80 protein-coding genes and 2 tRNA genes (1 of these 82 running past the window's edge) are annotated in these 115343 nt (G+C 39.5%); 25 read left to right on the top strand and 57 right to left on the bottom strand.

Features of this window, described 5'->3' with window-relative positions:
* The 22 genes from lpxB to MXE38_RS00920 form a co-directional block, all read right to left on the bottom strand.
* Positions 1-1191, bottom strand: partial view of a lipid-A-disaccharide synthase gene (gene lpxB, locus MXE38_RS01025; RefSeq protein ID WP_246910160.1) — the 5' portion only. Its footprint begins 810 nt before the window's first position; the window shows 1191 of its 2001 coding nt (coding positions 1-1191); its start codon is at positions 1189-1191; the stop codon falls past the left edge of the window.
* Positions 1192-1405: 214 nt separating this feature from the next.
* Positions 1406-2287: an acyl-ACP--UDP-N-acetylglucosamine O-acyltransferase gene (gene lpxA, locus MXE38_RS01020; RefSeq protein WP_246910157.1), complete on the bottom strand. Its 882-nt coding sequence runs from the start codon at positions 2285-2287 to the stop codon at positions 1406-1408.
* Between the two features lie 75 nt (positions 2288-2362).
* A complete protein-coding gene (gene fabZ, locus MXE38_RS01015; RefSeq protein ID WP_348647347.1) occupies positions 2363-2839 on the bottom strand; it encodes a 3-hydroxyacyl-ACP dehydratase FabZ in 477 nt (158 codons plus the stop codon).
* 242 nt (positions 2840-3081) lie between these two features.
* A complete protein-coding gene (lpxD, locus tag MXE38_RS01010) occupies positions 3082-4107 on the bottom strand; it encodes a UDP-3-O-(3-hydroxymyristoyl)glucosamine N-acyltransferase (protein ID WP_246910154.1) in 1026 nt (341 codons plus the stop codon).
* A gap of 163 nt (positions 4108-4270) precedes the next feature.
* On the bottom strand, positions 4271-4798 hold the full coding sequence (locus MXE38_RS01005; protein ID WP_246910151.1) for an OmpH family outer membrane protein: 528 nt from the start codon (positions 4796-4798) through the stop codon (positions 4271-4273).
* A 49-nt stretch (positions 4799-4847) separates the two neighbouring features.
* Positions 4848-7253: an outer membrane protein assembly factor BamA gene (gene bamA, locus MXE38_RS01000; protein ID WP_246910149.1), complete on the bottom strand. Its 2406-nt coding sequence runs from the start codon at positions 7251-7253 to the stop codon at positions 4848-4850.
* 258 nt (positions 7254-7511) lie between these two features.
* Entirely contained in the window at positions 7512-8936 is a 1425-nt protein-coding gene (gene rseP, locus MXE38_RS00995; RefSeq protein WP_246910148.1) for an RIP metalloprotease RseP, read from the bottom strand.
* A 350-nt stretch (positions 8937-9286) separates the two neighbouring features.
* Positions 9287-10843, bottom strand: a complete 1557-nt coding sequence (locus tag MXE38_RS00990) for an ABC transporter substrate-binding protein (protein ID WP_246910146.1) — start codon at positions 10841-10843, stop codon at positions 9287-9289.
* 358 nt (positions 10844-11201) lie between these two features.
* Positions 11202-12434 carry a 1-deoxy-D-xylulose-5-phosphate reductoisomerase gene (gene ispC, locus MXE38_RS00985; RefSeq protein ID WP_246910144.1) on the bottom strand — a complete coding sequence of 411 codons (1233 nt, stop codon included), beginning with the start codon at positions 12432-12434 and terminating at the stop codon, positions 11202-11204.
* Positions 12434-13294, bottom strand: a complete 861-nt coding sequence (locus MXE38_RS00980) for a phosphatidate cytidylyltransferase (RefSeq protein ID WP_246910142.1) — start codon at positions 13292-13294, stop codon at positions 12434-12436. The genes ispC and MXE38_RS00980 overlap by 1 nt, the downstream gene beginning before the upstream one ends.
* A 341-nt stretch (positions 13295-13635) precedes the next feature.
* Positions 13636-14376 carry a polyprenyl diphosphate synthase gene (gene uppS / locus MXE38_RS00975; protein WP_246910140.1) on the bottom strand — a complete coding sequence of 247 codons (741 nt, stop codon included), beginning with the start codon at positions 14374-14376 and terminating at the stop codon, positions 13636-13638.
* A gap of 15 nt (positions 14377-14391) precedes the next feature.
* Positions 14392-14949 carry a ribosome recycling factor gene (frr, locus tag MXE38_RS00970; RefSeq protein ID WP_246910137.1) on the bottom strand — a complete coding sequence of 186 codons (558 nt, stop codon included), beginning with the start codon at positions 14947-14949 and terminating at the stop codon, positions 14392-14394.
* A gap of 15 nt (positions 14950-14964) precedes the next feature.
* Positions 14965-15684 carry a UMP kinase gene (pyrH, locus tag MXE38_RS00965; RefSeq protein WP_246910134.1) on the bottom strand — a complete coding sequence of 240 codons (720 nt, stop codon included), beginning with the start codon at positions 15682-15684 and terminating at the stop codon, positions 14965-14967.
* Positions 15685-15698: 14 nt separating this feature from the next.
* Complete coding sequence (tsf, locus tag MXE38_RS00960; protein WP_246910131.1) at positions 15699-16583, bottom strand: translation elongation factor Ts; 885 nt, start codon at positions 16581-16583, stop codon at positions 15699-15701.
* A gap of 399 nt (positions 16584-16982) precedes the next feature.
* On the bottom strand, positions 16983-17741 hold the full coding sequence (gene rpsB, locus MXE38_RS00955) for a 30S ribosomal protein S2 (protein ID WP_246910127.1): 759 nt from the start codon (positions 17739-17741) through the stop codon (positions 16983-16985).
* A 1301-nt stretch (positions 17742-19042) separates the two neighbouring features.
* Entirely contained in the window at positions 19043-19780 is a 738-nt protein-coding gene (locus MXE38_RS00950; RefSeq protein ID WP_246910124.1) for a hypothetical protein, read from the bottom strand.
* Positions 19781-20465: 685 nt separating this feature from the next.
* Positions 20466-22097, bottom strand: a complete 1632-nt coding sequence (locus MXE38_RS00945; protein ID WP_246910121.1) for a HAMP domain-containing methyl-accepting chemotaxis protein — start codon at positions 22095-22097, stop codon at positions 20466-20468.
* Positions 22098-22533: 436 nt separating this feature from the next.
* Positions 22534-23310 (bottom strand): transporter substrate-binding domain-containing protein, encoded by a 777-nt coding sequence (locus tag MXE38_RS00940; protein WP_246910119.1) that lies wholly within the window; start codon positions 23308-23310, stop codon positions 22534-22536.
* A 317-nt stretch (positions 23311-23627) separates the two neighbouring features.
* Complete coding sequence (locus tag MXE38_RS00935; RefSeq protein WP_246910117.1) at positions 23628-24398, bottom strand: ABC transporter substrate-binding protein; 771 nt, start codon at positions 24396-24398, stop codon at positions 23628-23630.
* 676 nt (positions 24399-25074) lie between these two features.
* Positions 25075-25854 carry a transporter substrate-binding domain-containing protein gene (locus MXE38_RS00930; RefSeq protein ID WP_246910115.1) on the bottom strand — a complete coding sequence of 260 codons (780 nt, stop codon included), beginning with the start codon at positions 25852-25854 and terminating at the stop codon, positions 25075-25077.
* An 840-nt stretch (positions 25855-26694) separates the two neighbouring features.
* Complete coding sequence (edd, locus tag MXE38_RS00925) at positions 26695-28494, bottom strand: phosphogluconate dehydratase (RefSeq protein WP_246910113.1); 1800 nt, start codon at positions 28492-28494, stop codon at positions 26695-26697.
* A gap of 183 nt (positions 28495-28677) precedes the next feature.
* Positions 28678-29199 carry a gluconokinase gene (locus MXE38_RS00920; RefSeq protein WP_246910111.1) on the bottom strand — a complete coding sequence of 174 codons (522 nt, stop codon included), beginning with the start codon at positions 29197-29199 and terminating at the stop codon, positions 28678-28680.
* Positions 29200-29692: 493 nt separating this feature from the next.
* On the opposite strand from MXE38_RS00920, the gene MXE38_RS00915 reads away from it, so the two are divergent.
* The 8 genes from MXE38_RS00915 to MXE38_RS00880 all read left to right on the top strand — a co-directional run bounded on the left by MXE38_RS00915 (position 29693) and on the right by MXE38_RS00880 (position 40413).
* Complete coding sequence (locus tag MXE38_RS00915; protein ID WP_246910109.1) at positions 29693-31060, top strand: GntP family permease; 1368 nt, start codon at positions 29693-29695, stop codon at positions 31058-31060.
* Between the two features lie 305 nt (positions 31061-31365).
* Positions 31366-32583: a substrate-binding domain-containing protein gene (locus tag MXE38_RS00910; RefSeq protein ID WP_246910107.1), complete on the top strand. Its 1218-nt coding sequence runs from the start codon at positions 31366-31368 to the stop codon at positions 32581-32583.
* A 279-nt stretch (positions 32584-32862) separates the two neighbouring features.
* Positions 32863-33657: a type I methionyl aminopeptidase gene (gene map, locus MXE38_RS00905; RefSeq protein WP_246910103.1), complete on the top strand. Its 795-nt coding sequence runs from the start codon at positions 32863-32865 to the stop codon at positions 33655-33657.
* A 796-nt stretch (positions 33658-34453) separates the two neighbouring features.
* Positions 34454-37132 carry a [protein-PII] uridylyltransferase gene (glnD, locus tag MXE38_RS00900; RefSeq protein ID WP_246910100.1) on the top strand — a complete coding sequence of 893 codons (2679 nt, stop codon included), beginning with the start codon at positions 34454-34456 and terminating at the stop codon, positions 37130-37132.
* Positions 37133-37555: 423 nt separating this feature from the next.
* Positions 37556-38398 (top strand): 2,3,4,5-tetrahydropyridine-2,6-dicarboxylate N-succinyltransferase, encoded by an 843-nt coding sequence (gene dapD, locus MXE38_RS00895; RefSeq protein ID WP_246910096.1) that lies wholly within the window; start codon positions 37556-37558, stop codon positions 38396-38398.
* Between the two features lie 847 nt (positions 38399-39245).
* Complete coding sequence (locus MXE38_RS00890; RefSeq protein WP_246910093.1) at positions 39246-39719, top strand: hypothetical protein; 474 nt, start codon at positions 39246-39248, stop codon at positions 39717-39719.
* A gap of 143 nt (positions 39720-39862) precedes the next feature.
* Positions 39863-39949 (top strand) — tRNA-Leu (locus MXE38_RS00885).
* Positions 39950-40185: 236 nt separating this feature from the next.
* On the top strand, positions 40186-40413 hold the full coding sequence (locus MXE38_RS00880; RefSeq protein ID WP_246910090.1) for a hypothetical protein: 228 nt from the start codon (positions 40186-40188) through the stop codon (positions 40411-40413).
* A 268-nt stretch (positions 40414-40681) separates the two neighbouring features.
* On the opposite strand, the gene lptG is transcribed toward MXE38_RS00880, so the two are convergent.
* The 5 genes from lptG to mltG all read right to left on the bottom strand — a co-directional run bounded on the left by lptG (position 40682) and on the right by mltG (position 46577).
* The gene (gene lptG, locus MXE38_RS00875; protein ID WP_246910087.1) at positions 40682-41755 is read right to left on the bottom strand and encodes an LPS export ABC transporter permease LptG; all 1074 of its coding nucleotides are present in this window, start codon (positions 41753-41755) and stop codon (positions 40682-40684) included.
* 14 nt (positions 41756-41769) lie between these two features.
* On the bottom strand, positions 41770-42894 hold the full coding sequence (gene lptF / locus MXE38_RS00870; protein ID WP_246910085.1) for an LPS export ABC transporter permease LptF: 1125 nt from the start codon (positions 42892-42894) through the stop codon (positions 41770-41772).
* Between the two features lie 83 nt (positions 42895-42977).
* Positions 42978-44135 (bottom strand): hypothetical protein, encoded by a 1158-nt coding sequence (locus MXE38_RS00865; RefSeq protein ID WP_246910082.1) that lies wholly within the window; start codon positions 44133-44135, stop codon positions 42978-42980.
* 32 nt (positions 44136-44167) lie between these two features.
* Positions 44168-44866, bottom strand: coding sequence for a dTMP kinase (gene tmk / locus MXE38_RS00860; RefSeq protein WP_246910079.1), 699 nt, complete (start codon positions 44864-44866; stop codon positions 44168-44170).
* A gap of 448 nt (positions 44867-45314) precedes the next feature.
* Positions 45315-46577 (bottom strand): endolytic transglycosylase MltG, encoded by a 1263-nt coding sequence (mltG, locus tag MXE38_RS00855; RefSeq protein WP_246910077.1) that lies wholly within the window; start codon positions 46575-46577, stop codon positions 45315-45317.
* A 447-nt stretch (positions 46578-47024) separates the two neighbouring features.
* On the opposite strand from mltG, the gene MXE38_RS00850 reads away from it, so the two are divergent.
* Positions 47025-49886 (top strand): valine--tRNA ligase, encoded by a 2862-nt coding sequence (locus tag MXE38_RS00850; RefSeq protein WP_246910075.1) that lies wholly within the window; start codon positions 47025-47027, stop codon positions 49884-49886.
* Between the two features lie 675 nt (positions 49887-50561).
* On the opposite strand, the gene MXE38_RS00845 is transcribed toward MXE38_RS00850, so the two are convergent.
* A complete protein-coding gene (locus MXE38_RS00845) occupies positions 50562-51005 on the bottom strand; it encodes a hypothetical protein (protein WP_246910072.1) in 444 nt (147 codons plus the stop codon).
* Positions 51006-51703: 698 nt separating this feature from the next.
* Between MXE38_RS00845 and MXE38_RS00840 the strand changes: the two genes are divergently transcribed.
* Positions 51704-52975 (top strand): O-acetylhomoserine aminocarboxypropyltransferase/cysteine synthase family protein, encoded by a 1272-nt coding sequence (locus MXE38_RS00840; RefSeq protein WP_246910070.1) that lies wholly within the window; start codon positions 51704-51706, stop codon positions 52973-52975.
* 61 nt (positions 52976-53036) lie between these two features.
* Here MXE38_RS00840 and mpl read toward each other — a convergent pair whose 3' ends face one another.
* From mpl to MXE38_RS00825, 3 genes are all read right to left on the bottom strand, one after another.
* Positions 53037-54428: a UDP-N-acetylmuramate:L-alanyl-gamma-D-glutamyl-meso-diaminopimelate ligase gene (mpl, locus tag MXE38_RS00835; protein ID WP_246910068.1), complete on the bottom strand. Its 1392-nt coding sequence runs from the start codon at positions 54426-54428 to the stop codon at positions 53037-53039.
* Between the two features lie 207 nt (positions 54429-54635).
* The gene (locus MXE38_RS00830) at positions 54636-55775 is read right to left on the bottom strand and encodes an FAD:protein FMN transferase (protein WP_246910067.1); all 1140 of its coding nucleotides are present in this window, start codon (positions 55773-55775) and stop codon (positions 54636-54638) included.
* A 640-nt stretch (positions 55776-56415) separates the two neighbouring features.
* Positions 56416-56664 (bottom strand): hypothetical protein, encoded by a 249-nt coding sequence (locus tag MXE38_RS00825; RefSeq protein ID WP_246910061.1) that lies wholly within the window; start codon positions 56662-56664, stop codon positions 56416-56418.
* A gap of 564 nt (positions 56665-57228) precedes the next feature.
* On the opposite strand from MXE38_RS00825, the gene MXE38_RS00820 reads away from it, so the two are divergent.
* The 4 genes from MXE38_RS00820 (at position 57229) to mglC (ending at position 64759) form a co-directional block, all read left to right on the top strand.
* Positions 57229-58953 (top strand): proline--tRNA ligase, encoded by a 1725-nt coding sequence (locus MXE38_RS00820; RefSeq protein WP_246910057.1) that lies wholly within the window; start codon positions 57229-57231, stop codon positions 58951-58953.
* Between the two features lie 967 nt (positions 58954-59920).
* Positions 59921-60946 (top strand): galactose ABC transporter substrate-binding protein, encoded by a 1026-nt coding sequence (locus MXE38_RS00815; protein WP_246910054.1) that lies wholly within the window; start codon positions 59921-59923, stop codon positions 60944-60946.
* A gap of 1079 nt (positions 60947-62025) precedes the next feature.
* Entirely contained in the window at positions 62026-63528 is a 1503-nt protein-coding gene (locus tag MXE38_RS00810; RefSeq protein WP_246910053.1) for a sugar ABC transporter ATP-binding protein, read from the top strand.
* Between the two features lie 10 nt (positions 63529-63538).
* Positions 63539-64759: a beta-methylgalactoside transporter permease gene (mglC, locus tag MXE38_RS00805; RefSeq protein ID WP_246910050.1), complete on the top strand. Its 1221-nt coding sequence runs from the start codon at positions 63539-63541 to the stop codon at positions 64757-64759.
* 796 nt (positions 64760-65555) lie between these two features.
* Here the strand turns inward: mglC and MXE38_RS00800 are convergent.
* The 6 genes from MXE38_RS00800 to MXE38_RS00775 all read right to left on the bottom strand — a co-directional run bounded on the left by MXE38_RS00800 (position 65556) and on the right by MXE38_RS00775 (position 71822).
* Positions 65556-66395, bottom strand: a complete 840-nt coding sequence (locus tag MXE38_RS00800) for a basic amino acid ABC transporter substrate-binding protein (RefSeq protein WP_246910048.1) — start codon at positions 66393-66395, stop codon at positions 65556-65558.
* Between the two features lie 328 nt (positions 66396-66723).
* The gene (locus MXE38_RS00795; protein WP_246910046.1) at positions 66724-67827 is read right to left on the bottom strand and encodes a flagellar basal body P-ring protein FlgI; all 1104 of its coding nucleotides are present in this window, start codon (positions 67825-67827) and stop codon (positions 66724-66726) included.
* A gap of 42 nt (positions 67828-67869) precedes the next feature.
* Positions 67870-68562 carry a flagellar basal body L-ring protein FlgH gene (gene flgH, locus MXE38_RS00790; RefSeq protein WP_246910043.1) on the bottom strand — a complete coding sequence of 231 codons (693 nt, stop codon included), beginning with the start codon at positions 68560-68562 and terminating at the stop codon, positions 67870-67872.
* An 85-nt stretch (positions 68563-68647) separates the two neighbouring features.
* Positions 68648-69433 carry a flagellar basal-body rod protein FlgG gene (gene flgG / locus MXE38_RS00785; protein ID WP_246910041.1) on the bottom strand — a complete coding sequence of 262 codons (786 nt, stop codon included), beginning with the start codon at positions 69431-69433 and terminating at the stop codon, positions 68648-68650.
* Positions 69434-69447: 14 nt separating this feature from the next.
* Complete coding sequence (locus tag MXE38_RS00780) at positions 69448-70194, bottom strand: flagellar basal body rod protein FlgF (protein WP_246910038.1); 747 nt, start codon at positions 70192-70194, stop codon at positions 69448-69450.
* A gap of 518 nt (positions 70195-70712) precedes the next feature.
* Positions 70713-71822, bottom strand: a complete 1110-nt coding sequence (locus tag MXE38_RS00775) for a flagellar hook capping FlgD N-terminal domain-containing protein (RefSeq protein WP_246910036.1) — start codon at positions 71820-71822, stop codon at positions 70713-70715.
* A gap of 277 nt (positions 71823-72099) precedes the next feature.
* On the opposite strand from MXE38_RS00775, the gene MXE38_RS00770 reads away from it, so the two are divergent.
* Complete coding sequence (locus MXE38_RS00770; RefSeq protein ID WP_246910034.1) at positions 72100-72675, top strand: flavin reductase; 576 nt, start codon at positions 72100-72102, stop codon at positions 72673-72675.
* 93 nt (positions 72676-72768) lie between these two features.
* Here the strand turns inward: MXE38_RS00770 and flgC are convergent, their stop codons facing one another.
* The 14 genes from flgC to MXE38_RS00700 all read right to left on the bottom strand — a co-directional run bounded on the left by flgC (position 72769) and on the right by MXE38_RS00700 (position 89489).
* The gene (flgC, locus tag MXE38_RS00765) at positions 72769-73227 is read right to left on the bottom strand and encodes a flagellar basal body rod protein FlgC (protein ID WP_246910032.1); all 459 of its coding nucleotides are present in this window, start codon (positions 73225-73227) and stop codon (positions 72769-72771) included.
* A gap of 124 nt (positions 73228-73351) precedes the next feature.
* A complete protein-coding gene (gene flgB, locus MXE38_RS00760) occupies positions 73352-73777 on the bottom strand; it encodes a flagellar basal body rod protein FlgB (protein WP_246910030.1) in 426 nt (141 codons plus the stop codon).
* A 555-nt stretch (positions 73778-74332) separates the two neighbouring features.
* Positions 74333-75598 (bottom strand): protein-glutamate O-methyltransferase CheR, encoded by a 1266-nt coding sequence (locus tag MXE38_RS00755; RefSeq protein WP_246910028.1) that lies wholly within the window; start codon positions 75596-75598, stop codon positions 74333-74335.
* 830 nt (positions 75599-76428) lie between these two features.
* A complete protein-coding gene (locus tag MXE38_RS00750) occupies positions 76429-77397 on the bottom strand; it encodes a chemotaxis protein (protein WP_246910026.1) in 969 nt (322 codons plus the stop codon).
* Positions 77398-78045: 648 nt separating this feature from the next.
* Positions 78046-78372, bottom strand: coding sequence for a flagellar biosynthesis anti-sigma factor FlgM (gene flgM / locus MXE38_RS00745; RefSeq protein WP_246910024.1), 327 nt, complete (start codon positions 78370-78372; stop codon positions 78046-78048).
* A gap of 489 nt (positions 78373-78861) precedes the next feature.
* Positions 78862-79605 (bottom strand): flagellar basal body P-ring formation chaperone FlgA, encoded by a 744-nt coding sequence (gene flgA / locus MXE38_RS00740; RefSeq protein ID WP_246910021.1) that lies wholly within the window; start codon positions 79603-79605, stop codon positions 78862-78864.
* A 228-nt stretch (positions 79606-79833) separates the two neighbouring features.
* On the bottom strand, positions 79834-83115 hold the full coding sequence (locus tag MXE38_RS00735; protein ID WP_246910018.1) for a MoxR family ATPase: 3282 nt from the start codon (positions 83113-83115) through the stop codon (positions 79834-79836).
* Positions 83116-83285: 170 nt separating this feature from the next.
* Positions 83286-83939: a hypothetical protein gene (locus MXE38_RS00730; protein ID WP_246910016.1), complete on the bottom strand. Its 654-nt coding sequence runs from the start codon at positions 83937-83939 to the stop codon at positions 83286-83288.
* 65 nt (positions 83940-84004) lie between these two features.
* The gene (locus MXE38_RS00725; protein ID WP_246910014.1) at positions 84005-84346 is read right to left on the bottom strand and encodes a hypothetical protein; all 342 of its coding nucleotides are present in this window, start codon (positions 84344-84346) and stop codon (positions 84005-84007) included.
* 45 nt (positions 84347-84391) lie between these two features.
* The gene (locus tag MXE38_RS00720; protein WP_246910012.1) at positions 84392-85159 is read right to left on the bottom strand and encodes a hypothetical protein; all 768 of its coding nucleotides are present in this window, start codon (positions 85157-85159) and stop codon (positions 84392-84394) included.
* Between the two features lie 23 nt (positions 85160-85182).
* Entirely contained in the window at positions 85183-86352 is a 1170-nt protein-coding gene (locus MXE38_RS00715; RefSeq protein ID WP_246910010.1) for a hypothetical protein, read from the bottom strand.
* An 827-nt stretch (positions 86353-87179) separates the two neighbouring features.
* On the bottom strand, positions 87180-87650 hold the full coding sequence (flgN, locus tag MXE38_RS00710) for a flagellar export chaperone FlgN (protein ID WP_246910009.1): 471 nt from the start codon (positions 87648-87650) through the stop codon (positions 87180-87182).
* Between the two features lie 68 nt (positions 87651-87718).
* On the bottom strand, positions 87719-88177 hold the full coding sequence (locus MXE38_RS00705) for a hypothetical protein (protein WP_246910008.1): 459 nt from the start codon (positions 88175-88177) through the stop codon (positions 87719-87721).
* Between the two features lie 43 nt (positions 88178-88220).
* Positions 88221-89489, bottom strand: a complete 1269-nt coding sequence (locus tag MXE38_RS00700) for a FlgO family outer membrane protein (protein ID WP_246910007.1) — start codon at positions 89487-89489, stop codon at positions 88221-88223.
* Positions 89490-89766: 277 nt separating this feature from the next.
* Here MXE38_RS00700 and MXE38_RS00695 point away from each other — a divergent pair, with 277 nt between their 5' ends.
* The 5 genes from MXE38_RS00695 (at position 89767) to MXE38_RS00675 (ending at position 93235) form a co-directional block, all read left to right on the top strand.
* A complete protein-coding gene (locus tag MXE38_RS00695; protein ID WP_246910006.1) occupies positions 89767-90942 on the top strand; it encodes a flagellar assembly protein T N-terminal domain-containing protein in 1176 nt (391 codons plus the stop codon).
* A 175-nt stretch (positions 90943-91117) separates the two neighbouring features.
* Positions 91118-91192 (top strand) — tRNA-Arg (locus MXE38_RS00690).
* A gap of 147 nt (positions 91193-91339) precedes the next feature.
* Complete coding sequence (locus tag MXE38_RS00685) at positions 91340-91852, top strand: DUF805 domain-containing protein (RefSeq protein WP_246910004.1); 513 nt, start codon at positions 91340-91342, stop codon at positions 91850-91852.
* A 239-nt stretch (positions 91853-92091) separates the two neighbouring features.
* Positions 92092-92772 (top strand): DUF805 domain-containing protein, encoded by a 681-nt coding sequence (locus tag MXE38_RS00680; protein WP_246910003.1) that lies wholly within the window; start codon positions 92092-92094, stop codon positions 92770-92772.
* Between the two features lie 64 nt (positions 92773-92836).
* On the top strand, positions 92837-93235 hold the full coding sequence (locus tag MXE38_RS00675) for a DUF805 domain-containing protein (RefSeq protein WP_246910001.1): 399 nt from the start codon (positions 92837-92839) through the stop codon (positions 93233-93235).
* A 593-nt stretch (positions 93236-93828) separates the two neighbouring features.
* Here MXE38_RS00675 and MXE38_RS00670 read toward each other — a convergent pair.
* Together MXE38_RS00670 and MXE38_RS00665 are read right to left on the bottom strand one after the other, a co-directional pair.
* Positions 93829-95184, bottom strand: a complete 1356-nt coding sequence (locus MXE38_RS00670) for an MFS transporter (RefSeq protein ID WP_246909999.1) — start codon at positions 95182-95184, stop codon at positions 93829-93831.
* Between the two features lie 23 nt (positions 95185-95207).
* Positions 95208-96293: a cellulase family glycosylhydrolase gene (locus MXE38_RS00665; protein WP_246909997.1), complete on the bottom strand. Its 1086-nt coding sequence runs from the start codon at positions 96291-96293 to the stop codon at positions 95208-95210.
* 444 nt (positions 96294-96737) lie between these two features.
* Between MXE38_RS00665 and MXE38_RS00660 the strand changes: the two genes are divergently transcribed.
* Positions 96738-97760, top strand: coding sequence for a LacI family DNA-binding transcriptional regulator (locus MXE38_RS00660; RefSeq protein WP_246909995.1), 1023 nt, complete (start codon positions 96738-96740; stop codon positions 97758-97760).
* A gap of 166 nt (positions 97761-97926) precedes the next feature.
* On the opposite strand, the gene MXE38_RS00655 is transcribed toward MXE38_RS00660, so the two are convergent.
* On the bottom strand, positions 97927-99729 hold the full coding sequence (locus tag MXE38_RS00655; protein WP_246909993.1) for a hypothetical protein: 1803 nt from the start codon (positions 99727-99729) through the stop codon (positions 97927-97929).
* A gap of 568 nt (positions 99730-100297) precedes the next feature.
* Between MXE38_RS00655 and MXE38_RS00650 the strand changes: the two genes are divergently transcribed.
* The 4 genes from MXE38_RS00650 to MXE38_RS00635 all read left to right on the top strand — a co-directional run bounded on the left by MXE38_RS00650 (position 100298) and on the right by MXE38_RS00635 (position 106950).
* Complete coding sequence (locus MXE38_RS00650; protein ID WP_246909990.1) at positions 100298-100825, top strand: DUF805 domain-containing protein; 528 nt, start codon at positions 100298-100300, stop codon at positions 100823-100825.
* Between the two features lie 507 nt (positions 100826-101332).
* Positions 101333-103996 (top strand): TRAP transporter substrate-binding protein DctP, encoded by a 2664-nt coding sequence (dctP, locus tag MXE38_RS00645; RefSeq protein ID WP_246909987.1) that lies wholly within the window; start codon positions 101333-101335, stop codon positions 103994-103996.
* Positions 103997-104260: 264 nt separating this feature from the next.
* Positions 104261-104926, top strand: a complete 666-nt coding sequence (locus tag MXE38_RS00640; protein WP_246909983.1) for a response regulator transcription factor — start codon at positions 104261-104263, stop codon at positions 104924-104926.
* Between the two features lie 161 nt (positions 104927-105087).
* Positions 105088-106950, top strand: coding sequence for an ATP-binding protein (locus MXE38_RS00635; RefSeq protein ID WP_246909981.1), 1863 nt, complete (start codon positions 105088-105090; stop codon positions 106948-106950).
* A 171-nt stretch (positions 106951-107121) separates the two neighbouring features.
* Here MXE38_RS00635 and MXE38_RS00630 read toward each other — a convergent pair whose 3' ends face one another.
* The 3 genes from MXE38_RS00630 to purL all read right to left on the bottom strand — a co-directional run bounded on the left by MXE38_RS00630 (position 107122) and on the right by purL (position 114779).
* Entirely contained in the window at positions 107122-108864 is a 1743-nt protein-coding gene (locus tag MXE38_RS00630; RefSeq protein WP_246909979.1) for a sigma 54-interacting transcriptional regulator, read from the bottom strand.
* Positions 108865-108899: 35 nt separating this feature from the next.
* Complete coding sequence (locus MXE38_RS00625; protein ID WP_246909977.1) at positions 108900-110648, bottom strand: PAS domain-containing sensor histidine kinase; 1749 nt, start codon at positions 110646-110648, stop codon at positions 108900-108902.
* 231 nt (positions 110649-110879) lie between these two features.
* Positions 110880-114779, bottom strand: a complete 3900-nt coding sequence (gene purL / locus MXE38_RS00620) for a phosphoribosylformylglycinamidine synthase (protein WP_246909975.1) — start codon at positions 114777-114779, stop codon at positions 110880-110882.
* Positions 114780-115343 lie beyond the last annotated feature (564 nt).

The raw sequence follows: 115343 nt of genomic DNA, 5'->3' as shown, positions 1-115343 counted from the left end.
GCCTAAGGATAATTGCTGCTGTTCTTGAGCAACTAAGCGCATAACAGCACGTGCTGCAAGCTCATCAGTATTGGTCTTAATAGACTCATGAATGGTAGTAAACTCTTTTTTCATTAATAAGTTGTCTGAGGTTAACAGACGAATACATTCATGAGCTAATTTAATAGGAGTGCAATCCTCTTGGATTAACTCTTTAACAATTTCTCTTTTAGCCAAGAGATTAGGTAAAGAGTACATGTTAACTTTTAACAAACGGCGAGCTATTGCAGCGCTCAGGCGAGATACCTTATAGGCTACTACCATAGGGCACTTTAATAACATAGCTTCAAAAGCAATAGTGCCACAGGTTAATAAACAGGCATCGGCTGAGGCAATCACATCTTGGCTGTCTCCTACAAAGACAGTTAAAGATAATTGAGGGCAATACTCTAACCAAATATCTTTAATCAATAAGGCAATATCACGATTAGGAGCGACGCTAATAAAGCTTAAATCTTTAATTTTCTCATGGAGTAAAGCAGCGCTTAAGGCATAGATAGGCAACATGCGCTTGATAATGCCACGACGAGAGCCTGGCAAGATGGCTAACACTTTACCAGGTACACCATCTACGCAATTTTTATAAAGACCACTACGCTCACGTGCTAAAGATTGATCTATTTTGACAGGAATAGAATTAGCCAAAGTATGACCTACATAAGTACAAGGCATATCATGGCGATCATAAAATTCCTTTTCAAAAGGCAATAAAGCTAAGATCTCATCGCAAGAGGCTTTAATTTTAACAATACGTTTTTCACGCCAGGCCCATACTGATGGTGACACATAGTGAACAGTCTTAATGCCCGCCTTTTTCAAAGCATGCTCAACCGACAAATTAAAGTCTGGAGAGTCAATGCCAATCATAATGCAAGGGCGTTCTTTTAAGAGCAATTTAGTAATGGCAGAGCGGATCTTTAAAATAGGAATAGCATGAGCTGCCACCTCAAAGATGCCCATTACCGAAAGCTCTTCCATATTGAATGCTGAAACCATACCGCATTGGATCATCTTTTGACCACCAATGCCAATAAATTTAGCCTCAGGATCATGACGCAAAATTGCCTTCATTAAGCCAGCACCTAAGGTATCTCCAGATACTTCACCTGCGATGATGGCATAAAGGTGAGGGTTGCAATTAACTTCAGACATTCAATTCAGACCTACAATTAAAATTAAAGTTTGCCACAATTTAACAAATTGTAATATTTTTAGATAGTAGCTTATTGTGCTTAGTTAAATCTTAGCTAACATCATATTTTTTTAAATATAAGTTTTCTTTAGACAAATAAAAAAGCTCCTGACTAAACTCTAATAAGAGCATGTTAGCTAGGAGCCTCTTATTTTCAATTAAGCAATAGAAAATTTAGCGCACAATTCCGCGTCCATTTTCTTTAATGAAGTCTAATAAAGGAGTAACAGCACCCTCACTTTGAGCAAGCTCTTCTAACTTAGGAATAGCTTCCTCAATAGTTAAATGCTTATGGTAGATAATCATATAGGCTTTCTTAATAGCACTAATAGTACTCTCAGAAAAACCTCTACGAGCTAGTCCTACCTTATTAATACCAAAAGGCTTGGCATAGTGACCTGCTGCCATAACATATGGAGGAACGTCCATATTTAAAGCAGCCATACCAGCTACAAAAGCGTGAGAGCCTACTCTACCAAATTGGTGAATAGCAGATAAGCCGCCAAAAATTACATAGTCACCAATGACCACATGCCCTGCTAAAGTTGCGTTATTAGCAAAAATACAATTATTACCAATAATACAATCATGAGCTACGTGAGCATTAACCATGAAGAGGTTGCGACTACCAATTTTGGTTTCGCTTAAACCTTGGACAGTACCTCTGTGCACAGTACAGTGCTCACGGAAGGTATTATCATCTCCAATTAAGAGCTTGGTTGCTTCACCCTTATATTTAAGATCTTGGTTAGCTTCACCTATAGAGCAAAACTGATAAAAGTGGTTATTGGATCCGATAACGCTAGGGCCACGGATCACACAAAAAGGCTCAATAACACATCCAGAGCCAATGGTTACCTCACCTTCGATAATGACATTATCTTTAATAATGACATCATCTCCAATGACTACCTTGCCACGTAAAATCGCACTTGGGGCAATCTTAGCAGTAGATGAGATTGTGCTCTGTCCTTCAAAAGTATGGACAAGCGGATATGCTTTGGAGCCAGTTAACTCCTCTCCTTTATGAGCACTAGAAGCTTCGCTATTAGCCATCAGACATCCCCTTGTAAAGCTAAATGCTAGGCAGCAATAAGCTGCTATCTTTTAGTTTTGTGCTGCAATCAATCTTTAGCTGCGTACTTTAGCGCACATTAAATCAGCAGAGCAAACAACCTCGCCATCAACGGTTGCTACACCCTTGAAGCTGGCAATACCACGCTTTTCCTTGAAGAACTCAACATCAAGAACTAACTGATCACCAGGTACAACTGGTCTTCTAAAACGGGCATTATCAACGCTGGCAAAATAGTAAAGTTCACCAGGCTCTGGCTTACCTACCATGGTAAAAGCTAACACGCCAGTGGCTTGAGCCATAGCTTCTAAAATAAGAACACCTGGGAAAATTGGCTTACCAGGGAAGTGACCTTGGAAATAAGGCTCATTAAAAGTTACATTCTTGATGGCCTTAAGGGTCTTGTGCTCCTCAGTAATGGAGTAGTCAACGACCTTATCGATCATTAAGAACGGATAACGATGAGGCAAGAGCTCCATGATCTCTTCAACATTTAAGGTCTTCTTTTGAGTATTCTCGTTACTAGATGTCACTTGATTCCACCTTGATAGTCACCACAATTTCACCAGCTAGTTGGCACTATACATAAACTTTTATTACAAGGCTAATGCATACTGCCAATTAGCTGATAGCTTCTTGCTAAATTTAAAATGTCGATTCATTTGCTCTTTGCAAATAAAGAACATGATTTATTAGCCAATTTAGCGCTCATATCATACCATTTTTTGACTACAAAAAATTAAAATAGAGCGCTAATTAACGCCAAGAAGCGTTTTTAATTACCTTTTAAGCTTTTAACTTCCTTTTCCAGCTCCATTAGTTTGCGATACATATCATTAATATGGAGCACACGGGAGGCAGTACGACGCCACTCACTATTAGTTTGAGCAGGAATGCCTGAGGAGTAAATAGCTCCACGCTCCTTAATTGAGCGCATAACCATACACATACCTGAAATGGTTACTTGATCTGCAATAGAAATATGGCCATTAAATACTGAGGTGCCACCGATAATACAGTATTTACCAATAGTTACAGAACCTGCAAAGGTAGTACCACCAGCTACAGCTGTACCATAGCCAATCTTTACATTGTGAGCAATTTGACAAAGGTTATCAATAATTACATTAGACTCGATAATAGTGTCGTCTAAGGCACCACGATCAATACAGGTATTAGCGCCAATTTCGACAAAGTCACCAATAACCACACGGCCAGTTTGCGGAATTTTAACCCATTGTCCTTTATTATTGGCATAACCAAAGCCATCAGAACCAATTACTGTACCTGATTGTACTAAGCAGTTAGAGCCAATCTCACAATCGTGATAAAGGCTTACTAAAGGATAGAGCTTAGTATGAGCACCAATCTTGGCCTTAGGGCCAATTACACAATTAGCACCAATTTGTACATGATCCCCAATTACTGCACCCTCTTCAATTACTACATGAGCACCAAGAGCAACATTTTCTCCTAAGGTTACACCAGGGGCCACATAGGCTGTAGGATGAATGCCTGTAGCAATAGCAGGAGTGGTATCGAGCATTTGAGCTACACGAGCAAAGCCTAAATAAGGATCAGCTAAAATAATGGCACTGCACTTAACATGCTCTTTAAACTCAGGCTTAATCATGACACAGCTAGCATTGGTCTCATCTAGCACGCAGCGATACTTATCATCAGATAAAAAGCTAATCTGACCAGCCTTAGCAGTCTTTAAGTTGGCTACTTTTACGATATCGACCTGTCCATCACCAATAAATTCGGCATTTAGCTGTGCGGCTATGTCCTTAACTAACATGGGTCTACCCTCCTTCAAGTTCAACCAACAAAAAAGCTACCATGATAGGACTAATAAGATAAAAATTTCCTAACCAAGGTAGCTTAGAAAAACTAATAAAGTTAACTTAGTGTTTGATCTTAATATCATTCTCTTTAACCACTAAAGAGAATGATTTACAAAATTACTTCTTAGCAGATACGCGCTTGATAATATCCTGAGAGATATCTAAAGCTTCGATAGTGTAAGCAATGCCTTCACCACGTAATACTAAGTCAATGCCACGCTCTTTAGCAATGTCATCAATAGCAATTTGAACGCTCACAGCTAACTTACGATTTTCCTCTTGGATACGCTTTTGCTGATCTTCTTGAAGAGCACGGGCCTTAAGTTGGAAGTCAGCTTGAAGTTGAGCAATTTCACGTTGCTTGGAAACAAGATCATTGCCCTTGTACTTACCAGAGTTGATTTCCTGACCTAACTTAGTGCCCTTTTGCTGCATATCTTGAAGCTCTTTTTCACGAGCGGAGAACTCCTTAGATAAGGCCTCCTCTACAGCCTTAGCCTGAGGGATTTCGCTCATAATTAAAGGAAGATTAATTACGGCGATGGTTGGGCTCTTGGCAGCTGGTGCAGCAATAGCAGCAGTCTGAGTAGCACCTAATAAAGCAACACTTAAAGCTGAGGCTAATAAAATTTTCTTAAACATCATAATTTTCCGTTTTAGTACTAAAAAATCTTTGACTAATCCTAAATACTTTTTAGAAACGACCACCAATGTCGAAACTAAATACCTGGCTATCATCGCCTTCTTGCTCCTTAACAGGACGAGCAAAGCTAAATGATAATGGGCCTACTGGAGACATCCAAGTTACAGAAACACCAGCGGCTGCACTGTAATTCATTGGGTCTGAGTAATCAGGAGCGTTGGAGTAACCAGCAGTGTAATCAGAGGCGTTAGTATCCCATAAGGAACCTGCATCTAAGAATAAGCTGGTACGAACCTGGCTCTTGTAAATCTCAGAGATGAATGGGGTTGGAACAATAATTTCAGCAGAAACAGCCCATAAAGCATTACCACCTAAATTATCGTCATCATCAATGGTAAGTTTACCGCCCTCAGCAGGATATAGTGCACGAGGACCGATACTGTTACGCTCGAAACCACGTAACCATTGATCGCCACCTAAGTAGAAGTTATCAAAGAATGGTAGCTTCTGCTTTAAGCCATCCACAGTACCATAACCATTACCATAAGCACCACGACCTCTAATAGCAAAAATGAAATCGCGATTGTCATTTAGAGGGAAGTAGTGGAAGGTCTGAAGATCAATCTTGTAGTACTGTAAATCAGAGCCCTTAGGAATAGTGGTAAATAAAGAAGCATTTTGTCTTGAACCAGAGGTTGGGAATACGCTGCGGTCAAGATTATTGCGATTTACGTTAACTCTGAAGGTATAGTTTACAAAGTCATTGGATAGACCACCCTCGCCATAGGTGCGCCAGAAGTCAGCTGCTTGTAAGAAGATCTTATTAGACTTAATATCAAGCATTTGTGCGCCTAAGGTATAGGTGACATATACATTATCAGAAATTGGATAACCAGTGCTGATATCTAAACCAATGGTTTGATTGTCATAAGAAACCACATCAGCATCATCACCATGGAAGTTGTCATAATAAACACGACCACCCATAGAGATTTGATCAATAGACCAGTAATTGTCGGTATAGCCAAGCTCGACGTGCTCACGATAATCGTTTTGGTAAGCACTAACATTGGCACTAGAACCCCAACCAAATACGTTGGACTGGGAAATACCAGCCTGAAGCATAAAGCCTGAGGAGGTACCGTAACCAATACCACCTTGGATACTACCAGTTGGCTGCTCTTTTACGGTTACGTCTAAAGCTACAGTATCACCGTTAGCACCAACACGCTTGGTCTTAATATCAGCAGTCTCGAAATAACCAGTACGATTTAAACGGGCCTTAGAAGCCTCTACAGCCTCATTAGAAAGCCAAGTCTGATCCATCTGATTGATTTCACGACGAATTACAGTGTCATCAGTTTGAGTATTACCAGTGATATTTACATTAGTTACATAAACACGCTGGCCAGGCTCAACCATAAAGTTAAGATTTACAACTTTATTAGTCTCATCATACTCAGGTACAGCTACTACCTTAGAGTAAGCATAACCAAACTTACCTAAGTAGTTAGTTAACATCTTCTCAGTTAAGGTAACTTCACGAGCAGAATAAGTGCTGCCTTTTTCAAGAGTGATTAACTCTTTCATTTGTGAGCCGTACTTAAGGGTATCACCTTGTAAGGTGCAATTACCAATAGTGTACTTATCGCCCTCAGTAACTGCGATTGTTAAATAAAGGCTCTTCTTATCTGGAGTAATAGAAACTTGGGTAGAGTCAATATTGAAACGTACATAACCACGATCTAAGTAGTAAGAACGTAAGGTTTCTAAGTCGCCAGAGAATTTTTGAGCGTCATAACGTGAGTTGGAAATAACATTCCACCAAGGAACATCATCACGTAACTCTAATTGGGCAACTAATTCATCTTCGCTAAAAGCCTTGTTACCAACAATATTGATTTGATCAATAGAAGCTGGCTTGCCCTCATAGAATTGAATCTTAATTTCGACACGGTTACGAGGCAAATAAGTAAGCACAGGCTTAATTTCAGCCTGATACATACCAGCAGAGTGATAGAAGTCTAATAAGCTTTGCTCAATTTGACGTAATGTTTGAACATTAATTGGCTCACCTGGACGTAATCCTTGTTGCTCAATTACATTACGTAAGGCCTCTTCTTGAATTTGCTCATTGCCAGCAAAAGTAATAGAGCCAATAGTTGGCAGCTCAGTTACATTAACAACTAAGCGATCGCCCTCTAAGCCTAATGACACATCAGAGAAGTTGCCTGTGGCGTATAAGCGCTTCATGGCCAAAGATACTTTATCCTTGGTTAATACATCACCTTGGCGAATAGGAAGAGCTAAAAGTACTGCACCCAAGCTAACACGATTGAGACCACGAACTCTAATATCCTGTACTACTACGCCATTGAACTGTGAGGCGTTGGCTAAAGAGTTAGTAGCAAGGGTGTTTTGTGGTGCTGCATAAGCAGATGAGCTAAAAACCGTCATTACGGCTAAAGCAAGTCCACTTAAAAGAGATCCTTTTATGTACTTCTTATTTGTCGACATCTTGAACCCAAAAATTAAACGAGTTTAACACCCGATCGTTTTAATGCGTATCACACTAAGCAAACTAAGTTTTAATAGTGTAATACATCAATGAATATACCAAAGTGACAAGCGCTCGCATCAGGCACGAGCCTTATCATTGCTAATTGCCAAACCTTAAAACCAGCCGACAACTCATAGCAAATTCACTATTTTAACCTAAAGAGCGGCTAAATCGTTAAAAATAGCTAACATTGTCAGTGATATCAATATGGTAAGACCGATAGCGGTCAATACTCTTTGTACTCGCTCGTTAGGGCGACGGCCTGTAATTTTCTCATAAGCCAAATATATAAGCTGTCCACCATCTAATACAGGAATAGGTAATAAGTTAACCACACCTAAGTTAATAGACAAAGTAGCTAAGAACCATAAAAATGCAGAAAAGCCTATATCAGCAGAATGGCCTGCACCTTTAGCAATAGAAATTGGACCTGCAATATTTTCTGTACCAAGCGCACCAGAGATCATTTTCTTAGCAATCTCTAAGATCATGACACTCATACGCAAGGTGTCTTGCGAGGCCTTAACCACAGCATCAATAGGCCCATAATGAGTAAATGTGACTACCTCATCTATTTTAAATACGGCAATACCTATACCTATATTAGGGGTGTATTTTTGCTTTTGCTTATTATATTTCATAATAGGAGTTATCTTAGCTTGATGGATCACACCATCTCTTTGATACTCAAAGAGCATAGTCTTTTCACCATTAAGTTTGATAGCTCTTACTACGTCAGGCCAGGCAGGAGTTGGCACCCCATTAATGGCAACAACTTTGTCACCAACTCTAATACCAGCTAGATCTGCTACCGATCCTTTTTCAACAAAGCTTAAAGCTTCATCATACTTTCCTAAGAGCGGAGCAAAACCTAGGCTTTCTAGCACATCTTGCCTTGGATCAACATGTAAAGTGCTCAGATCTAAAACGACCTTACGCTCAGCGCCCTTACCCATATCCTCAACTACTGTTAATTCGATTTGGCCACCAACATCAGCGATTACTTCGGTAACGAAGTCTCCCCAACCATAGATGGTTGAGCCATCGACCTCTTTAATTAAATCTTTATCTTTTAACTGGGCATTATAGGCAATACTACCTGGCTCAATCTCTGAAACTACAGGAATAATATTGGCTACACCAACCATATTCATTATGGTGTATAAAACCATAGCCAAAATAATATTAGAAATAGGGCCAGCAGCAACGATTAAAGCTCTTTGTCCTACTGTTTTATCACTAAAAGAGTCCTTGGCGTTACTAGAAACAATATGGGCAAAATCAGTTTCAATCTCATGAGGGCTGTCTTTGGCGCTGCCTTTAGCGCTGCCTTGTTCCTCTTCCTCATCGCCATTTTCGCCCTTCATTTTTACATATCCACCCATAGGGATTAAAGATAAGGCAAACTCAGCACCATCTTTCATAGTGCGACGATAAATCACAGGGCCAAAACCAATGGAAAAGCGATAAACTTTAACTTTACAAAACTTGGCTGCCAGATAGTGACCTCCCTCGTGAATAACTACCAATAACCCTAAGGCTAAGGCAAAAAAGAGCAAATTCCACAAGGCCGAAGTCATTTTACATCCTCATTAAATTACCAAATAAAAAACAAATTGCTAATTTTAGACCAATTTCATTAAAAAAGGTTCACTACAAATCTATAGAAGTGCCATATATTAGCAAAATCTTAACTAGATAAGATCATAGTTAACCTTATGAGTAATTTCAGGGCACGCCACCGTCATGCCCCTAGCGCCTGCGCTAGCTTGGCTTGCGCCAAGCGCACCAGCAGACGCAAGCTTGCGCTAGCTTGCGTACACCATCAAGGCCAGCGAGCATGGGCTTTTGCTAGCGCTCAAATAAAAAAACGCCCTAAAAGATTAATATCCTTTAGGACGTTTTTATAAAATTAAGCTAAAGCTTTAAATTACTTGGACTTGCTCATATTCACAAAGCGAACAACGCTCATATGAATTAACTCACCCTTAACCTTAGGGCTGTGAGCCATAAGCTCTTTGGCGTGAGAGATTGGTAAAATTGGAGCCTTTTGAGCAATTAACTCTTCTGCCTTTTGGTAAATAGCTACACGCTCAGCACCATCTGGAGTTTTTAAGCCATCCTTGATGCACTCAATAAACTCTGGATCTAACCATAAACCTTGGTTAACAATTGGGTCGTTGGTAGCTAAGATGTTGATGAAGTTATCAGCATCACCATTATCACTACCCCAAGCAGTAAAGCCCATATCCCAAGCATCAGTTAAGGTCTTGGCACGGTAAGTATTCCAATCTAAAGCATTAATTTCAGCCTTTACACCCACCTTGGCTAAGTAAGCTTGAATAGCCTCAGCTAATACTAAACCACCAGCAGTGTTGGATGGACGAGCATTAGTATAGGTAATGATCTTTAAGGTCTTAACACCCTTTTGCTCTAATACCTTCTTAGCTTCTTCTGGGTTGTACTCAGAAATGGCAATCTTATCGTTGTTACCAGCCATTAAGTCAGGGAAATAAGTCTTGGCATAGTCAGAGTAGCCCTTGTATAAGGTATTTACTAACTCAGGAACATTGATAGCCTGAGAAATAGCTTTACGAACCTCAGGATCGGCAGTTACATAGCCCTCACGAGTGTTGTAGAACATGTAGTTAGTGCTCATACCGTCACGCATGTAAATCTCAGAGCCACCCTTCTTGAGCTCATCTACTACGTTAGCATCAACACCGTTGATTACGTCTACTTCACCGTTGTTAAGAGCAACTACACGAGCGGAGGTGTCCTTCATAATACGGTAAATTACGTTCTGTACAGCAGGCTTTTGACCCCAGTAATCTTCATTGGTGGTCATAATAATTTGCTGACCCTTATCCCAAGCAACAAACTTGTATGGGCCAGTACCACATGGGTTCTCCATGAGGTTGTTATTAAATTTCTTTAAAGCAGTTGGAGAGGCAATTGGAGCAGCATAGGTCATAGCCATGTTGCGTAAGAATGGAGTTTGTCTCTGCTTTAAAGTTACCTGTACAGTGTACTCATCTAAAACCTCAGTCTTAGCTACATCACCAAAAACAAAAGGAGCATAAGACATCTTAGGTACTAAGTTCTCTGGGCTCTGACGATCGAAGTTGAACTTTACAGCATCAGCGTTAAAAGGAGTACCATCGTGGAACTTAACGCCCTGACGGAGCTTAAAGGTATAAACTAAACCATCATCGCTAATAGTCCAGCTTTCTGCCAAACAAGGCTCAACCTCAGTAGAACCATGCTTAAAGCGTAATAAAGACTCATACATACCTACAATTAAGTTGCCAGAGTCCATATCATCAACTAAAGCAGGATCTAAACCTAAAGGCTCAGTAGATGAGGCAAAGAATAAATTATCTTCAGCTTTACGGGACAAAGCGGCGTTAGCAGAGCTAATACAGCTCATAGAAATGGTCACTGCTAAGGCAGCAGCAAGCAAAGTCTTGCACTTGCTTAATCGCATAGTATGAGTTTCCTTTTAGTTGTGAACACAAAAAATTTGCTACAAATGAAAAAATACTTTTCTCTTAGGTACTTTTTAATTTAGAGCAAAAAAAATTACAAAGTTGTACCTTAATCATTATTGAGGGAAATTAAGCCAATCACTCAGGTACATATAAAAGTGGTGCTCATTATTAGCAAAGTAGCCATAATGTGCAAGATTTAATTTGCTAAGGGCCAGCGCCGATCACATTCCCAAAATATAATTGAACCTTAAAGCCAAAATATATTGAAAAAATATAGACGCATATCGATATTGATGGACGTAAAAAAAGAGAGCTATCTTGAGCTCTCTTTTTTCATTGAAGTTAGTAGGATGACTACGATTTGAAAGAGGCAACAAAGTTTTGAGCCAAGGTGCGAGCCTGAGCATCAATGGCTAGAATTTCCTCTAATTCGTAGGCACTAGAGCCACTAATAGAATTAAGTACGTGATCTACTACTTTGGCAATACCAACAAAAGGAAGGCTCTCATTTAAGAATGATGCCACAGCTACCTCATTGGCGGCATTAAGCGCAGTAGTCATAGCCTGACCACAAAGACTTGCCTCCATGCCTAAAAATAAACATGGATAACGATCTTTTTGTGGCTCTCTAAAAGTCAAAGCGCTAATTTTGGTAAAGTCTAAAGCTTCTACACCAGCAGTCATTCTTTGTGGATATGACATGGCAAGAGCAATAGGAGTCTTCATATCAGGCTGGCCAATTTGAGCCATAATAGCGCCATCCACATATGAAACCATGGAATGAATTACTGATTGTGGATGGATAATAACTTTTACTTGCTCTTTAGAGGCATTAAACAAATAACGAGCTTCAATGTACTCTAAAGCCTTATTCATCATAGTAGCTGAATCTACTGAGATTTTAGGGCCCATTGACCATACAGGATGATTAATGGCCATAGCAGGAGTAACCTTATCAAGCTCAGATAATTGGCAATCTCTAAAAGGGCCACCTGATCCTGTTAATAAAATCTCTCTTACGCCTACAGCTGCTAAGTCACAAGAACCCATCTTAAGCTGCTCAGAGGCAGGAAGGCATTGGAAAATAGCACTATGCTCACTGTCTACAGGTAACACTTGAGCCCCATAGCGCTTAGCCATATCAAAGAATAATTGACCTGACATGACTAGGGCCTCTTTATTGGCCAAGCAAATACGACAACCTGTCTTAATAGCGGCTAGTAATGGCTTTAAGCCAGCAGCACCTACAATAGCGCCAATGACCATATCAGCCTGACCATCACCAGAGAGTTCAATTACACCCTGCTCACCTGAGAGCACTTCAACCTTACTAGCTAAAGCACTCTGACCATTATTTAAAATGTCCTTGAGCTCTTTAGCGGCATGCTCATCAAATAGAGCCACTCTTTTTGGCTGAAACTCACAAATGAGATCGTACATTTTATGAGCATTAGTAGCAGCAGCTAAGCCATGAACCTCATATTGATCTTTATGAAGGCGTAATAAAGAGCAACTAGCATCACCAATAGAACCAGTAGCACCTAATAAGGTAACCTTTTTAAGTGATTTTTCATTAGCATCAAACATTAGAACAGCTCTCCACTTACTAGCCAATATAAGCCCATAAATACTGGAACAGCCGCTAACTGAGAATCAATACGATCTAGCATGCCACCATGGCCAGGGAAAATCTTACCTGAGTCTTTGATTCCTACTAAGCGCTTTAACATACTCTCCATAAGATCACCAAAGACTGAGAAAATAATGGCACCAAAAGCAGCCACTAAAAAGCCTAATTCATCCTGAGCAAATACAGAGTAAAAGTTATAGTGCTTAGCTAAATACATAACAACAATGGCTAGCACGATACCGCCATACATGCCCTCATAAGTCTTTTTAGGACTTACTTCTGGCATTAATTTGGTTTTACCAATGCTACGGCCAGTAAAATAAGCACCAGAGTCAGCAGCCCATACCAAAGCCATGACACAAAGAACTAAATAGGCACCTTCATTGTAGTTTTGAGCAAAGTTAGTTGCTCTTAAGATCAATAAACCTTGTAAGAAAGGTACAAGCATTAACAAACCAACAATAACATTGATAACCTTATTGTTATGCCATTGAGCATTATTAGGGTAACTTTTAACTAAAAATATGGAGATAAACCAGAAAGGTAAAGCAGCTACCACTAAATACTTCATATAAAGTGGAACACCTTGCTCGATATAGTTTCCAGGAGGGGCAATAGCAAACATTACTGTTGATGCAATAGCTGCGACTACCAAAAATGGAATACGGCTCTTAAACTTTAATAAAGGGCCCATTTCATAGGCTGCGACCATATAAATAAAGAGAGCACCAATAGTAAAAATGGCATAGTCTGCAAAAAACAACCACAACACCACTAAAGCAATTAAGACTGATCCTGTGGCAATTCTAACGCCCATAACAAAGAGCTCCTTTTATCCAAAAACAAGCGCATTAACTGGCAAGATTTCATTAAAGTATGAGAAATCTTAGATAAGATCTGACATAAGGCATGATGTTCTTATATCAAGCCTATGACACAAAGAAAAAGCAAATGAATAGCTTAACAAATAGCTAGCAATGAGAACAACTTATTAACCTGTTTAGGTAAATATATTGTGATTTGGGGCTAACAATTGCCTAATATTTTAGCACTGTATAAAAAAATAAGCTGTCTTATAGTCTCTAAGACAGCTTATCTAAAAAAGTATAGGAAAATCTTGTCTCAAACAAGAACAAAAATGATATGCCCACATAGCTTTTACTTTTTTGCAATTTGTTCCGAGGTCATACCAAAACGACGCTCTCGAGAATTAAAGTAAGTGAAGGCTAATTGTATTTGCTCCTCATCAAAATCAGGCCATAGTGCATCACACACATAAAACTCACTATAAGCACATTGATAGAGCAAGAAATTACTAATACGACTTTCACCACCAGTACGCACTAACAAATCAACATCTTCAATTACAGCTAAACGCTGTTGAATGCTTTGTTCATTAATGTCTTCTAGTGCAATGTTGTTTGCTAAAGCATCAGATACTAAGCTCTTAGCAGCCTGCATAATATCCCAACGGCCACCATAATTAATAGCAATATTGAGAATCATGGCACTATTGTGCTCAGTTAGCTGCTCTAATGATGCAATGGCATTTTTTAATTTGTCGGAAAAACGGCTTAAATCACCGATAAATTTAACTTTAATATTGTTCTTATGGAGACGGTCTCTTTCGCTTTTTAGCACAGATGCAAAGAGATCCATTAGACCTGATACTTCTTCAGGAGGGCGCTTCCAGTTTTCTGATGAAAAGGCAAATAAAGTAAGAATTGATACACCATGAGACGCACAAAATTCAACAGTACGTGTTACAGCTTTAGCTCCTTGGCGATGTCCCATAAGTCGCATCATGCCACGCTTTTTAGCCCAACGTCCGTTGCCGTCCATGATAATAGCAAGATGGCGAGGCACACTTACCTCGCCAGGATGTAGTAAATTTTGCATCGCTATAGGAGTTAATTAGATTTCCATTAACTCTTTTTCTTTATCAGCTAAAACAGCCTCACACTGCTTAATAGCAGCATCAGTCAGTTTTTGAATCTGCTCTTCGCCAGCCTTCATCTCGTCTTCAGAGATAGACTTGTCCTTTTGCAAATTCTTTAAGGATTGATTGGCATCACGACGAACGTTACGAATCTCTACACGAGACTGCTCAACTTCACCACGAACAATCTTAACTAAGTCCTTACGACGCTCCTCGGTTAATGGAGGAAGTGGAACACGGATATCAACACCAGCAACTACTGGGTTTAAACCGAGCTCAGACTTTTGGATTGCCTTCTCAACGTCCTTGATAGCATTACGATCAAATACGGTGAGTTTTAAGGTACGAGCATCTTCAACGTTTACTTGAGCTACCTGACGTAAAGGAGTTGGGCTACCATAGTAATCAACCATGATGCCATCTAAAATGCCAGGTTGAGCACGACCAGTACGGATCTTGTTTAAGCGGCTGCTTAAGCTCTCCACGGCCTTCTTCATGCGCTCTTGAGCATCGTTTTTAACGTCATTAACCATAAAATATCTCCTTAACTAAGAGATGAGTGTACCCTCATCCCCTCCTGTTGCGGCATTTAAAAGAGCACCATCTTTGGTCATAGAGAAGACACGAATCTTCATATTATGATCACGAGCCAAAGCAAAAGCAGTTAAGTCCATAACTTGAAGCTCTTTGGCAAGAACCTCTTTATAAGTTAAGGTCTTATAAAGCTGTGCAGTTGGATCTTTCATTGGATCAGCGCTATATACGCCATCCACCTTGGTGCCCTTTAAAACTTCGTCGCAGTGCAATTCTACAGCACGTAAGACTGCTGCTGTATCAGTGGTAAAGAAAGGTGAACCTGTACCACCAGCGCAAATTACTACTGAACCTTGCTCTAAAATTTCACGTCCTTTCTGGGCTTGATATTGCTCAGTAATAGAAGCAATACCTTGAGCTGACATTAAAACGCATGGAGTGCCCTGACGAATTAATTCGTCACGCATTGCTAAGCCATTAATAACAGTTGCAAGCATACCCATATGGTCGCCTACGGTACGATCCATGCCTGCCTTTTGCAAAGCAGCGCCACGGAAAATATTACCGCCACCAATAACTAAAGCTACTTGAACACCCTGATTCTTAATTTCGATGATGCTCTTAGCCATGTTAGCTAAGATTTCTGGCTCAATACCGAATTGAGTAGCACCACCTAAAGCCTCACCAGAAAGCTTAATTAAAATTCGACGAGAAGATTTTAGTGACGAAGTCATTTAATTTGCCTTTATTACTTGTTGGATGCAGCAGCGATTTGAGCTTGAACTTCAGCAGCGAAGTCGTCGTTCTTCTTCTCGATACCCTCACCAACCTCAACACGGATGAAGGACTTAGCGGTAGCACCGTGCTGCTTTAACATCTCGCCAACACTGATGCTTGGATCCATAACAAATGGCTGACCAGTTAAAGAAACTTCACCAGTGAACTTCTTCATACGGCCTTCAACCATCTTCTCGGCGATCTCTTTTGGCTTGCCAGAGTTAACAGCGATCTCGATCTGAATCTGACGCTCCTTCTCAACAACCTCAGCAGAAACGTCCTCTGGGTTTACAAAGTCTGGCTTGGAAGCACAGATGTGCATTGCAACGTGCTTAGCAGTCTCTTCGTCGCCGCCTTCTAATACAGCAACTACACCAATACGCTTGTTGGAGTGAACGTAGATACCTAAGTTATCACCAGAAACACGGAAGATACGGCGAATGCCTAAGTTCTCACCGATCTTAGCAACTAAAGCAGTTAAAGCCTCACCAACGGTCTGATTGTCGTCGTACTTAACAGCCTTTAAAGCCTCTACGTCATCGGTCTTAGCAGCTAAAGCGATTTGGGCAACCTTGTTAGCAAACTCGACAAATTCAGCATTCTTAGCAGCGAAATCGGTCTCGGAGTTTACCTCAACTAAAACAACCTCATTACCCTCGTGAGCGGTAGCAATGATACCCTCAGCGGCGGTGCGAGTAGCCTTCTTAGCAGCCTTTAAAGCACCAGACTTACGCATCTCTTCGATTGCAGCCTCAATGTTGCCATCGGTAGCAACTAAAGCCTTCTTACAATCCATCATGCCTGCGCCAGTAATGTCGCGTAACTCTTTAACAAGGGCAGCGGTTACGTTAGCCATTATTATTTCCTCAACTAATTTATAAAAGGCAGGATATTCCTGCCTGATACTGGTAAATAGAACCTGTTAGCAGCTCTAGAATATTAACCTACTATATTACTTTAAAAACCTGTCTTTGATTATGTTTAGATGAGACTATTTATAATTTTAACTATTTTAAAAGGAGTACTGTGAAAAATAGTTGTGAGAACAAAGATGGGATCTAAAGCTTCAAGCTATTTTAGCTTGCTGTCGATTTTTATAGGGATAAGTACAATGCTCTATTATGAGCGTGTCTTCTTGTTCTAGAGACTAAAGCAAGCAACATATAGGTTTTATGCCTGTAAGTTGCTTGCTATAAGGTATAAGAGTTTTATCTCTTAATATGAGATAGCACGTAAATTACGTGCTTAGGACTAATTAAGCCTCTGCAGTAGCAGCAGCCTCTTCAGCCTTAACCTCAGCCTCAACTGGTTGCTCAGCCTCAGCACGGTTCATCTCAGCACGAGCTGCGTTGATGGTCTCAACAGCGCCCTTTAAGTATAAGTCGATAGCGCGGATTGCGTCGTCGTTACCAGGAATTACGTACTGAACGCCATCTGGGTTAGAGTTGGTGTCAACTACTGCAACAACTTCGATACCTAAGTTGTTAGCTTCCTTAATAGCGATGTGCTCAACTTCAGCGTCGATTACGAATAAGGCATCTGGAAGACCGCCCATATCCTTAATACCGCCTAAAGAACGGTTTAACTTCTCGAGCTCGCGGGAACGTAATAAAGCTTCCTTCTTGGTGAGCTTCTCAAAGGTGCCATCGGTAGCCTGGATCTCAAGCTCCTTTAAGCGCTTGATGGACTGACGAACAGTCTTCCAGTTGGTGAGCATGCCACCTAACCAACGGTGATCAACGTAGTATTGATCGCAAGCCTTAGCAGCAGCGCTAACCTTGTCAGCAGCAGCACGCTTGGTGCCTACGAATAAGATCTTACCCTTGTGAGCAACAGTGGAGCTTAAGAAATTTAAAGCTTCTTCGTAGCACTTAACAGTCTTATCGAGGTTGATGATATGTACGCCATTACGAGCACCGAAGATGTATTGCTTCATCTTTGGGTTCCAGTAGCGGGTTTGGTGACCGAAGTGAACACCAGCCTGTAACATATCGCGCATCGAAATAGTAGACATGAAATAATCCTATAAAATAAATTGGGTTATGCCTCCACTGTCCACTCTTCAAACTAAGCGCTTGAAAACTTCCTAGAATCTTTACTCTTCTAACAGGGCAATCAATAAACTTGTGTTCTCTTTGTCTATGGTATCCATAGCAAAGACTAATGATTGCTATTTAGAACTTGAATAAAATCCTTTTGTTGCTATCCCTCAGCCTAACTTTTAACTTTATAAGCCAGGTCTTACACTCGATAGCGTGTTTCCAATTTTTTAAGTATGGTCTCTTATTAAAGCTATTGGCAGTTAGTAAGAATAACTTAGGTTACCTATTGTTATCTTTTCTGCTTTGTCAAAAGCCTTATGCCATTTACTCAGGCCCAAGCTATGGTCAAGAGCTTTAAATCATGGCGAGAGTTTGATGCTTAAGCACTAACATAAAACTATGGTTGAATGTCGATGCAAGCTAACCAACTTTTCTAACACCTAGCACCCTGATAGAGCGTTTTAGAACAGTGTGTGTAATACAAAAGAGGTTTAAAAAAATTCTTCCGCCTCTTGCAAACCCCACCTGCTGGCAATTGCATCTCCTAACAGGTTTCATTCCGATTTCTCGTACAAAATTCACAAAATGTGACCTTTGCAGCAAAAGGCAAGCTATTTTAGCATAGGCTAAAAAAAATTTTTAGCATATTTTTCGATTTTTCTTAGCTCTTTTTTACCAAATAAATCACCTTGGTGCCAACATCCGCTCCACTCTTAAAACCAGCATATAAAAGCCGCACTTACAAGACCACCAGACTACCTAATCAAAAAAGCCCACTTGCCCCTACCTCAACCATACAAATCGACATAAATCAATTTTATCCATCACCCAATCACCTTGCCACCACCCTAGCCACACCAAGCACCTAGCGCCAGCCAAGCTGGCGCTATTACTAGTTAACACAGCCCCAGACCAAACTCTAGTTGATTAATATGTAAAGTCTACAGGCCAAGTTTTTATCAGCCATGGGCTTTTCCTATTGCTAAGCAAGCTGTGCTTGGTACTGGTATTTTCTATTTGGCAGTTAAAGTTATTCTTGATAAGAAAGGCAATAAAAATGGTGAGGCTTTAGGCTTGTCAGCTGCTAGAAGTATTAATAAGCATCCCTTTGGTTAGTATGAATCAGGCTTCTTAACTTAGATTGAAATGGCATCTAGGATCTGAATCTTGTGATTTGGGAATTGGGAGTGGTGATAGGCTGTAAGCTTGGATAGCGTCTATGCGCTAGTGCTGAGATATCAGCACTAGCGCATAGGATGCTTGTTTTGAAACTCTAATCGTTTTTTAAGAGCAGTTCATCTAAGTGGAACATGCTGTAAACAGCGCTATAACTTGAGTTAAGAGGTAAAGCATTGGCTATACTATTTTGGCTAATCTCAAGCATGTCAGGACTAAATGGTTTGCCTTGGAAATTAGAGCGAATGCCTAAAGGTACAATGCAAATAGTTAAAACTAAAGCAAGAATGTTGTACTTGAAAGTTCCTTGGCGATAGCTACGCATAAAATAACTATTGAGCTTAAATCCCAAATAGAAGCTAAGTAAGGTACCAATAAAAGTACTAAATAACACTAACTTATGAGCTGACCATAAAACGCTAATTAAATCACTAAAGTCTGTTAGATAACCTACAAAGATATGGTTGGGTCTAGTGCCGTAATCTGCGATAAACCAAGGAGTAAGCAACTCATTAAAAACTAAAAAGGCAAAAGCCAAAGTGCCATAGACTCTAATGATAAATAAAATGATACGAGGCACTCTAACATAAGGATTCATTGAGCCTATCAATAAGATCAGTAAAGGCAATGCATATAAGCCGCAGACTGAGGCAAAATCAACACGTAAACCTTGAGTTAAAATCCACCCCAAAGACACATCTGTAATTGTGTCTAACTGCCATAAAGAAAGGCAAATTCTAGACAAGCTTAAAAACAACATGGCGGTGATAGCCATTGCCACAATTGGCCCTACACCATAGTGCATGCGTCTTCTTAATCTAATAAGTTCAATCATGCTTAAGCCTCAAAATATTATGGTAGGCACATGCCCAAAATTATGTACATTAAAATCTAGTAGCTCTAAAGATGCTTGCAACTAACTCAAAATAGAATTCTCTTAACTAAGAGCGCCAACCAATTACATTGTTTTAGCTTAGAGTTGATGCGCAACAAATATATTAAACTCAAAAAAACAATTTTTCATACTTTATTAATTAAGCATCATTTGAGGGCAATTTGCATCACTACTAACAAAAAGCATGGTGCGCAGTGCGCACTAGAACGTGGTACGAAATACCATTCGTTGCGCTAGAGACAATCTTTTATCAATAAGTGCAATCTGTAGAGCAATAAGCACAGAGTTTCAAGTGCTACTGAGTTTAAACGTTCGTAGTTCACAGCATGCAGAGTGAAGAACAAGGTACCCTGGCGCTAAGCGCAGCACAGTGTTAAGACGCTGGGCGCAAGTAAACAGCGCAGCAGCACAGCAACTAGGCGCTGGTGCGGCAGCGAGGAGAAGCTAAGCGCAGCGGCGGCAAGGCTGATGGGACTGGACGATGGTGGGGGTGTTTTAAAGGAAAGTTTGTAAGATAGAGGACTGTTTGGGCATTAAAAAAGCACCTTAGAGGGAGTCTCTAAGGTGCTTTTTTAGGCGATAGGTTTGGGCTAAAAGGCTGGAACCTATCTTTTACAGCTAGCTATTAGTCAATTTTGCCTTCACGCAACTTGAAGCGAGCTAAGCTAGCGACTAAGTCATTAATAGAGTTAACCGATAAATCACAGCGTTGTACTGCCTCTTCAGCAGAGCTTACAATCTCCTCAGTATCAGAGGTGATCTTTTGCATATTAGCTGAAATCTCAGAGGTAGCAGTAGTCTGCTCTTCGGCGGCTGTTGCAATCATACGAATTTGGTCATTTACCTGACCTACGTACTCAATAATGCTGTTAAGAGTGCTCTCAATATCAGCAGCACGATCAGCTACAGTATTGATCTTCTCTACAGACTCATTCATGGAAGCAGTGGCCTCAGAGGCATCCTTTTGCACCTGGCTAACCATGGCAGAAATCTCTTGGGTAGAGGCACTAGTACGAGATGCAAGGGCACGAACTTCGTCAGCTACCACGGCAAAGCCACGACCAGCCTCACCAGCACGAGCAGCCTCAATAGCAGCGTTTAATGCTAGTAAGTTAGTCTGAGCGGCAATCTCATCAATGGTACCAACAATAGAGCCAATCTTTTGGGTTTGCTCAGCTAAAGCTTGAACCTTCTGAGCATCTTCAGTGGTGTACTTAGACTGATTACGAATGTCCTCAATAGTGGTACGAATTAACTTCACACTATCCTGAGTTACGTTGCTTGATTGATCCGCAAGCTGAGCAGCACGCTCACAGTTAGCAGCAATTTCTTGAGTAGTAGAAACCATTTGATTAGAAGCAGCAGCCACAGAAATAACCTGCTGTTCAGCCTCACGAGAAGAGGTCATAATGCTATTAGCAGAGTTCTTGGTACCGTCTAATTCTTTATTAAGGTCAAAAGCTAAGTTTCTAATTAAAGATACAGATTCACTTAAGTCATCACGCATTACACGTAAGGCTTGAGCTAACTCACCAAATTCGTCCTTACTATAAATTTTAACTGGTACATTAAGATTGTTCTTGGCAATTTCGTTAGCAGCAGCTACACCAACACGTAAATTAGCACTAATAGCAGCTGATACATAAACAGAAATTAAAATGCCTACAACTACGATACCAGCAGCAATAGCTACTACCACGAAAGCCATAGTAGTATCTTGTAAGGAACCTACAGATTCCTTAACATTGCGCACTACCGCACGGCTCATAGTAGCTGTAATTTTGGTCATCTCTGAGGAAATTGGCTGCATCTCAGATAAGAAAAAAGCTAGAGCATCATATGGTTTGCCTGCATCAACTAGCGGAACAATTACCATGTGATAAAGCTCTTCGTATTGCTTTGCAAGCTGATTTAAACGATCTAAAGAATTACCAAAGTATTGGCTATCAACTTTAATCTTATCTAATTCACTGGCAGCTGAAGTCAAAGCTTTCTCAAACTTGGCACGATTATCGGCGTTAACGTTGCCTGGAGTTAAATAGTTAGATAAAGCATTATCAGATTGAACAAAACGACTATTAGCTATTAAGACACGCTCAAATCGAGTATCAATTAATTGTCTAACGTCATCAGCAACACTGGTACTAGCAAATAAAGCCTGTACTGAAATGGTTGCAATACACATAGTTAAGAACAAAATGATACCAAAACCCATTAAGAGTTTAGTTCTCATTTTGACATTACTAATAATCGACATGATAACTACTCCCTAAATCCAGCCATATTCTGGAGTTTAAACTCAAGCCCTATTAAAAGTTTCGTGTCAAAACATATCTTTAGTACCAAAATCAACAAAACCTAATAATAAAAAATTATTTTTGATACTGAAAATACCTTAACTACATGAAGTTCTGCAGCTAAGAAAACTTTAAACACTTGATACCCAAATATCATATTACTAGCTAGTACTGGATTTCAAAAGTTCGTCCCCCTTAAATGCTACTTAAAGCTAGTAAACTCGAGGTTTTGCTAATTTAAAACAGGGGAATAAACTTTTGAAAGCTAGTACTAGCTAACTAGTATAGATATATAAAATCTAAGGTTACGATAATAAGACCTTGCTCTACTAAAAGCTATCTTTTATCTCCCTTAGCTCACGCACCTAATAGTTAAGACTATTAGATAGCAAAATCTTACTTAGCCTGCCACTTGTTTTTTATGGAATCAATAGTGCCATCCATAAACATTTGCTCCATAGTGTAAGCAATGATCTCACGATAAGGAGAGTCTTTAGTTAACAGTAAAGCAAATTGGCAATCATCAGCACCAAAAGTATCATTGGTAATTGCTAAGTCTAGAGCCGGCATAACACGAGCAAAATCAGCTACTTCAGGACGGTCAAAAATAATGCCATCCATTTTGCCTCTTGCCACTTGGAAATAAGCTAACATTACATTATTAAAAATCACAGGTGTAGCATGAAACATATTGGCATAATGCTCAGAGGTAGATCCCATTTGCACGCCAATAGTCTTACCCTTAATATCAATTAAAGTTTTAATGTCAGGATTATATTTCTTGCTATAGAGCAAAGCCAAAGATGACTCATAGTAAATTGGAGAAAAATCAAATTCTTCAGTACGAGCTACGGTATAGGAAACACCACCACCCAAAATATCAGCTTTACCAGTGCGAACACGCTCCATACCATCTGTAAAAGCCTCAGGGAAAATACGGTTTTCAGTAAGTTTAAAACCTAAGCGCTTTTGTAATTCTAAAATAATATCAACATCAATGCCTTGTGGATGTTCTAAGTCATCGGTTAAAAATGCTAACGGTGCACCAACGGGATTAATAACTACCGTTAGTGTTTTACCTTTTAACTCTCCTGCTGCTAAAACATTGGTAGATAGTCCTAACCCCAACATTAAGGCAGACAGTAATACACCTATTCTCTTTACTACTCTCATATCTATCTGTCTCTAAATAATAATAAAGAAACTTTTAAACTTTCGCCAAACAAAAAAGTTGTTATTAATTACAAGAATTAGTTCTCACTGCAAACTAATCTGTTCATTGCAAAAAATATATTGCTTGCTTATTTTTCAAATAGCTCCTCTGGGAGATTAAGAAATAATTATCTAATCTGCCTTATTTCTAGGAATTAAGTTAAGTGCTAATTAGATAAGTTATTTTTTCAAATCCCACAAAGAAGCAAATTGAACGACTATTTTAGATATTGCGGATTAATTATGAGTTAAAACCTTATTAAGTGCACTAATGGCCATTATTTGGTTTTCCACTTTTCTAAAATACTATCTATTGTACCATCAGCCATCATCTCCAAAATGGTCTGAGAGATTATTTTGGTATAAGGAGAGTCTTTAGCAAGTGCAAAAGCATACATACAACTCTCTTGACCAAACTCACTATTAGTAACATCTAAATTAGCTGATTTAACATTCATGACAAAATCTTTAATTGGAGGACGATCATAAATTAGACCATCTAAATCACCATTGGCTACCTCAAAGGCAGCTAAAGTTAAATTATTAAAATAAACAGGTGTTGCTCCCAAAGCCTCAACATATGGAGTAGCTGGAGAGCCTTCCTTAACACCAATTCTCTTGCCTTTAAGATCTTGTTCGCTAGTGATATTGCTGCGCTTGCTATAGAGAACACCTAAACTAGATTGCCAAAAAACTGGGGTAAAGTCATAAATTTGAGCACGTTCTTCTGTATAGGAAATACCGCCAATTACTAAATCAGCTGTTCCATTACGTAAACGGGCAAAGCCATCAGTACGTGGTAGAGGATAAACACGGTTATCTTTAATATTGAACATTAAGCGTCTTTGGAGCTCATAAACAATATCAATATCCACACCCATAGGATGAACCAAATCATCATGTAAAAAGGCTTGGGGTGCACCAACTGGATTTACGAAAATTGATAAAGTAATATGTTGCAACTCGCCTGCAGCTTGGGCAGAAGAAAGAGAACAAACAGATAAAAAGGTGGAAACAATTCCAGCCCAAATTTGGTTCTTCAACCTCATCACCAGCTCCCCCTTTTAATCACCTAAAAGGTAGATATCTTCAATAGAAATTCAACAACTAAATTACCCATACCTAGCTTAAAAGCCTTGATTGATGTCATTCATGGTATAGGCAACAATAAAACGGCTGTTCATTCTGCCTTATGTTTTTTTAAATTTGTAGCTAACCAAAAGAAAACATTAGGACAAAATTAACTACATAAATGAATTTTGCAAAGATAATTTAAAATCAATACCACACAAAAAGTACTAACTAAAAATACTTATCAAGTACTTTAACGACCAACTAAGCCATTTTCTTAAATTAAAAAATTCTTCTGGCCATTATATTAGCAATTTGTCCTAGCTATACATCCTGAATACTTTTTTGGATTAAGTGTCATAACTTTGATTTTTAGCGCAAAGAGCTGTTTATAAAACCTAAAATAATGAGCTTGGAGCTTAAAAAAATTTGTAGGACAAGCTTTTTAAGAAAATTGTTTTTTTTACCATCTAAATTTGAATTATTAGTGCTCCATCTTGCCCTCAAATAGATATAAATTATCATATTGATAATCTTATATAAAATTTAAAAAATTACCAAACCATTTTTTCTGAGGTATAGCCATATAAACAAAAAAAGGCACAGGTTGATGCCCCATGCCTTTTCCTTAAGCTCAATATAGTCTGTAGTAATCTATTCTGAGAACCATTTTTTGCGTAGCTTGTATAAAGTTCCATCAGCTTCAAGACTATTTAGAGTTTTATTTATTATTTCGGTGTATGGTGAGTTCTTTTGTAAGTAAATGACAAATTGTCCACTGTAAATATCAAAAATATCATCAGAAACAGCCAGATGGAAAATAGGCATTGTCTTAGCAAAATAAAGTAAGGAAGGACGATCGGCTACTACAGCATCTATTTTACCTTGGGCTAACTCATAAAAAGCCAACACACTGTTGTGAAACAAAATGGTCTTGCCGCCTAAAACTCTATTTACATAATCCTCAGCTGGGGAATTAGGCTTAACACCTACTAATGAACCTTTTAAGGAGGCCAAAGAGTCAATTTTCTTGGTATTAGGAGAGTAAATATAGCTAAGACCTGAGCTAAAAATTACTTTAGATGCCTCTGACTTATTAAGTCTCTTTTCATCATAGGTAATACCACCTATCAAGATATCTGCTTCTTTAAGCTCAAGCATCTTAAAGCCATTTTCTGTACTGGTAGGAAAGAAGCGATTTTCCTCGAGCTCAAAACTTAGTCTTCTTTGCAAAGCGTATATAACATCAATATCATAGCCAATAGGACGAGCAAAATTACCCTCTAAAAAAGCAAAAGGAGCATTATTTGTTTCGACCATGATCTTTAGTTTTACTCCTTTAAGGGCTTGTAAATACTCAACATGATCACCCTTTTGATCTAATCTAATAATGGCATTAGCTGGCGAACAAACAGCACAGCTTAACCCTACCATTAATAGAGCTATCACAGTGCCAATATTAAGGCGTATCACTTTTGCTAAACCTAAACATTTACAAAGCAAGGATTGCTGTCTCATTGGTTTTAACTCCAATTAGCGATCTTGTTAAACTCTAAATAAGACAACAGCGCACAAAGTGCCTCATTCCCATCTTAATAGCCAACGAGAATCAACCATCCCTAATGACATCGTTTGCTAAATAGCAGTACAAGTAAAAAACTTAAACTCGCTTAAGATCGCTTTTAATAAATTAAAGAGATGTTCTTCCAAAAATGCTGCTTTAAGTACAAGAAATTACCTAACTTTCACCGTTTGTTTGTTAGTACTTTTCTACTACTCATAGGTGCAACATTTCATTTTTCCTAGCATAGCTTAATTAGCACAACAAGAAAAAACTATTGCACATATTGTGTTTAAACAGTGATCAACCTCAAGTTTTTAAATCACTTTAAATAATTTACCTAAAATGCCTATATATCTTGTTTTTAGAAAACTTATCGATATCTATTAGCCTTAACTAATCTAGCTTTATGTGCATGAACATAATTAACACAAATCACACACCTAAATCACTGTGAAATTACGCATAGTAAAGCTTACTGCTTTACTGTGAAGTTTAAAGTTCAAGCAGCGTCTAAAGGGTGGCCGCTCATGGACTGCAACAGAGAAAGGCTGCTTACTAAGTCGTGGCTGTGTAGAGTGTAGAGATTGGCCGCTCATGGGCTGGGTACAGGAGGGATTGATTAGGGTAAAAAAACGCCATGGTCGTTTTGGGATACCATGGCGTTTTAGATTTAAATAAATGTGAGTTTTTGTTGTTGTTTAAATAACGAATTAGAACAAGAAGGTGGCACCCTCTTCTGCTGAGCCTACCTTGTCACGGCATACCTTAAATAAGTAACGACCAAAGGTTTGCTCATTAGCCTCAGTATTTGGATGCTCTGGGACACGACCAGATAAGTCCTCTAAGCAGTTTACAGTGCCGTTTTCAGCATCAAAATCAATCATATCGCCATCACGTAATAAAGCTAATTTACCATCACGTAAAGCCTCTGGGCTTACGTGCAGGGCTGATGGGATCTTGCCAGATGCGCCAGATAAACGACCGTCAGTTAACAAGGCAACCTTATAGCCTGCCTTTTGTAAGTTACCTAATACAGGCATTAACATATGAAGCTCAGGCATACCAGAGGCAGCAGGACCAGCATAACGTACTACAATCACAGCGTCATGATTAAGCTTGCCCTCTTCATAGGCCTTCTTAACTTCATACTGGTCATTAAATACGGCAGCTGGGGCCTTAACATGGCGATGCTCAGGAGCAACAGCAGAAATCTTAATTACAGAGCGGCCTAAATTACCATTTAATACCTTTAAGCCACCGCTTTGTTGGAAGGCATTGGTTTCATCAGAGATTAAAACCTTGTCGTCCTTAGTCTCGCCGCAATCGACAAACTTTAATACACCATCTTCAACAATTGGAGTGGTTAATTGAGAAGCAAAGTCTGCAACAACAGTATTAACGTCCTCGTGTACTAAATGACGGCGTGATAAAGCCTTCATTAATACAGGTACACCGCCAGCCTGCTGTAGTGCATTAATATCAGCCTTAGCATTTGGATAAACATTAACTAATAAAGGAACAACATCAGATAAGTCTGAAATATCTTGCCAAGTTAAGGTATAACCAAAGGCCTTAGCTACAGCAACTAAGTGTAAGGTATGGTTAGTTGAGCCACCAGAGGCTAATAAAGCTACTAAGGAGTTAATAATATTCTTAGCAGTTACTACCTTATATAAAGGCATTGGGTGAGCACCAACTACAGTCTTATCAACAATAGCTTGAGCAATATAATCGTTAAGAGCTGCACGTAATTGAGTGTTAGGAGGAATAAAGGCAGAACCAGGTAACATCAAGCCCATGGCCTCAAACACTAATTGGTTAGTATTGGCAGTACCATAGAAAGTACAAGTGCCTTGGCTATGATAGGAGCAGCACTCCATCTCTTGAAGAGCACTCTTATCAAGCTCACCTGCAGCATACTTTTGACGGATCTCTGTTTTCTTATCGTTAGAGATACCAGTACCCATAGGGCCTGCTGGAACGAAAGCTACAGGCAAGTGACCAAAGGCAGCGGCACCCATTACTAAACCTGGGGCTACCTTATCGCAAATACCTAATAATAAGGCACCATCAAAGCAGTTGTGGCTTAAAGAAATAGCAACGCTTTGTGCAATAACATCACGAGAGAATAAGGACATGTCCATGCCAGGCTGACCTTGGGTCACACCATCACACATAGCAGGAACACAACCAGCTACCTGAGCTGTAGCATTTACCTTACGTACAGACTCTTTTAAAGCTTCTGGATATAAACGATATGGGCAGTGAGCAGAAAGCATATCGTTATAGGCGGAAATAATACCAATATTAGCCTTTTGAGCATTAACTACATCTTTTTTATCAGCTAAATCAGTACCTGCTGCTGCGTGGGCTAAGTTAGAACATGTTAAAAAACCACGAGCACGACCAAGCTTTTCTTGATCTGAGATCATCTTTAAATAAGCATTACGACCCTCTACAGAGCGCTCTTCAAGATTTTGAGTTACCTTGGCAACAACGTTATTTAACATTTGATCCTCTCAAAATTATCAATACTTGTCTCTTGGCACCTAAATAAGGCGTTAAACTCGAGGCAAATTTCTAAACAACAAACAGGCTCACAAAAATTAGCTGGTAAAAAATAGCTGGTTAGAGCCTAAATTTAGGGCTAAAGCCCAACTGGTAATTAGTATTGTAAGTCAGTCAATGATGCTTTATTTAGCAAGACGCTGCTCTAACTTAGTAATTACATCATTAATTACTTCATCTAGAGGCTTTTCAATGCAAACTTCAATTACATCAGGCTCATCATCACCAGGAATTTGCAAAGTGTCAAATTGGCTTTGCACCATTTCCTTTTTCATATAATGACCCTGACGAGCAGCCATGCGCTCTAAAATAGTTTCCATGGAGCCACGTAAGTGGATAAAGATCAAACCGTCATTATCTTTACGAATAATGTCACGATAGCTTTTCTTAAGGGCAGAGCAAACTACTACACCAGATAAGCTGCGGCGTTGTAGTGAGAAAAACACATCACCAATGCGCTCAAGCCAAGGAGCTCTATCCTCATCATTTAAAGGATTGCCTGAGGCCATCTTTACGATATTGGCGCGAGGATGAAGGTCATCACCATCAATAAAAGTAGCGTTGTACTTATGAGCGATAGCCTGAGCTACAGAAGTCTTTCCTGAACCACATACGCCCATCACTACGCATTTAATGACATCAATCATTATTAGCTCCACAAATTAACAAACTACAAAGCAAACAGTAAAAGAAACTTTTCTTTAAGCACCAAAGCTTAATTTAAGGTGACTACAAAGCTTAGCTCGCTTTGCAATGTTACCGATAACCAGTATATAGGATTCAAATTTAATTTTGAATAGTTATTGGTAACATTTTTGACGACAAAAAATTTTTCGCCAGCTTTTTAGAGCGCCCGCTCCTCAATTTATAGTCATTCTTGTGATAGTGTTAAATTGCTTACCATGTCTTGCTTATCACCACTTTTAAAAGTGACAAAAAGAGCAATTTTTTCCCATAAATTCCGTAAAAAATTTAATTGTCAGTTTTTAGATATAGATCACTGTTTAAAAAATTTGATGAAAAAACAAGCTTGCTTTTTCCATTGTTACCAGTATCATATTTGTTACATGTTATCAGTAACATAAAGTTTTGCTTTGTAGCTTTTTAGTTAGTTAAATTAAGAATTAAGAGGAAGTAACTATGGAACAAACACTTGCTCATTCCACTAGTTATCTACTATCTGTAGCATGTATTGCTGTAGTAGTTCTTTTAGTGTTAATCATGAAACTAAGAGTGCATGCCTTTGCCTCTCTAGTTGTTGTTTCAGCTTTTACCGCCTTAGCCACAGGCATTCCTTACGATAAAATCATTCCTGGAATGATGTCAGGCTTTGGAGGCACTTTAGCCTCTGTTGCCTTACTGGTAGGCTTAGGAGCCATGATTGGTAAGATTTTAGAGCAATCAGGTGGCGCTCAAGTGCTAGCTGATACCTTGATTAAAATCTTGGGAGAAAAGAAAGCTCCTTTAGCTCTAGGTATTGCCTCACTACTCTTTGCTTTCCCTATTTTCTTTGATGCTGGCTTAGTAGTAATGCTCCCTGTTATCTTGTCTGTAGGCAAGAGATTAGGCGGCTCCTTACTTATGTATGCTATGCCTGCCACTGGTGCTTTCTCTGTAATGCACGTATTCTTACCACCACACCCAGGTCCAGTTGCTGCTGCTAGTGTTCTTGGTGCTAATGTTGGTTTACTAGTATTTGTAGGCTTATGTATTGCCTTACCAACTTGGTACTTATCATCTTACTTATTTGGTCTTTGGTGCGGTAAGAAGTGGTTTGTTAAGGTTCCTGAGCTCTTTAGCGATGATAGCCAAGATCAAGTAAAGGTGACACCACCTAAGTTCGCTACCGTATTAGCTATCCTCTTAACTCCTGTAATTTTAATTTTTATTAACACTGGTATTACTACCTTACAATCTACAGGTGCTTTACCTAAGAGTGAGATGCTCTCTTTCTTAACTATCTTTGGTCAAACTCCTATTGCCTTATTAATTACCCTACTTCTTTGCTTAGTTGTGTTTGGAAAAGAGTTTGGTATGAAGCAGTTAGAGAAGTTCTGTGATAAAGCTTTAGCCCCTATTTGCTCCGTAGTATTAGTAACTGGTGCTGGTGGTATGTTCGGTGGTATTTTACGTACCTCTGGAATTGGTGATGCCTTAGCCTCCACCTTATCAGACCTTGGTATTCCAGTAATCTGTGCAGCATTCATTATTTCAGCCTGTTTACGTGTAGCTCAAGGTTCTGCCACTGTAGCTTTAACTACTACAGCAGCTCTTATTGCTCCAACTTTAGCTGGCACTGACTTATCACAAATTGAGATTTGTACCATTGTAGTAGCTGTAGCTGCTGGCTCTGTTGTGTTATCTCACTTTAACGACTCTGGCTTCTGGTTATTTAAAGGCTTATATGGCATTGATGAAAAGACCACGTTAAAGACTTGGACTGTATTAGAGACTTTAATTGGTGTTATTGGTTTTGCCATTGCAGCTATTATATATATCATTGCTTAAATTCTATTAATTAACACACACACCACTGATTTGTGGATGTACATCATCCCATATTAATAGTCATTGCAAGCCCTCTTTAAGAGGGCTTTTTTATTGAATAATGAGCAAAAAGCTAATTTTTAGGTCATTGATGCTCAATAAACACACATTTGCCCACATATAAGCTAATTTTGCTTATAATGGTAATTTCATGGTGTGATTTTCTATATCATACACAGGGAAAGGGACTTAATATTTGCATGTTGTATTATGCTTTTAGAATATCCCTCTACCACTCTCGTAGCTAAAAGCTATAGAGCGACTCTGTGTCTGATATCTATTATTTAGACAGATTTTTATCACAGCTTAACGTTGGTTTTAAAATTAAGAAAGGAGGGCGTTTAAGCCAAGCTCTTTATGAGCAGGTATTAGCGCCATATTTGATGAAAGGACAACGCATTACCCTCGAAGACATTGCCCAAAAGGTTGGTGTTACTAAGATGACGGTTTCGCGCTATCTTAAAAACCCAAAAACCGTAGCCCAAAATACTGGTCTTAAGATCAAAGCGGTTATCGATGAAGTGGGTTATGTGCCTAACCGTGCGCCTGTTATGCTTTCTCAAGCAAGCACCAAAACTATTGGCCTTGCTGTTTCTTCATTTTCTAACTTACTTTTTTCTGATCTTATTGAGGGTGTAGAAGAACGAGCTAGTGAGTATGGCTATGATGTCTTAATCGCACATACTTCCTATAAAGAAGAAAATGAAGAGCGTAAAGTCATGCAGCTACTTTCCTATCAAGTAGATGCCATGATTTTAACTGAGGCTCAGCATACTCCTCTTACCCTTAAGAGCCTTAAAACTACCAATATTCCTGTAGTTGAGCTTATGAGTTTGCTTGATAAGTCAATTGATATGAACATTGGCTATGATCATGTCAAAATTGCTTATGCTTCTATTAAGGGACTAATTGATAGTGGCCGTAAAAATATCGCATATTTAAGCGCTCGTTTAGATAAGCGTAATATGGATCGACAGTACGGTTATGAACTAGCTTGTCGTGAAGCCCAGCTTGATACTTATGTCTTTGGTTCCTCAGAGCGCTCTAACTTCTCTCGTGGTGCTGACATGATGCGTAAGGCCCTTCATGACGTACCTAATTTAGACGCTATTTTCTGTACTAATGATGACGTAGCCATTGGCGCTATGATTGCCTGTGTTGAAATGGGCATTAAGGTTCCAGATCAAATTGCTGTTTTAGGCTATAACGGTCTTAATATTGGTACTACTACTATTCCTAAGTTAACCTCAGTCATTACCGCCCGTAAAGAAATGGGCAAAATGGCCATCGACTTTATTATTCAAAGAATTAAAAGAGAAGGCCCTATTTCTCCAAAAATTGAGCTATTCCCAATGCTTAGCTTAGGAGAAACCTTAAAAGCTGAGGAGCATACTAATATTTCTCGTCTTTTTGATACTCTCTACGCCCTCAAGCTACCTTGTCAGCTACTGTCTTCTTCCCAAGTCACTTCTAAATTAAGATAGTTGCAAGAATCAATAGCACAACATAAAAAGTTGGCTTAAAATAGCACACGTTAAAGATAGTTAGCCTAGGCTAAAGCCAAGGACACTATCTTTAATTATCTGTAAAGAATAAGCAAATCATTTATAGTGTAGAAACTTCAAGTTCACCCTCACCTAGGCTCAATAGAGCTTACTTTTCACAAGAAAACTTAACAAGTTTGACCTATTACTTGCTTGCAGCTATCTTAATCTTTACCGATAAGTTTTACTTGAGCCCATATTTTAGTTGAGGAAAAACCAATGATCTCTCTTAGAAGCCCAAAAGAAATAGAGTTGATGCGCATTGCTGGTAAGCTAGCTGCTGACGTTTTAGTAATGCTTGAGCCTCATGTAAAAAGTGGCGTTACCACTGGCGAGCTTGACGCTCTCTGCCAAGATTATATTGAAAACCATCAAAAAGCTATTTCTGCTTGCTTGGGCTATCATGGTTACCCAAAATGTGTATGTATCTCTGTAAACGAGGAAGTATGTCACGGTATTCCAGGACATAGAGTATTACACGATGGCGATATTGTTAACGTTGATGTCACTGTAATTAAAGACAAATACTACGGTGATACCTCTAAGATGTTTATTGTTGGTGGCAAGACCAGCCCTATTAACCAGCGTTTAGTTAATACTACTCAAGAAGCTCTTTATGCAGCGCTAAAGGTAGTAAGAGCTGGTGCTAACTTAATGGATATTGGTGAGACTATTCAACGTATTGCTGATAGAGAGGGCTTTTCTATTGTTCGTGACTACTGTGGTCACGGCATTTCTAATGTCTTCCATGATGAACCAACTGTTTTACACTATCGCAATCGCAACTCCGTATTACTAGCAGCAGGTATGACCTTTACTATTGAGCCAATGATTAATATTGGTACTTACAAGTGTAAGGTTAACAAGAAAAATGGTTGGACTGTAACTACAGCTGACAAAACAGCATCCGCTCAATTTGAGCACACTATTTTAGTAACTCAAGACGGCTGTGAAATTCTAACTTTACGCCCTGAAGAAGAGGCCGTAATCCCACGCATTCTTCACAATGCCTAAGAGTGCCGCATCGAGCTGCGCAGCGCAACGCAATAGCTGCGCAATTGCCCCTGCTCGTTATCGCTCACTTGGCTTACTAGCGCCCGCACTTGCTAGCTAGCGCAAGCAAGCAAAATAGAGCTCGACTCTATTAAAGTCCAATTAAACATTGAGCAAAACTGCAAAGCCTACTGACTCAAAGTAGGCTTTGTTGTCTCTAAAACCCACCACCATCATTCCTACTCTTACTCACTCTTGCTTAAGCTCAGCTTAGCATTAGCCCTTGGCTCTTGGCGCTTAACTCTTGGCTGTCAAAATTTGGCAACTCATCTTACCTTTGTCATTTATAAGGACAATACTTTTAACTTAAGAGCTTCACTTGTAGCTTTTATCCTTGCCTTTAGCTGTATTTTTACCTATTAACTAAGGCTATGCTATTAACGAGCAAACAAGTTACTTGACCCAGCTTTCCTCATACAAGCATTATTGCTACCTCACTTGTAGTTTTTCTGCATCGATGGTTGGTTGAAGGCAAGGTTAGTTTATTTGTCGGTTTGTCGGTTGGTTTGCTGCCACATAATTACTAATAAGCTTAGGGGCAAATCATGGAATGTAGATATATTATGCTGTAATTAATGATTGGCCAATTTTGGTAGTTGCTTGTGGGCAGCTTTTGCATTTATAGCAGCATCTTTTATGGCTGGATGGCACTGGGATGATAGGCTTGAGTAATTAATTTTCTTTTTAGGTAAACATTGTTTAGCAAAATTATTTAGAATTTACAGTTAAGATCAGCTCGTGATATTAGGAGATGTCCATGTATACCCACATCTGTCTACCTCATAAACAAATTAGTGCTGACTTGGTAGCACAGCAGCCATGTTCTTGTGAGCTTGATATTACTAATATTAAGACAGGACGTGAGTATTTATCTTTTCTAGAAGAGCGCTTAGTTAATTTCTTTAATGAAGGCTACAGCATTGCATCCCTACTTGATTATCGCACCCACTACGTAGATGAGATGATGCGCAGCCTCTATGAGCACTTTGAGCTCAACAATTTACCTAAACTAGCTATGATAGCAGTAGGAGGCTATGGTAGAGGTGAGCTGTTCTTAAAGTCAGATATAGACTTATTAATTGTCTCTCAAGACAAGTTATCTGAAGAGGCTCAAGAACAAATTTCTTCTTTTATCTCATATTTATGGGATTTAAAGTTGGATATTGGCTCCTCAGTTCGAACTATTGATGAATGCTTAGAAAAGGTTAATGCTGATCTTACTATCTGTACTAATCTTTTAGAGAATCGCTTTTTGTGTGGTGACTATAAGGTATATGAATTTCTTTTAAATACTATTAGTAAAGATAGTACTTGGAATACCAAGCGCTTCTTTCACGCTAAGGTAGCCGAAGAATTAGAGCGTCACCATGCTTACAAAGACACCTCCTATGCTTTAGAGCCTGACTTAAAACAAAACCCAGGCGGCATTCGTGATATTCACGTTATGCAGTGGATTGCTAATTTCCATTTTCAAGCTAAAACTCCTGAGGACATGCTCAATCTTGGCTTTTTAAGTCAAGAGGAGTATGAGGAGCTTATTGAATCTCGTGATGTACTCTACCAAGTACGCTATGCTCTTCATGTTTGTACCCGCCGTGAGGACAATAGACTAAGCCTTGATTGTCAACCAAGTGTAGCTCAGCTCTTAGGCTATGTAGGAAACTCTAATGAGCAAGTAGAGACCATGATGCGAGATCTCTACCGTACATTACGTAGAATTCGTGAATTAAACTCTATGGCTTTGCAGCTGGAGGTTCTACGTATTACAGGTCATTTGGGCGACGATGAGACCCAATTTATTAACAATGACTTTATTAGACGTGGCCCTTTAATTGACGTTACTTCACGTGATGTGTTTGAAAATGATAAGAGCAAAATGCTGGAAATCTTTTACCTTATGGCTAAGCATCCTGAGGTAGTAGGACTGCATGTTAATGCCTTACGTCTATTACGTCGTACCAGACGCTCTTTGACCAACTACTTAGTAGAAATCCCAGAATGCAGAACTATTTTTAAAAGCATCTTAGATGATCCTAAAGCTGCTAGTACTGCTTTTCCTTTAATGCATGAACATAGAGTTTTGTCTGCTTATATGCCTTCTTGGGAAAAAATTGAGGGCTTAAGCCAATTTGACATGTTCCATCTTTATACCGTAGATGAACATACCATTAGAGTAATTAAAAACTTTGAATCCTTAAGTCACTCTAAAGATCAAAGCTTTACTTTGTTTAAGCACGTTTACTCACAGCTAAGTAATCCTGAAATTTTAGTAGTTGCAGGCTTACTCCATGATATTGCTAAGGGCCAAGGTGGACATCATGCTCAATTAGGTGCAGGTGAGGCTTTATATTTTTGCCAGTTACACCGTTATACCCTTTATCAAACCCGCCTAGTATCATGGCTGGTCTATAATCACTTAATGATGTCATCTACTGCACAAAGACGCGATATCAATGACCCTCAGGTGGTTAATGAATTTTCTAAGAAAGTCCAAGATGAAGAGCATTTAAACCTTTTATATTGCTTATCGGTTGCAGATATTTGTGCTACCAATGATCGTGAGTGGAATTCATGGAAAGATATTGTTTTTAAGCAACTTTATTTTTCTACTCGCCAAGCACTACGTCATGGCTTGGAAATGCCTCATGACATCAAGCTCCATGCTAATGAAAACCAAGAGCTAGCCATTAAATACATGAGGGATTTAAATGAGCAAGATATAAGAACTTATTGGTCTTATTTTAAGCCTGAGTATTTTATCTACTATACACCTCAAGAAATTGCTTGGCATACTCGCAATATTTTGACTTTTAGAGTAGAAGACCATCCTCTTATTCTTTTTGCTCAGCATAAGAATACAGCCACAGAAATGCTCATCTTTTTTAGGGAACATAACCCTAAGTTTAACTTTGCTTACTTGGCTTATATCATGGCGCAAAAACGCCTTAGCATTCAGTCAGCTCAATTTATTAGAAACAAGCTCAACCAATCAATTTGTACTTTAAAGTTCCAATCTCAAATGGGTGGCTGTATTGATAATGAGCGCTTGCACTCTATTCGTATGGCTATTATCAAAGGTATTAATGAAGAGCCAAGTTTAGAGAGAATTGCTAAGTTAAGGGACAATAGTAAAAAGCAGATTTTTAAAATCCCTACTGGCGTTAACTACTTAGAAGACCACACTAATGAGGCTACTAATCTTGAGATCTCGGCCTTAGATCAGCCAGGATTACTAGCTAAGATTGGCATTATTTTCGATAAGTTCAATCTTTTGGTAAGAAGCTCACGTATTACTACTACAGGAGAGCGAGCTGACGACTTCTTTTCTGTTACAGATCGACAAGGCCGTCCGCTTAGCGAGCGCACTAAAGATAAATTAGAGCAAGCTCTGATTGAAGCTTTAGATCCACCAAAAGCCGAGCAATCTAAGCGCTAGAGCCAAGCGCTCAAAGTGCGAAAATGCAAAGCACGAGGGCGCAAAGCTAGTAGCTCTGAGCCATGAGCTCTGAGCTAGAGCTCAGACACAAAGGCTGAGCGCCTGGGCTCATGGCAGACTTAATACTAAAAAGTACTCTTTGCTAGACTAAAAGTTTGAGTAAAGAGTGCTTTTTTGCACTATAAGAGATCATTTCTCAGCCACCAATCAGTAACACGGCATCATTAATGACAATAATGGTGCGCAGTTGATATTTTTGCTTTTATTTTGTGCAAAATTTATCCAAATCACTCAATTGATGATAAAGATCTTACCTTTATCGGGCTTTTGCTTGACTGAAATATGCTATGGGATAATATTTAGGCACTATTTAGTACTGCTTGATTAAGCTTGCCTATTAAGATTTAAGGAGAACTTAGTAATATGTCCCAACAACTTCAAGCCATTATTGATAATGCTTTTGAAAATCGTGCCAACATCTCCATGAACAATTGCGATCCTAATGTTCGTGCTGCTATTAACGACGTTATCGCTGGTTTAGATGATGGCTCTTTACGTGTTGCAGAGAAAATTGATGGCAATTGGGTTACCAATCAATGGGTAAAGAAGGCTGTATTACTCTCCTTTAAGTTAAAGGACAATGCCCTAACTCAAATCCCTGGTGGCGCTTATTACGATAAAGTACCTTTAAAGTTTGATGGCTATAGTGCTGAGCGCTTTGCTCAAGAGGGCTTACGTGCCGTTCCTGGTGCAGTAGTTCGTCAGGGCGCTTTCTTAGAGCCTAACGTTGTTTTAATGCCTTCTTTTGTTAACATCGGTGCTCGTGTTGGTTCTGGCACCATGGTTGATACTTGGGCTACTGTAGGTTCTTGCGCTCAAATTGGTAAGAATGTTCACTTATCTGGTGGTGTAGGCATTGGTGGTGTTTTAGAGCCTGTTCAAGCTGGCCCTACCATTATTGAAGACAACTGCTTTATCGGTGCTCGCTCTGAGGTGGTAGAGGGTGTAATCGTTGGTGAAGGCTCTGTTATTTCTATGGGCGTATTCATCGGCCAATCTACTCGTATTTATGATCGTACCACTGGCGAGATCATGTACGGCAAGGTTCCTCCATACTCAGTAGTTGTTTCTGGCAACCTCCCATCTAAGGATGGCAAGTACTCCTTATACGCAGCTGTAATCGTAAAGCGTGTTGATGAGAAGACCCGCTCTAAGATTGGTCTTAACGACTTATTACGTCAAGCCGAAGAAGAGATGCAACGCTAAACAACACTCTTAGCCCCAATTTTTTTAACCAGCCCATGGCGCAGCTACCAAGAAATACTTGGCACCTAAAAGTCTGCACCATGTCATCAATTCCCACTCTAGGTAGGAACCACCTGCCTTGTGTGGGATAAGTCCCGCCATGTGTGGGAACAGCCCCACCTTGTGTAGGAACAGCCCGCTGTATGCGGGCTTTTTTGTTGAGTAACACTTGATGAACTAACTAGCAGCTTTTAGCATGGTATTATTACGGGATATGATTAAGCATTGCTCTTTAAAATTTGGCATGCTATTAGCTTTAGTTGCCAAAATTTAGGAAAATTGAAAAACAATATCACTTTTGTGTATATTTTTTGGCGCACTATGGTTAGTCATACTATATAATGCGCTGCATTTATTCTTAAAATTGCCTAAAATTATCACTACTAAGTCCCAAAGCTGCGAGAGATAAAATTTAAATCAATCAAACTATTATCAAAAATCTAGCTTATTTAACAGAAATTTATCTACAACCTAGATATAATAGTAAAGATTGCCTTTTCTCTTTGGTCAATTTTATGCTTAGTTAACTTAGATAAACTTAAGAATAATTTATATAATGCCGTTATAGTTTTGTGGCACAGTTTAACTTGTTTTAGTCAAGACAAAACACCGTTAAGCATCAAAGCAATATGGTGTATATGTATAGAAAGGTAATAATACAACTAACGTTCACGCCTTTTTATACCAATATATTGTGAACTTTTATTATTAGGGCTCTTGCCCTTAATATGGAAAATTATTGATAGGTTGTACCAGTCTCAACCTTTTGATAATAATCTTTTCGCCTCTGTAGGAGCAATGATCCATCATGGCCATTAATAAAGCCAAAGCTAAACAACCAGAGAAAGATAAAGCCTCAGCAAGTGCGAGCACTGAGGCTTCAAATTCCTCAGCAGCTGCTACTAGCACTGGACGCTTGCCTTCTTTAAGAGAGATGCAAGAGCAAAAGCTTAAAGAGCGTCGTGACAAGCTTGAAAGTGCTAAGAACAAAGTAATGGAGCAGCGCAAGCTTAAACAAGAGCGTGAGGCTAAGCGTAAAGCTGAAATGCAAGCTAAGCAACGCCGCTCTATGGTCACTTTTGTGATTGGCTTATTCGTAATGCTCACTGCCTTAATTGCTTTATACCCATCAACTCCAATGATCATCTTTAGCTCTCTATTGATGTTCTCATTCTTCTTCTTGGGTGTTGCCTACCAGCGTATGGTAATGCAATTACTAGTTGTTGCACTAGCTTGCGTAGTTATTACAGGTGCCTTCTATAGTATTATGAGCTCTATGTAGCTTATTCTTTAGAAAATTACACCTTTGATGATGGTGAAAAGATTTTAAGGCTTAGCTAAATTTAATTTGTTGATGCAATTTTAACAATTTTAAAAAAAATGCTAGACAAGAGAGGCTAAGCTTTGTAAAATGAGCACCCGTGAGCCAAAGTGGCGGAATTGGTAGACGCAGCGGATTCAAAATCCGCCGCTAGCGATAGTGTATGGGTTCGAGTCCCATCTTTGGCACCAAGATACGAAGTATCTTAAATTAAGCTCTTAATTGAGCTTTTATTTTATATAAATGTTGTATCTAGCAAAAACTAAAGCCATAGTGCGATTTAAGTCAAATTTATCTCTTTTCACTGGTCTTTATGCCCTCTTTCCTAAGTTTTAGCTATGTTTTTTCTAATATAGTGAACTTTAGTTAATGATTGTAGTTTTCAAGCTAACTTGCAGTAGCGCTCATATGCTTAAGGATCAGTCTTATGATGAAATTCATTCTATCTACACTTGCCCTCATAGCTCTATGCTTTAATATCTTATCCCCAGCTCAGGCTGCTGGAATTAGCGTAAATACCGACAATTTTCAGCTTCAAGTGGATCAAAATGGAGTTAATTTTAATCAAAATTTAGCCCGTTTTGACGATGACGACGACGATTACGATGATGATGATGACGATGATTACGACTACGATGATGATGACGACGACTAAACGGCCATTTTAACAGCTTTTCCAAAGAATCTTACTCATGCGCTTACGTTAAAGAATCCCCAATAATACTGTGCAAAAGGCCATATCCTAACTATTAGGATATGGCCTTTTTTATGTTCCAAACGATAGCAAGCTTTTTTCATAGAGCTAGAAAAGCTTATGTCCTGCAAGCAAGTAAGCAAGCTTGCCATTAGGCAAGATTGCCATACAGCGAGCTTGCTATAAGGCAAGACTTCTTATGGAAATCTTGCCTTCTGTAAGGTGGCTATTAGACATTGCGATTAAGTACTAATATTGAGATTAGGGTAAAGAAGATTAGCGGTAAGGACACGCCAATACTTGGAGGCAGTCCTACTAAATAGGTAAAGTTTGGCAAGATTTCGTTGGTTAAATAGAACAAGAAACCTATTAGCAAACCTAATAATACACGAGCTGACATTGGAACTGTTCTTAAACTACCAAACACTGTAGAAGCACCTAATAACAGCATTACAATAATAGACAGTGGCATAAGTACTTTTTTATAAAGCACGGTACGGTAGCGGTCAGAGTTAATATTATTGGTCTCTAAATAATCAATATAATCAAGCAGCTCATACACAGTAAGCTCTTCATTATTAAGATTAAATACCTCTAAGCGCTCAGGGGTTAAATATAAATCCCAGTGTTCAATATCTTTATCTTCAATGGTAATGTTCTTATCATCATAAATATAACTTCTTACTTTGAACATGTCCCAATTGCTGTGTTCATTATTATAAAGACCAGTAGCAGCATGGCTACGCTTTAATAACTTAGTACCGTCAAAATCATAGCGGGAAATTTCATGAATAGAGTTATCTGACATAGTTCGTCTAATATAAACAAAGCTATTGCCCTCTCTAATCCAAAAGCCCCAGCCTACACGAGATAAACGACCCTCAGAGCTGGCAAAGTTATAACTACTTTCAGCATATTGTTTAATCTCAGGTACTACTGTTTGTCCTGCAACGCCCACTAAGATAGCTATAGGGAAAATCATTTTGCAGGCACTTAAAATAATCTTAGTTTTGGACATGCCTATACTTTGCATGACCACTAACTCAGAGTTTTTGGACAATATACCCAAACCGACTACACAGCCAATTAACACCGCAATAGGAAAGAGCATCACAGTAAGTGAAGGTGTTCTTAAAGCTACATAAAAGAGCAAGAACATAAAATCCACATTACCTTGGCCTAAGTGACGTGTTTGATCAATAAAAGTAATAATAGCTGATAAAAAAGATAAGGCTATAGCAGCTACTAAGATAAAGACCAATACTGTTCTGGCAATGTAACGATCAATGATATTAAAGCCCATAATTAATCCTATTATTAATGCTCAGACTTAGCTTGGGACATTTTCTTAGTGTGTCTAATATGCTTAATATGTGATTTTGGTAAGTTCAACGGTATAGCTACCAAAAACAAGAATAATAACGGAACTATGTATAAACCAGGGAAAATACCAAATACACCTGTATTTATAAAATTACGCACTGACATTAAGAACAAATAATACGCAGCGTAAATTAAAATCGCAGGCATTAAACGTGCAAAACGGCCTTGTCTTGGGTTAACCATTGATAAAGGTACAGCCACTATACAAAGAACTAAAGTAGAGAAAATAGGAGCTAAGCGCCATTGAATCTCCAGTCTTTCTTGAACGGTATTAGCATTATTAATAAGTTCTAAAGTGCTAGTTCTGCCAATTTTATTCTTGTTATTGCTAGCTTCAGTGACATTACTTGATACTGGCGCTCTAAAAACAGAGAAGTGTCCCTGTCTAAAATTACCCTCTAAATCAGACTCATAACGGCGACCATCTTTGAGCTCTAACCAGCGAGTGCCCTCAGGGTCGATACTAATATGGCCTTCCTTAGCTGCGGTAATAGTTGGCCTAAACATACCATTATAGTCAGTTTCAATAACATAAATATTTGAAATATCTTTGTTATTAGAGCCTTTGTTATCTACATGTTCTACATAAACATTGTACATACCAAACTCAACAAAGCGCCCGCTCTCAATAGGCAAAAACTCAGGATCATTGGCGGCTTGGAGCTCTAATGAGTTTCTGGCATTAGCTGCTTGATAGGTCAACACAGAAGATACGTAGCCTACAGCAGCTGCGGTAACTATGCCTAGTAATATGGTTACTATCATAATACGCATAGGAGAGTAGCCTACTGCTCTCATAACTACCATCTCAGAATCAGAACAAATACGTCCTAAAGTAATGATAATAGCCACATACAGAGTTAGAGGCATTAAATAGACTAAAAAGTCTGGAAGAGAATAAAGTAAAAAGAGACCAATTAATCGTGGAGGTAGACCTGAGACCACAGACTCAGACATAAGTCGTACAATGCCTTGACCAACAAAGATTGAGAGCAAAACTAGCAATACTACTAGTTGAGATTTAAATAGCTCTTTAAAGATATATTTATCTAACAGCACAACTATCTCTTCTCAAAAAAAATTTAACTGCAACTATGTCCCATGATACGAAAATATTAAAGTACAAAACTAGCCAGATGAGGCTATTTTGTCGCTTTCAAGTCAGCTCTAAAAGCTTGCAACCAACAGCGCATTAAAGAGGTTGGCGCTCTTTGACCTATCTGGCCTGTTTTATCTTCTATATGGCTTAACATGTCATAAGCCTCAAATAGATGATCGGCACTAAGACGCTCTAACATTTGAGCATTGCCATAGTACACCAATGGCAGCTTTTCTACAGGGACATAAGCTTTATACTTTAAAACTTCCAGTACTAATTCTCTTAATAAATTAATTTGCTGCTCTTTGAGCAAAGTATCAAGCTTAGCTAAGACTTCCACATCATAAGGATTGTTATTATTAATGCTGGCAATGAGAGTCTGTACTATTTCTAAAGCTTTAATATCATCACCTGATAACAGCATATTCATAGCTCTTAAAGGAGCATAAGAATTAAGAGCTAAAGCAATCAAAGCTCGTTTATCGTCAATAGGAGTATTTAAGCCTTCACAAGCTTCTAAGGCTTGCTGCTCTTCTTTTTGCTGCTCCTGTAGATCAACATCTTTACGTACGATAGTAGGAGGTTTTTGATTAGCAGGATTAAGTAAATACTCTAAGGCTTCGCTCTCATCAATGTCTTTTAACACTATTTTGCTGGCACGAGATAATATAGTAGGCAAAAGCTGTTCTAAGCTTTTAGCTAGCATAATAATCATTGTTCCAGGCAAAGGCTCTTCGAATGTCTTTAAGATGGCATTAGCTGCCCCTACTGACATTTTCTCTGCCCCATCAATAATTACTACTTTACCTACACCACCAGCAGCTGACTCGTAAATAAAGCTTGGAATTTTACGCATGGTATCAATACGCATAGAGCGTACTGCCCCAGAGGCAGGAGGAACAATTAAGCCTGAACAGTCATAGGTAAAGTCTTGATCTTTTTTAGCCTCTTCAACAGTTGAGGAGTAAGCTACTTTTAGATCTTTATTAATAAGACGTTCAAAACTCAAACAAGAGCGGCACTGATTACAAGGCCCAGTACTTTGTTTATCTTGACACAGATAGGCCTTAGCCATAGCTAAAGCTAATCTTCTACCACCTAAGCCTTCATCACCTGCAATAATAATAGAAGAACTGACTCGACCAGTCTGTAGTGAGCTCAAAAACTGCTCATAATATGGTTGTAGCCAAGAATAAAGCATTCTAAGTTCCTCTGTTATTGCTCAAAAAATCTTTAAATCTCAAAACCTTTAGCTTTTAATAACTTATTAACAGCAACAATTACTTGCTCTTTAACCTCTTCAATGGACTTAGAGCTATCAATAACGCAACTCATGTGAGCATGATGCTGTAATTCTTTTTGAAAGCCCTCTTGCACACGGTAAAAGAAGTCTAAAGATTCTTGTTCGAAGCGATCAGCAGCACTACGCTTGTTAGCACGTAATAAGCCCTCTTTAATATCCAAATCAAAGAGTAAAGTTAAATCAGGCTTAAAGTCACCTATGGCCACCTGTCTTAGAGCAGCAATTTCATCTAAGGAAATACCACGGCCATAACCTTGGTAAGCAACTGTTGATAAGTCAAAGCGATCTGAAATAACAATAGTGTTGCTCTCTTCAAGCAAAGGCTTGATTTTGCTATTTACTAATTGAGCACGTGCTGAATACATCAATAACAATTCGGTTTTAGGATTTAATTGCTCTTCTTCATCCTTAGTAACCAAAATATTACGTATCTGTTCAGCTATTTTAGTACCACCAGGCTCACGGGTACATTCAACCTTAAAGCCTAAGGAAGTTAAATGCTCTTTGAGCATTGGAACCATAGTGGTTTTGCCACAGCCTTCACCACCTTCAAAGGTAATAAATAAACCTTTATCTCCTGGTAATTTATTGCCAGCGATCTTGTTACTGTTGCAAACTGACGGTTCCATGAATATTCCTAAGACTATAGAGCCCCAATAGAATATAAAACTATTACCAGGCTCCCAATTAAAATTAACTAAAAGAGCAATCCAATGGCAAAAGTTAGCTCAAGTGCTCTTAATTTAGTTTAGAAAAAAATACCTGTAGTATAACACTTATTGCATTATCCGCCATATTTAGACACACACCTACTACTTTGCTAACCCTATCTTTGGCTGTTTTTATCAGCTTCTATCAAGCTCTATTAATTTATTACTATACTTAGCAGAACATATAAAAAAATAACCCCGCCTACAGCAAAACTATAGCGGGGTTTAAGAACCATCCCAAGTTACAAGCCTAGACCTATCAAAGTCCAGGGCAAAGCCATGGGATTGAGCAAGGGCTCAGGCTATGGCCAAAGCCAGGGCCAGTGCCAAGGCCTGGGCTATAGCCTGGGCTTTGGCACTTGGAGACCTACTTGTGATTGTCCATACTCTCTTGCTCTAAAAGCGCATTTTTATAGTCTCTAACTGCCTTGCGATAGATCTTTACAGCATTGTTATGCTCTTGTAGGGTGTTAGAGAAGATGTGTCCTTGCTGAGGATCTGGACCTTTAGCTACGAAATAAATAGCCTTGGTTTGCGCTGGATGCAACACAGCATCAATACTCTCTACAGAAGGCATAGCAATTGGAGTTGGTGGCAGACCCTCTCTAGTATAGGTATTGTATGGAGTATCCTTACGTAATTGAGACATTCTCAATGGGCCTTTAAAATCAGGACTTACACCATACATAACTGCTGGATCGGTTTGCAGACGCATGTTTTTACGCAAGCGATTTAAAAATACTCCTGCAATTAAAGCACGCTCTGATTTTAGTGAACTTTCCCTTTCCACTAATGAGGCTAAGATCAACACTTGATAAGGATCAACAATCACATCATCTATGCTTTGATCTCTATCAATATAGCTATCTCTCATATATGTAGCCATTTTAACTAGGGCTTGAGATAACAAATCTATAGTTTTAGTTTTGCCTGGCTCATATTCGTAAGTTGCAGGCATTAATAAGCCCTCTAAAGTATTATGGCTGCCTCCAATGGCTTGTAATAATGATTCATCCTCTGCCTTTTTCACTAAAGTTTGCTTAATAAAAGCATTAGGATTAGCAAAAGCCTTGTGCATAGCTATGTCTTGCACTAAGTCGGCACGGGCATTAAGGCGACGTTCAATCATAGAAACAGTCATGCCTTCAATTAAAGGAATGGTTGGCAATTTGATTTTTACAATATTGCCCTGAGCCATATCAGTAAGAATTTGAGGTAAAGTCTTAACGCCATCGATAAGATATGGGCCCTTTTGAATAACTGGATATTCAAATCTATGAAGCTTAACCCAAATATTGAGCAATATTTCATGATATTGATGTCCTGCCAGCTCTCTAACCACTGTATTTAAATTGGCACCATCCTTAAGCTCAAAAGGCTCCTCTTGAGCAGGAATAACCATAGTGTTAATAGCTTCTAACTGGCGATAGCCCCAAAATGCTCCGCTTCCTAATACCATGACTGATACTAAGATAAAGCATACAAAATAGAATAAGAAACCTTTGCCCTTTTTATGAGCCTTAGGAATATGAGGGCTATTAGCGCGCTCTTGCTCTTTAAGCTTTTGATATTCGCGTTTAGCTTGCTCACGGGCCTTCAACATAGCTGCACGCTGTTCTTGTTCATTCATAATTAAACCCTACATCCTATAGATGAGCCCCAAAGTTTTAAAATAAAGCGTAATTATACATGGGCTCACATCCCACTATCCTAATTTACCCTTATAAAACACGAAAGAAAATCAAGCAAGATTGCAGCCATGTTTGCAATAAGTCTTATTGCTTACTAAATAAATACTATTAGCTACAAAAGTAGAAAAAACGCTAAAGAAAGTTAAAATTAGAGTAAAATCACACTTTAATACATATTTAAAGATAAGTTTTTCTGCCCCAGCACTAGTTTAATTAGCTTGAATGGCATCATGTCATATAAGACCAAGCTATGCCAAAGTGTAACTTTAACTTAAGGTGCAATTTGGCATAGCCTGAGGTTTTTTACCTGTGAGAGCTTGTCTGGTGCTTTTGTAAGAGCTTGTTTTACTTTTATCTAGTCTAGGACTCTTTGAGATTAAATTATTATGGATAAGACCTACCAACCAGAAAATTTTGAAAGCAAAATTTATCAAAACTGGGAAGAGCAGGGTTTCTTTAAGCCTAATGGCGACAGCTCTAAAAACTCTTTTACTATTGCCCTCCCACCACCTAACGTAACTGGATCCTTACATATGGGCCATGCTTTCCAGCAGACCATTATGGACTCTTTAATTCGTTACCATCGCATGAAGGGTGATAACACCTTATGGCAGCCAGGTACTGATCATGCTGGTATTGCAACTCAGATGGTGGTTGAGCGCAAGATTGCCGCTGAGGAAGGCCTTACTCGCCATGATTTAGGTCGTGAGGAGTTCATTAATCGTATTTGGCAGTGGAAAGAGCAATCTGGTGGCACCATTACCAGACAAATGCGCCGCTTAGGTGACTCAGTAGACTGGTCTCGTGAGCGCTTCACTATGGATGATGGCTTGTCAGAGGCTGTACTCGAGGTTTTCGTTCGCCTTTATGATGAAGACTTAATCTATCGCGGCAAGCGCTTAGTTAACTGGGATCCTAAGCTTCGTACTGCTATTTCTGATCTTGAAGTAGAAAACAAAGAAGTTAAGGGCTCTATGTGGTACATCCGCTATCCATTAGCTGATGGCCTTAAGACTAAGGAAGGCAAGGATTACTTATTAGTAGCCACCACCCGTCCTGAGACCTTATTAGGTGATACTGCTGTAGCTGTAAACCCTAATGATGAGCGTTTTAATGATTTAGTAGGCAAGTTCTTAGAATTACCTTTAGTTGGTCGTCGTATTCCTATCGTAGCTGATGAGCACGCCAACATGGAAACTGGTACTGGCTGTGTAAAGATCACTCCAGCTCACGATTTTAACGACTATGCTGTAGGTAAGCGTCACTCCTTACCAATGGTTAACATCTTCACAGAAGATGCTTGTGTTCGCAACTGCGGTGAAGTTTGTGATACCAATGGTGAGCCATCTACTGAGACTACTGACTTCATTCCAGAGAACTTACGTGGTTTAGAGCGCTTCAAGGCTCGTGAAGTTGTATTAGCTGACTTAGAGAAGTTAGGCCTCTTAGAGAAGACTGAAGATCACACCTTATCTCAGCCTTTTGGTGACCGTGGTGGTGTACCAATTGAGCCTATGCTTACTGATCAGTGGTATGTACGTGCCAAGATTTTAGGTAAAGAGGCTTTAGAGGCTGTTGAGGATGGTCGCATTAAGTTTGTACCAGCTCAATACACTAATATGTACTACTCTTGGATGCGTGACCTTCAAGATTGGTGTATTTCTCGCCAATTATGGTGGGGCCACCGTATTCCTGCTTGGTATGACCAAAATGGTAAGGTCTATGTAGCACGCAACGAGCAAGAAGTTCGTCAAAAGTACCAGCTTGGTGATGATGTTGTTTTATCTCAAGATCCAGATGTATTAGACACTTGGTTCTCCTCAGCTTTATGGACTTTCTCCACTTTAGGCTGGCCAAATGAAACTGAGTTTATGAAGATGTATCACCCAACATCAGTATTAGTTACTGGTTTTGATATTATCTTCTTCTGGGTTGCCCGCATGATCATGATGACCATGCACTTTATCAAGAATGAAGATGGCACCTCTCAAGTTCCATTCCACACCGTTTATGTAACTGGCTTAATTCGTGACGAGGAAGGCCAGAAGATGTCTAAGTCTAAGGGTAACGTATTAGACCCTATCGACATGATCGACGGTATTGGCGTTGAGGACTTAGTTGCTAAGCGTACTGCTAACATGATGCAGCCACAAATTGCTGAGAAGATCGCTAAGCGTACTCGCAAGCAATTTAAGGACGGCATTGCTCCACACGGTACTGATGCTCTTCGCTTTACTTTATGTGCTTTAGCCTCTAATGGTCGTGATATCAACTGGGATATGAAGCGTTTAGAGGGCTACCGTAACTTCTGTAACAAGCTTTGGAACGCCTCACGTTTCGTTTTAATGAACGTAACTGCTGATAAGCTCAATAAGCCAGAGGATAAGGACTTAAGCTTAGCTGATCGCTTTATTCTCTCTAAGCTTTCTAAGTGCATTGAGACCGTTGAAGGTCACATGAATGCTTATCGCTTTGACCAAGTAGCTGCTGCTATTTATGAGTTCATTTGGAATGAATACTGCGACTGGTACTTAGAGTTTACTAAGGCTATCTTAAAGGATGAGAATGCTACCCAAGCTCAAAAGGATGCCACCTCTTATACTTTAGTAAATGTCTTAGAGACTATCTTACGTATGGCTCACCCAGTAATTCCATTTATTACTGAGACCATTTGGCAGCAAACTGCTCCTATGCTTGATCGCATGAATAATGATAAGACCATTATGACTGCCCCTTACCCACAAGCTTGTGAGTATACCCAAGATGAAGAGGCTGAAAAGGCCATTGCTTGGATCAAGGAATTTATTACCTGCGTACGTAATTTAAGAGCAGAAATGAAGGCCAGCCCAGCTTTAACCTTAAGCGTTATGTTACGTGGTGCTAGCGACTTCGAGCGCAATTGCGTTGAGAACTACTCTAACTACTTAACTTTATTAAGCAATATTGAGAAGCCAAGCTTTGTAGGCTCTGAGAGCTTACCTCCTTGTGTTTCCAAGCCTCTTGATAAGGCTGAGGTCTTAATTCCAATGAAGGATCTCATCAACAAGGAAGATGAGCTCAAGCGTCTTGGTGAAATGGCTGCTAAGTTAGAGGGCTTAATTAAGGGTGGTGAGGCTAAGTTACAAAACGAAGCTTTCGTATCCAAGGCTCCAGCTAAGATCATTGAAGGTGCTAAGGCCCAAGTAGAGCTCAATAAGGAGCAGTTAGCTAAGATTAAGGCTCAAATGGAAGAGCTCAACAAGCTCTAATAGGAGCTTCTAGAGCTACTTAATTAATAGCTAATCAAAAAGTGCATCGTGGTGTTCCATGATGCACTTTTTTATTTTGGCTTGCCCACCCTCAACTAACGTATGAGCGTTTTTAAAGCTATAAGTGGTTTTAAAGCCTTACGGCCAGAACCTGGGGCCTAGAGCATAGTGAGTTTATAATCTGGGAGGTTTAAAACCTGTGGAGGTTTAAACGCTGGGGATGTTTAAAGCCAGAGGGCTTAATTTTCTTAATGCCTTAAAAGGAAAATGCCACAATAATTTTATCTACTCTTTTTAGAGTGTACCTTTGCTATTAAAGCACAGAGTTTTTTTAAATTATTACCAAGCACTAATCCCCTGCTACAGACAGCTTAGCTTATTTGATTGACTCTATAGTATGTTCTCAACTATTTTGCAAAAGCACGCACACTAAAACATTAGCTAAAATAGCTATCTTGTATTTTCTTAATTTACACAATATTTATCTAGCTGTATGGGCATTTAATTAACTTAATGATTAATGTGCAAAAAGCACATCAATCATTCTTGCTTAATTGTTTGCGATCTACCTAAATGCTATTATCAGTCAGAATTATCATAATTAAAGTGCTGCTATACGCAAGGTGTTGTCTAGTGTGGCAGCTCCTAATCAAGCAAGCTCAGCCTTAACTTCAACTATCTATTGCTAATAGTTACTGACTGGCCATCAGACAAGTGATCAGCTTGAATTTGGAAGTAACCTGCATCCATATTAGTAGAGCGTAAATCATAAGAACTTAACTCACCTACAGCCTTAGCTCCACAAACAATCTGCCTAGAGTCACTTTTAAGGCGTGAAATATCCATACCATTTAAAGTGGCATTCACTTTTCTTGGCAAGCCCAAGACCATGACTCCTACCACCCCATTTTGACTACCTAAAACTTGCACTTTTACTATCTTGTTAGAAGGGCTGTTTTGTAAACTTGCATAAAGGGCACAAGGATTAGTAGGGGTAACTCTTTGATTGGTCTGAGCCTGAGCACTACCAGAGCCAAAAAACAAGATCATGACTACACCCATAACAAAACCAAAGATGAGGCTTAGCCAAAAGAACAATTTGTTATTATGCTTGGCCATAAAATAGAATCTCCTTGTACTATTAGTCTTTTCTCTTATCCTAAACTATATTTCTAAGTTTCTCCTTAGGAGGAAAATGTTACTGTAACAATAATGCAACGATACCTAAAATTGATCTAGTGAAAGTTTCCGAAAGTTCGTTTACTGTCTACATCATTAAAGATAATACCTACTCCAAGGCAGGTATAGTTGTTAAAGAACTTTGGAAAACTTTCAATAGAACAAGAAAAGATAATTGCTTTAATTCGATGCATAAAATGACAATTTTTGCGTTTTAGCTCACTTTTGGTGAATTAATAAAACTTCTACTTGGATCACAAATCAATCTGATATAAAGTGGTTTTACTTTCAGTAAATTGTGAGCGAGCACACATTTTTATTTTGATGGCAGTTTGTGTGCTCGTATTCTAATCACCTTAATTACAGCATCATTTAGCTCTTTTCTTATCTATCTATCTTTTTGATGGTTTAATCAACATATATTGCATCAAAAAGGATCAACACTTTGCTCTTTAAGATTCTAATAGTGATTTTTTGGTGCAAACACCAGTTTTTTGAGCAATGTCTAATTGGCTAGCCTATTATTAACACAGCTGGAATTACTGTGAGCTTTGTGCTCATGTTTTATGCTCAAGCAAGTATCTGTGCATTCACTTGCCGAGCTAATCACAGTTGCTTAATGTTTTAAGGAGCTATCAATGGAATTTGCAACTAAGTGTCTGCACGCAGGATATCAACCAAAAAATGGAGAGGCAGGTGCTCTTCCTATTTACCAAAGCACTACCTTTAAATATGACACTACCGACGAGGTAGCCAAGCTTTTTGACTTACAAGCTGCTGGCTTTTTCTACTCTCGTTTAGCTAATCCAACTGTTGATGCTGTTGAGCAAAAAATAGCTGCGCTTGAGGGCGGTGTCGGAGCTATTTGTACCAGCTCAGGCCAGGCTGCCTGCTTAATTTCTCTGCTCAATCTTTGTAAGAGTGGTGATCACGTAGTAGCCTGCTCAAATTTATACGGCGGCACTATCAATTTACTAGCAGTTACCTTTAAGCGTTTTGGTATTGATCTTACTTTTGTTGATGAAACTAAGTCTAATGAAGAGTTAAGCCAATACTTTAAAGAAAATACCAAGGCTGTATTTGCTGAAACTATTGCTAACCCATCTACTCACGTACTTGATATTGAGCGTATTGCTAAGCTTGCCCATGATAATGGCGTGCCTTTAATTGTAGATAATACTTTTGCTACCCCTTACTTATGCCGTCCTATTGAGTATGGTGCTGATATTGTTATGCACTCTACTACTAAGTACATTGACGGTCATGCTTTATCTGTAGGCGGTGCCGTAATTGATTCTGGTAATTTTGACTGGGCTGCTCATAAGGACAAGTTTGCTGAGTTTAGTCAGCCCGATCCTTCTTATCACGGCTGTGTTTACACAGAAGCTTTTGGCAAAGCTGCTTATATTGTTAAAGCACGTGCCCAATTAATTCGTGATCTAGGCTGTTTACAAAGCCCACAAAATGCTTTTTATATTAATCAGGGCTTAGAAACCCTGCCTTTACGTATGGAGCGCTATTGCTCCAATGCCCTTCAAGTAGCTAAATATCTTGAGGGCTGCGATAAGATTGAGTCTATCTCTTATCCTCTATTAGAGAGTTCTAGCGATTACGAATTAGCTAAGAAGTACCTACCAAAGGGTGCCTCTGGTGTAATTTCATTTAACTTAAAGGGTGGTCGTGACGCTGGTGCTCGCTTTATTGATAGCCTTAAGCTCATTAACTTAAAGGTACACGTAGCTGATATTAAGAGCTGCGTTCTTCACCCAGCTAGCTCTACTCACCGTCAGCTTACTGATGAACAATTAAAGAATGCAGGTATTTGCCCTGGCTCAGTACGTTTATCTGTAGGTTTAGAAGATGTACAGGACATTATTGCTGATCTTAAGCAAGCTTTAGAGCAAGTTTAAAGTTTTGCTTTAGCTTAGCTAAAAAAAGGCACAAAATTAATATTTTGTGCCTTTTTTCATCTTAGAGATTATTAGCTTGTTTTAAAGCTTCCACCAAGCGTCCCTTGACGTTCTCAAAACCACCATTACTCATTACAATAACGTAGGTGTTATCTTTAGTAGCCGCAGCTGTAGCAGCCGCCACCACTTGAGCAATCAAGTCAGCAGTATTGGTATCAACAATAGTTAATGGCTTAGGACAATCACGTACTAAGATAGACATATCCCAGCTTACAGCTTCATTTTGATAGACAAAGACTTCATCAGCATCTTTAAATGAAGCACCTAACAGCTCGCTATTGGCACCCATTTTCATAGAGTTAGAGCGTGGCTCAAACACACAAATAATGTGTTTATCTGCACCCACACTCTTACGAAGGCCCTCGATAGTAGTAGCAATTGCTGTTGGATGATGAGCAAAGTCGTCATAGACCTTGATATTACCAATCTCACCTACTAACTCCATACGGCGCTTTGGCATTTTGAATTTACCTAAAGCCTGGGCACCTTCTTTAAAGTCTACCCCTACCTCATGAGCGGCTAATAAGGCCATAAAAGCATTGTGAGCATTATGCAAACCTGTAGCCTTAAGCTCTACTGAGCATAAGAGCTCACCAATAGTGTCTAAAACACTAAACTTAGAACCATCTTCTTTATCAATTCTAAGCTGATAAGGGCAGGAGCTATCACCCACAGCTAAAGGCTTAGACCATAAACCTTTCTTGATAGTATCAACCACATTTTGATCATGGGCAGGATAAATTACTGTGCCTGAGGATGGAATAATTCTTACCATCTGATGGAATTGCTTTTTAATATCTTCAATGGAATTAAAGATATCAGCATGGTCAAATTCAATATTATTAATAATGGCAATATTAGGATGGTAATGAACAAACTTAGATCTCTTATCAAAGAAAGCACAGTCATATTCATCAGCTTCAATAACGAAATACTCGCTATCGCTGCTGCGTGCTGAATAACCAAAGTTTTCTGGAATACCACCTACTAAAAAACCAGGATTTTTCTTAGCATATTCTAAAATCCAAGTGAGCATAGCACTTGTGGTAGTTTTGCCATGGGTACCAGAGACAGCTAACACTGTCTTAGAGCGTAAATAGAGATCTTCTAAAAAGCCAGGGCCAGAGACATAATTGAAACGCTCATCAAGCATACGCTCAATTACAGGCATACCACGCTTTATTACATTGCCCACCACGATTAAATCAGGCTTGCAATCTAATTGTTCAGCACCATAGCCTTGATAAATCTCAATACCAGCCTCTTTAAGCTCATCACTCATAGGAGGATAAACATTTTGATCTGAACCAGTTACCTTATGTCCTGCTTGTTTGGCAATTAAGGCTATACCGCCCATAAAGGTGCCACAAATTCCTAAGATGTGAATATGCATGTTAAACCCATTGAAGGTATGCAGCTCAAGCTGCGAATAATGATTTATAAACTACCAACTAAATAGCTCTAATAGGCCCACCTATCTAGCTAAAGCCTATTAAGCTTAACCTATCCAATGATACTATCTTATCTAATATATAACAAAGGCCAAGCTCTACTGTTAATAGAAACTTGGCCCTTATCATACAAAATAATTTAACTAATCTTAATTGCTACCTTGAGCAGGTGGTGCAGCTGTCGCAATATTCTGATTAACCACACACTTTAAGTATGGTTCAAAAGCACGAGAGTAAGTAGCTACTTGTTTGCCTTCGTCATCAATTTCGATAGCATAAACTGGAGTGCTGTTTTTGTTTCCCCACTGTACAGCCTCTTGAGCGCCTAGCACTAATAAACCAGTATCTAAGGCATCAGTAACCATAGCACTCTTATCAATTACGGTTACGGAAACAGTACGGTGATCAATAGGACGACCAGTCTTAGTGTCAATTACGTGGGAGTAGAACTTATTAGTGTCTTCATCTAGGAAGAAATTACGATAAGATCCAGCAGTTGAAATAGCCATGCCTTGTGGACAAACTACTTGGAATACCTTGGCACCTTGGCTTAATGGATCTTCTACACCAACACGCCACAACTTACCATCAGCATTACCACCTTTAGAGCGAATAGCTCCTGCTACAGCAATCATATAGCTAGGAATATTCTTTTCGTCCATTAAGGCAGCTAACTCGTCAGCAGCTAAACCCTCACCAATGGTAGATAAATCTAAAGCTACTCGTGGATCAGCTTTACGCAAATAAGCAGTATTGCCAGCTCTGCGAAGCTCAAATTTATCCAATCCTACATAGCTCTTAGTTTGAGCAATTAACTCATCAGTTGGAGATTTCTTGATATCTCCTGATGGGCCAAAGCCCCATAAATTTACTAACGGGCCTACTGTTGGATCCATGGCCTGATCAACACGTAATGATTGGCGAGATACTTCTTCTATAATATTTGCTAGATAGCCTGAAATTACAAAGTCCTCAGTACTCTTAAAGTCATTAAAGCGAGCAATTTCAGCGTTTTTATCGAATGTTGAAATAGCATCAGAAACTTTCTTAAAAACAAATTCAGCATCTTTTTGTAAAGTTTCTTTACCGCCTGGATAGCCTCCTGGTACTGTGATGTAATAAAAAGTGCCAAAAGTTTTACCTTCAAGCTTGGTAACCTGAGTGGTTTTTTCTGCCACTATATCAGTAGCTTGTGGCTGTGTTTTTTCATTACAACCAGTAACACCTAAAGACAAAACAGCTGCCATTACGCCAGCTGATAATAAGGTTAGGCCTTTTTTATATTTCATCACTTTGCCCCCAACTAAGACTCACATAGAATGTTAATTAATATTACAACAAATATTTTGTTTTGAGTTAGTCACAAACCTACACATGTAAGTAATAGTCTACACTTGTAAATTTAAAACTATGTTTTACCTCTCAACCAAGCACCACCATCTCAAGTCCCTTACACCAGCTCTCCAATTGGTATTACTCACTCCTACTAAACCATCGCAGTCCTGTCCCCCATCTCCTTAGCAAGCTTATGCTCCAGCGCAAAGCTTGCGCCACTGCTCCACTGCGCAATTGCGCCACTGCTGCTAATGCGCAACAGCGCATGGAGCCTTGCCGTGCTCAGGAGAGCACTATAGAGGTTCTGGCTCTAAGGATGTTGATTTTGACAAAATCCTATATTCATCAAGATTTATCTAATCAAGCCACGGCATATTGATATTGATAATAATATTGGTCGAGCTATAGCAATAGCATTGACTGATAAAGCATGTAAAAAATCAAAGGCAGGAAAAAATAAAGGTATATGCCAAATTTTAGGCAAATTAAACCCCTGCGTAGCTTGGCTATATGTTTTTAGCTTTACTCAAGGCAGGGGTATTCTTGCTAATTTTTTAGTAAAAACTAACTAGCTCTAATTTTTTCAAAACTCACTTAAACTTGCTTAAATGCAATATTGGCATCCTTGTCATCAGCATCAGCCTGACTTAAGCACTTCTTAGTTGGCTTGCGTTTTTGACCTTGGAAACCACATGAGCTATTAGTACAAGCAGCACAGCTTAAGCCCTCTAAAAGCTCGTGGGCTTCGCTTTCACTCTTTAGACCACCACGCTTGAAAATTAAGCTGATAGCAAGACAACCAACAAAAAGAATGAAAATGCCAAATGAAACTAAGTAAACCATCAAAACACCTCAATAGCTAACGAAAAAGAAAGAAAATTTAAGCGTGATCCTAAAAGATACTGAATGTATTACTAACTTTGACGAGCCAAGTGCTTTAGCTAGATTGGAGCTAACTATTAAGCAAAATTAGTATATTAGCAAGATTGCGTTAAATTCCTCTTACATTAAACATCACAAATAAGAAATTCTCAAGGAAAAATAAACTCATAAAGGCGAACTAATAGTTATCTGATAAAAAACATAAATTCAAGCTTTCCTGCGCTACAAATAGCAATCTGATATAATTGCGCATTAGCTCACAAAGTTTTATTTTTGAGCGAGGCTAGACCTTATTTATTAGCCTCCTACTTAAGGGGCTTAATATCCTGATATACAACTATTTTGCGTGATGGATTGCAAAAGTATGATCTACAAATTATAAGTTTTTACTTTTGCAATCTATCACTAAGTTGCTCATCTAGCTTAGTAGAAAGCCATTTGTTGTTTAGCTGACACAATTGGCATTGTTTAAATGACAGCTCTTTATTAGCTGCCAGTGTAATTTGATTAGGGTTTAATTCATCCATGCGCACTAGTCGTTATTTACTCTCAACATTAAAAGAGAATCCAGTTGAGGCTGTAGTTGATAGCCACCGTTTAATGCTCCGTGCTGGCTTAATTCGTCAGGTAGCATCAGGTATTTACAACTGGTTACCGACTGGCTTGAGAGTGTTACACAAGGTTGAAGCCATTATCCGTGAGGAAATGAACAAAAAGGGTGCTATTGAATTATCAATGCCTGTAGTTCAGCCTGCTGATTTATGGCGTGAGTCTGGTCGTTATGTAAAGTATGGCCCTGAATTATGCCGCTTAAATGATCGTAAGCAAAACGAGTTTGTACTTGGCCCAACTCACGAAGAAGTAATTACTGCTTTATGCCGTAATGAAATTAAGTCTGCTCGCCAATTACCAATGAACCTTTATCAAATTCAGACTAAGTTCCGTGATGAAGTTCGCCCTCGTTTTGGTGTTATGCGTGGCCGTGAGTTCATTATGAAGGATGGTTACTCCTTCCACGTTGATCACGAGTCTTTAGAGCAAACCTACCAAGACATGTACGATGCTTATACTGCTATCTTTACTCGTCTTGGCTTAACTTTCCGTGCTGTAGAAGCAGATACAGGATCAATTGGTGGCAATCACTCTCACGAGTTCCAAGTATTAGCCGATGCTGGTGAAGATACTATTGCTTACTCTGATGAATCCAATTATGCAGCCAATATTGAAATGGCTGAGGCTTTAGCTCCATTAGAAAGCCGTGGTGAGGCCAAGGATCCATACTCTAAGGTTCCAACTCCAGGCTGTCATACTGTTGATGAGGCAGCAAAGGCTCTTAAGATTGAGTCTAATCAGGTTATGAAGAGCTTATTAGTTCGTGGCGAGCCAGATGCTGATGGCAAGTACGAACTTATTATGCTTTGCTTACGTGGCAATGAAGAACTTAACGAAATTAAAGCTGGCAAGCTCCCTGGTGTTTCCAATCCTTTAGAGTTTGCTACCGACGAGGAAATCTTTGAGTTTACTGGTGCGCACCCAGGCTCCTTAGGCCCTGTTGGCTTTAAGGGTCGTATTATTATCGACCGCAATGCTAACATCATGAGCAACTTTGCTTGTGGTGCTAACGAAGATGGCCACCACTTAATCAATGTAAACTTTGATCGTGATATTCCTACTTATGAAGTAGCTGACTTACGTAATGTTGTCGAAGGCGATCCAAGCCCTGATGGCCATGGCAAGATCTTATTACGTAAGGGTATTGAGGTTGGTCAAGTATTCATGCTTGGCACCAAGTACTCAGAGGCTATGGGCGCTACTGTAACTGACAAGAATGGCAAGAACATTCCTATGGAGATGGGCTGCTATGGTATTGGTGTAACCCGTGTTGTTGCTGCCGCTATTGAGCAGCACCATGACGATAAGGGCATTGTATGGCCTGATTCCATGGCTCCATTTACTGTAGGTATCATTGCTTTAGGTCTTGGCAAGTCAGAGGAAGTTAAGAACGCCTCTGAGAAGCTCTATAACGAATTAGAGGCTTTAGGCGTAGAAGTTCTTTACGATGATCGTGATGAGCGTGCTGGCGTTATGTTCTCTGATATGGAGCTTATCGGTATTCCTCATGTTATTACCATTGGTGCTAAGGGCTTAGCTCAAGGTATTATTGAGTACAAGAACCGTCGCAGCGGTGAAAAAGAAAGCATCGCCGCCGACCAAATTTTAGAGAATATTAAAGCCAAGCTTAATATCTAATCTCTATTAATAGTTCTCAAAAAAGCCATATACCCAGGTATATGGCTTTTTTTGTTTTCCTTTAACCGAAATTAATATTACGCACAAAGTAGTTCCTACTTAACTACTGATATTTTGTGCCCCTGCAACCTCTTTTTGCTCACAATCTTTAATTGCTTATCTACCCATTTCATCTCACACTAGAATGTTAGTTATTTTCAAAACCAATAACAGCAATTTTCCCTTATATATCATGTTTTATTGTATAGAAATTTCTGTTTAAGATTGAATTTGCGCTATTTTTGATAGTGTTTTAAATCAGCTTTGCTTATATAAAAAATTGTAAAAATTTGCTTTTACTGAAATTTGGTGTGCCTTTTTTGCAAAAGCACAAAAATGGTGTTTTTAGCCTTATTTTTTGCTAAAAATTAACCTACAACCGTTTGCCATATCGACTTTTTACTTTATTAAAACTAGTTATTGAATCTTAGCTAAAATTGATGTGCTTTTATTGGTAATTTTAAATAGTGATCTAATTCACAAAATAGAAATCTAGCTAACTGAAAGCGTATACGACTTTTTCATGAAATTTTGTAACATTGGCTTATATAAGCCATTCTATTGAAATAGAAATTATTTGTTATATCTATATCTTCATTTATATCGCTTAAAAATTCATCAAATATTTTTTCGATAATGATCGCAGTTTTTCTAACGCTAAATCACTATCATGTACATGACTTAAGGAACAATATGACTAAGTCATTAAACCTAACTTTCTTTGCTGTAGCTTATTTAAAAAAAATTAAGCACTACCAAATAAATTTGGTATCAAGTTAGGAAAGCACTTGGCATAACTTAACTTAACTTTCCAACTAAATCATATATCGTTGTCCTGACCTTACTTTAGTTCGGCAGGCAATAATAGATAATTTGCTGACGAAAGTGCCTTAAGACAGTTCATATTTTTTTGGAGGATCTTAGATCTATGAAGAAGTCTCTTACCGCAATCGCTGCTGCTCTCGTTGCAACCGCTGCTATTGGTACTGCTCAGGCAGAAGACGTACTTATCGGCTCATGCATTTATAAGTTTGACGACACTTTCATGACTGGTGTTCGTAACAACATGCAAAAAGCTGCAGAAAGTGTTGGCGCTGAGATTGAGCTTGTAGACTCCCAAAACCGTCAGCCAATGCAGAACGACCAAGTTGATACCTTCATCACCAAGGGCGTTAATGCTTTAATTATCAACCCAGTAGATCGTAGTGCTGCTGGCCCATTAGCTGATAAGGCTAAGTCTGCTGATTTACCAATTATTTACATCAACCGTGAGCCAGATAAGGCTGTTTTAGATGGTTGGAGCAAGGCCTACTACGTAGGTGCTAAGGCAGAAGAGTCAGGCACCATCGGTGGTCAGTTAATCGCTGAGTACTTCAAGGCCCACCCAGAGGCAGATAAGAACAAGGACGGCAAGCTCCAGTACATCTTAATTAAGGGCGAGCAAGGCCACCAGGACGCAACCTTACGTTCTGAGTACTGCGTAAAGGCTATGAAGGAAGCTGGTCTTGATATCGTTGAGATTGGTTCTGACAACGCCAACTGGGATAAGGTACAAGGCCACGATAAGATGAAGAACTTCATTACCTCTTTAGGTATTGATGCAATCGAGGCTGTTCTTGCTAATAACGACGACATGGCTTTAGGTGCTGTTGAGGCATTAAAGTCTGAGGGCTACAACCTCGGTACTGATGGCAAGGATCCTTCCAAGTTCGTCCCTGTTGTAGGCGTAGACGCAACTGCTCCAGCTCTTCAGGCTATTGCTAAGGGTCAATTGTTAGGTACCTCCTTAAACGACGCTGTTAACCAGGGTACCGCCGCTGTTCGTATCGCTAACGAAGCTGCTCAAGGCAAGCCAGTTACCGATGAGGCTATTGGCTACAAGATCACTGATGGCAAGTATGTATGGATTCCATACGTACGTGTTACCCAAGAGAACTACAAGGACTTCATGTAATTCCTTATTCTCTTAAAGAATTTTAAAGCAGCTAGCAGTTAATAACTTGTTTAGCTGCTTTAAATAAAAAGCCCAGTGATCGTCAAGATTACTGCACATATCTTTCAAAAATCGACAACGTCAGCATTATTGTGCGAGATAATCGTGAAATAAACACAATTGCACGACAATGCAGTCATCCCTATAGCGTCATTGTCATGTTATCCTGTTTTTATAGGATAAAACGCACATAACTGCCACGACAATGCACTAATTTGAAAGATAGGTGTTACTGGGCTGATTGTCGGTTGATAGTAAAGCTGACGCTCAACTATGAACCAATAGGAATAGTACTAACTGTTCTTAAAATGCGTTACTTACACTTTATTAGTTGTTAGTAACAAGGTATAAGATTAAGTTTAGTTCTTTTCACTTGCTTATTTAATTGCAATGACATGTCTAGAGGCAAACTAAAGATTATTTTGGTTAACCAGAAGTTTTATCTCTAGAGAGGGAGTTTGACCAAAACTTCCTTAGCGCAAGCTAAAAATAGATAGTTGTCTATAAAGATACTCTAAATTAAATACAATTCTTTAACTATTTTTTCCCATGGTAGATAAGTGTCGTATTGTAATTAGAGTGAGCGTGTACCTAGTACATGCAGGTCATTAAAAGATAAGGTTATCCCATTTTTTGGAGCTTAACCTAGTTAAGTTCCCCATTTCTTTCAGGCCTATTTATCTTTTTTGATATTTAGAGCAATCATACAACATAAAGGTTAAAGACAAAGCGATAGTATTTATCGCGTTTATATAATCAAGCTGTTAACAACGTTGTTAAACGTAAGTTTATCTGCTTGATGAACAACGCTTTACCTACAATCCCATCGTCCTTAAATTTTCTTTGATTTTGGTTATATAAAACTAAGTTTTATCAGAGCCTAGATGCATGCAAAGAAAATAGTATTGAAAGCTCAGTCCTGACAAGAAAAATTTGGAAGATCTTAAATATCTTTAGAGACATACTCATTGCAAGAAAAAGTTTTAAGAGCTGCAAATATTTGCAACTTAATCTTACATTAGATAAGAGGATCATTTTTCATGAGTCAGTACGTCCTTGAGATGAACGACATCGTGAAGCGCTTCCCTGGTGTATTGGCACTTGATCATGCCAATCTAAAGGTCAGACCAGGTACTGTTCATGCCCTCATGGGTGAGAATGGTGCTGGTAAATCTACGCTCATGAAATGTCTGTTTGGTCTGTATCACCCTGATGAGGGTACCATTCTTTACAATGGCAAGTCCATTAACGACATTCCAAACACCAAAGCAGCTCTGGCCATGGGTATTTCCATGATTCACCAAGAGCTCCACCCTATACGCTTCCGTTCTGTTATGGAAAACGTATGGATTGGTCGTTTCCCAACTAAATTTGGATTCGTAGATCACCAAGCCATGTTTGATAAGACAGTTGATCTTTTCAAAAGCATTGGCCTGGATGTAGATCCAAAAGAGCTGGCAGGTAAAGTTTCTGCTTCTAAGCTTCAGCTAGTAGAAATTGCCCGTGCTATCTCCTACGATGCCAAAATTATTATTATGGACGAGCCAACTTCTTCCTTAACTGAGAACGAAGTTGAGTATCTGTTCAAGATTATTAATAAGCTAAGAGACGAAGGCCGTTCAATTATCTACATCTCTCACAAGATGGAAGAAATTTTACGAATCTCTGACGATGTAACCATCATGCGTGATGGTAAGTACATCGGAACCTACTTAGCTAAAGACATCGATCAAGACTTCATTATCCGCAAGATGGTGGGTCGTGATATGTCTAATCGATTCCCTATCCGTGAGGATAAGCCTAGCGATGAGGTAGTACTTGAAGTTAAGAACTTCACAGCCGAAGCTCCTCGCTCCTTTGTTGATGTTAATTTCCAGCTTCACCGTGGTGAAATCTTAGGTATTGGCGGTCTGGTTGGTGCACAAAGAACTGAGTTAGTAGAAACTATCTTCGGTTTACGTACCTTAAAAGAAGGTCAACTCTTTAAGAACGGCAAAGAGATTAATATCAAGTCCGTACGTGATGCCAAGCGCAATGGTATCGCTCTGTTAACCGAAGAGCGTCGCCAAAACGGTATTTTCGGTATCTTATCCATTCTCGATAATACTGTTATTGCTGCTCAACAAAGCTTCGCTAAGATGGGTATTCTTGATAACGAAAAGCGTATCCCTGCTGCTGAAGGCTCTTGTAAGGAATTACACGTTAAGACTCCTGACTTGCAAACTCCAATTAAGAACCTCTCTGGTGGTAACCAGCAGAAGGTGTTGATTGCTCGTTGGCTCTTAACTAATTCTGACATCATTATTTTCGATGAGCCAACTCGTGGTATTGACGTTGGTGCTAAATACGAAATCTATAGCTTAATGCTTGATCAAATTAAGCAAGGCAAGTCCATTATCATGATTTCCTCAGAAATGCCTGAACTTATGGGTATGTCTGATCGCATTATGGTTATGTGCGAAGGTCATGTAACTGGCTTTGTTGATAAAGAACACTTCGACCAAGTTGAAATTATGCGCTTGGCTTCAAGCTTTAAGAAGTAGAGAGGACTCTATGGCAAATTCAATTTCTCAAAACTCCTACTATAAAGCCCTTACTGGCATTGGTGTAGGTATAATCTTATTAGGCATCGCTCTTTACTTTGCCTCTATTAAGACCTTATATGATCTTCCAATTATTATGATGTTAATCGGTGCATGGATGACCGTACAAAATGGTTACCGTGTTACCCACCCAAGAGCTAACGCTCCTGACATCATTTTTAATGCAAAAACCTTAAATAATGTATTGACCAACTATGCAATTATTATTGCGATGGTGGTCTTGGTATTGATCATTTGTTTCTTACAGCCTCGCTTCATGCAGATTCGAGTTGTATTAGACATTATGACCCAATCCTCAACTAAGCTTATTATTGCACTTGGTATCTGCTTTACCTTGATTATTGCAGGATGTGACCTTTCTGCTGGTCGTATCGTAGGCTTAGCTGCCGTTATTTCAACCTCTATGTTACAGACTGCTGATTATGGCAACCGCTTCTTCCCAGAATTAGCTCAGTTACCATTATTCATCCCAATCTTGGTAGCAGTATGTATCTGTATGATGTTCGGTGCTCTCAATGGCTTCTTGGTAGCTCAATATGAAATGCACCCATTCATTGCAACCTTAGCAACCTCCGTAATCGTATATGGTAGCTGCTCTTTATACTTCGATCTTCCACCAAACAACTCACAGCCAATCGGTGGTGTTCGTCCAGACTTTGCAGCTTTAGGTCAAACCAAGTTCTTCCAAGGTGGCGGCTTCCCTGGTATATCAATCTTGATTCCAATTGCTGCAACTATCACTGTAATTATTTGGTTCGTACTTAACAAGACTGTATTTGGTAAGAACGTATATGCTTTAGGTGGTAACCGTGAAGCTGCCGTTGTTGCTGGTGTTAACGTATATGCTACCAACCTCTTCATCTTCGTTTTAGCTGCTGGTTTATACGGTATTGCTGGTGTGCTTGAAGCTGCACGTACTGCTGGTGCTACCAACCAATATGGTATGGGCTATGAGCTTGACGCTATCGCAGCTTGCGTAGTAGGCGGCGTTTCCTTGATGGGTGGTATTGCAACTGTATCAGGCATTATTGCTGGTGTGTTCGTATTCACCATTATTACCTACGGCTTACAGTTCATTTCCGTATCCCCAATGTGGCAACAAGTTATTAAGGGTATCATTATTGCTACCGCTGTTGCTATCGATATGGGTAAGTATCGTAAGAAGAACTAAGATAATATTAGCTTCTTTTGCAAAGCTCTATAAAAAACTTAAGCAAGGAGTATCTTACTCCTTGCTCATAAGGCCAACTTATAGAGCCTCTAAGGCGCAGCTACAAGCTGCGCTTTTAAATGAGGAGCTCTAAGACCATAGCCATATTCATTGCTATGTCTATGCTCTTAGCTTAGCTTATTATCTGTAAGCATTACTGCTCTTTAGAGGGCTTAATTAAAATGTAATACGGCATTAAAAGTTAAACCTTGTCTCAATTACACATCTCTACATGCAGGAGGTGTGACCATGGGTGTGTCTCCTTCTAGGAGATGTGCCCTTTTTATTTTCTAGCCCACATCCCACTCCACTCCGCTCTGCTCCGCTGCGCTGCACTGCACTTCGCTGAGCTCCTCTCAGCTCCACTTAGTTCCACTGCACTTTACTTCGCTTTATTCCGCTGCATTCAGCTTAACTTAAGCCCAGCTCCATCCTGTTCACTACTCTCAGTTCTGCTTACTTTGATAATGCCCAGCAGTTGCCAGATGCACTTAACTTCACTTCACTCAACTCAGCTACATTTTGCTAAAACTCAGGCTATAACGTTGCAGAGCTTGGCCTTAAGGGATGACTTTACTTGTGTGCTTGGTAAGAGCATCAAAGTATGTACGGCGTGGCGGTTGGATAGGCCTCTTTTGGGGCAAAGTGCATGTTGCCAAATGAGATGTTTTTTTGGCAGGAGGCAAATAAAAAACCTGACTTTATAGAATATCTAAAAGTCAGGCTTTTTCATTATTGTTAAGCAATAAGCTTTAAATTAAGCTTCTTTAGCAGCATCTTGTGCTGCAGGAGCCTCTGCAGCTGGCTCTTGTGCATCAGGAGCTTCTGCTGCTTGCTCTTTAGAGCTTTGGCCAAACCACTTTATGTGGATCTTATCAAGCTCTCCAGAGGCTTGGAGGTCTTTGAGGCCCTTGTTTAACTTCTCTAATAACTCATTATTGCCCTTACGTACGGCAATACCAAATGAATCTACATTTTCCTTGAACTTAGGATCAACAACGTCTACTAAAGTATCAAGATTAGACTTCTTTAAATAATAAAGATTTACAGGGCGATCGTTAATTACAGCCTCACAGCCGCCATTAGAAAGCTCTAAAATAGCATCAGACTCATTGTTTAAAGCTTTAACATTACCTGGGGTAATAGTGTCAGCAAAAGCGTGACCAGTGGTGCCAATTTGAACACAAACAGTCTTACCCTTTAAAGCTTCAGCAGAGGTATAAACGTCAGCCTTATCTTTCTTAATTAAGTAAGAGAGGTTGGAGTCATAATAACCATCAGTGAATAAAACACGCTTTTTACGAGCATCAGTAATAGTCATACCAGAAATAATGACATCGATATTACCAGTTAATAAAGATGGGATTAAACCATCAAAAGGCATAGATTCAATTTGAATCTCATCGCCATTAGCTTTGGCAATAGCTTTAATCACATCAAGATCAAAACCAATGACATTACCATCTTGATCAGAAAACTCAAAAGGAGCAAATGTTGGGTGAGTACCTACCTTTAATGTTTCTGCAAAAGCTTGGGTAGATAAAGCAGCGGCAGAGACACTAAGAGCTAAAGCTAGTAAAGTTTTCTTAAACATCATCTTTTCCTATTACTAACAAGACCAATACTTACACAGAGTACAGCTACAAACCAGCATTTAACTTAGCTAGTCATCTCCTAAGTTGCTTGATGCTCTGCTCTAATATAATAAGGCCTCATTTTAGCATTACGCATCGTTTTAATGCCTTTAAAGGGTATTTTGCACCATAATCTATCTTAGCTAAAATGCAGTGCCCTATTAATGTACATATCGATATTAATAAATATTTAAGGTTAAAAAAACGCAGAAGGGTTACTTCTGCGTTTTGGGTATCTAAAACTTAGTAATGAGGCTACATAAGTTTAGATTGAATTATGATGGAAACTTTTTAAATAATTACTAGGCGGCCTTCAATAGCACCAGCCTGATCTAAAGCCTCTAATACTGACATTAAATCACCTGGGGCTAAGCCTACCTCATTTACTGCACGTACTAGATCATCCAAAGTTGCTCCAGTATCGAGCTTAAACATACGGCCTTGCTTCTCTTCTACTGCAATATTTGAGTTTGGTACTACAGTAGTACGACCCTGACTAAATGGAGCAGGCTGAGAAACTTGAGGATCTTCGTTTACAGTAACAGTTAAACCACCATGGGTAACTGCAACTGGGCGTAAACGAACATTAGAGCCTACAACAATAGTTCCAGTGCGAGAGTTAACTACGATACGAGCTTCTTCTTTGCCCTCAACAATATCTAAGTTTTCTAGAGCACTGAGAAATTCAACACGCTTGCTAGGATCTCTAGGAGCAGTCACACGAATGGATACAGCATCTTGAGCTAAGGCAGAGCCTACGCCGTAAATATTATTGATGGTATCAGCTACATTCTTAGCAGTGGTAAAGTCAGCACGATCTAAGTTAAAAGTAATACTATCAGTTAAGTTGAAATCGTTAGGAATTTCACGCTCTACTGTAGCACCATTAACAATACGACCTACGGTAGGAGTATTAACAGTTACTCGAGAACCATCAGCACCCTCTACACCTAAGCCACCTACTACTAAGGAGCCTTGTGCAATAGCATACACATTACCGTCAATACCTCTTAACATGGTTTGAAGTAATGAGCCGCCACGTAAGGAGTCAGCCTCACCAATTGCAGATACAGTTACATCAATATTTTGACCTGGTTTAGCAAAAGGAGGCATTTCAGCATGAACAACTACAGGAGCAACGTCTGAAATTTTAATGCTGACATTCTCTGGAATCTTAATACCAAAGTTATTCAACATAGAGCGGAATGACTGCTCAGTAAACTTAGAGTTACTCTCACCAGTTCCTGCAAGACCAGCTACCAAACCATAACCAACCAATTGGTTAGAGCGTACACCTTGTACACTAGCTAAATCCTTAAGGCGAGTGCTTTGCGCACTGCTTAAAGCTACAACTAATATGCAGGCTAGCGTTATAAAATACTTAAAGATACGCATATCCGTTCCTTGGACTTTGTTCTTAGCTCAAACTTTAATAGCTTAGAAGAAAATATTAAAAGCACTATTAAAGAACTTGCTAATTAAGCCACGCTCTTGGGTATTAGCAAAATCACCTGTACCACCGTATTGAATACGAGCATTAGCAATTCGTTGTGATGACACTGTATTGTCCGAGCTAACATCCTCGGAGCGGACAATGCCAGTTACACGGATATATTCATTACCGTTGTTAAGCATTAACCACTTTTCACCACGAACTACTAGATTACCATTAGCCAATACCTTAACTACGCTTACGGAAATATTACCACTCAAACGATTTGACTGGCTGGCATCAGAAGATCCTGCAAAGTCAGAACTATTAGTAAGACCTACAGAGGTATCATAACCATGAGCGGTAACTGGACGACCGCCTATATTTAAGATACCCATATTAATGCTATTTTCCTTACCCATAGAGGTTCCAGCATTTTTAGATGCAGTGGTACGCTCGTCTAAGGTAACACTAATAAGATCGCCAACTTTATGTGCACGGGTGTCTGTATATAAGCCATTATTCGACGAATATGGATTAAACAAACTTCCGCTTGGTACAGCTGTAGTGTAGTCCTCTTCAGGCAATGCAGGAGCAAAATCTGGATCATCTGGCTGAGGGCCCATAGCATCCAAAGCACAGCCTGTTAACATGAAAGGGAAAACAGCAGCTAGCAAACAAACTTTAATATTCGCCATTACAACACCATATATTGTTCAGTGACAAAGTTGTCATAAGCTATTAACTAAAGCTTGCTAAATACCTAGCAAGCTTAAGCATATCTTAAACTGACTGAATTAATGAACCCATCATGGTGTCTACAGTGGTGAGCACCTTGGAGTTCATTTCATAAACACGTTGTGCCTGAATTAAGTTAACTAATTCCTCAGTTACCTTAACGTTAGAAGTTTCTAACTGGCCTTGACGAATAGTACCAATACCATTTTCACCAGCTACACCCTGGATTGGGTTACCAGAGGCAGAGGTCTCTAAGTAGAGGTTATTACCAATTGGCTCTAAACCAGCTGGATTAATAAAGTTAGTTACAGTGATCTGACCAATGTCTTGAGCTTGGGTCTGACCAGCTGTTTGTACTGAAACCTGACCATCAGTAGAAATGCTAATACCAGTTGCATCTTCTGGGATGGTGATTTGAGGTAATAAGGTATAGCCCTCAGCAGTAACTAAGGTACCTTCTTCATTACGGGTAAACTGACCATTTCTGGTGTAAGCAGTGGTGCCATCTGGCATCTCAATTTCGAAGAAACCATCACCCTTAATTAAAAGATCTAAGGTGTTATCAGTGGTCTCAACATCACCTTGAGCAAAGTTCTTTTGGGTAGCAACAACTCGAGAACCAGCACCAACCATTAAACCTTCAGGTAAGAAGGAGTCAGCAGTGGAACGACCGCCTGGCTGATTAACCTTTTGGTATAAAAGATCTTCGAAAATAGCACGGCTCTTCTTATAACCTACAGTTGAGGCGTTAGCCAAGTTATTTGAAGTAACAGAAATATTAGTCTGCTGGCTGTCCAAACCAGTCTTACAAATCCATAAAGCTGGGATCATGATTAGTAGCCTCTTTAATCAAAGCTTAATAAACGGTTCTGCGCGTCGTCCATCTCGCCGGCAGATTGCATCATTTTTACTTGAGTATCGTACTGACGCTGAATGCGAATTAGACTAGTCAATTCTTCGACAGGGTTTACGTTAGAAGCCTCTAACATACCGCTTTGCAGAGCAACTGCTTCGTCCATTTCTAAAATAGCGCCATTACGGGAGCGGAATAATCCGTCATAACCTTTTTCAATGGTTCTGACATCTGGATTAACTAACTTGATGCGTTGATAGGTTTCAACCACGTTGGCATCTGCGCCCATTGGCTTGCCAGTGATATAACCATCGGAATTAATATCAATTTGATCTAATGGAGCAGGTAAAACAATTTGGTTACCATTTTCATCTAAAACGTCTAGGCCGTTTGAGGTGCGCAAAACACCATCAGAACCAATAGACAAGTTGCCATAACGAGTATAGGCCTCACCACCTTGGTTATCACGTACAGCAATAAAGCCATCGCCTTGCAGCGCAACATCCAAAGTACGACCAGTAGTTTGCATGGCACCACCATCAAAGTTGTAGCCAGGCATTTCAGTCATAGCAAAAGCACGAGTAGGGAACGCATTACCAAAGACGCTCATAGCGCGAGTGTTCTCAAACTCAGCCTTAAAACCAGTGGTATTGGCATTTGCTAAATTGTTAGAACGAACTGACAAGGAGTGAAAGTTTTCCTTGGCACCCGCCATTGCGACCCATAATAAGTTGTCCATAACCCCTCCAAAAAATCATTAGATCACAGTCTCTACAGCAAGGGCTGTGCCATGGCCAATAAACGGCATATATATGCGGCTTTTACATATATAAAAGTCAGTTTTTTGAACTACTAATAAATTTTTTGTACTAAAAAAATAGATACCCTACACTACAGCTCCTTAAGACCTACTCTCAAAGTTCACTGCCCCTACTGAGCGCTCTACCCTCAGCGTTTTAGGTATTGCACCATAGCGCTACGCTGCGCTAGCGCTGTGCTGTCGACGCTCTAACATAGTAGCTTGGCTTTTGATTTTGTACTGTAGCAGCTTTTCTGGAGGCTTAGTGCTTTAAGAACTGTGATGTGTCGCTGCGCTTGAGCGCTGCCATAAATACGATCTCTAGGGAGATGATTTGAAAGGATAATAATGATTATTGTGGTGGTGGTGCTGACTCTGTTTTCTTTGGTTAGCACCAATACAAAAGGCCAGCTAATGCTGGCCTTTTGCGAGGATTAAAGTTAGTTAAAACTTTTAGATTACAAGGTAACGCGATTTGCCTTGTCGAATGGAATTTCGCCCATACCATTGAGGTTAAGCTTAGTATCAGATAAGGTCTTACCTAAAGATACAGAGGATACGAAACCTAAAGCCTTAACAGGAATACTTACGGTCTTACCGCTAGAGTCAACACCTGTTACTTCGATAACATAACGGCCTGAATTACAGAAGGTATATTTGTTCTCTTCACCATCAGCATCTGGCTTAGAGTCTCCGTTTCCAGAGTTGCCATTACCAGAACCAGAGCCAGAGCCAGAGCTGCCTGAACCGCCAGCGCCACCAGCACCGCCATTAGCATCACCACCTTCACCTGCAATGGCATTTTCAGCAATCTTAGTACCATTATCGGTATTAGGAGTGGTGCTACCATCAGTAGAGGTATCACTACCATTGCCATCAGGCTTAGCCTCTGGTTTTACAGGGCCATCAGGAGAGAAAATTCCTGGCCAACCATACTTAATTTCACCAGTAAGAGAGTTAGCTTCATCTTTATAAACTACCTCTCCTGTTACTGCGTCCTTAATGGTCAGCTTAACATTAGAGTAAGTATTCTCACCTGCATCTACTGCCCAAAGAGCAGGAGAAGAGGCGCTGCCACCATAGTAGGCCTTGTTTTGATCAGTATATACATAAGTACCAATCAAATTGGTAGCATTCATAGCTGCTGTTGTACCTACTTGAGAGAGCACGTTATCCATATTGGTATTAATAGAGTTTAAGCTCTCTACCATGGAAAGTTGTGACATCTGAGTAACCAACTGATTGTTATCAGCAGGCTTAGTAGGATCCTGGGCTTGAAGCTGAGTGGTTAAGAGTTTTAAGAAGTCTTCTTGGGATAAAACTTGATCTTTAACCTTAGAAGATGCCTCTTTAATAGCATTCTCTTGAGTTTGAACGCCAGCAGAACCATAGTCAAAGTTGGAGTTATTGCTATTACTACCATTAGTACTAGGGTTTGAACCGCCAGCGCGGGTATTATTAGCTACTTTGGCTAAACCATTGGAACCATCATTATAAAAAGTGGTTGGATATGCATCCAAACTACGATAGCTGGCATCTGCCAAACTATTAATAACTGAGCCTGCCATATCATTCCTCGCATTAGGCTATAGAACAATCAAACACTAATATTTGACTGTTTTTGCTCTTAAAACTATTACTTATAAGCTAAGAACACACTAACTTAGGTTTTATACATGAATTGTGCCAAATTAATAATTTGTTCCTCGAACTTATTATAATTTTTTCATTTATGCTCGAATAAGAGAATATGCTAGGCTCTTATCTGTAAGATAGTTTTATACTAGTTTTCAATAATATTGAATCTTTCAAATACAACATCTCTATTTTAGACTAAGGTTTTTTATGAGCATTTTGCAAGAACAAGACGTATTGAAGTCCTATCGTATTTTAGGCATTGGAGCCACTACTCTAATTGGCGCTCAGCATGAGGGCGATTTAGACTATATGGCTGCTGCTTGGGCAGGCGTGTGCGATTATGATAAAGGCTATGCTGTAGTTGCTGGCGATCACTACACCCGCAAGCTTATCGAAAAATCAGGTAAGTTTATCTTGTGCTATCCAACAGCTTCTATTGTTGAGCAGACTATGAAATTAGGCTCTATTTCTAAAAATGATGATCCTAATAAGATGGAACACTGCGATATTGAGCTTATTAATGAGCCAGGCTTTAGTATTCCTTTAGTCAAAGGCTGTGCAGCTTACTTAGAGTATGAGGTCATTAAAGATCAGCATAGCGACAACCCTTATGAGATGATCTTTGGTAAATGCGTTCGTGTAGTTAGCGACTCTAGAGTCTACAGCAACAATCATTGGCACTTTGATCAAGCTCCTGATGAGTTGCGTACTCTACACTATGTAGCTGGTGGCCACTTCTTTGCTATTGGCAAAGAAATTATCCTTCCAGAATACGGTGATTAATTTTTTATTTTGCATAAGCAAAAAAAATCGCTCTATTGTCTAATAGGGCGATTTTTTTGTATGAAAACTAGGGAAACTAGCAAATTACAATAATTAGCTTTGACCTAAACGTAAAGTTTGAAGCAACATGCTCTTAGCACTGTCGGCTACCTGTACAGCTGTTTGATAAGAGCGTTGGGCACTCATCATATCAGCCATTTCCTCAACAGGATTAATGTTTGGACGATAAATATAACCGTCAGCATCAGCTAATGGGTGGTTAGGATTGAACTCACGAATAGCAGCAGCATCGGACTCAATCACACCCTTTAAGGAAACACCAATACCATAAGGCTCACCAGTAACTGGATCGCAAGGCTCACCTTGTTGTTGGTTGCGAGCTAAAGCTTCTTCCCAAGCAGCGGAGAATAAAGGACGACGAGCCTTATAGGTCTCTTCAACAGATGATGATACGGACTCAGCATTAGCTAAGTTGGAGGCTGTAGCATTTAAACGCACTGACTGTGCATTCATGGAAGTACCAGCAATATCTAAAATTCTAAAAACGCTCATAATGACTCTCTAAAATTCTACTTAGCCCCAGATAAAACAATATCTCTCTTTATATTTAAAAAAATCTCTTTAATGCTGGGGACAAAATTAACTGCTTCTAAGCCAAAGATACAGGTCTAAAATGTTATTGACCGCCCTTTAAGGCACTTCTGAGCTTGGAAATACGACCATTGAGGAAAGATAAAGTTGCTTGATACTCAATGTTGTTACTCATGTAATTCATACGCTCAGTACTTACTTCTACAGTATTGCCATTACCAGTATCTGGCTGGAATGGATTGCGGTACTTCATGGTGATCTTAGGATCTTTTAAAGCTTCAAGATCTGAAATATCCATATGGCCATTTGCAGTCTTGGTCATAGGAGCATTGTTGTTCACCATTTGTAATTTGGCAGCCTGTGATAAAGCCTCAGCAAAGTCTAAATCACGAGCTTTAAAGCCTGGAGTATCTGCGTTAGCTAAGTTACCTGCTAACACCTCAGCACGATTATTACGAACGCGCATAGTGTGTTGGTGAATACCAAACACTTGATCAAAACTTACAGCCATTAAAATCATCTCCACTCGTGTCAAATATCAAACACGATCTAGTCTTCATACCCTCTTTCTTTCAAAAGTTGTGCCACGTCACACAAAAGGCTTATTTATCGCATTCTTAACCAACAAAACTCCACTATTTCCCCTATAAATAGAGCCCTAAAAATTAACTATCTAAAGCTCCAAGGTTCGCAATCTTGCTAACTTGCGCTTACATATTTAATTGCTAAATTCCCCCAAACATCAATGTTGGTAAGCAAGCTTAAGCTTAGGTGTTAGGCAGTGTTGAAATTGAAAGTGGAATGGGCGCTTATGCTAGGCTAACGCTGGCGCTAGTGCATGCTCTATTGCTAAAGATACTTAGGATAGGATGGTATAGCTGATATGACTGGTCAGGCAGGTTTGGGCCTAGCCAGGACAGGACAGTCATGGCCAGCTAAGCTCAGCTCAGCCTGGATAGCTGGGAACTAAGCCTGGCTGGCTGGGCTGTAGCTGTGATGATATAAAAAAAGAGCCTGTCGCTAAAATTTAGGACAGGCTCTTATGGAGATTAAAGAATTAAAGTGCTTATGACTTTAAGCGGTAAGCAATACCTGGGTTGCAACGAATCATTTCGTACTTATCAGAAAGGCCCTGAATTGACTCAGAGGAGCCTAAAATTAAGTAACCACCAGGATTTAAGCAATCGGCAAACTTGTTTAAGATCTGGCTCTTTACTTCGTTAGAGAAGTAAATTAATACGTTACGACAGAAGATAATATCAAAACGGCCTAATAAGCTATAAGAACCTAAAAGGTTCATTTGCTTGAAGTTGACCATGTTCTTAATCTTGTCGTCTACACGCATTACGTTTGGATCTTTAGTTGGCTTAAAGAAGCGTGCTTTACGCTCAGCACTTAAACCACGAGCTAAGGCATGGTTGTCATAGTGAGCAAAGCGACAACGATCTAACATCTCAGGAGAGATATCAGTGCCAATGATCTGACATTGATCTGGGTTTACGTGGTTCATGGCTGTAGCCTGCTCTTGCACAATCATAGCAATAGAGTAAGGCTCTTGACCTGAGGAACAAGCAGCAGACCAAATACGAACTGGCATCTTAGCGCTCTTAGCAAGCTCTGGAAGAATTAAGTTCTTTAAAGCTAAGTAAGGATAAGTATCACGGAACCATAAGGTTTCATTGGTGGTCATAGCATCGATTACAGCAGAGCTAATGTCCTTATAGACATTTGGCTGCATAGCACGATTAATGAGCTCATCAATGGTTGCTACCTTAAAGCGTAATAATAAAGATGATAAACGGCTATTTACTAAATAGTGCTTGTTATCACCTAAAACAATACCACTTTGATCTTCAATGTATTTGGCAAAACGACGATATTGTTCGTTTGATACAGTACGTGACTGAACCTGAAGACGATCTTGGGTAGTAGGTAAAATATCTGGATTACGAGCAGCTACAGAATCATATCCAGCTTTTTGAGAAGCAATAGCTAACTTAGTAATACCAGGATAATCAGAAGGAGTAAACTGTGCTCTTTGAGGACCAGAGGTGGTCTTACGCATTACAGATGCAATAGCATTACCACTTTTATGGTGGTGAGGAGCTAAAGGCTTACCTGCGACATTGCTAATAGTGCTAGTACGTGAGCCAAACAAAGAGTTAGATGGGCGAGCTGTAGTTGCATTAGCAGTGGTACGAGCTGGCACATTTTGACTGTCTGAGTCCTCAGCTGATCTTCTTCCAAATAAAGAAGTTCCAGTGGTACGAGATACCAAAGTATTTGATGGATTAGATTCTGTACCAAAACGGTTCTGCGGATTATCGGTCATACTAACCTCAGTGTGAAATTACTCTTAATAATCGAGACGATTATCGTTAGTAACAGACTTGAATATTAGTAATGCACTATTCAAGCCCTTATTAAATCAAAATTTGATTGGCAAGATTAACTATGTTGACAATCAAAGCTCACTTTAACAACTCATATAAGTGCATTAATTATACGCTGCATTATTCTTAGAAAACTAATTGTTTCAAATAACTCTTTAAGAATACAACAGCGCATAAGTTATTAATTTCTTGAGCGCATTATCAAAATGCCAAGCACTCAAAAAAGTTGTAACGCTATTAGTGTTATGAGTTGTTATAAAAAATTCTTTTACTAGGGCTATTTACCCTATATTTAAGAAAGGACAAAATAAGGGAGAATGCTTATATATAAACAAACTTTCATTATCAGCAAACTAATTAATAAAGATTACGTAGCTTGCTAAGCGCACTCCTTATTTAAATGAATGTCCATTCTATCACTAGAATTACACTTATTTGAGAAAAGCTAGATGAAAAATAATAAAGCTTTCTCTCTAATGCTAAATTTAAGTTGCTAAAACGCTAAAAGTTATGCATATTTGCTTTAATAAGCTCATAAAGCATTAATGAAATATACTAGTATGTAACACTATTAATTTCAGTAAAAAACAATATGCAATATAGCCTAAATTGATGAATTTTTCCATATCTAGAAATAGCTATATGGAAAAAACTCCAAATTCTATGTTTTAGCTTAATTATGCGCTTTAAGCTGCAAAAAAGCCTAACCTTAGACCTTGCAGAATAAGCGTTAGGCTTTTGTAAGTTTAATTGGTTAAAACACAATAACTTATCTTTGATTAGAGCGCATTACACAATCAGCACCAGACTTGCCTTCAGTGACTAACTCAATACCCTTTTCTACAGCTGCGGCTAACTCTTCTGGATTGAACTTTGGAATAAAGTCATTAGCGCCTGCCTTAGACACCATGCTTTGATTGAACACACCAGATAAAGAAGTATGTAAAATTACATAAAGATCACGTAGTTGTGGTGAGTTTCTAATGTTAGCACATAAGGTATAGCCGTCCATTTCTGGCATTTCAACGTCAGAAATAACGAGGCTTATGGTTTCTTGAATCTTATGACCATTCTTAACTAAGTCATTAAGCATATCAAGAGCTTCCTTACCATCATGTGCTTCCATAACATCCACACCAATTTCGGTAAGGGCACGCTTAACTTGCTTAAGTGCAATCTTAGAGTCATCAGCAACCAATACTCTGGTACCCTCAGGTACGCGAAGATTCTTGATAGCATCAGACTCCATATGAGAGCTAATAGGAGTAATTTCATCTAAGATCTTTTCTACGTCTAAGATCTCAATTAACTCACCGTCAACCTCAGTTACTGCAGTCATGTAATTGGAGTGACCAGCACCCTTTGGAGGAGGCATGATCTTATTCCAATTCATGTTAATAATACGCTCAACATTAGATACTAAGAAAGCGTGAGTTGAACGGTTATACTCAGCAATAATGATATAGCACTTGTCGTAATTCTTAGTTGGACGACCGCCAATTGCATAAGCTAGATCGATAACTGAAAGAGTATTACCACGAATATGAGCAACACCAATTACAAATTGGTGGAGACGAGGCATAACAGTAAGACGAGGACAAGGTAGCACCTCGCGTACTTTAAATACGTTAATACCATAACGCTGTGATAGACCAGACAGTCTAAAGAGTAATAACTCCATTCTGTTTTGACCAACCAGCTCAGTTAGCTGATTGACTTTATCCATTACGCCAGCCATCTAAATCCCCTTACTTTGCAAAAAGTCCCAGAAAAAAAATTATTACCCAACTGACAACCACGTTAGGTCTACTCACAATCGCAAAATCTATATTATGTCATCAAAATTAATGTAGTTAGCCTGTTTTTGCAGGCACGCATGGCATAAAAGGCTGACCACGCACTTTACAACAAATACATCCAAATAAAGCCTCAAGCATATGGATGTTAGTGACACAAATTCCATACCTAGCTATTATTATATCTAGCATGACTTAGATCAAGCCTTTAATATAGGCTCATTGCTTCACAATATCTCACTAATATTACATGTTTTGATGCGCTCATATAATGGTAAAAAAACAATATTTAAGCCATTATACAACTATGCAAAACCATAGTAAGACTGAGCAATAGCACCAAGAAAAATTGATTAAATTTATCGCTAAATATTTGGGCTATTTTGATTGTCAAAAATATATTATAGCTATAAAAAGAACTTTATCTTACTTAGGCTGTGAGTAAAATCACAAGCAAAACGCAAAAATAACAGAACTTATGCAATTACAGTTTTGCCTGTCAGAAAACAAAAAAACCGCTTTGCTAAAAGCATTGCGGCTCTTTTAAGGGGTAACAAGGTGCATAGACATGCCCTTGTGACCAAAATTGTTTAGAAAATACTTGCTAGAGAATTTTCTGAAGCAATCATTTTCTCAGCTACACGCTCGAAATCGAACTCCAAGGTACCATTCTCGTACTGCTGCTTGAGGGCAGCTACTTTCTCGTAATCAATACCGTCAGATCTCTTGGCAATATCGGCTGCCTTGGAAAGTGTTTTGGCCTTCTCGGTAAAAACTACGTCATCAATGCTAGGAGCAGAAGGTACAGAAACTGGCTTAACCGCTGCTTTAGCTTGTTGGGTAGTAGCTCTACGGGCTTGAGCCACATTCTCGGGCATGGCCTTAATCGCATGATCACGTAAGATGTCGATTGCCATGTTGTTATCCCTCTTAAAACTTCTTAAATCAAAATCTTGCTAACAATTCAATATTAACTATCTGCATCATCAACTAACTTAGCTAGTTAGCTTGGACTTAGTAAACCAATTAATACTGGCTTTGATGCGCATTAATCTAAAGAAGCTCTTTAGATATCTCTTTCTTTATACTTAGAGGCGGAAATTGTAATTCTTGATAAGAAAGAAATCACTACAATTTCATTTCCTTTGATTAATCTAACGGATGGCAATATCTTTTCTAAAGGCTTATATCAAAAAAAATTTAAAAAATTTTAATTAATTGTTCGACAGCCATCACAATTAGCTATAAGTTTAGCCAAAATCTTATTGGCCACATTTGTATGTGAGCCAAATTTGACCTTTTTACCTCTTAGTAAGAAATCAAAAATTTTCTAAGCACCATTTTGGAACTTTCACAAAAAAACTGCAATTGCTCCAAATTTATTAACTAAATAGATATAAATATATTTAGAAAACTACTTGAACCTCAGATGGTGCAGAGACTACTGCCGACACTACCTTTTGTGACTTAAGATTACGCACTCTAATAGCTTGATTAATGCCACCATCTTCAAGCGCAATACCTGTAGTCTTCAAGGCTAAACCATGACTTTTAGCAACAATACTGACCTTATCATTTTTACAAACTACGCAAAAAGAGTTGGAACGTATTTGGTCACCCTCTTTAACATCACGCTTTAAACGAGAGCCCACTAAAATATTAGGGTCAGATACAGCTGTAGTTAAATTAGTATCATCATTTAAATAGATAGTCTTTAAGTCTGAGGAGCCAATAATGCTACCACGAGTAAGATTTCTTGATGCTACTAAAGCAGGAGAGAGCATAGCAACTTTTACAGGCACATATATGGTGTAAGAGTTCTCTGGCTTAGAACAAGTTATCTTTACTTGAGAGGTGCTTTTAATTTCACTACCTTTTAACTCAGCAGTTAAATAACCTGTACAACGGCCACCATAATTACGACGCTCATCAAGCTTTCCTGCCTTTACCTCAATTTTCTTGTCGCCATAATCTTGGTTTTGGAATTGGGCCAAAATATATTGCTCGGCAACAGTTTTTAAAAACTCAGCCTCTTGTGGAGTGGCGCTGACGGAAGATATAGCCTGAGCTCCCATAACCAAACCGATTATAGGTAAGGTTACTAAAGATCGTATTGGAATCAGCTTGTTTACCAAGAGACGTAAGCGCATATTACAACCACCTTACAACACTAAAATTAATCTCATGCAAGTATATATTGAGATCTAAGTAGGTAGCAACTAACAACCTCTTATCACTCTAGCCTTTAATGCAGTAAAGACTAATCATAGCTTGAGATTCTTATGTATTGCTTAGCAAAAAGAAAAAGCCTCTAATAAGAGGCTTTCATAAGCTGCTCCTAAGTAGCTAATAAGTAAAAGAACAATGCTCACGTAGCACTAACCACGCACTACAATAAACTTGTCAGCCAATCCTGGCTCTGTATCCTTAATAAATTTTTTGATTTCCTCTACAACCTTATCCTTCTTGCGCACATCATCTGCCATACTACTGCTGCCACTACCGCTACCTTTAGGCTGTGCCTTTGGCTCAGCAGCCTTAGGTTCAGTCTGAGGTTTAGATTGAGCCAGCTCTTGAGGCAGAGCCTGAGACTGAGGAAGATCCTGAGGCATAGCCTGAGCCTGAGGCTTATCATTATTACTGCCCTCATGGCTCTCCTGAGGCTTATCTGGGCTCAAAGTACTTGCAGACTTAGTTGCGCTCTTTTCCTGCTCTAAGCTGTGATCTGGTTTGCTCTTAGCGCTCAAAGACTGACCTTGAGAACTGGAGCTTTCTGCATCTTGAGACTTAACTTCGTGAGCATTAGGCACTTGGTCTTGGTCGGAGCTTGATAAAGGATCAGTTTTTTCAAAGCTTGCATCTTGGCTATCTACAGCCTTAGAAGCTTTAGCCTCCTTGGTTTTAGACTTGGAGGTCTTTGAATTTGATGATTTGCTTTTAGCTCCTGAGCTGGTAGTTTTAGCCTCAATAACGTCAGGCTTTAAGAGATCTGACTCTTTAAGATTATCTTTGCTATTAGCAGCTACAGGCGCACTTTTATCAAACATGGCCCGTAAGGAATCTTCGCTTAATAAGAGACGTTCAACTATCTCTTTAGAGATATTTTGCTTTCGAAAATCCAAATACTCCTCAACATTACTAATAGTGCGAGGCAATTTATCAAACTCGGATACATAGCCAAAAATCTCAAAAGTCATTCTCATGACAAAGGCAAATTCTTTAGGCTCTAAACGAGCAGCAAAACCATGTCTAACTGCATCAGTGATGCTTAGCTGATTGTCACTCAAATACAAGCGAATAATACGTAATAAAGAGCGTGTTGATAAAGGCACGCTTAAATGAGGGTTAAGTTCCACTTGCAGTGAGGCTAAATTATCAAGCTCACTTAAAGATAAACTTACCCCATCATCATCAAAGGTCTGTTTTTCTAACAACTCGTCTATCTTAGGTACAGTATTGTCACTAACTAATAAATCTAAGTTGCCAGGATAGTCGTGATAGTTATCCTTAAAGAAATTCTTCATCTCAATTAAGAGATCTTTGTTAGTTTTACTAACGCCCAAGCCAGCTGCAAAACGTAGCTCTCTAGCTAATACTGCAAAGTACTTAATAAGATCTGGGTTGATATTAGTAAAATTCTTTAAAATCAAATTTTGCTCAAGATCGTAGTCAGGATAAGTGCACTCAAAAAAGATCCAACGATCCAAAAATGCCTTATTTTGCTTACGCACTCCTAAGTAGTTACCACTATTGTCGCCTAAACCTTTGCTATTGGCTGTAGCCACTACTCTAAAGAAAGGATGAGGATAAATCACCTCACCATTATTGGCATTGACACAGAGAGCTCTACCCTCTAAAACATCGTTTAGTGCGGTTAACTCGCCCGCACTCATAAGGTCAATTTCATTAAGCAGTAAGATCTCTCCATACATCATGGCTCTACTTAATGGGCCGTACTCAAAAGTGATTTGTCCTTTTTTCAAAATATTATGACCAATGAGATCGGCCACCTCAGAGGTTTGACTTAAGGTAATACACTCAACAGGCCAGTCTAGACGGGATGCAATCTCTAAAATTAAAGATGTTTTGCCACAACCTGTAGGGCCACTTAAAAACAAGGAATCGCCATGATTATTTTGTAGATGTCTTAAGATCTGCTCTAAATTATCTGGGTCAAAAACGTATTGTTTATTCTTACTTGGAACCAATGGACTTAAGCTTAGGTCATACTCAGGCAAGTAAAAATACTCAAGATTAATCTTTTCTTCAAAGCAATCTTTAAGGGCAATCTTTCTTTGCTTAACATCACTACCAAAATTAATAACGTGAGCATGATTAGAGCTTGATAATGTGCTCTGTAACAACTCATGCTTGAATACTATCTCATTACCCTTAGTAGCTTTACCATTACCATTACCATTACAAGCTGTATTTACAGAAGCTTTACCCTCTGCACCTTCCATATTCTCATTAGCAGCCTTGGTATTAGTTTTAAAGTGTCTAGCATGGACAGTCTTAGGGCCGCAAGGTGGATAATTAGAAAGTTGCCCTTGATTGTTTAAAGGTCTTCTATGCTCTTTGTCAGAGCTAGATTCCATCACCTCCAAAGAGGCCTCTTCGTTAAGTGCTAAGTTACCATCCACCACTGCACCACAACAATCATCACTCTTAACTACCTGCTCTTGATTAGCAGTTGCCACTTGACCCTTATAAACATCACTCTGACTAACAGTACTGCCAGTATTGTAGTTTGCACCGCCCCCATAGCCATTAGCTTGACACTGTCCGCTCTGTCCCATGCCTTGGCTCTGTCCTTGGCTCTGGCCAACGGCCAACTCCTGGCCCATGGCTAAGCCTCTGCTAACACTCTGCCCTTGGCTCATAGCCTGACCATAACTACAGCTCTTATTTGAGCTTTGGTTTGAGCCCTGGCTATTGCTCTGGCCTTGGCCCAGGCCCAGGGCCTGGGCCTGGCTCTGGCTATACACTTGGCCATTAGCCATTGCCATATTTGGTCTTGGGCTGAGGCCTTGATTCATCATTGGTACTGGTGCTTGAGTATAAGCATAGTCATTGGCTCTAGCATTATGAGTGCTACTGTTACTAAAGGCCTGGGTAGAGCTTGAGCACTGATTTACCCTATCTTGTGCTGCATATAATCCATAAGGCTGCTGATTAGACTGGTTATAACCACCATTTTGATTATGCCCACCATTATAAAATTGCCCTGCTCTAGAGCTCATAGCAGCGCATTGAAAGGCAGGGATACCTAAATTTTGGTTCTGGCCTTTGGCCTGTCCTTGCCCTTGGGTAAAACCCAGGTTCTGAGATTGTCCCTGATTTTGAGCAGTAGCTTGGGTAAAGCTCTGAGTCTGGGCCTGTGCCTGGGCATGGGCTTGAGTTTGAGCCTGGGTAAAGCCTTGGGGCTGATTAGGGGCTTGCCATGGATTATAGGGAGCCATATTGTTATTGTTAGCTCTTGGAGCTTGGTAGCGATTTGGCTCCCAGGCGTTGAAAGCTCCTTGATTATTAGCCATAGCCTGATTGGAGTTCATTAGGCCTGATGATAAACCAGAGTTATTTTTTACGACTAAATTGGCTGGGGCATTAGTTGGGACATTATTAGCCCATGGATTAAAATCCTGACAATTTGCACTCATAAATAAAACGCAAGCATACTTCCACCTATCAGCGTAACGCTAGTGGAGCATCATTGCGTCCTCCTAAATTTAAATTAAATAATTCTCTACCCTTAGTTAAGGCACGTTAAGAGAGAGATTGTTAGTTGAAAAAAGTGTTGTTAGTGAAGATTGGGAAAATAAAGCTAGTGTTAGCTGTTAAGGCTTTTTTGCTCTTGCCAGTAGCTCTCATTTTCACTATAGGTTTTATCAAGAGGCCCCTCCTCCTTTAGTAAATGGCGGGCTTGTCCTTGAGGCACAGAAGCTAACACAGTGCTATATCCTGACAAGTTATGAGGCCTATTAGGCGCAAGTTGACAAGAAACCTGATAGGGGCCAAGATGACCTTGAGTACTATTGTTATTAGGCAAAGAGTACTTTATTTCCAGCTGCCTTTGATTACATGAGTAGTGAACATCAAAAGCTTGCGATTTAAACTGCCCTTCTAGAGAGGCAAAATTATCGGACTTAACTGCCATAATATCTGGTAAACCTTGATAACTAGAAGCATCAGTGCCATTGGAAATTACAGTTAACAACTGATAATAGTCACAGCTAGGATCTGCATATTCCCAACTACCAGATGCAAAAGCATGAGGCATTTCTAAGTGCCCATCAGAGATTACATAAAAAACATGCTGCTTGATAATCACGTTGTGCCCTGACAGCTCAATACCATTGCGCAATAGTATTTTTGGCTGATCAAAGCGACAATCGCAGATCTCATAAAATAAGTAATGGCTATCACTTTTAGCTGAGGCTGTAAGCCTATGCCACTGCTGGGCTAATACACTAAAAATCTTCACCTTACCCAAACTGATACTGCCTAACTTAGGGCTATTCATTTCCACTGAGCATTTAAACCTTGAAGTTAAATTTGAACGATAAAAACGCCTTTTTTATCTAAAGCAGCATTAATTTGTTCTTGCTCTCGTAAAGAAAAGTCATTGCACTTAGAAGCATTAATCTTAATAACAGAGCCATCAGATAGACTGTAGTCCTGAACATTAAAACCATGAGTGGCTCTAAGACCTACAATACAATCCAAAGTATTAGCTGAGCTATTATCTAAGCTATTGCTAGAGCTACTGGTAGTGACAGACTCTTTGGTGCCACACTCAGTCAATCTTTTACTTAAAGGCTCAAATAGCTTATTTAAGCTATCATTTTCACTAGCAAAACTCTGCCAAGTATGTACGTCGTGCTCTTTCATAAATTACTTACCGCTCTTATATCATTTAGTTAACTCTCAACACGGTTAAGAGACCTTACTTACCTTTAAAGCTACAGGCGCTAACCCTATAGCAGCCATACGCCCATGGCTCTTACAAAGCTCAACAAATAGCTGATAGCGCTCATTAGAGCTAAGATGGCTAAAGAGTTGCTCCCAACTCTTCCCATGCATCAGCTCAATCCTATGAACATATTCATGGACAGGTAAAGATGCTTGTACAGGTGCTTGTGCAGGTGCAGGCACAGGTACTTCATTAGTGCTATTGTCGTGACTATGGCTATAGCAATTGCCATTGCCTAGGTTTTGGCCATGGTTCTGACCATGGCTTAAAAGAGAGGCTGTGCTTGTAGTTAAGATAGAATCCACCCCTGGTTTAGGGCTCTGCTCTAGTCCCTGGCTGGAGCTAATAACAGGCTCTGGACTCTGGCCCAGTCCCAATGAAGTGACAGGGCCTACCCCTAGGACTGAGCCCTCTCTAGGGTCTGGGCTTAGGCCTGTATTGTGGTGGCATCCTAAGAGCGGGCCATGGTTAGAAAATAGTTCCTTGGGCTCCTTTTGATCCTGATCTGGCACACTCTCTGTTACTTGCCCACAAGTAGAGCCTTGATATGGCACCATAGTGTTGCCATAAGCCGATAGGGAAGACGCATTGAGCTGACATTCGCCCTTGGGCATGAACTGAGGTGGGTAATTATTGGAGTTAGCGTTAGCGTTAGCGTTAGCGTTAGCTTCATTAAGCCCTACTAGCTTAGTCCACGGCGGTAGTGGGTGTGGCTGTGCTGGTACATCCATAAACATTCCTCCTTTAAAAATAATTAAACTGCTACAGGTAAACTTGAGCTGCCCTTTTCTTTATAGAAGGCAAACTTAGTAGCTTTAATCATCACTTCACTGGAGCTGTTTGAGATCATCTGATACTCTGGTATTAGTTGCCCTACTACCATTACAGGAATATGACCATTAATTTTTAATAAACGATATAAGAAACTTAATTCACTATTAGCACACTGACCAACTAATACTTTGTAAGCAAAGAATTGAGTTTTTTCTTTTCTACAAAGTGCCCTATCTCTTTTTATCTGTTGCTGCATGCCACTTACAAAGTCATGATGGGCTAAATAAAGATCTTCTCTATCTAGGTTTTGCAGTACAGGGATATCGTAGTTGTCTATGTTATTAACGCTCTGAGACAAGTGTAAGGTTGCGCCTTTATAGCCAACACTGACAAATTGCCCCTGCTCATTAGCAACTTCCAAGATTTGGGTACTTTCTTGGCTAGTAGCAGATTTAGCCTCCTCTAAGAGTTTCTCCTGCAACTGTGCTAAGAAAGATTCTAAAAAAGACTGAAACAACTCTTGGTTATTAAGTAATTCTTTGAGCAATAACCCTGTTCTGACATCAGAGTCTTTGGACAAATGCTGTAGTGCCCATAATTTGGCTTGCTTGTATCTTTGCTCAAAATCTTTTGCCTCAGACCTAATAGCAGATGACTCTTTAACAGAACGGAATGCAGAGGCGCTAGCAAAATTATGAGCATCCATTTTTTTGAATACTTGTTCGCCAAATAGCTCATGCAAATTGGCTGTTTTAAAGCATTCGTTGTTATGCCCAACTCCACCTAAAGCATCAGCCATCAAATAATCACAGAAAACCTTACTAGCCTGATAGCAAGTATGTTTAAACTCCCAACCATCCATATTAGAAACGAAGTTATCTTTACTGTCGTTTTCCATATTGAGCAAAGTATTCTTAAGTACCGAGCTAAAGATTGATTTATGCTGGTTGATAGCCGCAATCAAATCAAACTGGCTGATATATTCCAGTCCTTGAGTAGGAGACATGGCACTATCAAGCTGGCGCTGCTCTAAAGCATTAAAGATAGTATTGAGCTTAAACTTAAGCACCGACTTACCTTGTTTATCTTTAGAGTGAATCAAGCTAGTAGTATCAATCTGACCAAACAAATAAACTTTGTTATCAAACATATTTTCTACCTCCTTAAAGGAGTAAATGTTTGTACCAAGCTCTCTTAAAAAAGCGTACATAGCATTCCTAAGAAAGACTAAAAAGAACCATCATCTAGACTTAGTTATCTTGTTAAAGACAACTAAAGCTTGATAAGGGCAGCAGTTAGAAATCTTGCTCTTTAGGCGTGAGTATAAAAACTAAGATTAAACAGCAAGTTTTTTATCTGTTACTGCTATAGAGACAATATAGAACGTAATCAGGGGAGATTTTTGCCTCCCTTTTGTTACACGTGACTAAAAGCGCAAATAGAGTATTGTGCAAATTTTAAAAAAGGCTGGATAAACAAGACTAATAAGATACAGAGAGATCTGTGATTTTGATTTACTCTTCTAAAAGAGAAATGCACAATAAGAGGTGTGGTTTTTATAAAATTGGCTATCTCGATAGTTGATAGTTGTCACAAACTTAAGCCATTTTTTCTTAAAAAATTTTATTTTCCATTATGGCTATAAATATTAACCATATTAAGAAAATCGATATTTACGCCGTTTTAGACCATTTTTAGCCTTTTAACAAAATGAGATCTAGATCACGTTTTATGGTGGGCTGAGTAAGAGCTGATTTTATGGCTATTCTTTGAGTAAAAATAATTACATTGGTTTTTTAATATAGTTGCTTAATAGCTATAGAGATCTTATTTGCTATTTATATTAAATCAATTGGTTTTACGGAAAATATAGCAAATAATAATGATAAGACTTGGGAGTGAAATTCTAGACAAGATGATTGAGGCAACAAAAAAGGCATGCTCAGCATGCCTTTTGTTCTTTAAAAAACATTCATTTTACGCATTGATGTTTACACGTAATGGGCCTGTAGCTACAGTATTACCCTTATCGTTATAAGTCATATTACGGGACATACGATCACGTGCATTCATTAATACTGAGGTTAAACGACGGTTTGCTGCAATAGACAATGAGATTAATTTGCCATTGGTCTCATTCATCATTTTGCATTGAGCAAGCTTTTCTTTAATAGCATTTACTCGAGGTAAATAAACTGTCTTTAACATGGCGCTGTCAGGATGAAGCTTTAAACGCTGATCATTTGACTGAAGCTTTAACATAAAAGAAGACTTATCCTCAGCAATAGCCTCAAGATCATCTAAGCGGCGATCCTTAATAGATTGATATTCTCGACCTAAAATTTTGATCACAGCATCTAAGATTGCATCCTGCTCATCCAAGTAGTCATCTAAAGTCTTCATAGCTTGAACGGCTTTAGTTTTATTAATCGAGCGGCGTGTAATCATGTTAAAAATTCCTAACAGCTAAAAATCATATAGCAAAGGCAGAGAATGCTCCCTGCCTTCTAATGAAATTATAAAGTGCCTCTTATTTGGTAGAGGTCATAAATACGCTTAGTATCAAGCTCAAGTTCAGTTACGTAGGTATCACCAATTGGATATTGACGAACAACACGAGCGCCATGAACTAAACCTTCAACCTCTGTTGTGAGCTTATCTGACTTCTCAATATTATTTACGTTACTATTCTTAGCTTTTACATAAACGCCAGCTACCTGCTCAGTAAGCTCACGATAAGCTTCCATCTTAGAAGCACGCATAGCATTAATTTGCTTTTCAGCTTGGGTAGCTCCTTTTTGGCGTGATGTTACCGCATAGCCAGAGGCTCGTAAGATTGGATACTCATCAAGCTCATTAACACCAGTATCGGTATAATGTACGGCCATAGAAGTATTGCGAATGATACTGGAACAGCCTGTAGCACTTAAAGCTAGAACTGATGCCATCAAGGCTACAGAAATGTACTTATTCATGAAAAATACCTTTAATTATCCGTAAAGAGCTTACAGGTCAAACTTAGTTACTAACACGTGAATAGCTACTTTCATCGGCAGTATCACGAATTAACATGGTGTTGTGCATATAGGTGTTAGCAGGATAAACCACAGGGTCATCACATGAGCCTACTAAGCACTTATTCATGATATTGTCGCCATCACGCTCTTCAATATAGCGATCATAATTACCACGTGAAGTTGCACCCACTACTACATTATCCTTAAAGCGAGGATCATTGTTAGCAGCGCTCACTACAACTTGCTCACCATCTACAGAGGTGGTAGTAGTGGTAGTAGTGCTAGAGGTCTTAGAAGTTGGACCAGAGCTGTATCCAGTATTGTAAGGGGTGTTAAAAATAGCTGTGCTCTTAGTGCTGCTAGTTACAGTGCTAGCTACTGGCTGAGCTTGTGGAGCTTGGCTACTGGCTAAAAAAACACCACCTAAAGGACGGCCATTGGAGCTGACTACTTGAGCCTTTGTTAAAGCTTTACTAGCACGAGCACGCTCTAAGGCTTGGGCATCGTTAGGAGCCTTTAAAGCCTTTAACTCTCTTTCAGCCTCAAAATACTTGGTCTTATAGTAATTAGCATCTCTAATTTGGTTAGGAGCTAAATAACCAGCAGTGCCGCTAAAAGAACATTGCTTAGTTGCTGAACGATAGCAGGCAGGCAATAAATTATAAGGAATAATGTCAGTAGAGGTAGAAATTACCTGACGAGTCTGCATATTAATAATGCGAGAAACAACTACTACACCACGTTCATTACGGGTTAAAGTACCACCTAACAAGTACTTAACGTTGGTGTCTTTAGCAATCTTTTTCCAATTGCGAGAGAGAATGAAGTCACCGTCATTAGTTACGGCTAATTTGCCAGTTAACTTATACTCAGTCACCTCAAAAGCACGAGTAGACATTTCATGAGTAAAGAACTCAGCTAAAGCACGACCTAAATAACCTGCATTCTCATAAGTATCAGTATCAACAAAAGAAGTAATTGCAATGCGTGGCATGGTCACAATTTTGACATCGCCATTTACTGAACTACGATCAATTGGAGCATTAGGTAGGAGGTAATAGAACATATTTTGCTGCATTTGATCGGCCATGCGAGCGGTAATAGAGCTAATTTCCATACCTCTTTGCTGATAAATAGAGTTATCAGAAGGGTTATTTACTCCCTCGATACGAGCAGTAGAACCATTATTTACTTGGTTATTGATACTGTTACATGCTGGAAGTAACAAGCTCGCACATAATGCTACGAGCAATGATGTCTTAAATTGCATTCTCCAGAACCTCAATCTCTTTAGACGTAGCACATAGCGCGATACCAAAGCTACCGCTACAAAACAATTTATCTTAAACTAATTAGCAATAAGAGTGCCATTAATTAATTATGATTTTTATAAAGCCTACAATCTTAGATTACTAAGATCACTCCATTTATTTAACGTCAAATTTGGCGAATTTTTAATTTAAAAATTAGCATGCTTTTTGCACCGCACTGCTAACTATAAGATATTTACGTTTTTTTCTTGCCATAGTTAACATTGGAGAAACATCATGAAAGCTTATGTTAAAGCTTTAGGAATTGCTCTTGCACTTGCCCTTAGCAGTCAAGCTGCTTTTGCAGGCTGGTACACAGCCCACGGCTCTGCTCCAATTATTGATAATGATGTTGCCACTGCTCGCCGCAACGCTATTGACGATGCTTTACGTAATGCATCTTTGCAAGCAGGCGCTGATGTTAGTATTGAGCAAGTTATTGAAAACGGCACTTTATTAGACGATAAGTTACGAGTTTCATCTCGCTCCCCTATTCGTCGCATGACTGTAATTGAAGAGCAAGAAAACGGCAAAGTAGTTACTGTATTAGTTAAAGCCTTAATCAATGATGATGCGGGTGCAGACTGCTATGCAGGAAACATTAAAAAGACTATTTTACCTTTTGTATTCCGCTACCAAGATCCTGAGGCTTCTTTATCCTCAGCAGGCATTGAAGAATTTGATAAGTATTTAACTGAGCTAGTTTACTCAGGTGTAGCCCAAAGCCCTGCTCTTACTGTTTTACCTGCTGACAATCAGCGTCTATTGATTCATCAAGGCTCATCTGGCCCTGACTATAACTTACAACGTACTTTAGACTCTATTTCTCGTCGCACTCAGGCTCAATTTATTATTGTAGGCAATATTAATTCCTTAGCTAAGTCTGATGTAGGTAACAACAAGTTTACCCAAATGTTCTATAACCCAACTAGAACCATTAGATTTAATGTCCAAGTATATGATGTTTATACTGGTAAGCAATTAATTGCCAAAAACTACCAAGGCGATGCTGAATGGACTTTAGCTAATCAAAACTTTACCCTACGCTCTGATAAGTTTGGCACCTCAGACTATGGTCAGCGTGTTGCTCAATTGGCTAAATATGCTATTGCAGATATCGTATCTAAATTACGTTGCCAATTCCCAACTGCCCGTGTAGTTCAAATTAACGATACTACTATTCGTATTAACCTTGGAGCTAACGCCAATATCAAGAAAGGCATGAAGTTCAATTTAATTCACCGTAGCGACTATCAAGATCGCCACAACATGACCTATTTCCAGAATAATGAAACTGATGGCGTTTATGAGGTAATTAATGTTTCTCCAACTGCATCAACTTTAAAGGCAGTTGATATTAATCACCAGCTAATCAATGTAATGCTGGACGACATTGTTACTCTCCAGCAATAGTTTTTTTGAAAATTTCATAATATATACCTCCAAAAGAGGAGCATCAGCTCCTCTTTTTTTATCTAATTACTATTAAACCCTGCCTAAGCTAAGCTAAGCTACTGCCTGGCCGCTATTAAGTCGTGGTTCTAAATCTTTTGGTATGATTTGGGCTTTAGTGTATAATATGCGCCACGTCCTCATAGTTAAATGGATATAACAAGCCCCTCCTAAGGGCTAGTTGTAGGTTCGATTCCTACTGGGGGCGCCATCTTAGCCCTACCTTCCTTTTTATCCCCAATCACTAATCTTTGCTTTTATTATTAGATTTTTAGACTTGACCGCTCTAACAAAACTAAAGAACTTTGCTAGAATCATAGCCATTAACTTTAATTGGCTTAAATAGCGAGGATCCTATATGTTGACCTTTAAGCAGGCTGTTGAAACTGCTTTAAAAAGACGTTTGAGCATCTCAGGTCGCTCCTGTCGATCTGAATTTTGGTGGCTCTATTTAGCCTCTATTCCTTGCTTTATTGTGGCAACTTATATAGCACGCATGGGCGGACTGTTTTCTATATTAGGATTGATTGTCTCCTTATCTGCTTTTGTTTTAGTCATAGCATGTATGGCACGTAGATTACATGATATGAATTTAAGTGCTTTATTAGTGTTATTAATCTTTATTCCTACTTTTGGCATTTTGATTTTACTGGTGATGTGCGCTTTTAAGGGCACCAAAGGCATTAACAAATATGGCCCAGATCCTTTAGAAGACGACTATTTATCAAAAGAGCGTACCTTTTTTAACAATCAAAGGCAAAATGCCTCTAATGCCGAACAAAGTATTAGAGATTTTGAGCGCAAAATTCGTGGTTTTTACAACAAAGACAACGACGACGATCATGATGATGGTTTTAGATTTAAACCATAATAAGAGCACAACTTCATAAGATAGGTTTTTTAGTTTCTATTTGAGCAAATACCCAGCAGCCCCTAGCACTGCCAGGGCATCACATGCACCCAAGGCCACATAAGCAACGTAGGCAACACAGGAATCACCTGCTGCCTAAGATGACTAAAAAGTCATAAGCAGCATAAGCGTGGGTATTTACTAAAGCATAATAGGTTTAAGGTTTAACTTGAGTTTGAGTTTGAGTTTGGAGGGCAAAAGTGACTGTTAAAGAGGCTTTAATTATAGGTTTTAAAACCAAGGGTCTACGTTTTTATGGGCGTAGTAGCCGTGCCGAGTTTTGGTACTTTTACCTTACTACCTGCGTCTTTATTGGCGTGTCTTTTAAACTCAATATTATTCCAGTTGTAGGATCTTTAATTCAGGCCTTAGCTGTCATTGCTATTGTAGCTTGCCAATATACTGCAACTATCCGTCGCCTTCATGACATCAATTTGGCAGGTAAAATTGTTGCCGCCCCTTATGTTTTAGCTATTGCCTATTTTGTTGCTATGGGGCCTTTAAATGCCCTTTATCCAGAGTACTCCCCAAAAATTTTAGATGGCCTGGTTACTTTAGCTGCATTAAGCTATATCTACATCTTATTTTTATGTACTCGTATAGGCACCAAAGGCAATAATCGCTATGGCACTGATCCTTTAGATAAAAGCAAACAAGCTCAAGACTTTATTAATCCTGATCATATGACTCAACCTGAATACTTAGGTGATCCTTGGCGTAAATTTAAAGCTAAAGTAGCTCGTGAAAAGGAACAAAAAGCTAAAAACGACACCGAGCAGGACAACTACATTAGCGTACCAACTCCAGGACAAGAGAGCGAAACAAAACCTAATACCAATAGTAATTACCGCTCTCACAAAGATCGCCGCAAGCACAAATAGTCAACTTTAATTTTTTATTGGAGCTCCTATGCACAACTTTATACAAGCCATTAAAACTTGCATCATGGTAAAGCTATTTATTACAGGAGGTAGAGCCTCACGTCCTGAATTTTGGTGGTTTACCCTTTTTGCCGTCGCTGTAAGATTAGTAACCTACCCTTTAACTACCATGGCTTACTTAGGCATTATTTACTCAATTATTAACTTCATTGTTTTTGTTGCTCAATATACTGCCCTAGTAAGACGCTTGCATGACACTAATCGCTCTGGACTTCATATTGCACCAGCTTTAGCAGGTTTATTAGTAGGACTTGGCGGCTTCTTAATCATGAACCAGATGGTTGCCTATGCTGGTATGGGCATAGCAGCTTTAGGTATTATTTATGTTTTAGTGCTTTGTGCCTTCCCTGGCACTCAAGGCGACAACCAATATGGCTCTCCTATGCCTCTTAGCGCCAAATAGCACCTCCTACTAGCTATTTATTAGCTACCAACTACTCCCCCTAAAATGAGCTCTTGCTCATTTTAGGGAGGAGCTCAAACCTACCAAGACTTTTAGCCTTGCTAATACCCTATCCTAATAATTGACCGCCCGCCCTTACATCTCCTCATCAAACCATCATTTTATTTACAGCTGCAAGCCCCTTAGCCCTAAGACTTGAGATGGAGCTTTAACAGGAGAGCTCACGCTCAATCTTGAACCTTGCTTTAACCAGGCTACACCAAGAACCAAGAACTCAAAATCAATCTTTAATCACAGTAAAGGCCTAGGGCCTTCCCTGGATTTAGCCCTACCCCTGGCCATGAGCTTGAGCCATAGGCCCATGCCCAAGCTCATGCCCAAGGCCTGGGCCTGAGCCTGAACCATGGCCTTAAACTGGGTATGAGCTTAGGACTGCAAATTGCCATAATGCAGGACATTAGAGGTGTTGTAATAATGGCAAGGGAGTGGCGCATGGCGCTATTTTTTTCAAATAAAAAGGCGTAAGCCTATTAATAGACCTACGCCTTAAGCATGTGTGTTTTGTTTTGAGCTAATATAGCTTAACTACTACTTTAAATCTTAGCGGTAATATTAAATTCGCCACGATTGATCTTTTCAACTAAATCAGCGTGCTGCTCTTCATTAAAGGTGTACATCTTTAACAAGATAATACGCACTATAGTACCTACTACAGGTAATAAGGCAATACAGAAGAAGATACCATCTAAAGTCTCAAGGCTTTGAGTAGCATTTGGAACATAGCCTAAAATAGTTAACACAACACCTGAAACACCGCCTGCAATAGCTACTGAGAGCTTACCAGTGAAGGTTTGACCTGCAAAGGTAATAGCAGCACAGCGCTTGCCTGTATGGTAATAAGAGTACTCAACGGTATCTGCAATCATGGCAGAAACTAATGGGTTGGTCATCATGAAGATAATGTTCACAATAGACAACCAAATAATTACAGAGGCTACAGAATCATATCCGCTAAAGTAGAAACCAATGCGAGCAATAATTTCTAATACACAAAGCACAATGAAGATATCACGCTTGCGGAAACGGGCAGTTAGTACTGGAGTTACTAAACAGGCAATAGAACAACAAATAGTAATAGTACCTACAGCAGCTACTAAACCGCCATTACCCATATTGTAGGTAAAGAAATATACATAAAGGTTGTTAGCAATATTACCAAAGACATTCATAGAGAAAATGCCTAAGATAATGAATAAAGGCTTATTGGTCTTTACTACCTTAAAGGTTTGAAGCAAGGTTACCTTAGCAGCATCACCTTGAGGGCGTACTTTTTCTTTAGTGTTGTAGTAGCCATTAAGCATCAACACTAAGCCTAGACCCATTAATACCATTACTGCTGGTAAATAGCCCTTGTCATCACGGCCCTCGGCAAAGAAATCAGCTAAGTATGGGAATACTAACATGGCTAAACCAATGCCAGCATTTACACCTAACATAGCACAAGTAGCAGCCTTAGCACGCTCTTGAGGCTCGTCAGACAATACAGTGGTCATAGACCAGAAAGGTAGATCACTAATGGTATATAAAGTGCCCCAAAGAATATAAGTTGCACCAGCGTATAAAGTCTTATACCAAATATCACCGTCAACATTAATAAAGGTCAGTACGGTAATAATGCAGATTACAAAAGGCATAAATCCTAAGAAAGGACGATATTTTCCTTTCTTTAAATTTAAGCTATCAATTAAGCCAGCAAAAATTGGATCATTAAAAGCATCCCAAACACGGGCAATTAAGAAAATGGTACTGGCAGCAACAGGACTAATACCAAGAATATCGGTATAGAAGAAAAGAATGAAGGTACCAACTAAACCAAAGCTAAAGCATTGGCCCATACCAAAGCCAAAATATGAGGCTAAGGCCTTTAGAGGAATTTTAGCAGCTGTCATAGATTAACTCCTTTATCTATTAACTAAGCGTTATGCTCTTTAATTAAGCTGGCAAAAAGATCAAGCTCAGCTTGGTCATAAGCACTGCCATCAGCCTTAAATAAATCATGGAACCAAGTCTTAATGTAATCTGGGCTAGCTTGCATAATTACTGGCCAAGGTAAATGAGTTTGGGTTTTACCATTTACTAAGCCCCAGTTGTATGCACCAACTTTATGCTTAGCAAAGATAGGAAGAATATCCTCAACTGTTGACTGAGCATGGCGAGCAAGCCATTCAGTACACATAATAGGACGGTTGAGTGGCTCTAAAATAGCTAAAGTTTCTTCAATTACGTCTTTTGGTGAATATGCATGGAAAGTAATGACATCAGAGAGTTCTAAAGCCATCTTATCGATTTCGTGATCGAAAATCTTTGGAGTTCTGTCAATAAAGATCTTCATATTACGCCAAGCACCAACAGTTAATGGCTGGCTAGGATCTTCATCACGTACCCATGAGACAGCTTGTCTGCAAAGCTCTAAAGAGTGCTCGGTTAATGGGCCTTGGAAATGAAGCATCTGACCATCATCGCCGAAAATACCATCATTACTTGGCTCATTGTATACGTCCCAAATTAAGATACGCTCATCGTCCTTAAAACGACGCACAATGGTGCGAATGTATTCCTCTACTAAAGGCCAGTAAAGCTTCTGAGTCACAACATTACGACCAGGGCTTGCAGCACCACGAGAATTATGAACACCAGGACGTGGTTCACCTTGGAAACCAATATAAGGATGCTCACCAGAGAATCCGCAATCATCCATTAAGGTCAACATAGTGTGAATGCCACACTCGCTGGCAGCAGCTAAGAATTGATCAATACGCTCAATTAAGCCTTCTTTGTCGTAAAGATAGACAATAAAAGGTAAATTAGTGCGTAAGGTATTCATACCAATACTTTGAGCATAGGAAAGCTCACGTTTAATAGTAGGTAAGTCAAAAGTTTCTTTGGCCCACATTTCATTCCAGTTTACAGCTGTAGATGGTAGAAAGTTCATACCTACAAACCAAGGACGCTGTGCAGCCCAAGCATTGATTTCCTCTTCTGTCCAACGGCGTTTCATAATTAAAGCTCCCTTTCCTTATAAGACAAATGCTTTGCTAATAAATTAGTAAATCATGTAAGCATTTACTAATATTATTAGTAATAAAATGTAAGAAAATAGTGGCCACCTTAACAACTAAAGATGGCCCCACAAGTTATCTATAATCGGCTATTGAATAATTCTGAATAAGGCAATAATAGCTTAAATATCTAAGTCATCATGACTTAACAAGCATGGGATTCTAATATTTAAGATTAGAAATTGGTAATTTAAGATGAACTAATACAATTAGTTGTCACTGCTGATTGTAATCAATTTTATTTAAGTATTACTAATATTATTAGCTAGTTTTGACACTTAGCTCACACTTTTTTATAATTTTGACGATCATACTAAAATAAGTAATTTATCTTGTTTTTAGTACAAACATCGTTATTGCAGCTACTAATGGAGCATCACCGCATGGCATCTAAAGTAACTATGAGCATGATTGCTCAAAAGGCACAAGTATCACAGCCTACTGTTTCTATTGTGCTAAACAATTCCGATGCCGTGTCAATTTCTGATGAAACTAAAAAAAGAGTACTCGATGCTGCTCGTGAATTAGGCTATACCAAAAAATCCACCCCTCGCCGTTCTTCTCATAAGCAAGTAGTGTTCATTATTGATGGCTCTTTATATTGCTATGACCATTTTTTACTGACCATTAATGCTGCCATGGAGCGAGCTTTAGATCTTAATATTAGTTTGAAAACTGTAGCTACTCTTTCTACCAAAGAAGGAGAGGCTATGATTAAAGATGATATTGCTAGTGGTGATTATGATGCAGCCATTGTGGCTACTAATATGACCTCAGACAATTGCTCTTTATCTCAATTGCCTATACCTACTGTTTATCTTAATTGCCACCCTAAGGACAATAACAATGTTATTGCGGTACTGCCTGATGACTATCAAAATGCTAAAAAATTAGCTCAAGCAGTAGCTCCTTACTATAAACATCCTTTAATTATTGCTGGCGATAATTGGATGAAGGCTACCCAAGATCGCATTAGTGCCATTAAAGATGCTTATCAGGACAACAATATCAATCTGCTTTTAGACGATGTTCAGTATTGCTCATGGTCATTACGAGAGGCTTGTAGCTTAGTAATTGAAAAGCTAAAAGAAGAACCAAGTTATGATATTATTTTCTGCGCCTCAGATTATGTTGCTCTAGGTGTTTATCAGGCACTTGCCTTACTTAATATGAAAGTAGGCAAAGATATAGCTGTAGTTGGTTATGACAATCAAGCCATCTGTAAAGAGCTAAGTCCACAGCTTACCTCAGTTGAATTGCCTTATGATGCTATGTCCCGTCTAGCTGTTGAATATGCATATGCTCTGGCTAGCGGCAAACAAGTAAAAAAAGAAAAAATTCGTACTCTACAAGGAGAGCTATTTATTCGAGCCTCATCTCCCAAAGCTCGCATCAACCTCTCCTAAATCTCCACTAAACACCACCCAAAAAAGTAAGCTACCCTAGCTTACTTTTTTAGCCCCCTCCTACAGCCTCGGCTACGCCAGTGCCTGCGGCAGCGGCTGCGGCCACAGCCACTACCACCTCTCTGAGGCAACCACAGCTACTGCTCAGCCATAGCCATAGCGAATATTAAATTAAACCAATATGCTGAAAAAACAACTTATCACGCATTTTCATTTCTGGAGAGAATCTTGCGCAAGCTATAGCATTTTTCAGAGTTAAAGTCTCTGGACAATCAAACCACTTTATAAGCTCAAACCATGATGTATTATTGAGCCATGAGAGCAAATGCTTATGCTCTTTAACGATAGTTTTTTGGCCAGGAACATTCTCATTGGCAGCAATACACTCAGAGAGTTTTTCTTGACACTCCCTAATTAATCTGAGCAAAGACTCTCTGATTGAAAGTGCATAAAATTGGACAAATAATCGAGCCGTATAGCGGCTTTCATCTTGCACTTGAGTATTAGCATCAGCTGTATGCTGTTTGTTTTCATTATAAAAACATACAACACCATTGCTCTTACGATGTAGCTGTAAAGCTTGATCAATAGTTAGATCTATATTTGACAATAAAACAAAGCAGCAAAATTCCCTGCTATATTGTGCTATTGCTCGAGAATTAATATCCCATTGACCATTTTCAGTCAAAACAAGATATTTCTCTCTAAATTTAACCTGATCTGCAGTTAACAAGCTATCATCATTGCACAGTTTGAGGATTGATTTGGCCTCAAGAGAAATTTTTTGGAAGTTTTCCTGATTCCTATTACGCTCAGAAAAGATATATAGGTAATGAGGTCTACAAAGAATGCTCTTGTTAATTTCCTCATTATCTCCCCCAAAAGTCTTAAGCAAAGACTCATTGCTAAGTTGTATTTTTTTACACGACACAGCAGGGTCACACTCACAACAGCACTTAGGATCTAGTTCAAACTCATACGGATCTTCTGGGAAGTATTCCTTAAATAAGCTAAGTGAATTACTGATACGTCCTAGGTAATTAACGCCATCTTGATCATATTGAACAAGATTAGACTTTTTCATAAAGCCATTAGCACTTACCAATAAGTAATCAGCAACCTCTAGACTTCTTAAGTACTCAGTTGCATATTGGGCAAAGCTTTCATCGCTAATATTAGTTGGAACGTTAAATAAAGCTAAAGGATGATTATCTAAAGTATAAAGAGCTATCACCTTTTTAGCATTGCCACAAGAGTCCTCATGGCACAGAGACCCTATTGCATTAAGATTGTCTGATTCTGTAGGGACAATAGTTGCATCGTAGGCCACAAAGATAGTTTCTCCTGGATGGTCGTTAACATAGCGACTTACCCTTGCTGCAAAAAAGCTATGCATAGAACTGTGGTCATGACCCAAATTTTCAAAAAGATCATTGTATACAGCCTCAGTCATGCCGTCAGTATATGGGTAATCATGGTGTAATTGATCATGATAAATTCCAGTGAATGATTGGCCATTGTTTAAATTAACAAATAAGCCTAAAGATCTTATCTTGTCAGCAATGGAAATATCTGCAACCACACTCTCAATATCTTCTTTGAGACCAGCTTGCTTCTCAGCAAAGAGTAAAAGATCCATAGCACTATGATGGGTTGCATCAGTACCGATATTGGATACCTCAATCTTATTTGAGGCTTCATCAACAGTAGGATTAAGAGCAGCAGGAGCCGTGTCCTTGATGCTCTCATTAACTAGTGCTTTTTGTTTATGAGGCTGAGCCTTGCTTCTTGTTTTGACAAGTTCAGAATCTGGAGATGCCTTTTTTCCCAGTAATCTTGATGAAACATAAACCATGTTTTTCTTTACAGGATCCCATCTTTTAGTAATTTCCATTACATAAATTTCGCCATTTTTTTGCTTACGCTCATTAATGTAGACAGTGTCTTTTCCTGAAGATTTACGGCCCATGATTTGTAATCTCTGTTAAACAAACTACGACATTGTATCATACCTATATTGTCATGTTTTCTTAAAAATATTAGCCCTTAATGCATCATGTTTTCAAAATATAACATGACACTATATTCTAACTTTTATAATAATATCTACTGACATAAGCTTAAGGCTAGCTACTACCATCAATAGCCGCCATCCTTGCGCCTGATACTTAGGTTTTATCCTACCAAGTTTAGCCTAATCTAGTACATTTATTAGGACTTTGTTGAAGGCTGGATAACTTTTTACTTAAATTGCCAATAATAAATCCCAACTGCCAGTCGCTCGTATTTTTACACCCCCATATATAAGCCATTCTTAGTGCGCTTGATAGTTATTTTTTGTCCTTAGAGTGCCTTTTAAATCAATCTTACCAACTTCTAGTAATACACTTCCAAACAACACTTTTATCAAAACACTATTGGCTGGTTAATTGGTTGGTTGTTTGGCTTTAGTAATTGGTAACTTTTAGCCAGCAGCTACTGAACTTGCCTTTAGTTTTCTAATCTATCTTGCTAACTATGTGCTAAGGATCGTTGCTATGTACTTATATGATGCTATTACCAGTTGCACTTTTTATAATGCCTTTAACTATAAAAATAGAGCTAGCCGCTCAGAGTTTTGGCAATTTGTAGTGTTCTGGTTGTTTTGCTCTTCTTGTTTGTTCTTGACCTCTGTTGTCTGTGATGTCAACACCGTTTCCCTATGTGTCATCATTCTTTATGGTATGTGGATTTTAGTAGTTGCTACTATTAGAAGATTACATGATGTTGATAAGCGTGGCTGGCTGTTGATGCCATTGTTTTTAGCTATCATTCACCTGATAGACACCATTCTTTACGCAGGTCCTGAAAACAAGCTCAACTATTTAGTTATGGATACACTAATATTGAGCTTTTTTAGTATTAATTTATTAATAACATTATCAAAAGTAGGTTCCAATGAAGATAACCGTTTTGGAGTCCCTAGAAGCATCATTATTGACAGCTCTAACATCAATCAATATAAGATTGAGAACAATGTCCTGACAGTGATAAAACCAACCCCTTATAAAAAGATCCGCAAATAATTTTCAGCTTATTTTAATGAGCGATTTTGAGCCAAGATTCAAGTTGCCAACCCCATTCTAATCACTAAGTTACTGTGATTAGCTATTTTGTGAACTGGATCAAATTTCTTTTTAGATTGTTCCTGACTAATAAGCCTAGGTAATGCTATTATTAATACAATGTCATCTTGTGGAGCGGTAACGTGTTTTACACAAAATTTACCTTAACAAGATATCAAGCATAAGAATCTCCTTCCTAATGCGCACTTTCTATATACCGCTGAAAGTATCAATTCATGTACTTAAAACGTGCTCTTAATAAGAAATTTTAGCTGTATTTGGTTAGCTGATTTAGGAAGTATATTTACCAGCAAATAATTGTAGTTTAGTTGGTTTTAAAACACATTTAGGTCGAGTAATCCTTTATTTACTCAGAGCCTTAACAGGCCACGGTTTTTTTATTTAAAGATTAAGCACTAGTTGCTAGTCTTATTTGATTTGACGCTTACATAGATTAGGATGGGTCTGATGTTAAAGAATATCGTTTCTTCACAAAATGCTCAATTCGTTACCGCTTTTGGTATCTGTATTGTTCTCACTGGCGTTGCTACTATTGTTTCCAGCGCGTCTCAGCCAGATTATGCTGTAACTTTAAGACTCTCCCACGCCCGCTCCGCTGGCTCAATTGCTGATTTAACTGCCTTTAAGTTTAAGGAGTTAGTAGAGGCAAATTCAGAGCAGCAAATCGGCGTTCAAATCTATCCTAACAATGGTCTAAGCAGCGGCGATCAATCCCGTGCTATTGATATGTTAAAGGATGGCACTATTGATATTCAGATCTGCTCTGCCACCGATTTATACAATCTTGACCAGCGTTTTGGTACTTTCTGGTTACCTTTCTTATTTGAAAACGACGACCAAATTAACTATTTTGTTCAAGATCAAAATGTTAACGAAATTTTAGGCTCTTGGTTACAACCTCACGGCATTGACCTTTTAACCATGTACTCTGCCGGTGCCCGTCAAATCTCCAACAATGTTCGTGAGATCACCTCTCCTGAAGATCTTGAAGGCATTAAGTTCCGTGTTCCTCCATTTGAGGGTGCATTAACTACTTTTGAAGCCTTAGGTGCTCAAGCAGTTAAGATGGACTTTAGCGAAGTAAATCGCGCTCTTCAAAATAATGAGATTCAAGGTCAAGAGAGCAATGTAGCCTCCTTTATCACTAATAAGCTTTACAAAGAGCAACCATTCTTAACCTTATGGAATGGTATTTACGATACCCAAGTTTGGATTGCTAACGATGAGAGCTATCAGAAGTTATCTGATGATCAAAAGGAAGCATTTAACCAAAGCTTAAAAGAGACCATGGCATGGCGTCTCAACCTTTCTACTGAGTTTAAAAAGCTCTACTTAAAGACCTTAGAGGAAAGAGGCGTTAAGATTACTTCCTTAACTCCAGAGCAGATTGCCCTCTTCCGTGAAAAGGCCTTACCAATCTATGAGCGTTACATTGAGAGCTTAGGTTTAGAGACCTTAAACTTATTCTTAAATAACCAAGGTTTAGACCCAGATAAGGTTAAGACCTTATTACCTATCGAATACCACGTACAAAAGAGCGCAGAGCAAGCCGCTCAAGACACTATTGATACCATCCCAGAGGTTGTAACCAACGTAAAGGGTGACGTTCTTGAGGCCGTAGAGGCTGCCCCTGCTGAGGCTGTTCCAGCTGAGCAAGCTGCCCCTGCCGAGGCCGCTCCAGCTGAGCAAGCTGCCCCTGCTGAGGCCGCTCCAGCTGAGCAAGCTGCCCCTGCTGAGGCCGCTCCATCCGAGGAAGTTGCTCCTGCCGAGGCCGCTCCAGCTGAGCAAGCTGCCCCTGTTGAGGCCGCTCCAGCCGAGGAAGTTGCCCCTGCTGAGGCTGCTCCAGCCGAGGAAGCCGCTCCTGTTGAGGCTGCACAAGCCGAGGAAGCTGTCCCTGTTGAGGCCGCTCCTACTGAGCAAGCAGCTCCTGCTGAGCCAGTTCCAGCTGAAGAAACTGCCCCTGCTGAGGCCGCTCCAGCTGAGCAAGCTGCCCCTGTTGAGGTCGCTCCAGCTGAGCAAGCCGCTCCTGCTGAGGTTGTAGAGGTAGTTGAGACTGAGGTTGTAGAGCAAGTTCAAATCGAGCCAAAGCTTGAGCAAGCTGTAGTAGAGCCTATTGCTGAGGGTGACATTGCACCAAAGCTTGAGCAGGAAGTTTTAGCTGAGGCCCCAGAAACCGCTGATGATCAGGCTGTAGAAGCTTTTGCAGCTCAAGAGACTCAAGAAGCAGTTGTTTGCCCACCAGCTGCTGAGGAGCCAGCTGCAGGCCCTGTTGAGCCTGTTGCAGCACCTGCACCAGCTCCAGCTAAGCCAGTTAAAGGCCACTTAGTTGAAGATACTCCAAGCGTAAGCGGCTTTAAGCCAATTGTTGAGGACGTACCTAGCGTTTCAGGTTTTGACTCTTTAGTTGAAGATCGTCCATCTGTACAGGGTTTTGAGCCTGTATCAAGACCAATGCACAGCTACCAGGCTCCAGTAGGATTTGATGTTCCAGCTGTAATTAAGCCAGTACAACCTGTTAAGTTACCAAAGCCAATTAAGAAGCCAGCTCCAGTACAATTACAGTACATCCCTGTTGGCGAGAGCTCTATCCAATACATTGAGGTAGCTCCAGGTAAGTTCCAGGCCGTACAGATGATTCCTGTTCAGCCAGTACAAGTTATTCCAGTAGACATTAAGGCTCCAGTAATGAGCCCTGTAGTTGAGGCTCCAGCTGCTCAGCCTGATATGCGTCCTATGACTCGTCCAGCTCATGCTCCAGCTCCAGAGGAGTTCCACAAGCCAGTAAAGGCCCCTTTTGCTAAGCCTTTACCAGCTCCAGTGCCAACTCCAGTTGGCCCAGCTCCTAAGGCTGCTCCTGCTCCAGTAGCAGCTCCAGCTGTTGCTGCCGCCCCAGAGCCTGTAGCCGCACCTGCTGTTGAGGCTGCACCTGCTGAGGCTGTAAAGCCAATGACTTTAGAGGCAACTGAGAAGCACGGCCCTGCTGTAGCTGACTTACCAGAGTCTGCTCAGGCTCCTGTAGAGCCAGCTGTTCCAGCTGAGGCTCAGGTAGAAGAGATTCCAGCTGCTGAGACTACTGTAGCTCCAGCTGCCCCTGCTGTTGAGGCCAAGTAAGATTCATAGCTTTATAAGCTAAACTTTTAAAAAAAGCCCAAATATTGAACAATATTTGGGCTTTTTTGTGCCTGTAAATTTATACTTAACATATTTATGTTGCTCAAATTTGGTATTTAACATACATTTAACATTACTTCTTGATTGGTCTTAATCCAAATTTAATAAGATAATCGCCACATTAAAAGCAGCTAGCTTATCAATGTATGATTAGACGAAACTGTTGAGCTTCTTGCTTTTGTTACAAGCATTTTGAGGTTTTTTATGATTTTTTATGTAGAAGATGACAATAGCATCCGTGAAATTGTGCTTTATACCTTAAATTCTATGGGATTTGAGGCTCAAGGATTTGCTGATGGTCAAAGCTTTCTTAAGGCCTTAGAAAATCAAAAGCCTTCTTTAATCATGCTTGACGTTATGTTGCCTGATTATGATGGCGTAGAGCTTTTAAAACTTATTAAAAGACAAGCTAAAACTAGTGATTTACCAGTTATTATGGCAACAGCACGTAGTGCTGAAATCGAAAAAATTCAGGCTCTTGATTTAGGTGCTGATGACTACTTAGCTAAGCCTTTCTCTATGATGGAAATGGTCGCTCGTGTCAAAGCTGTATTACGTCGCTACAAAAAAGAAGAGCCAAAGAACTTAGTAGCAGGTACTTTAACCTTAGACGAAGGCAGCCATGTGGTTAAAGATGGTGATCGTATTATTGAGCTCACTTACAAAGAGTATGAGCTCTTAGCTTTATTATTAAAACACCAAGGCCGTGTTTATAGCCGTGAGCAAATTTTAGATTTAATTTGGGGTCACGATTACGATGGCGAAAATCGTACCGTGGATGTTCATATTAGAACTTTACGCTCTAAATTAGGCGACGCTGCTAATCTTATTAAAACCGTACGTGGCGTAGGTTATAAGCTCGAATACTAAATACTTGTTAATAGTATTAACTAATAAGGCCTAAGCTATAATGATTTTGAGAGTCAACGCTGCATAGAACACTCTTTAAAATCACTGTGGTGCTTAGGCCTTTTTTATTAAAGGTCTTTATTGTGCGCAAAAAGATATTTCATGCCTTTTTAAAGTTATCAGTGGGTTTACTAATTATTTTATCTGTTGCCGCTGTTTTGATTCATCAGTTTTTAAAGACTCAAGATGAAATCAAACATCTTGAGAACTTTGGAACTATTATCTCTAGTGCTATTAATAAGCATGGCCCTGACTTTTTAGAAGATGCCACTTACGATTGGGTAAGAATTACCATTATTAATCCTGATGGTTCTATCTTATACGATAGTGAGGTTGATGCTAAGCACCTAGATAATCACCTTAATAGAGAAGAAGTAGAAAGAGCCCTCTTAGCTGGTCAATCTAGTACCAGACGCTTTTCTGATACTCTGCAAAAGCAAACTTTTTATCACGCTATTAAGTTAAATTCAGGACAAGTACTGCGCCTATCCTTTACTAGTGATTCCTTATATCTTTATACCCAAAAATTTACTATTTTCTTAATAGTAATGATGGTATTACTCACTATTGGTTGCTATTACGTAGCTACCCTCTTATCGCGCTCTATTATTGAACCTATCAATAAAGTTAACATTAATGATATTCGCTCTTTATCAGAGCCAGAAAATAACACCTATGTCGAATTGCAACCTTTCTTATGGCGTATTGGCATGCAACAACATAAGATTGATGAGCAATTCCAAGAACTGCGTTTAAGAAGTAACGAATTTCAAACTATTACTAAAAGCATGTCTGACGGCTTAGTGTTGTTAAATGCTAAAGGTAATATTGTTTCTATCAATAAGATCGCCCGTAAGATTTTTGGAGTAACTAAAGAAAACTGCATTAATCAAAGCTATAAAGCTATTGATAACTCCGATTTCATTCAAGAAATGATGGATCTAGCATCAACCGAGCCTAAGCAGACCAAAACTGTAGAAAAAGACGGTCGTGAGTTTGAGATTCGCTTTGGTAAGATTAACGACAATGGTACTTGTTTAGGCTATGTCTTAATTATATTTGACGTTACTGAAAAGAATCGTGCCGAACAGATACGCCAAGAGTTTACTGCTAACGTATCTCATGAGCTTAAAACACCACTACAATCTATTATTGGCTACTCTGAGATGATGGCTAATGGCTTTGTACAGAGTGATGACATTAAGCACTTTGCCTCTCGTATCCATAAGCAAAGTTCACGTCTTAAGACCTTAATTGAAGATATTATCTTCCTCTCTCATTTAGATGAAGGCCAGATAGCCATTATGGAAGAATTATCTGTTAAGACTATTTGCCATGAGGTATTTGAGAACTTACAGGAAAAAGCTCAAGAGCGTCAGGTAAAACTTCGTATTCAAGGTGATGATATCTGCTTTGTGGCGGTAAATCGCTACATTTATGAGCTCATTTATAATTTAGTAGACAATGCCATTCGCTATAACAAAGAGCAAGGTAAAGTCACTATTTCACTACACTCTACCAATAACAAATACTTGATAACTGTATCTGATAACGGTATTGGTATTGCCCCTCAGGAGCAATCTCGTATTTTTGAGCGCTTCTACCGTGTTGATAAGTCGCATTCGCGCCAAACAGGTGGTACAGGTCTGGGTCTATCCATTGTTAAGCGTGTTGTCCTCTATCACCATGGCAAAATTCGTATTTCTAGTAAGCTCAATGAAGGTACTGTCTTTACCATTACTTTCTATAAAGACAAATTACATGAGCTTTATGATGAAAATAAGATTAAACAGGATGCTTTTTTACAAAAGAGTCGCAACGAGACTGATCCTCGCATCGACATTCACCATCCTTTAGAGTCAGACCCTATCACCACTGATGATAGTGCATCTAAACTGGAAACATCAGCTACAACCAAGGCAGAGGGTACTGACAAGGAGAATATATCTAATGCTAAAGAGCTCCAAGCGGTAACTGACAGCTAATAATGCCACTACCTTTTTTGCACATAATGCCCTGCACACCATAGCCCTTAGCTAGCACCTAAGGGCCAAGGGCCAAGGGCCCAGCGCAGAGAGCGGAGCGCTTTGCGTCCTGCGCTTAGCGCTTGGAGGTCAAAAAAAAGCTCTGATAGTTCTATCAGAGCTTTTTTTTCATTAGCTTGGAATAACCATGCCCTCTTCACGCATGCGAGCAATTTTATAGCGTAGCGTACGCGGACTAATACCTAGCTTATCTGCTACTGCCTGACGATTACCCCTACAATCTACCAAGGCCTCTAAAATAGCCTGATATTCTTGTTGCTTGAGCTCACCACCTAAAGAACTTGGAATCTTTTGATTACGGACAAAGTCCATTGGTGACTCTTGATCGGCACTTGCTGTATTAGCATCTACTGGAGCTTGTCCAGATGGAGCTTCATTAGGAGCAACGCTGGCTTGATTAGCAGCTCCCATCATATTGTTTTGGCTAAAAGCACTAGGGATGAAAGTATTGTTGCCCTGACCAAATCCTTGAATATTTGGGATAAAGGTATTAAAAGGCTGGCTACTAATAGCACTATTATTAGCTACAGCACCGCCGCCCATATTATTAGGCATAGCGCCCTGCGGCATGGCAGCTCCTGCTGTCATGGCTGCTCCTGGTGGCATGGCGTTGGCCATGGTGCCTTGTGGCATGGCAGTATAGTACATATTGTTTGGATTAGACTGGACTTGCTCTTGGGCTAAGACTGGGGCAATACCACTCATAGCCTGTTGCTGAGCACTGCTAAGAGCCTCGTCTAAAATTAAATCACTAGCCTCAATCACATTGCCATTGCAAATGATTAAAGCACGCTGCATAACATTCTCAAGCTCACGCACATTACCTGGCCAGGAGTAACTCTCTAAACGGGCAATAGCCTCTTTAGATAACTCAGGAATAGCACGGGAATTTTCACTGGCATGACGCTGTAAGAAGAAGCGAGCTAAAGGCAAGACATCGCCAATACGCTGGCATAATGGCTTCCAACGTAATGGGAAGACATTTAAACGGTAATAGAGATCTTCTCTAAATTTATTTTCTGCAACTGCCTGTTTTAAATCACGATTAGAAGTAGCTAATACACGTACATCTAAGGCAATAGTTTTACGACCACCTAGACGCTCTACTTCTTTTTCCTGAAGTACACGTAACAGCTTGGACTGTAAGTTTAAGTCCATCTCAGTGATTTCATCTAATAATATGGTACCACCTTGAGCTTGTTCAAACTTACCAGGACAGGCCTGTACAGCTCCAGTAAAAGCTCCCTTTTCATAACCAAAGAGGGTAGACTCAAGCATGGTATCAGGAATAGCAGCACAGTTAATGGCTACAAAAGGACCAGAGGCACGAGGGGAATTATCATGCACATAGCGTGATAATACTTCCTTACCAGATCCAGAAGGGCCTGTAATCATAACAGTAACATCAGAGGCAGCAGCTTTGGCGGCTAGTTGTAACAGCTCACCAGTACTTGGATCTTCCCAAATAGGCTCTCTTTTGGTGATACGTTTAACAGGCACATAACGTGATACTTGGTTTAACAATACCTCTGGGGCAAATGGCTTAGCCAAGTAGTCAATAGCACCGTCACGCATGGCCTTAACTGCGCCATCAATGTTGGCATAAGCAGTCATCAGCAAGACAGGCATTTGAGGGTACTTATCACGAATGGAGCGCAATAAGGTATGTCCATCCATGCCATCCATTTGAATGTCAGAAATTACCATATCAACATTGCGTTTTAGCAATATAGATAGAGCCTCATCTCCATTGCTAGCCTCAATACAAGCATAGCCTGTAATCATGAGGGTATCAACAATAGCCTCTCGTAATTGGCTATCATCATCTACAACTAAGATTTGACTTTGATACATTTTCAATACTCGTAGTTCTGACAAAAAAATATTAGCTAATTAATCTTGTGACGATGCGGAACATCGATCTCAACATGGGTAAAACCATCATTAAGACTATCTGTTTTGGTCTGCTCTAAAGCAGCTTTTTGCGCTGCAAATTGTTGCTGATGTTTGCGAGCATAAGCAGCAAAAGCCTGTGATGTGGCATTATTAGCCTCATTAGCAGCCTGCTTGGAAATACCTTCGGCAGTAGGAGGTAAAGAACCAAAAGATGGTGTCGACAAGTTGTCATTATGACTAAATGCAGAGGAATGAGCAAAACTTGCGCCGCTTTGTAAAGACTTATCCTCAGATATTATATTCTCATTAGCATAATGGTTTTGATTAAAAATAGCAGCAGCCTGTTGCTGCATGGCTATATCCTCAGATAGCGATCCTAATTTACTATTCTCAATATCGGTGTCGCTATCAGCATTAACAACTCGTATGCTTTTAGTGCCCTCAATAGTTCCAATACCAATAATATGGCTATGATGCTCATCTTGAGCAGCTAGGCCCATTTTATCTTGAGCACCACGTAGCATAGAAATTTGCTGCTCATTGATGCTAGGCTCATTCACGCTTGCCCCATTGATGCTTGGCTCATTCACGCTTGCCCCATTGATGCTTGGCTCATTCACGCTTGCGCCATTGGCGCTTGGGCTGTTCATGTCTTGAGCATCTTGATTAGCGCTGGATGCTTGGCTGTTATTAGCTGCCAATTCACCATTATTTGATACAGAATTTTCTGGGGCGCTATTTGCCACCACCTGGTCTGATTCAAATAAAGGAATAGCAATATTAAAGACGGTAGCAAAAGTTTCATTCCATTCATCTAAAGATAGCACGCCTTGGTGTACTTTAGTAACAGCGCTCACCACAGCTAAACCTAGTCCTGTACCAGAACTTTTTGAGGTATAAAAAGGCTCAAAAATTTTTTCTTTGAGTTCATCAGGAATTCTAGGGCCATCATTAGCCACGCTAAAAACCACGGCCTCTTTAGTACGGGTTAATTTTAAGATAATTCTCTTAGCACCCGCTTCAACTGCATTAGCAATTAAATTACTAAGAGCTCCTGTTAAAGCAGTAGCATTTCCCATAATAGACATTGGCCCTTCGTCTATTTGGGTTGCCATTTGTGCACCACCTTTGGTAAGTACAGCCGTAACATTGTTGCAAGCTTGTTCTACTAATTGAGATGCATCAATAAGAGCAACAGTCTGCTCATTAGAACGAGCAAACATTAAAATGTCACTTACTTGAGCCTCTAAGGCCTCAAGGCGTGATACCAATTTTTCTTGGAATCTCTTTCTGGCCATGGGCTGTAAATTAGCATTACCTAAATTAGCTGCATAGAGCATGGCAGCAGAAAGTGGAGTTCTAATTTGATGGGCTAGGCTGGCAGCCATACGGCCTAAAGAAGATAAACGCTCCATATGAGAGAGCTTATCTTGAAGCAAACGGGTCTCAGTCAAATCATTCATTTGAATTAATTGACCAGAGCTCAAAGACACTGTTGTTACTTGCAGTCTTTTGCCATCACGAGTAGAAATCTCATGACCATCATCGTTGCGTGGCCTAAAAACTTTTGAGATCACCTCAACCCAGCGACGACCTTGTAAAGTCTCTTCACCTAACAAATTTAAAGCAGACTGATTGGCCTTAACAATAACACCAGTCTCACTGACTACAATGATAGCGGAGGTAGTGTTATTTACTACCTCTTGTAATAAAGCATAATCATTTTCTTGAGACTGACTCATATAAATGCCCAATAAATCTTTTGAAGATGAAACATTAGCAGGTTATTGAAAAGATCTTACCTACTCTTATGTAGTTTGCCAAACATATTTTCTAGAGAGCTTAGCTTAAACTTTTTTTGTCCATATAGATCTTATTATGCCATCTACTTTGGGTATGTTCCACAAAAAAAGGCCTTAAGATCGTGATCTTAAGGCCCTTAAATAATATGACTTACGAAAAAATTTTAGCTATTAGCCAATGTAACGACGAGCGTTAGCAAAGAGGCGCATCCATGGGCTAAACTCACCCATATCATCTGGGTGGTAAGAGTTAGCAATGGTACGAACTACACGCTCTGGGTGAGGCATCATAATAGTGAAGCGACCGTCTTGAGTAGTTACAGAGGTAATACCATTTGGAGAGCCATTTGGATTTAATGGGTAACGAGTTGCTACCTTACCATAGTGGTCAACATAACGTAGAGCTACTAAGTTAGCATTCTCTAATGATTGTAAGTGCTCATCAGACTTAAACTCAGCACGACCCTCACCATGGGAAACCACGATAGGCATTAAAGAACCTTCCATACCTTGGTAGAAGATAGATGGGCTCTTTTGAACCTCAACCTGAACAAAACGAGCCTCGAAGCGCTCAGACTTGTTAGTAACAAAACGTGGCCATAAGGAAGCACCAGGGATTAAGTCACGTAAAGTTGACATCATCTGGCAACCATTACATACACCTAAAGCAAAGGTATCCTTACGATCAAAGAATTGAGCAAACTCGCTCTTAGCCTGATCATTAAAGAGAATAGACTTTGCCCAGCCCTCGCCAGCGCCTAATACGTCACCATAAGAGAAGCCGCCGCAAGCTGCAAAGCCCATGAAGTCCTTTAAGCTTACAGAACCATCAAGGATTTGAGACATATGAACGTCAATAGCCTTGAAGCCTGCACGAGTAAAGGCGTGAGCCATTTCAGCTTGAGAGTTAACACCCTGCTCACGTAAGATAGCTACCTTTGGAGCGCTACCTACATTGATAAATGGAGCGGCTACATTTTCCTCATTATCAAAGCTTAACTTATAGGTTAAACCTGGATCCTTCTCGTCAGCCTTGTCTTCAAATTCTTCCTTAGCACATACAGGATTATCACGTAAAGCTTGCATGTGGTAAGTAGTAGTAGCCCAAATAGTTCTAAAGTGAGTGCGAGTGTTGTTAATTACATCCTTGCCATCACGAGTAAAGACAATGCGATCATCGCTACGTAAAGAACCAATTACATAGCTAATATTAGCTAAGCCGTGACCTGAGAGGATATTTAATACCTTCTCCTTGTCCTCGCTCTTAACTTGGATTACAGCACCTAATTCTTCGGCAAATAAAGCAGCTAAATTATTAGAAGCTAATTGATCTAAAGCTACCTGAACACCAGTGTGACCAGCAAAAGCCATCTCAGCAATAGTAGTGAATAAACCACCATCAGAGATATCGTGGTAGGCAAGAATTAAATCAGACTTGTTTAAGAACTGAACTGCGTCGAATAAGCCCTTGAGACGGCTTGGGTGATCTAAGTTAGCGCAGGTATTACCTAATTGGCGATAAACTTGAGCTAAAGCAGAACCACCTAAACGGCCTTGACGCTCACCTAAATCAATATAGATTAAGCTAGTCTCGCCCTTATCAGTACGTAATTGTGGAGTTAAAGTCTTACGTACATCCTCAGCACGAGCAAATGAGGAAATAATTAAGGACATAGGAGCAACTACGGTGCGAGCTTGACCATTCTCATCCCAAGAGGTCTTCATGGACATAGAGTCCTTACCAACTGGAACAGTTAAGCCTAGCTCTGGGCATAACTCCATGCCTAAAGTCTCTACGGCATCAAATAAGCCAGCATCCTCACCTGGGTGACCATTTGCAGCCATCCAGTTAGCAGAAAGCTTAACACGATTGAGATCGCCGATATAAGCAGCAGCAATATTGGTAATAGCCTCACCTACAGCTAAACGTACAGAAGCCTTATGATCAAGTAAGGCTACAGGGGTACGCTCACCCATAGCAGCAGCTTCACCATTGAAGCTATCATAAGAAGCGGCAGTTACAGCTACGTCAGCTACAGGAACCTGCCAAGGGCCAACCATCTGATCACGAGCTACTAAGCCAGTAACAGAGCGGTCACCAATAGTAATTAAGAAGGTCTTTTCAGCAACAGTTGGTAAAGCTAAGACACGCTCAGCTGCCTCAGTCTCATTAATACCTTGATCATTAAACTCAGGGCTATTATGAGTTGCATGTTCAACTTTCTTGAACATACGTGGTGGCTTACCTAAGAGAATATCTAAAGGTAAATCGATTGGGCAGTTATCAAAGTGATCATCATGTAATACTACACGGCGCTCCTCTGTAGCTACACCAATTACAGCATATTGAGCACGCTCACGCTTACAGAAAGCCTCAAATACTGGGAACTTGTCCTCGTCAACAGCTAATACATAACGCTCTTGAGACTCATTACACCAAATCTGTAATGGGGACATGCCTGGCTCATCATTAGGAATAGCACGTAACTCAAAACGGCCACCTACACCACCGTCGGATACTAACTCTGGCATAGCATTAGATAAGCCACCAGCACCAACGTCATGGATGAACATAATTGGATTATCAGCGCCTAACTGCCAGCAAGCATCAATAACTTCTTGGCAACGACGTTGCATTTCTGGATTGCCACGCTGTACAGAGGCAAAATCTAATTCCTCTGAGGACTGGCCAGAGTTCATGGAAGAGGCAGCACCACCACCTAAACCAATATCCATTGCAGGGCCACCTAAAACGATGAGCTTTGCACCTGGATTGATGTGATCCTTTTGAATGTGCTCACGACGGATATTACCCCAACCGCCAGCTAACATAATTGGCTTGTGGTAACCACGAATTTCAGTACCGTTGAAGCTTGAAACTTGCTCTTCATAAGTACGGAAATAACCACATAAATTTGGACGACCGAACTCATTATTGAAAGAAGCAGCACCTAATGGGCCTTCAATCATAATGTCTAAGGCAGAAGCGATACGGCTTGGCTTACCAAAGTCGTGCTCCCAAGGCTGTAAATAGCCAGGGATCTTAAGGTTAGATACGCTAAAACCACATAAACCAGCTTTTGGCTTAGAACCAACACCAGTAGCACCCTCATCACGAATTTCACCACCAGAGCCAGTAGCAGCACCAGGGAATGGAGAAATAGCAGTTGGGTGGTTGTGGGTCTCTACCTTCATTAAAATAGGCATATCCTCTTCGTGGAATGTCCACTCACGAGTTACGCTATCAGCAAAGAAACGACCAGCCTTAGAGCCTTCCATTACCGCAGCATTATCACGGTAGGCAGATAATACATAGTCTGGGGTGCTCTCAAAAGTGTTGCGCACCATGCCAAATAATGACTTATCTTTCTCAACGCCATCAATTTCCCACTTGGCATTAAATACCTTGTGACGGCAGTGCTCAGAGTTCATTTGAGCAAACATATAAAGTTCAATGTCGCTAGGGTCACGGCCTAAACTCTTGAAGGACTCTAATAAGTAGTCCATTTCCTCAGAGTTTAAAGCTAAACCTAACTCAACATTAGCCTTTTGTAAGGCCTCTTTACCACCTTCACTAAGAGGGATTTGCTTGAATGGAGCAGGGCTTTGCTCGCTAAATAAACGAATAGCGTCATCAAAAGAATTTAAAACTACTTGTACCATGCGATCATGGATTAAAGCAGCAATAGTTTGACGCTCTTGTTGTGTAAAGGAAGAACCTGATACTGGCTTAATATAGTAAGCAATACCACGCTCAATACGGTGAATCTGGGTTAAACCACAGTTATGAGCAATATCGGTTGCCTTGGTAGCCCAAGGAGAAATAGTGCCGATACGTGGAACAACTAAGAAAAGTTCACCTTGATCCTCATGAGCACTATCAACTGGACCATAGGTTAAGATCTTTCCTAAGACCTCTTTTTGGCTATCAGTCAAAGTCTCTTTACAATCGATCAAGTGAACATAAGCAGTGCTAATGCCACCTACCTCAACTTGTGCTTGACGCAATGCCAATACGAGTTTATCAAGCTTATAATCGGATAAAGCCGAAGAGCCACGTAAAATATCCATTGAAAAAATCCTGAATAAAAGGCAACTAACAATATTAAGATGCTGTATTTTATCAGAATCGCAGCCTTCTCTCACCCTAAAAGGCACTTAAAAGCACAAATTTAATGTTAAATTCGATTAATTACTAACATAGATCGTTTAAAATAATGTGTTGCCCATATTAATTTCTCTTAAAGTTAAATGGGAATTTAGTTAATATTTTGATGAGCCTATATTCTGCAATAGTACAGTTCACACTAGATTTACGCTCATACAGTGTTGCTCGCTCGGGCATTGCTCCCTAGAGCACACACTTAACTGCCTTATTATTTTTCCCTTCATGGCCAAAATATTAGTCAACTACTCCATCCTAAAATGAGCCTAGCTCATTTTCAGGATGGAGCTTGAAACTTCGGTTTTAGTTGAGCAGAGACAATTACGACACAGAGAGATTTAGGTCTCAACCACCTTGGGGTGTTTACCAAGCCCCTCGCTCTGGGCGTATCTGTGCCGAGTCTATGGTACTTTTACGTTATATCTTGTTAGGCATTATGTTTGACAAGATATGGCGCATTAAATTTATTT

Origin of the sequence: Anaerobiospirillum sp. NML120448, assembly GCF_023050945.1 — a bacterium.
Classification (GTDB): domain Bacteria; phylum Pseudomonadota; class Gammaproteobacteria; order Enterobacterales; family Succinivibrionaceae; genus Anaerobiospirillum.
The sequence above is the reverse complement of the archived record's forward strand: the minus strand, read 5'-3'. Positions and strand labels throughout refer to the sequence as shown.

What these genes read in the sequence shown, in the direction of transcription:
- MXE38_RS00795 (WP_246910046.1), bottom strand. Translation starts at nt 67,827, where the DNA reads ATGCGTATCTTTAAGTATTTTATAACGCTAGCCTGCATATTAGTTGTA.
- tsf (WP_246910131.1), bottom strand. Translation starts at nt 16,583, where the DNA reads ATGGCTAACGTAACCGCTGCCCTTGTTAAAGAGTTACGCGACATTACT.
- MXE38_RS00920 (WP_246910111.1), bottom strand. Translation starts at nt 29,199, where the DNA reads ATGATTGATGTCATTAAATGCGTAGTGATGGGCGTATGTGGTTCAGGA.
- MXE38_RS00945 (WP_246910121.1), bottom strand. Translation starts at nt 22,097, where the DNA reads ATGTCGATTATTAGTAATGTCAAAATGAGAACTAAACTCTTAATGGGT.
- MXE38_RS00725 (WP_246910014.1), bottom strand. Translation starts at nt 84,346, where the DNA reads ATGAAAGAGCACGACGTACATACTTGGCAGAGTTTTGCTAGTGAAAAT.
- pyrH (WP_246910134.1), bottom strand. Translation starts at nt 15,684, where the DNA reads ATGACTTCGTCACTAAAATCTTCTCGTCGAATTTTAATTAAGCTTTCT.
- purL (WP_246909975.1), bottom strand. Translation starts at nt 114,779, where the DNA reads ATGGATATTTTACGTGGCTCTTCGGCTTTATCCGATTATAAGCTTGAT.
- bamA (WP_246910149.1), bottom strand. Translation starts at nt 7,253, where the DNA reads ATGACGGTTTTTAGCTCATCTGCTTATGCAGCACCACAAAACACCCTT.
- tmk (WP_246910079.1), bottom strand. Translation starts at nt 44,866, where the DNA reads ATGGAACCGTCAGTTTGCAACAGTAACAAGATCGCTGGCAATAAATTA.
- MXE38_RS00720 (WP_246910012.1), bottom strand. Translation starts at nt 85,159, where the DNA reads ATGGATGTACCAGCACAGCCACACCCACTACCGCCGTGGACTAAGCTA.
- MXE38_RS00650 (WP_246909990.1), top strand. Translation starts at nt 100,298, where the DNA reads ATGTACTTATATGATGCTATTACCAGTTGCACTTTTTATAATGCCTTT.
- MXE38_RS00850 (WP_246910075.1), top strand. Translation starts at nt 47,025, where the DNA reads ATGGATAAGACCTACCAACCAGAAAATTTTGAAAGCAAAATTTATCAA.
- mltG (WP_246910077.1), bottom strand. Translation starts at nt 46,577, where the DNA reads ATGAATGAACAAGAACAGCGTGCAGCTATGTTGAAGGCCCGTGAGCAA.
- mpl (WP_246910068.1), bottom strand. Translation starts at nt 54,428, where the DNA reads ATGCATATTCACATCTTAGGAATTTGTGGCACCTTTATGGGCGGTATA.
- MXE38_RS00865 (WP_246910082.1), bottom strand. Translation starts at nt 44,135, where the DNA reads ATGCTTTATTCTTGGCTACAACCATATTATGAGCAGTTTTTGAGCTCA.
- MXE38_RS00750 (WP_246910026.1), bottom strand. Translation starts at nt 77,397, where the DNA reads ATGGCTGGCGTAATGGATAAAGTCAATCAGCTAACTGAGCTGGTTGGT.
- mglC (WP_246910050.1), top strand. Translation starts at nt 63,539, where the DNA reads ATGGCAAATTCAATTTCTCAAAACTCCTACTATAAAGCCCTTACTGGC.
- flgC (WP_246910032.1), bottom strand. Translation starts at nt 73,227, where the DNA reads ATGAGCGTTTTTAGAATTTTAGATATTGCTGGTACTTCCATGAATGCA.
- uppS (WP_246910140.1), bottom strand. Translation starts at nt 14,376, where the DNA reads ATGCAAAATTTACTACATCCTGGCGAGGTAAGTGTGCCTCGCCATCTT.
- MXE38_RS00780 (WP_246910038.1), bottom strand. Translation starts at nt 70,194, where the DNA reads ATGGACAACTTATTATGGGTCGCAATGGCGGGTGCCAAGGAAAACTTT.
- MXE38_RS00815 (WP_246910054.1), top strand. Translation starts at nt 59,921, where the DNA reads ATGAAGAAGTCTCTTACCGCAATCGCTGCTGCTCTCGTTGCAACCGCT.
- edd (WP_246910113.1), bottom strand. Translation starts at nt 28,494, where the DNA reads ATGTTAAATAACGTTGTTGCCAAGGTAACTCAAAATCTTGAAGAGCGC.
- rpsB (WP_246910127.1), bottom strand. Translation starts at nt 17,741, where the DNA reads ATGTCTACTATTTCGATGCGCGATATGTTACAGGCTGGTGTTCACTTC.
- dapD (WP_246910096.1), top strand. Translation starts at nt 37,556, where the DNA reads ATGTCCCAACAACTTCAAGCCATTATTGATAATGCTTTTGAAAATCGT.
- flgM (WP_246910024.1), bottom strand. Translation starts at nt 78,372, where the DNA reads ATGGCAATCGACATCTTACGTGATCATGCGATTAAGGCCATGCCCGAG.
- dctP (WP_246909987.1), top strand. Translation starts at nt 101,333, where the DNA reads ATGTTAAAGAATATCGTTTCTTCACAAAATGCTCAATTCGTTACCGCT.
- glnD (WP_246910100.1), top strand. Translation starts at nt 34,454, where the DNA reads ATGTATACCCACATCTGTCTACCTCATAAACAAATTAGTGCTGACTTG.
- ispC (WP_246910144.1), bottom strand. Translation starts at nt 12,434, where the DNA reads ATGTTTGATGCTAATGAAAAATCACTTAAAAAGGTTACCTTATTAGGT.
- flgH (WP_246910043.1), bottom strand. Translation starts at nt 68,562, where the DNA reads ATGGCGAATATTAAAGTTTGTTTGCTAGCTGCTGTTTTCCCTTTCATG.
- MXE38_RS00810 (WP_246910053.1), top strand. Translation starts at nt 62,026, where the DNA reads ATGAGTCAGTACGTCCTTGAGATGAACGACATCGTGAAGCGCTTCCCT.
- MXE38_RS00695 (WP_246910006.1), top strand. Translation starts at nt 89,767, where the DNA reads ATGAAAGCTTATGTTAAAGCTTTAGGAATTGCTCTTGCACTTGCCCTT.
- MXE38_RS00990 (WP_246910146.1), bottom strand. Translation starts at nt 10,843, where the DNA reads ATGCGATTAAGCAAGTGCAAGACTTTGCTTGCTGCTGCCTTAGCAGTG.
- MXE38_RS00770 (WP_246910034.1), top strand. Translation starts at nt 72,100, where the DNA reads ATGAGCATTTTGCAAGAACAAGACGTATTGAAGTCCTATCGTATTTTA.
- MXE38_RS00825 (WP_246910061.1), bottom strand. Translation starts at nt 56,664, where the DNA reads ATGGTTTACTTAGTTTCATTTGGCATTTTCATTCTTTTTGTTGGTTGT.
- MXE38_RS00890 (WP_246910093.1), top strand. Translation starts at nt 39,246, where the DNA reads ATGGCCATTAATAAAGCCAAAGCTAAACAACCAGAGAAAGATAAAGCC.
- MXE38_RS00820 (WP_246910057.1), top strand. Translation starts at nt 57,229, where the DNA reads ATGCGCACTAGTCGTTATTTACTCTCAACATTAAAAGAGAATCCAGTT.
- MXE38_RS00830 (WP_246910067.1), bottom strand. Translation starts at nt 55,775, where the DNA reads ATGAAATATAAAAAAGGCCTAACCTTATTATCAGCTGGCGTAATGGCA.
- frr (WP_246910137.1), bottom strand. Translation starts at nt 14,949, where the DNA reads ATGGTTAATGACGTTAAAAACGATGCTCAAGAGCGCATGAAGAAGGCC.
- MXE38_RS00775 (WP_246910036.1), bottom strand. Translation starts at nt 71,822, where the DNA reads ATGGCAGGCTCAGTTATTAATAGTTTGGCAGATGCCAGCTATCGTAGT.
- MXE38_RS00940 (WP_246910119.1), bottom strand. Translation starts at nt 23,310, where the DNA reads ATGAGAGTAGTAAAGAGAATAGGTGTATTACTGTCTGCCTTAATGTTG.
- MXE38_RS00665 (WP_246909997.1), bottom strand. Translation starts at nt 96,293, where the DNA reads ATGAAACGCCGTTGGACAGAAGAGGAAATCAATGCTTGGGCTGCACAG.
- MXE38_RS01005 (WP_246910151.1), bottom strand. Translation starts at nt 4,798, where the DNA reads ATGATGTTTAAGAAAATTTTATTAGCCTCAGCTTTAAGTGTTGCTTTA.
- MXE38_RS00915 (WP_246910109.1), top strand. Translation starts at nt 29,693, where the DNA reads ATGGAACAAACACTTGCTCATTCCACTAGTTATCTACTATCTGTAGCA.
- MXE38_RS00630 (WP_246909979.1), bottom strand. Translation starts at nt 108,864, where the DNA reads ATGTATCAAAGTCAAATCTTAGTTGTAGATGATGATAGCCAATTACGA.
- rseP (WP_246910148.1), bottom strand. Translation starts at nt 8,936, where the DNA reads ATGACTTCGGCCTTGTGGAATTTGCTCTTTTTTGCCTTAGCCTTAGGG.
- MXE38_RS00675 (WP_246910001.1), top strand. Translation starts at nt 92,837, where the DNA reads ATGGTAAAGCTATTTATTACAGGAGGTAGAGCCTCACGTCCTGAATTT.
- lpxA (WP_246910157.1), bottom strand. Translation starts at nt 2,287, where the DNA reads ATGGCTAATAGCGAAGCTTCTAGTGCTCATAAAGGAGAGGAGTTAACT.
- MXE38_RS00640 (WP_246909983.1), top strand. Translation starts at nt 104,261, where the DNA reads ATGATTTTTTATGTAGAAGATGACAATAGCATCCGTGAAATTGTGCTT.
- MXE38_RS00700 (WP_246910007.1), bottom strand. Translation starts at nt 89,489, where the DNA reads ATGCAATTTAAGACATCATTGCTCGTAGCATTATGTGCGAGCTTGTTA.
- MXE38_RS00840 (WP_246910070.1), top strand. Translation starts at nt 51,704, where the DNA reads ATGGAATTTGCAACTAAGTGTCTGCACGCAGGATATCAACCAAAAAAT.
- MXE38_RS00625 (WP_246909977.1), bottom strand. Translation starts at nt 110,648, where the DNA reads ATGAGTCAGTCTCAAGAAAATGATTATGCTTTATTACAAGAGGTAGTA.
- MXE38_RS00935 (WP_246910117.1), bottom strand. Translation starts at nt 24,398, where the DNA reads ATGAGGTTGAAGAACCAAATTTGGGCTGGAATTGTTTCCACCTTTTTA.
- MXE38_RS00880 (WP_246910090.1), top strand. Translation starts at nt 40,186, where the DNA reads ATGATGAAATTCATTCTATCTACACTTGCCCTCATAGCTCTATGCTTT.
- lptG (WP_246910087.1), bottom strand. Translation starts at nt 41,755, where the DNA reads ATGGGCTTTAATATCATTGATCGTTACATTGCCAGAACAGTATTGGTC.
- MXE38_RS00670 (WP_246909999.1), bottom strand. Translation starts at nt 95,184, where the DNA reads ATGACAGCTGCTAAAATTCCTCTAAAGGCCTTAGCCTCATATTTTGGC.
- MXE38_RS00755 (WP_246910028.1), bottom strand. Translation starts at nt 75,598, where the DNA reads ATGACCGATAATCCGCAGAACCGTTTTGGTACAGAATCTAATCCATCA.
- flgN (WP_246910009.1), bottom strand. Translation starts at nt 87,650, where the DNA reads ATGATTACACGCCGCTCGATTAATAAAACTAAAGCCGTTCAAGCTATG.
- flgG (WP_246910041.1), bottom strand. Translation starts at nt 69,433, where the DNA reads ATGATCCCAGCTTTATGGATTTGTAAGACTGGTTTGGACAGCCAGCAG.
- MXE38_RS00655 (WP_246909993.1), bottom strand. Translation starts at nt 99,729, where the DNA reads ATGGGCCGTAAATCTTCAGGAAAAGACACTGTCTACATTAATGAGCGT.
- MXE38_RS00950 (WP_246910124.1), bottom strand. Translation starts at nt 19,780, where the DNA reads ATGATTGAACTTATTAGATTAAGAAGACGCATGCACTATGGTGTAGGG.
- MXE38_RS00930 (WP_246910115.1), bottom strand. Translation starts at nt 25,854, where the DNA reads ATGGTAGGGTTAAGCTGTGCTGTTTGTTCGCCAGCTAATGCCATTATT.
- flgB (WP_246910030.1), bottom strand. Translation starts at nt 73,777, where the DNA reads ATGGCTGTAAGTTTTGATCAAGTGTTTGGTATTCACCAACACACTATG.
- MXE38_RS00685 (WP_246910004.1), top strand. Translation starts at nt 91,340, where the DNA reads ATGTTGACCTTTAAGCAGGCTGTTGAAACTGCTTTAAAAAGACGTTTG.
- map (WP_246910103.1), top strand. Translation starts at nt 32,863, where the DNA reads ATGATCTCTCTTAGAAGCCCAAAAGAAATAGAGTTGATGCGCATTGCT.
- MXE38_RS00705 (WP_246910008.1), bottom strand. Translation starts at nt 88,177, where the DNA reads ATGAATAAGTACATTTCTGTAGCCTTGATGGCATCAGTTCTAGCTTTA.
- MXE38_RS00980 (WP_246910142.1), bottom strand. Translation starts at nt 13,294, where the DNA reads ATGGGCGTTAGAATTGCCACAGGATCAGTCTTAATTGCTTTAGTGGTG.
- lpxD (WP_246910154.1), bottom strand. Translation starts at nt 4,107, where the DNA reads ATGTTAGTTAAGGACATAGCCGCACAGCTAAATGCCGAATTTATTGGT.
- flgA (WP_246910021.1), bottom strand. Translation starts at nt 79,605, where the DNA reads ATGCGCTTACGTCTCTTGGTAAACAAGCTGATTCCAATACGATCTTTA.
- MXE38_RS00800 (WP_246910048.1), bottom strand. Translation starts at nt 66,395, where the DNA reads ATGATGTTTAAGAAAACTTTACTAGCTTTAGCTCTTAGTGTCTCTGCC.
- MXE38_RS00845 (WP_246910072.1), bottom strand. Translation starts at nt 51,005, where the DNA reads ATGGCCAAGCATAATAACAAATTGTTCTTTTGGCTAAGCCTCATCTTT.
- MXE38_RS00735 (WP_246910018.1), bottom strand. Translation starts at nt 83,115, where the DNA reads ATGAGTGCAAATTGTCAGGATTTTAATCCATGGGCTAATAATGTCCCA.
- MXE38_RS00715 (WP_246910010.1), bottom strand. Translation starts at nt 86,352, where the DNA reads ATGTTTGATAACAAAGTTTATTTGTTTGGTCAGATTGATACTACTAGC.
- MXE38_RS00660 (WP_246909995.1), top strand. Translation starts at nt 96,738, where the DNA reads ATGGCATCTAAAGTAACTATGAGCATGATTGCTCAAAAGGCACAAGTA.